Genomic DNA, 114,085 nt, shown 5'->3' with positions numbered 1-114,085 from the left:
ACCCGCGGCGATGCGCTGGACTCCCGCCAGGCCGGGAACCTGCACCGGGGACCGCTGGCTGAGAGTCGTCCCGTCGCCGAACTGGCCCTGGCCGTTGTACCCCCACGCCCAGAGGGTGCCGTCGTCGCGCAGGGCCAGGGAGTGGTATTTCCCTGCGGCCACGGCGACGACTCCCGTCAGGCCCGGCACCTGCGCCGGCATGGCGTGTGAGGTGTTCGTTCCATCCCCCAGGGCCCCGAAGTCGTTGTCCCCCCATGCCCAGACGGTGCCGTCCTCACGCAGCGCCAGCGCGTGGATTGCGCCCGTGGCGATGGCGGTGACCTGCGTCAGTCCCGCCACCTGCCCCGGCACGCGGCGTCCATCGGTCGTCCCGTCGCCGAGCTGGCCCTTGTTGTTGTACCCCCAGGACCAGACGGTGCCGTCCTCACGCAGGGCCATTGCATACCAGCGACCCGCGGACACGGCCGTGACGCCGCTCAGCCCGGTGATGGGTTCGGGGGCAAAACCGTATGACGAGGACTCGACCCCCAGTTGCCCGAAGATACTGGCCCCCCACGACATGACGGTGCCATCGGAGAGCACCGCCAGTGAGAGGCCCCAGCCCGCGGCAATGCCCCTGGCGTCGGGGAGGTTTGGCACCTGGGCGGGCGTCGTGCTGCCGCCGTGCGCGGCGCCAATCCCCAGGCTGCCTTCGCGGTTGTCGCCCCAGGCCCAGACCGTGCCATCCGCGCGCAGGGCCAGGGAATGGGCTTCACCCGCGGCCACGCTGCTCGCCTCCGTCAGCCCCGGCACCTGCACGGGTCCGCCGCGGTTCACGGTCTCCGGATGGATGCCGAGCTGCATGTACCGGTTGTCGCCCCAGGCCCGCAGGCTCCCGTCGGAGAGCACGGCCAGGACATGCTCGTCACCCGCCGCCACGGCCGCGACGCCCGCGAGGCCCGACACCTGCGTGGGAGCATGGCGGGTGTACGTCCCATCCCCGAGCTGGCCGGAGCCGTTGGTTCCCCAGCCCCGGACGGTGCCATCCCCCATCAGGGCCACCGCGTAGAAGGTGCCCGCGGAGAGGGTGGTCACGTCGGTCATTCCCGGCACCTTGCCCGGAATGAGTCCGTTCCTCCGGGAATCACCGCCCAGGGCCCCATCCACGTTGGCGCCCCACGACGACACGGTGCCGTCCGAGTGCACGGCGAACGAGAGCCCATCACTCGCGGCAACGGAGACCACGTCCGTCAGCTTGAGCACCGCCACCGGGAGGAGGCTGCCGACCTCCCAGTTGAACTCTCCATTGCCAAGCTGACCCGAGGAGTTGTTACCCCATGCCCGTACCGTCCCATCCGCGAGCACGGCCAGCGAGTGATCCCTGGAAGCGGCGATGCCGGTGACCCGTGCCAGCCCCGGCACCTGCACGGGGGTGAGACGTCCCTCCGTCGTTCCATCGCCGAGCTGGCCATCGCTGTTATCCCCCCACGCCCAGACCGTACCGTCCTTGCACAGGGCCAGCGAGGAGTAGCCAGTCGCGGCGACGGCAAGGACCTCCGTCAGCCCCACCACCCGCACCGGCGTGGAGCGGTAGGTCTCCGTTCCATCCCCAAGTTGTCCAGCGCTGTTGCCCCCCCACGCCCAGACGGTGCCGTCCGCGCGCAAGGCCAGCGCATGGTCGCCTCCCGCCGCCACGGCCCGGACGTTGGTCAGTCCGGGCACCGGGCGGGCGGCTCCGTCGAAGCGGAGATAGGAGAGGCCCCACTCCACGACCGTGCCGTCAGGGCGGAGCACCAGCGAATGGTAGCGGCCCGCGGCGACGGCCGGCGCCGCGGGACACGCGACGACGGAGAGCGCGAAGCTCCGCGTGATGGCGGGCGCCACATGATTGGTGATGGTCACCGTCACCCTGGCGCGCATTCCCGCGGGCAGACATTCCGGGCCCTTCCAGCGCACGTCGCTGGTCGTCGCGGTGCTTTGCGGCTGCTCCAGGACACCCGTGCTGGCCTCCCAGCTGAAGCCCAGGGCCCGCTGGGCGTCATCCTTCGCGGCGACGTGGAACGTCACCGCCTCGTTGGCCATCAGGTTGACGGCGGACTGTGTGCTCTCGACGAGCGTGGGGGATTTCGGCTGGGACTGCGGCTCCGGGTCGGAACCACAGCCGGTGCCCAGGAGCGTCAGTACAGCCAGCAATGCCAGTTGGAAACGAAAGCCAATCAGTCGGTTCATGGGGCCCCCCTGGAGATGACAGGAAACGCGAGTCATCTAGCATGGGCTGTTCACTGCTGGCATCTGGTGGGCCGCCGCCGTCTTGCGTGTACGCTGGGAGTGCGTGCCCGACCGCTCCCTCATCGCTGGCGTCTGCCTTGGCATGGGCCTGTCGCTGGCCGCGTGCAGGGCCCCCTCCACCCCACCGGAAGGCCCTTCCATGCCCTGGGTGAGAATCCCCGCCACCGACGCGCGCGTGCGGTACGTGGGCCGGACGTACCACTCAGCGACAGGGGTCGTCTTCTCGCATCCAGGTGTGACGGTGCGCGCGCGCTTCTGGGGCGACGCAGTGCGGATGCGGCTCGATGACGCGGGCGCGGGCGGCGACGTGGGGACCAACCACTTCGACGTCGTGGTGGACGGGGCACCTCCCAGGCTGCTCGCGGTGAAGCCCGGTCAGGCCACGTACCTGCTCGCCAGCGACCTCCCCGTGGGCCTGCACACGGTGGAACTCTTCAAGCGCACCGAGTCCCTGGTGGGCGCCAGCACGCTCCTGGCGCTGGAGGTCCATGGTGAGCTCCGGGATCCGCCCCCGCGGCACACAGGGCTCAAGCTGGAGTTCGTCGGGGACTCCATCACCTGTGGCTACGGCACCGACGCCACCTTCCGTCCCGAGACAGCCTCCTCCAGGGTGCCTGGCTTCACGTCGAAGCACCAGAATCCCAGACGCGGCCATGGCTGGCTCACGGCCCAACGACTGGGCGCGGAGGCCGTGTTCGTCTGTTATTCGGGCCACGGCGTGTACCGCAACCTGGACCTGTCCACGTCCGGCTTGATTCCGGCCATCTACGAGCGCGCCGTCCCGGACCACCCCGCCGCCTGGGACTTCTCCAACGACTCGCCGGACGTGATTGTCCTCAACGCCGGCACCAACGACACGTTCGCGGGCGCGGGCACCGCCGCGTTCCTTCCGGACGAAGCGGCGTTCAAGTCCGCCTACCGGACCTTCCTCGAACGGCTCCGCACGCTGCATCCCCGCGCGCACCTCGTCTGCACGCTGGGCAGCATGACGGATGGCTTCAAGCGAAAGGAACAGCAGGGCGTGGTGACGTCCGTGCACGTCGGCGATTGGATTTCCGACCTGGTGGCCGAACGTCAGCGCCTGGGCGACGCACGGGTCCACCGCCACGTGATGGCCATGCAGAACCCCTTCGCTGACGGCGTCGGCGAGGACTGGCATCCCTCCGCCGCCACGCACCAGAAGATGGCGGAGTCACTGAGCCGGTTCATCCAGGACGTCGTGCGCCCCTGAGCCAGGGCCTGTAGAACAAATCCCTCATCACGTTCTGACGAGCAAAGGCACGAGGGGGCCATCCCCTGGCGTGCCAGCCTGTGATTGCAGGACGCGCGGTGCGTGTCGAAGGTTGCGTGGGCCGCGAGAAGGCCTTCGAGCACCACCGAGGTCGCCCCTCCCTCTTCACCGGGACAGGCCGGCTCCTCCTTCCCGAGGGCACGTATGAGTCCACTCCTCATCCTCTTCGCGGCCATGGCCCAGGCGCCCACGCCTCCTCCCGACCCGGCGGATGCCTCCTCACCGGCTTCCGTTGGAGCCGAAGCAGACGAGGACGAGGACGAAGGGCCCTGGACGGGCTCGGCCGGGCTCGGTGCCTCCATGTTCACCGGCAACGCCCGCTCCTTCACCATCACGGGCGACGCCATGGCGGAGTACGAGTCTCCGGTGTGGGCGCTCACCCTGGAGGCGGATGGCGCCTACGGCAACGCGGCCGCGGAGGACGAGGAGGAGCGGGAGGTCACGGCCCTGACGCTCGGCGGATGGGCGCGCGGCGACTACCGCTTCACGCGCCTGGTCAGCGCCTACACCTTCCTGGGCCTGGAGACAGACCATCCCGCCAGCCTGGAGCTGCGCACCGAGGTGGAGCTGGGCATCGGCCTCACGCTCCTGGAGCGGAAGAAGAAGTCGAAGGAGCTCTTCCTGCGCACGTACCTGGGCGGGAGCTACGCCAAGGACCGCCGGTTCCAGTACACCCCCACGCGCGAGGACCTGCCGAATGTGACCCTGTGGTCACCCGCGGTGGGCGTGGCGTTCCGCTACGACATCAACGAGCACGTGTACCTGCGCGAGGACGCCGTGCTGCTCCCGGACATCTTCGGCGACACACGCGTCCTGCTGGACTCCACCACCAAGCTGTCCGTGCACCTGACGGACCGCTTCGCGCTCACCACGTACTTCGAACTGCAACACGACAGCGTACCCGCGGCGGGCAAGGTCAAGACGGATACCTCGCTCTCCGTGGGTGGCGAGCTGGAGATCTGAGGGATTGGAAAGGAGCAGCACTCCCATGGCCAAAGCGGCTCATTTCGACGACGTCCAGGTCCCAGGCGAGACCAAGAACAAACAGCGCACGCCACCGAAGAAGAAGGGCATGGAGCGGGTGCTCGACGCCATCGAGCGGGTGGGCAACAAGGTCCCCCACCCCGCCATCATCTTCGTCGCGCTGATTGCCATCGTGATGGTGCTCTCCCACATCTTCTACAGGATGGGGGCCAGCGTCACCTACGAGACCATCAACCCGGACACCCACCAGGTGGAGCAGACGACCTCCGCCGCGAAGAGCCTGCTGACGGGCGAGGGCCTGCGCTTCATGTTCGCCGGCGTCGTCCAGCACTTCATGGACTTCAACGCGGTGGGCGTCATCATCGTCGCCATGCTGGGCGTGGGCGTCGCGGACGCGGCGGGCCTGGTGGGCGCGCTCATCCGCAAGCTGGTGGCGGTCGCTCCGGCCCGGCTCCTCACGTACATCCTGGTGTTCGTGGGCGTCCTGTCGAGCATCGCCGCGGATGCCGGCTACCTGGTGCTGATTCCCCTGGCGGCGGCGGCCTACCTCACCGTGGGCAGGCATCCCCTCGCGGGCCTGGCGGCCTCCTTCGCCGGTGTCGCGGCGGTCTTCACCGTCAACATCCTGATCAAACCGCTGGACGGCATCCTGACGGAGATCACCAACGACGCCATCCACATCATGGCGCCGGACCGCTCCATCGACCTGACGGCGAACTTCTGGTTCTCCGTCGCGTCGGTGGTGATGCTGACCCTCGTGGTGTCGCTCATCAGCGACAAGCTCATCGAACCCCGGCTGGGTGAGTACAAGGGAGAGAAGCCGGCCACGACGGGCGCGAAGCTGTCGCCGGAGGAGTCGCGAGGGCTGAAGTTCGCGTTCTGGGGGCTCGTGGGCGTCCTGGTGTTCTTCGGTCTGCTGGCGCTGCCCCCGGGGGCTCCGCTGCGCAATCCGGAGACGGGCGCGCTCATCGGGGATTCGCCGTTCATGAACGGCCTCATCGTCGCCATCACCGTGCTGTTCCTGGTGACGGGAGCCGCCTATGGCGTCGGCGCCAGGACGATGAAGAACAGCGTGGACGTCATCAAGGCCATGGAGAAGGCGGTCGCCGGGCTGGGCGGCCTCATCTTCCTGCTGTTCATCATCAGCCAGTTCATCGCCCTCTTCACCTACACGAACATGGCGACCATCGCGGCCGTGAAGGTGGGTGATGCCCTGGAGCACGCGGGCCTGGGCGCGCTGCCGCTGCTCATCGGGTTCGTGCTGGTGGTCGCCGTCCTGGACCTCATCATGACGGGCGCCATTCCGAAGTGGGCCATCTTCGCTCCGGTGTTCGTGCCGCTCTTGATGCGGCTGAACGTGGACCCGGAGGCCGTGCTCGCCGCGTACCGCGTGGGCGACGGTCCGTTCAATGCCATCTCACCGCTGAACGCCTACTTCGCGCTCATCGTCACCTTCGCCCAGAAGTACCAGAAGGACGCGGGCGTGGGGACCGTGGTGGCCTTGATGCTGCCGTACGTCATCGTGGTCTTCGCCGTGTGGATTGCCCTGTTGGTCGCGTGGCAGGTGCTGGGACTGCCCTGGGGGCTTGGGTAGGTATGAGGGATGGAGCGCCTCGCCGTGCGGGAGGCGCTCTATCGCCACCAGGACACCCCTCCCTCAGCGCCGCGAGTCGCGCTGGGTCTGGGTCCGGCGGCCCCGGCTAGAGGCATGGGCCTTCCGCTTGAGGGCGGGAAAGCGCTCCTGCTTCAGGGCCCCTCCCCGCTTCTTGCCGGACGCCTGCTTCGAGGCGGTGACCTTCGCGGTGCGGCCAGCGGCTCGCGTCCGGCGCGCGGGCTTGCGTCCTCCCGTGGCCACGCGCGTCGTCCGCCGGGGGGCCGGACGGCTCGCGGCGCGGGTCCGGATCTGGGCCTTGCGCTCGAGCACGGCGAGCCGCTTCTCGAAGCGCTCCAGGGTGAGGGCGAAGTACTCGGCCTTCTGCAGGGTGTTGCGGTTGCCCTCGGCGCGGCGGGAGCGGGAGGGCACCTCCTTGCGGAGCGCCTCCCTGCGCTGCCGCCGCGCCGCGTCCTGGTACTTCTCCATCAGTCGGCGCGCACTCAGGATGCGGCCGCGCAGTTCCCGTGGCGAAAGCTCCGCCAGGTTGCGTGGGGCGCTGGACAGGACGAGCTGGGCTTCGCGCTCGGTGAGCAATGACATCCGCTTCGACGGCAGTGTGCGCATGGGCTTCCCCCCTCATGGGATTGAGTGGCGGAACATCCACACCTCCCATCCGCCGGCAAACCGCTCCCGGAGGCAGGGGCGAGTAGCCTTCTGGATGTTGCACCCCCCTGGCGCCGTGCCCAGTTCCTCCATCAGGAGGCTTCCATGTTGACCTCGTTTCATTCACGCGCGCAGGCCGAGTTCCACCCCGCTCCTTCCATCGAACCCCCGGAGGAGACGAAGCTCGCCGTAGCAGCCACCGTCCCCACCGACGCCGGTTGCGTCGGCACGTTCGTGGGAGCGGACGAAGAGGTGAAGGCCCCCGGCCTCGACCGCGCGTTCCTGAAGGCGGCGGGCTTCGAGGGCAAGGCCGGCCAGACGCTGCTCATTCCCCGCTCGGGAGGCCCGCCCCTGGTCGCCGTCGGCATGGGGGCGAGGGCACAGCTGGATGCAGGCAAGCTCCGGGATGCCGCCGCCGCGTTCGCGCGGGCCGTGGGCCAACAGAAGCGCGTGGCGCTCCAGGTCCCGGACACCGGGAGCGTCCCGGCGGACCTCGCCGCGCAGGCCCTGACCGAAGGCGTCCTGCTCGCCCGCTACCGCTACCGGCCCTACAAGCGGAACTCGGAGCAGGAGCCGCCGCTCGAATCGCTGACGCTCGTCTCGGGTTCGAAGAACACCGAGGACGTTGAACAGGGAATGATGCGCGGAGGCATCCACTCCCGCGCCACGGCGTTCGCGCGTGACCTCGCCAATTCCCCCGCCACCCTGCTGACCGCCGCACGGCTGGCGGAGGTGGCCGAGTCGCTGGCCAAACGCTGCGGCCTGGAGGTCGAGATCTTCGACGGGGAGGCCTTGGCCAAACTCGGCTGCGGAGGCCTGCTGGGCGTCAACGCCGGCAGCGCGGAGCCGCCGCGGATGATCAAGCTGACGTACACGCCCAAGGGCAGCAAGGGCGAAGCCGTCCAGCCCCTGGGCCGCGTCTCTCTGGTGGGCAAGGGCATCATGTTCGACTCGGGCGGCCTGGGCCTGAAGCCGAACGACCTGGTGCACGCGACCATGAAGGGCGACATGTCTGGCGCGGGCGCCATCCTCGCGGCGATGACGGCGCTGAAGTCCCTGGGCTGCAGGACGGCGGTGACGGCGTACCTGATGTGCACGGACAACATGCCCTCCGGCACCGCCATGAAGCTGGGGGACGTGCTGACGGTCCGCGGCGGCAAGACGGTGGAGGTCATCAACACCGACGCCGAAGGCCGCCTGGTGATGTCGGATGGGCTCGTCCTGGCCACCGAGCAGTCGCCGAGGCCCGACGCCATCGTGGACGTCGCCACGCTCACCGGGGCGTGTCAGCGCGCGCTGGGCCTCCTGAGCGCGGGGGTCATGGGCAACGAGCAGTCCCTGGTGGAGCAGGTGAAGGACTCCGGAGAGCGCACTGGCGACACCGTGTGGCAGCTCCCGCTGGACCGGCGCCTGCGGCAGGAATTGGAGTCGGAGGTGGCGGACATGAAGAACGTCGGCGGAGACAACGCCGGGGCCATCACCGCGGCCCTCTTCCTGGAGGAGTTCGTGGACGGGCTGCCCTGGGCGCACATCGACATGGCGGGGACCGCGCGGGCCGAGCGCGACAACGCGTGGCGCAGCAAGGGCGCCACGGGCTACGGCACCCGCCTGCTCATCGACTTCCTCGTGGGCTTCAAGCCTACCCGCGAAACCCGCCACTGAAGCCGGCGCTTCAGTCCGGAAGCCAGTCCGCGCGCCCCCGCTCGACGCGCGTCCGGTGCTCGCCCTGGAAGGAGGCCCGGACGCGCTCCGCCTGGGCGAGCAGGCGGTGGAAGCGGTCCTTCTCCGTGGAGCCCTGGACGTCCGCGAGCACGCGTGCGAGCAGCGCGTGCGCCGCGGCGCGGTCCTGCGCGTCGCGCGCGACCAGGCCCACGGTGAGGGCGATTTGAAGCACCTCCTCCAGCACCTCCGGGTCGCCCCCCGCGTAATGGAGGGGGCCATCCACGGCGAGGAAGAGGTAGTCGCGCAGCCGCAGGGCCACCAGTGACACGCGCGCCCTGCCATCCGGGTCGACGACGTTCCAGTCCCCCTGCGGCAGGCCCGCCAGCCGGCGCATCACCGAGCGGATCTGCTGCAGCGCCTGCCGGGCCGTGTACGGGTCGTTCGCGGACGAGGACAGGGCCCGGTTCGCGACGTCGACGAGGATGCGGAGCCCCAGGGAGGGGTCGCAGTCGGGCTCGCGCGCCGACGTGATGCTCAACGTGGCGGCGAGGCCGTGGAGTACGTGGGCCTCCACGGCGCCCCCTCCGTCCGCCACCACCCAGCCGGCGACCTCGTCCTGGTCGATGTACTCGCCCACGGTGATGCAGATGCGGACCCGCACGCCCCACTTCCGGGCGAGCCGCGTGAGGTCCTGGAGGTCGACGTCCGCGAGGTAGCCCGACGAGGCAGCCAGCAGCGAGGTGGCATCCGCCGGCAACCGCAGGGTCACCGCCGGATCCAGCGGCAGGCGCTTCAGACGGGCCTGGATGCGGCGCTCCGTCGCGGACACGATCAGATGCTGGACGAGCCCGAGGACGCGCTCCACCCGCAGGAAGCGGAAGGTGCGGGCCAGGACGATGATGAGCACGAAGAGCGCCACCAGCACCAGGATGATGGCTCCCGACAGGACGGGCCGGGGCCTGACGCCAGCGTCCTCGATGACGCCCAGCTCCCGGACCGCCGTGAGGATGTAGCTGGTGGAGAGGGCGAAGAAGGGAATGGCGCGGCGGAGCGGCGCGCTCTTCAGGTAGATGGGGACCAGCCGTGGCGAGTACTGGTTCGCGGCGGACTGGATGACCGGCGCGTTCAGGGACAGGGCGATGGTGAGGACGGTGATCTGCAACCCGAGCAACGCCCCCAGGGCGCCCCGGGTGTCGTCGACGTCCCCGGGCCAGGCATGCCCGAACAGGGCCGGCGCGGTGTCCGTCTGCACGCGGGCGATAGCAATTCCGAGCACGCCCCCGACGACGACCAGGACGCCCAGGAGCAGCCAGTAGGGCTCGCGGAGGAACCTGCGCAGGCGACGGATGAACATGCGGACCTCGCGGAGGCGAAAAGGGGGCGCCTAGTGCGTGCCCTCTTCGTCCCGGGCCTCCACCGCATGGCCCCGGGTCAACCGCTCCGGAGAGAGCAGCTCGGCCAGCTGCTCGCGCGTCAGCAGGCCGGCGGACACCACCAGGTCCGCGATGCTGGCGTTCGTGGCCAGGGCCTCCCTCGCCAGCCGTGCCGCGGGCGCGTAACCGATGTGCGGCATGAGGGCGGTGATGACGCCCACGAAGGATTCCACCTGGCGCGCGAGCCGCTCCTTGTTGGCGGTGATGCCCCGCACGCAGTTCACACGCAGGGTCGCCATGGCGGCGGTCATGTACTTGAGGTTCTCGAACAGCACGTGGGCCATGACGGGCCCGAAGGCGTTGAGCTGGAGCTGCCCTGCCTCGGCGGCCATCGTCAGCGTCACGTCTCCCCCGGCGACCACGAACGCCACTTCGTTCACGACCTCCGGAATGACCGGGTTCACCTTGCCCGGCATGATGCTGGAGCCCGCCTGCATGGGCGGGAGGTTGATTTCGTTGAAGCCCGCCTGCGGGCCGGAGCCGAGCAGCCGCAGGTCGTTGCAGATCTTCGACAGCTTCATCGCGGTGCGCTTGAGGGTGCCGGACACCTCCATGAAGACGCCCACGTCGGTGGTCGCTTCAATCAGGTCCGGCGCGGTGACGATGGGGCGCCCGGTGATGTCCGCCAGGTGCGCTCGCGCGGCCTCCGCGAAGCGCGGGTCCGCGGCGATGCCCGTCCCAATCGCCGTCGCCCCCAGGTTGATCTCCCCCAGGCGGCGGGTGACCTCCGTCAGGCTCGCGTGTTCCTCGGCCAGCGTGACGGCGAAGCCTTCGAACTCCTGCTGGAGCGTCATGGGCACGGCGTCCTGGAGCTGCGTCCGGCCAATCTTCACGATGCCCGCGAACTCCTGCCCCTTGTCGCGGAACGCCTGCTCCAGCAGGTGCAGCTGGGCCAGCAGGCGCTCGACGGACAGCATCAACCCGACCTTGAGCGCCGTCGGGTAGGTGTCGTTCGTGCTCTGGCTCCGGTTCACGTGGTCATTCGGGTCCAGGTGCGCGTAGTGGCCCTTGGGGTGGCCGGCCAGCTCCAGGCCGCGGTTGGCGATGACCTCGTTGAAGTTCATGTTCGTGGAGGTGCCGGCCCCGCCCTGCATGACGTCCACGACGAACTGCTCGTGCAGCCTGCCGGCCTTGATGTCCTCGCAAGCCTGGTCGATGAGCGAGGCCCGCGTCGCATCCAGCACGCCCAGCTCCGCGTTCGCGCGCGCGGCGGCCTGCTTCACGCAGGCGTAGCCGAAGAGCAGGTCGGGATAGACGGAGATGGGGCGCCCGCTGATGGCGAAGTTGTCCAGCGCGCGGCTGACGTTGATGCCCCAGTAGGCCTCCGCCGGGAGCCGGCGGGAGCCCAGGTCGTCAGTCTCCGTCCGGGGCGACGCGCCGTCCTGGTTCAGCGTGTGGATGCTCTTCTGGAACGTCTCTTCCGCGCGTGGGTCGGCCATCCCCGGCAACGTAGGAACGCGGGAGGCCCGGTGGGACATGCCCTCAAGGGAAGAGGGCTGTCCACCGGGCGTCCCTCGGTTCCTTACGTCACTGCACGACGGGCGCGCACTTCGCCGGGCCGAGCGTGGCCTGGAAGTACTTCGCGTAGAGGTCCGGCGCGAGCGTGAAGTTGCAGGTGTTCACCGCGTCCGGAGACAGGTTCTGGTGCTCCTGCATGTAGCGCGCGACGTAGTCACGCACCCCGTCCGCGGAGGACCACAGCATGCGGCCCTCCTTGAACATGCTGTACCCGCCGCCGCCACCGCCGCGGTAGTTGTTGACGGCGATGCGGAAGACCTGGTCGTCCTTCACGTCCTCGCCCTTGAAGCGCAGGTGCGTGAGCCGGGAGCCCGCGGGCTTCGTCAAGTCATAGCCGTACTCGATGTGCGAGTAGAGGTCCCAGTTGTAGTCCGCGACGACGGGCGTGGTGGCCTTCGCGTCCGCGGGCTTCGCGGGCAGGTTGGCCGCGTCCAGCTGCTTGAAGTACAGCGTGTTCATCTCCAGCGCGCGCCGGAGGATGGAGCCGTTGATCTCCATCACGTACAGCGTGTTGTCGTAGATGTAGACGCTGTAGGCGTCACGCAGGGTGACGTCCCCCGCAGGCAGCGCGACGTCATTGGAGAACAGGGCGGTCGCGGACAGGTCCACGGGGAAGCCGGCCTCCGCCGCGGCCTCCTCCTGCACGATGTTGAGCAGGTCCGACAGGGCGCTGTCGACATAGCGGCCGGGGAAGCCGCCCGTGAAGGCCGCGGTGGTGCTGCCAATCTTCTGGTTCACGTAGGCCACCGTGGTGTCGTGGGCGGCCTGGGTGAGCTGCTTGACGTTGGCATCCTCCGCCACCGTTTCGTCCACCGCGTGGAGCTGCGAGTCGTGCGCGTCCACGCCCCAGCGCTCGCCGTTCCAGGTGACGTTGAGCTGCACGTCCGCCAGGTGGCTGCCCCAGCGGTTGGGCTGCGTGAGGAGGACCTCGCGGCCATCCTGCTGCTTCAGCAGCATCTTCGGGATGGGCTGGTGGGTGTGGCCGGTGAGGAGCACGTCCACGTCCGCCACCTGCTGGGCGATCTGCACGGCCTGGTTCTCAGCGGTGAGGTTGCCGCGGTCGGTCCACTTCGTGGCGTCCGCGTAGTCCGCGAGCCACGACTCGGGGCTGGTCGCGCTGCCCGTCGGCTGCTTGTCCGGGCCGCCGTGGATGGCCACCACCACCACGTCCGCGCCGGCCTGCTTCATCTTCGGCACATACGTCTTCGCGGTCTCCAGCGGTTCATCGAAGCGCAGCCCGGCGATGTTGTCCTTGCGCTCCCACGTGGCCACGCCCGGCGTCACCAGGCCGAGGATGCCGACCTTCACGCCGCACACCGTGGTCATCACGTACGGGGTGAAGGCCTCGGAGCCGTCCGAGCTCTTGCGCACGTTGGCGCCGAGCAGGGGGAAGTTCGCCTCGCCCTTGAACTTGTTGAGGACGTCCTGGCCGTAGTTGAACTCGTGGTTGCCCATGGCCATGGCGGCGTAGCCCAGCTCGTTCATGGCGGCGGCCATGGGGTGCTTGGGCGCGTTGTCCACCTGGGCGTAGTAGGTGCCGAGCGGCGAGCCCTGGATGGTGTCACCCGTGTCGACGAGCAGCGTGCAGTCCGGGTTCTTCGCGCGCTCCTGCTTGATGAGCGTGGCCACCTTGGCCAGGCCGCGCTTCGCGTCAGCCTTCCCGGAGAAGTAGTCCCACGGGAAGATGTTGGTGTGCAGGTCACTGGTCTGCAGCAGCGTCAGCGTGCGCGGCGACCGGTCCACCGGAGCCGGGTCGACGGGTGAATCATCATCGTTGGAATCACAGGCGGTCATCAGCGAGCTGGCGCCCACGAGACAGAGCGTGCCGGTGCGCAGCGCGCGCATCAGGAAGGAGGAGCGGTTCAAGAGGCCTCGACCTTGTGCAATGCCGGAAGGGAATCTTCCGGAGGGGCGCGCACCCTACAAGACCCCTCTGACGTTCTGGGAAATGATGGCTCAATCCCCGGACGCCGGCTCCAGGTTGTCCACCACGCGGCGCAGGAGCGACATGAACGTGGCGCGCTCGCGTTCGCTGAAGCCCGCGGTCGCCTGATCCGCGACCTCCTCCAGTTGCTCCTTCGCCTGGGGCAGGCGCTCCCGGGCCTTGGCCGAGAGCGATATCCGGGTCGCGCGCTTGTCGTCCGGGTGCGGCTGACGCTGGATGAGCCCATCGCGCTCCATCCGCGTGAGGAGCGCGGCCATGGTGGGCTGCTCGACGTGGGCGTACTCCGCGAGCTGCTTCTGCAGGAGCGGCCCGTGCTCCTCCAGCGCGATGACCACCGGCAGGTAGGCCATCCCGAACTCGAGCGGCCGCAACCGCTGCTCGAAGTGGCGCATCAGCAACCGGGACGCATGGTTGATCCAGAAGGTCGGTACGGCTCCGGGGTCCCAGCGGGGGGCGGTCTTCGCGCTCATTGGAGGTTGCCCGAGGAGTCCTCCGACTCCTCCTCGGCCGTCGGATAGGCGGAGACGGCCAGGGCGATTCCCTGGTCCGCGAACCACCGGACGTCGTCGGGTGGGAAGTGGACGGAGCTGGTGAAGTGCCGCGAGGTGCCGACGAACAGCCCGAAATCCACGACGCAGGGGACGGCCTGCTGGCGCAGCTCCGCGAGCAGGGGGGCCAGCACCTCCAGTTGCCTGCGGGCGGCGGCGACGGGGCCGTGCAGCGTGCCCTCCCCGTCCTCCACCAGGGTGAGGTTGAAGCCCGAGGTCGAGTGCCTTCCCTGGCGCTGCAGCTGCTCCCCCTGGAGCCAGACGGCATCCGGGTGGCAGTCCGGGAAGCGGTCCAGGACGGACGCCACATCGAACTCCGGGGCCTGGGCCCGTAGGACCGCCACCGTCATGACACCGCTCCATTCCCCTGCTTCGACACGTCCATGGGCCCATCCTCGACTGGAGCGGATCTTTTCGCGAGCCCGTCAGGCACGGTGTGTTGGATCGTCCAGGGGGTCGCGGACGCTCCGGCGTCCCGACCGCGGCTGCTGACCCGAGGTCTCGAATCCATCGCTCACGTCCCCCGGGCTGAAATCCGCCCGGGTCAGATCCCGAGAAGGTCATGCAGCCGAAACTGAACCGGCTCCTGCGGGCACTTGCCCGCGAGGGGCTCGACGTTGCTTACGACGGTCGTGTCTACACGGTCCGCCTCCAGGCGGATCCCCATGCTCCCCCCGCTGAAGTCCTCCTTCCGCCGGACCTGCCGGTGGAGGGCAAGGCGCTCCAGCAGCTCGCGGCGCTCGCCGCGCTCCATCACCCCGACGGCGGCCGCGTGAAGCAGGTGCGCGCGACGCCGGACTTCCATCCGGGTGACTCCGGGGTGGCCATCGGGTCGGTGGTCCACACGGAGGGCCTGGTGGTCCCCGGCGCGGTGGGCACGGACATCAACTGCGGCATGCGCCTGCATGTCGCGGACATCCCCGTGGACGCCTTCCTCGCCCGCCGCGACGCCTTCGTCGAGCGGATGAAGGGGCACTACTTCTTCGGCACGCGGGACGTCGCCCAGGGCTCGCGCGCCCTGGAGGCGCTGCTGCGGGACGGCCTGCCCGGCTGGCTCCTGGAGACGGAAGGCCAGCCCCTGGGCATGGCGGCCCGGATGGAGCTGGGCCAGCTTCACCGCGAGGCCGACCGCGTCTATCTGGGCGGGGCGCTGGAGGGGGACCCGGCCTGGGCGCCCACCGGGCTGCGGCGGGAGGGCGTGGTGCGCGACCCTGGACTCGCCACCATTGGCGGAGGCAACCACTTCGTGGAGGTGCAGCGGGTGGAGGCCGTGGTGGACCGCGCGCGGGCGTGGGCCTGGGGCGTGCGGGAGGGGCAGCTCGCGTTCATGGTGCACTCCGGTTCGCGGGACATGGGCAAGCACGTGGGGCGCACCTGGCAGGAGCGGGCGCGCGCCGCGTGGCCCTCGGGGGCGCAGCACCCAGCGAGCGGTATCTTCCCGCTCGCGGATCCGGCGAAGGTGCGCGAGTACCTGAAGGCGGAGGCCACGGCGGCCAACTACGCCTTCCTCAACCGGCTGCTGCTCGCGGAGCTGGTGCGGCAGACGCTGAGGGAGTTGTTCGGGGACGTGGAGGCGCCGCTCGTCTACGACGTGCCCCACAACATCACCCTGCCCTGGGAAGGCGGCTGGCTGGCGCGCAAGGGGGCCTGCCCTGCCGAGGAGGACCAACCGGTCATCATCCCCGGCTCCATGGGCGCCACGTCCTACCTGATGCGGGGCCTGGGCAACGCGAAGGCCCTGGCGTCGGCCTCGCATGGGGCCGGGCGGGCGCACTCGCGCTTCTCCATGTCACGGGGAGGCGCGAAGCACCGGGAGGAGGACCTGGGGCTGACGGGGGTGGACTGCATCGCGCTGCGGGCCGAACGCCGCATCGAGGAGGCCCCCGCCGCCTACAAGCCCATTGGCCCGGTGGTGGCCTCCCAGGTGGACGCCGACATCGTCCGGGAGGTGGCCCGGCTGCGGCCCTTGATGACGTTCAAGGCCTGAGCCGGCGTCCCTCAACGGCCCTGCGTCTTCCGCGGCGCAGGCAACCGCTCCGCGCGCAGGCGGCGAGCGCGGAGCGTGCTGAGGGTCAGTCCATCCACCTGGCCCGACTTCGCGCGCGTGAAGGTGACCGTCCCCAGCGCGTCGCTGACGAAGCGGTCCCCACCGACGGCTTCGAGCACGGTGCTCTTCTGGCGCTGCCAGCGAACTCGCGGCTTGCCGTCCTCCATGCGCACCGTGAAGGTCATGTCCACCTCGTCGCTGCGGTACTGGCCCGCGAGCGCGTCCAGCGCGGAGGCGGACGGCAGCCGCGCGTCCACGCGCGTGTAGACGCGGGCGGGCAGCGCACTCGTCGTGTCCCGGACGTGGACCTCGCGCGGCGACCGGGCGGCCTGCGCCGGGAAGCGCCACTCCTCCGTGGAGTCACCCACGCGGAACAGGCCGGGCTCGACCGGCACGAGCGGCATGGGCGAGCCGACGCCACGCAACGCTCCGTCCTTCACCTCCAGCCGCAGGACCTGATCCGTCACCGCGCTCCAGTAGACGCCCGCGAGCTCCTTCAGCGCTGGCTCCGGCACCGTCATCGTGGATGCATTCACTGCTGAGGGGCGCGTCCCCAGATACAGGTCGGCCACCTGCCGCACGAGCTCGGCCGGCACGGCCGTGGAGGCATTGCAGAACGCGGCGACGACCAACCGCGAGTCCGGGTAGACGGCGACGCTCGAGCGGTAGCCCGCGTCCGCGCCGTTGTGCCCGAACGTCCGCTGGCCCCGGTAGGTGCCCAGCGTCAGGCCCGCGCCGTAGCCGGTCGCTTCACCGCTCTTCAACGTGGCGGAGGTCCGCAGCCAGTCCACCAGCGCCTGTCCGCCCACGCGCGGCTGGAGGAGGTTCGCCTCCCACTTCAAGAGGTCCCCTACCGTGGTGAACAGGCTGGTGGAGCCGTAGTAGTCGAACACCGGGACGCTGATGCGCCAGCCACCCCCGTCGCGCGGTGAATAGGCCGACGCGCGCCGCTTCACGACCTCTGAGTGGTCGTCGTGGAAGTGCGTGTCGCGCATCCCCAGTGGCTGGAAGATGCGCTCCTCCGCGAACGCCCGCAGGGACTTCCCCGCCACCCGTTTGATGATGACCGACAGCAGCGTGTAGCCGGTGTTGTTGTAGCCCCACTCCGTGCCCGGTTCGAAGTTCAACCCGCGCTGCCGGGCCATGACCCACAGCACGTCGTCCTCGGTCATCAGGTCATCGCCCCGCCAGCCGGCCATGTTCAGCAGGTGGAACTGCTCCCGCAGGCCGCTGGTGTGGTGCACCAGATCCGCGAGGGTGACCTTCTTGCCCAGGTCCGGCAGCTCCGGCAGGTACTTCCGGATGTCGTCGTCCCGCGACAGCTTGCCCTCCTGCTCCAGCAGCCCCATCGCGAAGGCGGTGAACTGCTTGGAGATGGAGGCCACGTGGAAGATGGAGTCCGGCGTGATGGGGACGCCGTACTCCAGGCTCGCCATGCCGTAACCGCTCGCGTAGTCCAGGACGCCATCGCGGGAGACCGCCACCGCGCAGCCGGGCGTCGCACCGCCGGTCCACGGGGCGAACAGCGCATCCACCTGGGCGTGGCGCGCCGCCGGAGCTGCTCCCGGCGGCTGGGCGAGGGCGACGGAGGGCCGCACCGCCCAGAGGACCAGCGCGGCGAACAGGCAACAGCGGGAGGATGTGGACCGCACGGAAACCCCTTCCATGGAGCAGTGACCTGGGCGTGACGCAGGGCGTCTGGATTCGTGGGGCCAGATGCCCTTGCGATTGGCTCGCGCGCCAATGGCTGTCCCGTTAGCTTGCGCGCCCATGTACTTCGAGACCTTTTCGCAGATGAAGAAGCAGCTGGGGCAGTTGAGCAAGTGGTTGGAGACGGCCGCGGCCCACGCCAAGGCGAAGTCCTTCGACCCGAACCTCTACCTGAACTTCCGGCTGGCGCCGGACCAGCTCCCGTTCGTGCGTCAGGTGCAGATCGGCTGTGACGCCGTGAAGCTGGCGGCCTCGCGACTGTCAGGCAAGGCCGCGCCGTCCAACCCGGACACGGAGCAGACGCTGGAGGAGCTCAGCGCCCGCGTCCGCTCCACCATCGAGTACCTGGACACGTTCACGGGGAAGGACTTCGAGGGCGCCGCCGGTCGCGTCATCACCCACCCCCGCTGGGAGGGCCAGGTGATGAGCGGCGCGGACTACTTCCTGGAGAACGCGGTCCCCAACTTCTTCTTCCACGTCACCCACGCGTACGCGCTGCTGCGTCACAACGGCGTCAACCTGGGCAAGATGGACTACCTGGGTTCGCAGAGCCTTCGCGCGCCTTGAAGTCCCCGGCCTGTCGCTCCGCGAGCGACAGCGCCCACAGCGGAAAGATGCGCAGGTAGGCGTCGTAGTGGATGGCGCAGGTGCGGCTGAAGACGCCGGCCAGGGGCTCTCGTGGCCACTGGCCGTCCGCCGCCTGCCGCTCGCGCAGCCACGCCACGCCCCGGCGCGTGGCCTCCGCGTTCGCTTCGCCCGCGGCCACCAGTGACAGCACGGCCCAGGACGTCGTCACCGCGTGGCCCGAGTGCCCCTCCACCCAGCGGCGCTCGCGGCAGGCCTGGATGGTTTCGCTCCAGGAGCCGTCCTCGCGCTGGTGGGCCTTCAGGAACGTGACGGCCTTGCGCAGGGCGGGGTCTCCGGTCCCCGCACCCGAGGCCACCAGCCCGGTGACGCCGAACCACGTGCCATAGCTGAAGCACACGCCCCAGGCCCCCTCCCAGCCGCCGTCCGGACGCTGCTGGCGTCGCAGGAAGTCCGCGCCCCTCGCGATGGCCGGGCCCACCGGTGCGTGCGGCCATGCGCCGCGCCACGCCGCCAGCGCCTGGACGCAGGCCGACGTGCACTCCACGTAGCTGGGGTCCACCATGATGCCGGCGAAGACGTCCGAGGGATTGAACCGCTCCAGCCAACGAGGCCCCCGCTGCCGCTCGTAGGTGGCCCAGCCGCCGTCCCGGTTCTGCAAGGACAGGATGAACGCCACGGCCTGCTCCAGGCGCTCACGCGGCACGCGATTGAGCCCGAGCGGCTCCAACAACAGACACGCCTTCAGTGCCTCCGCCGTGCAATCGCTGATGGGCCAGCCGTGCGCGCGGGTGCTGAAGGGCCACCCTCCCCTGCTCGGATGCCGGTGGTGGCGCTCGGCGTCTGGCGAATCCTCCAGCACCTGCTGCGCCTCCAGGAAGCGACCCGCGCGCTCCAGCGTGTCCCGCGCCCAGACGGACTCTCCGGAGGCCACCAGCGCCTGCACCGCGAAGGCGGTGTCCCAGAGCTGGGAGGAATTGTAGCCGTTGACCGTGATGCCTTTCCGCGTCTGCTGGAGGTAGTCCGGCAGGCGCTCCAGGTGGGCCCGCACCTCCGGCCCGTCAGGCCGCGCCACGTGACACACCACCATGTCGAGCACCTTGTTGATGGGCCCGATGCAGACGAAGTGCGTCGCCGCGTCCTCGCCGTGAATCAACGCCAGGGATTCTTCCAGCGCGCGTTCCCGCAGCCGCTTCGGATGGAACCGCTCATACAAACCCAGCACGCGGTGCACGGCGCGCAATCCCAGACCGTGGGGGCTGTAGGCGTCCGTACGGGCCACGCGTCCGCGCGCTGCATTCCAATCCACATCCGCGTAGGGTTGGGCGTACAGCTCGCGCCGCAGCTCGGCCAACAGCGGTGTCTCCGCGGCGCGGACCCGGCGCCCATAGAGCCAGCCCATGGGCAGGTACACCATGCGGCAGTGGCACCAGAGCCGGGAGGGATGGAACGGCAGCCCTCGCGGCAACAGCCAGAGCTCCGGAGGCACGGGCGCGAGGCCCTCGTATTCGTAGAGCCCCAGCAGGGCGAGGACGAACTTCCCCCAGGACGCACTGCCCAGCGGGCCTCCGTGGGGAAGGAACCACGCCCTCGCGCGGACGAGTTCCGGGTCGTCCGCGCCAACGCCCAACAGCCGCTGCGCGACGTAGTTGAGCACCGACGTGAAGACGAGGCTGGGCGACTCCACGTCCAGCCCCCAGCCTCCATCCGGGTTCTGGTGCGCACGCATGTGGGCGACCATCCCGTCGCGGACGGACGCCTCCGGCGTGCGCCCCATCACGTACAGCCCGGCCACGTACACCGGGCCCAGGAACAGCGGACCGCTGTAGTCCCCCATCCAGGAGCCGTCCGCCGCCTGCGTCCCGGCCAGCATGTCGCGCGCCCGCCGCATCAACTCCAGGCCTCCACGCCGCTCCGGGACGCCCGCGAGCAGCTGGCGTAGAGCGCCCGCAGCGCTTCATCCGAGTCCACCCGCTCCTGCGTGAGCCGCATCAGCGTCGCCACCGTCTCCCGGGGAATCTTCACGGGCTCGGGTTCGAACACCGCCGGGTTGCCCTCCACCGCGTCGAGCGTCGCGGCCGCGAAGAAGAGCGGGTAGAGACAGAACAGCCGCAGACCGGGCTCCTCCACGGGCAGCGCCAGCGAGTACTCCAGCGCGACGTCCAGCTCCCCGCGCGCCACCGCCACCAGTTCATCCATCAGCGCCACGGCGTTCGCACGGAGCGAAGGCAGGGCCAGCGTGGAGGACGTGAGGCCATGCGCGGCCATGCGGTCCCTGGGCAGCCAGCAACTTCCGCGGTCCAGGTCCTCGCGCACGTCCTTGAGGATGTTGGTGAGCTGCAGGGCCCGGCCAAAGGCAGGCGCCCGCGTCATGAGCCGCTGCTCACGCCAGGCAACCCGGGGTGAGCTGGCGACGAAGAGGCCGGTCAACATCTCGCCGACGACACCCGCCACGTAATAGCAATACATGAACGTCGCCTGGAGGTCGGGCAGCCCCATGACCTGCCCGCTCCCCCCATGCATCCGCTGCATCTGATTCATGCCGCCGGTCATCGTGCGCACGCATCGCGCGATGGGCGGGTGGACCCAGGAAGGAAGCGAGGCCAGGGTTTCGAGCACGGTCGAAGTCTCTGAAACCAGCTCGGCCTCCGCTGGTGGCACCTCATCCCGCAGGGCCCGCCGCGCCCTTCGCGCGAAGGAGCGGGCACGGGCCTCCCAGCCCGGCTCCAGCGACACCAGGGCCCCCAGTTCGTCGAGCAATGCACCGTGAAGTGCCCCGGGGGACTCGTCCTCCAGCGTGTCCGCGATGCGGCACAGCAGGTAGGCCACCGTCACCGCCAGGTCCAGGGGCTCCGGCAATAGCGGGATGTTGAGCGCGAAGGTCCGGGAGACCCGGGGCAATTGTGTGCGACAGAATGATGCAACCTGCACTTTCATGCCTGCCTCCTCCGCGTGCGGCGCCGCGCTTCAATGGATAAGTCGTCAATGCCAGACATGGTGTCTGCGAACCGAGCGGGGGCGACGTGGGGGACACCGAGGTGGTGATAGCCGGGGGCGGGCCCGCGGGCTGCGCGGTGGCGGCGGCGCTTTCCGACCTGGGGTGGTCCGTCCTGCTGCTGGACGCGGGCGTGGACCGGCACAAGCAGCTCGCGGGCGAATTGCTCCACCCGCCCGGGGTGAGAGACTTGCGCGCGCTGGGCTTCGGGGACGTCGTGGATGGCTGGAAGGCCCAGCCCGTGCAGGGCTTCGCGGTGCGCTTCCATGCCCCCGCCCGCACGCTCGTCCTGCCCTACGGTCGCGGTGTGACGGGACTGTCGCTCGAACACGCCGCCCTCACCCTGCCCTTGCTGGAGTCCGTGTCGCGGCGGCGCGGCGTCACCGTGCGCATCCGGGCCCGCGTGACGGCCGTGGAGCACAACTGCGAGCGCGGCGTACGCCTGCGCTATTCGCACGCGGGCGCCGAGCACACCGTGCACGCCCGGCTGCTCGTGGCCGCGGACGGACGCGCGTCGCCCGTGCGGCGGATGCTGGGCATCGCCGAGCACCACCAGCGCCTGTCCACCATGCTGGGCGTGACCGTGGACAGCGACTGCCTCACCCACCCTGAATACGGGCACCAGTTCGTGGGCGGCGCCGTGCACGCGCTGGCCTACACCATCCAGCCCGGCGTGGCGCGCGTGATGGTGGACCTGCCCCTGGGCAGCACGGCCCAGACGCTGAAGGAACACCCGGAGTTGCTGCTCGCCCTGCCCTCGCGACTGAGGGAGGCCGTCTTGCAGGCGCTGGAGCAGCGGCCCACGGTGCGCATGGCCTCCAACGACGACTGGTTGGCGGAGACCGTCTGGATGGGGAGCGCCGTGCTCGTGGGCGACGCCGCCGCGTGCTGCCACCCGCTCACGGCCAGCGGCATGGCTTCGTGCTTCCACGATGCCCGCGCCCTCCAGGAGTCTCTGGACCGCTACCCGGACCACGTCGCCCGCGCGCTGGAGCACTACGCGCACGCGCGGCGGCCCGCGCAGCGCACCCGCGTCGCGCTCGCCTCCGCGCTCTACAGCGCCTTCGCCAGGCAGGACGAGGGCATGCACGCGCTGCGCATGGGCCTGTTGCACTACTGGGAGCACAGCCCTGGCGGCGCGCGCGCCTCCATGGCCCTGCTGTCTTCCGAGGAGCCCCGCATGCGGGTGATGGTCCGCGAGTACCTGCGCGTCGTCGCCCATGCCTTCGCCGCGATGCTCTCGCCGAACGGAGAGGGAGGCAGCCTGCGGTCCGCCGCGCCGCTGTTGCGCTCGGCCGGGCCGCCCTTGCGTGGCACCATGGCGAGCGCGGTGGAACAGGTGGAGAGCTGGCTGCATCGTCGCGTCCGCCGTCCCGTCTACACGCTGGCCCGGGCGGGCTGGGCTTCACCCAGGCGCGCCTTCGCATCCAACCGGTAGCCCCGGCCGCGCCAGTCCACGTCGCGAGACAGCCGCGCGGACAGCGCCACGCCGGCCCCCAGGAGCGGGAGGAGCGCCGGCACCCAGTAGTGCCGGGGGGCGACCTCCGGTCCGTGACAGGCCCGCTGGAGCCGCAGCTGGCTCCACACGGAGAAGCCGATGGGCACCGCCGACAGGAGCGCCGGGCTCCAGGCCCTTCGCGCCACCGCCGTCGCCAGCGCGCCCCACGACAGCCAGCTCACCGCGCCGCGCACCCAGAGGGGCCTCGCGAAGGTCCCGGGGATGCCCGACTCCGAAAAGAGGAGCCACCGCCGGAAGATGCGCAGGAAGGCGCCCAGCCCCAGGTGTCCCGTGACGACGCGCAGGGGGGCGTGGACGACGCGGTTCTTCCACCCGGCCTCGTGCAGCCGGCGCCCCAGGTACATGTCATCCACGAACTGCCCGGCGGCGCAGCCCACGCCCCCGATGGACTCCAGCGCCTGGCGCCGGAACACCATCAGCTGCCCCATGAGGAAGGGCAGCGCGCCATCCGGCGCCGCGGTGCACGCGACCGACGCGCCGTACCACGCGTTCACCAGCAGCCCGTAGCCCACGTCGCCCGCCAGGGGCGCGTCCGCCGCCGCGTAGATGGGCGCGAACGTGGCGCCCGTTCCGCCATCCTCCAGCAGCGCGCCCACCAGCGCCGTGAGCACCCCGGGCGAGGGCCGCGTGTCCGAATCGCTGAAGGCCAGCAGCTCGCACCGGGAGCGGGCCACGCCCACCTGCATCGCGTTGAGCTTGCCCGTCATCCCCGCCGGTGGCTCGCCCGCGACAATCAGCTCCACCCGCTTCGCGCGCGTCGGGCGGGCGGCCACCTCCTCACGGGTGGGGAGGAACGCCGGGTCGTCCTCGCTGTCGAAGACGAAGAGCACCTCCCACTCGCCGGGATAGTCCAGGCCCAGCAGCGCGCGCACGTTCTCGCGCGCGTCCACGTCCAGGCCCCGGATGGGCCGGATGACCGTCACCGCGGGCGGTTCGAAGCGCTTCACGGGCGGAGCCGCGCGCCGCCGCAGACCGGCCATCAACTCCCGGTGTCCGTGCACGAGCACGCCCAGCGCCGCCGCCGTCCATGCGAGGTTCCGCGCGTTCATGGCCGCACCTCCGTCCCTTGCGCCCGAGTGTGCGAGCGTCTCCAGTGGCCGGGCCCCCACCAGTTGAAGTCCCCCATCAGGCGCATCATCGCGGGGACGATGAGCACCCGGACCAGCGTCGCATCCAGCGCGACCGCGATGGCCATGCCCAACCCCATGGCCTTCACCACCACCACCGACGCCAGCGTGAAGGCCGCGAACACGGCCACCATGATGGCCGCCGCGCTGGTGATGAGGCCGCCGGTCCGCTCCAGGCCTTCGGCCACCGCGTGGGTGTTGTCGCCCGTGCGCAGATACTCCTCGCGGATGCGGCTGAGCAGCAGCACCTCGTAGTCCATGGACAGGCCGAACAGCGCGCAGAACAAGAGAATGGGCAGCGACGGTTCGATGGGCCCGGGTTCGAAGCGCAGCAGCCGGTGCAGGTGTCCTTCCTGGAAGATCCACACCAGGGCGCCGAACGAACCGGCCAGTGACAAGAGGTTCATCAGGAGCGCCTTCAAGGGCAGCACCACGGAGCGCAGCAGCACGAAGAGGACGATGCACGTCATCCCCATCACGAACCCCACCGCCGCGGGCGTGTGGTGCTTCACGAAGGCCGCCGCGTCCACGTCCGTCGCGGTCTGTCCTCCCACCAGCCACTGGCCGTCGCCCACCGTGCGGTCCTCGCGCAGCGCACGCACCAGGTTGCGCGCCTCCAGGCTGCTGGGCGCCGAGGACGTCAGCACCTGCATCACCGCCACGTTGCCGGTGGCGTACGCGGCCCGCGCGGCCTGGAGCTCCGGTGGGAGCATTTGGGGTGGCGCGGCGGCCATGCGCAGGACGGTTGCCCGGTCCATGCCGGGGCCCAGGTCCACCGCGCTCTCCACGCCGACCACGCCGGGCATGGAAGCCACCCGGCGGCTGGCGTCATAGAGAGCGCCCGCGCGCTCCGGTGTGAGGGGATTGCCACCTGGGAACTCCACCGCCACCAGGACGCGGGTGGCGGCCTCGCGGGGGAACAGGCGGGCCAGGGTCTCCGCGCCCTGGCGTGCTTCCGTGTCCTCGGGCAGCGCGGTGATGTCCGTGGCCGCCAGTTGCAGCCGCCGGAACGGCAGCCCCATGGCCAGCAGCAGCGTCAGCGTGGGCAACAGCACCCACCAGGGATGCCGCATCACCCAGGTGGCCAGCGCGTGCCAGGCGCCGCCGCGGCCCTCCTTCCGCGCGAAGGGCAACCGCCCCCGGTCCACCCGGGGCCCCAGCCAGGCGAGGAGCGCGGGCAGCACGGTGAGCGCGAAGAGGACCGCGAAGGCCACCACCAGGGCACCGCCCAGTCCCATGGCGCTCAGGTACGAGCCTCGGAAGAAGAGCAGGCCTCCCAACCCCACCGTGACGGCCAACCCCGAGAACGCCACGGCCCGCCCGGCGGTGTCCAGCGTGCGCGTCAGTGCCTGCTCCGTGCTGAGTCCCAGCGCGAGCTCGGAGCGGAAGCGGCTCACGATGAAGAGCGAGTAGTCGATGGCCACGCCCAGCCCGATGAGCGACACCACGTTGAGCGTGTACTGGGCCATGTTCGTGGCGTGCGACAGCAGCATCACGCCCGCCACGCCGCAGAGCACCGCCAGGCCGCCCACCACCAACGGCAGCATCGCCGCCACCACCGTCCGGAACACCCACAGCAGGACCACCAGCGCCAGCGGGAATGACAGCAACTCCGCGCGCAGCAGGTCGTGTTCCAGCAATTCATTGAGCGCGGCCAGGAAGGCCACCTTGCCGGTGAGCGTCGTCCGGAGGTTCGGGTCCTCCAATGCCGCGCGCACGGAGGGGAACGCGGCGGTGGCCTCGCGCTCTCCGCCCTTGAGTCGCACCAGCGCCAGCAGGTCGTGGCCCGTCCTCGCCACGAAGCGGGCGCGGAAGGCCTCGGGGGCACCAATGGGCGACACCACCGACGCGACCTCGGGCAGCCGCTCCACGCGCGACAGTACGGACGTCACCGCCTGGGCGAAGCGCGGCTCGTCCGTGGTCCATTCATCATGGTGGAAGATGACCGCCAGGGTCTGATCATTCGACCCTGCGGCGGCACCGCGCGCGAGTGCTTCGGCCTTCGCGGATTCAATGCCCTCGATGGTGCCGGTGGTGAGGTGCCCACCCCGGAGCAGCGCCCACACCGCCGCGGCGAGGAGCACCAGCGTGCCCACCAGCACCCGGCCCCGGTGCCGGAACACGCCCACCGCCAGCCGGGCGAACAGGGATGGCTCTCCTCCCGCTGGTGAGTCGTCCCCGCGTCCCGCCATACCTGCCCCCCGTTCGCTCGCCCCGCTCGTCACCAGGGAACTGGTGACGGAGGGAGCGCTTGGACAGGGGCTTCACCCTTTGGGGCAATCCAGACGTGGACCGGCCTACTGGAAGGTCACCTTGCCGTCCCGCTGGTAGCAGACATGCGGCACACCATCCGTGGGACGGATCGCCACGCTCGGACGGGAGCCGTCCTGCACCGTCCCCAGCTGTGTGTACGTCCAGAAGCCCTGCGCGTCCGTCGTTCCGAGCGCCAGCGACGTCCCATTGCGCAGGGCGATGACCGGCTTGCCTCCGCCGTAGGTCAGGTCCGCCGAGGAGTATTTGTAATCCACCGTCGAGACCCTCCGGGTGCTGGCCGAGGCAGGCGTCCCGACCGTGATGTCCTCGATGGCGTTCCATTCGCCTTCGGCGATGCTGTTGGAGAGCGCCAGGAGGTGCGAGTCCGGTCCCCAGGCCGTCGCGAGCCAGGGCCCCAAGGAGCTGGTCTTCAACGGGAAGGACTCCACGGCCGAGCCCCGCAGGACCTGCAGCGACTGACTGACGTAGCCACTCAAGGGCTGGTGCGTGATGAAGTGCAGCGCTCCGGTCGCGTCGAAGAGGGCGTCACTCGTGAGCGCATGGGCGCCGACGGAGAGCGGCACGCTGGACCACGTGTTCGCCGCGGTCCGGGTTGCGAGCTTGACGCTCCCCCCGTTGCCGCTGCTGAAGACGATGACCGGCCGCTGCGCCTGCGCCGGGTTGAGCGCGATGCTGATGCGGGTCACGACCGAGGCGTCGACATCCTCGCGAACCCAGACGCCATTGACGCGCGTGGCATAGCCCACCCGCATCGGCGAGGTATTGATGTTGCCGCTTCCCTTGGAATAGGCGACGTGCGGCGTGCCAGTGACCGGGTCGACGGCCAGCTGGCTCTTCACGACGAAGACGCCCCCGTTGTTGAAGCCGGGACCGTCAATCAGCTCCGTCGCCCAGGACGTGCCGTCCCAGCTCGCGTACCACAGGCTGTTGTGGGTGTCGTTCGTGTAGATGACGTGGCCCTTGCCCGTGCTGTCGAACACGATGTCGCAGCTGCTGCCCGTGACATCCGGCCCCGTGTCGATGGCAGAGCTGGAGGCGAGCGGCGCGGCCACCACGTTGAACTGGAACGCGCCCTCGGCGGTCTTGCCGGACTCCGTCTCGACGGTGACGGACAGGGACGCGGTCCCCGGCGTGGGCAGCGTCCAGGTGACCCGCTCATCGGAGGACTCGACGACCCCCGCGTTGGCGCTCCAGCGCACGGACTTGATGGCTTCGCCCGAGGCGACGACCCGGAAGCGCTCCGCCGTGCTTTCGACGTAGGGCCCTGCTCCGTCCTCGCGCTCGATCAACAGCGCCACGTCTCCAGCGCCTCGGGATTGGATGACCTCCACGGGGCGAGGTTCACGGCCGCAACCGGCGAGCAACGTCAGACCACCCAACATCAAGATCCTGGGGACCCACATCTTCCGCATCGACATTCGAGTTCCTCTCAGATGAACGTGGCAAGCCCTGCTCGCCACTCCCGGGGAGTCCGCTCAAACGGATGCGATTTTCCAAAGTTCTATCAGGACCATTTTTCCATGAAGTCCGTGTCATTCCGGCACGGGCTTGCGCACCCCCATGAGCTTCCGGTCCACCAACACGGAATGCAGCGCATGGATGCGTCCGCTGGAGTCCAGGTCCACGCGAAGCACCATGTGCAGGGCCAACAGTGGATCCGCCCCCGGGCGGAACACGGCCACCACGGCGGGCAGGCCGTTGAGCATCCGCGCCTCCCACGCCACGGGCGGACCCCGCATCTCCATCAGCCGGCGCAGGAAGAGGATGACCCGCTGGGGACCCACGATGGGCACCAGGGCCGCGCGCACCTTTCCGCCACCATCCGACAGTGCCCGCACATCCGAGGCCAGCAGCGCCTCCGCGGCGGCCACGTCTCCCGTGACCAAGGCGCCCAGGAAGGCCTCCAGCGAGGCCCGCGTGCGAGCCTGCACGTCGCGCGTGGGCACACAACGTGACTGGTCATACTCGGCCATGGCCGCCCGCGCGCGGTGGTGCACCACCTTCACGTTCGCTTCGCTCATGCGCAGCGACTCGGCCACTTCCAGCACCGAGTAATCAAAGACGTCGCGCAACAGCAGCACCGCCCGCTGCTTGGGCGACAGGACTTCCAACGCCAGGAGGAAGGCGAAGGAGACGCTCTCCAGCAACTCATAGCGTCCCTCCGTCGAGCCGCCGCCCGGGAGCCTCGCCTCCACCGAGGGAGGGACCTCCTCATCGCCTGTCTCCAAAGGCGAAGGCAGCCAGGGACCGACGTAGCCCTCGCGACGGCGGCGGCGCAGGTGGTCTCGCGCCAGGTTCACCGCCACGCGGGTCAACCAGGGACGCAGGGTGTCCAGGCGCTCCGGAGGCGTCGCGAGCGCGCGCGCATAGACGTCCTGCACCAGGTCGTCCGCGTCCGCCGCCACGCCGGTCATCCGGTAGCAGAGCCCCCAGAGGAAGCGCTCGTGCTCGCGTGCGGCCTGTCCCAGTGCTCCTCGCGCCTGTGAATCCATCCCGTTCAAGCCCTCACGTTCCAACAATCCAAGAGCATCACCGGAACGCCGCGATGCCTGGTACCCCAAGCTCCCGAATCTCCACGCCGAGCCCCTCCGGGCCCGGACCGGGCCAAACCTGTCCGACTGTCGGACAAGTTTCCGCCGTCCGGAGCCAGCGCCCGAGCGCCCCGCCAAGGTCCCTCAACCTGTCCGACTGTCGGACAAGTTTCCGCGTCCATGAGCCAGCGCCGAGGGTCCGGTCACGGTTCCCCCAACCTGTCCGACTGTCCGACAGGCTCCTGCCGTCGGGATGGAACTGGATCTTCCGGCTGAGGTCCGCCCAACCTGTCCGACTGTCCGACACGTTTTCCAGCTGCCCGGGGCAGCGCGGGAGCCCCGCCAAGGTCCCCAACCTGTCCGACTGTCGGACACGTTTTTGCGCGGCGCCGCCGGGGAGGGGCTCCTGGCCTGTGCGCCCATCCGCCTCAAGTTCCCGCCGCGCTGCGCTGGGACGTCGCGGTGCGTCGCACCAGGGCATGCTCCACGGCCTCGGCGCTCGCCAGGGATGCATCCGCGAGCATTCCCTCCGCGCCCACCCAGTCGCCCACTCGGAACAGGCCGCCCACGTGCGGCACCTCCACGGAGGGACGCCCGGTCAGCCCGCCGCTCACGGCCCGGGGCAGCCCGGCGCTGACGGTGAGCGAGGGCCGGTAGCGCCGCGCCACCACCTTCGCGCGCCATCCCGGCTGGAGCGCGTCCATCACGGCTTCCAGCGCCGCCTCGCTCGCCTCCGTGTCCGAGCCGCCCAGGTACTTCGCCACGTGCACCATCGCGCCCCCTTCCGGGGCCAGCTTCGCGGAGGCCGAATGCACCGACGCGTACCAGGGCCCATCCAGTCCCAGCGCGAACAACGCGTCCGGCCTCGGCAGGGCGGACAGTCCCAGTTCCAGCGTTGCCGCCTGGATGGGCACCGCTTCCCGCGCCTCCCGCGCGAGCACCTCGTCTCCCGGTACGAGCGCCGCCACGTCCGCGGGGCTCCCCGCCATCACCACCGCGTCCGCGCGGTGCACCGTGCCGTCCGCGAGCCGCACACCTTCGACCCGCTTGCCGCCTTCTTGAAGGACGACGGCTTCCACTCGCGCGGACAGCTCCAGCCGGGCCCCCGCCTCGCGCCCCAACCGCTCCACCGCGTCCACCAGGGTGCTCCAGCCTCCGTCCACGTACAGCACGTTGGCGGCGGTCGCGCACTGGAGCTGCTTCAGCCCCGCCTCCGCGCTGAGCGCTTCGAAGTCCGCGCAGTACGAGGACACGCGGATCAGCGCCCCGACGAGCGCCCGGCTGTCCTTTCGCGTCAGGCGCGTCTCCAACCACTCGCGCATCGACATGGACCCCAACGGCTGCGTGTCAATGCGGGCCAGCCCCGCCAGCAGCTTCGCCACCTCCAGCTTCGAGGCGAGCGACAGCACGTCCGTCGTCATCAGCGTCACGGCGCCCCGAGGCAGCGTGTGCAGCCGGCCGCCGACCAGCGCATGGGAGCCCGTCTGATTCGGAATGCCTCCCGTGGGCTTCACACCCAGGCGCTCCAGCACCCGAAACGCCGCGCCCGCCCGGTACAGAGCATGCGGCCCCAGGTTGAAGCGGAAGCCCTCCACCTCCGTCGTCCTCGCCCGCCCTCCCAGGTGCTTGGAGCGCTCGTACACCGTCACCTCACAGCCGCCTCGCGCGAGCATCGCCGCCGCCGTGAGCCCGCCCAGTCCCCCGCCCACCACGGCCACCTTCGTCGCCTGCATGTCCGTCCTCCGTCCCGGCGCCCGGCGCATTCCGGGCATCCCACGGCCACCACGAACGAGGACGAAAAAAGGTTACAGCGCCGGCCTCATCAGGCGCCGCGGTCGACCGGCAGCCCCGAGCGCGCGAAGGAGAACACCAGTGACGTCTCGATGCGGCTCACCTCCGGACGGCTGGTGAAGGACTGGATGGTGAGCACGCGCAGGTGTTCGGTGTCCCGACACACGACATGCACCAGGAAGTCCGTCGTGCCGCCCAGGCAATAGACGGCCACCGTCTCCGGCAGCGAGCGCAGGTGGTCGCCGATGCTGCCGAAGGCTTCTCCCACGTGGAGCCGGAGCTGCACGGCGATGAGCGCCTGGAGCCCCAGCCCCAGCGAGCGTGGATCCAGGTCCGCGCGATAGGAGCGGATGACCCCGTCCGTCTCCAGCCGCTTCACCCGCGCGAGGCACGACGACGGGGCCAGCCCCACCTTCGCGGCCAATTCCTTGTTGGACAGCCGTGCATTGTTCTGGAGGGCCTCCAGAATCTCGCGATCAATTCGGTCGAGTGCGGCCATCCGAGGCTCCTGGGCGAATTCCATTCGATGGATGCCGCTCAATCCTGGCTCGTATTCTGTCCACATGCCACGACACAGAATCGCAGCATGCCTCGTCCTCCTGGCGGGCACGGCCTTCGCGGCCCCCGCTTCGTCGCCGGATGTTCTGCTCGCGCCCTGGTCCGGACCCCATGGAGGCGTCCCGCCGTTCGACCGCGCGCGGGTGGAGGACTTCGCTCCAGCGCTCGAAGCCGCCATGGCGCAGGCGCGGAGCGAGGTCGCCGCCATCGCGGACTCGAAGGAGCCCCCCACCTTCGAGAACACCGTCGCCGCGTTCCAGGACTCGGGCCGGACATTCAATCGCGTCTACGAGGTCTACAACGCGTGGTCCTCGTTCGTGAGCTCACCGGAGTACCAGGCCGTGGAGCGCGAGATGGCACCCCGGCTGTCGGCGTTCTGGGATGAGGATCCCCAGAACCGGAAACTCTTCCGCCGCATCAAGGCGGTCCGGGACTCGGCCGCGAAGGCGAAGCTGACGCCGGAGCAGCAGCGACTGGTGGCGTACTACTACGACGACTTCGTGCGCTCGGGCGCCCTCCTGGACGCGGCGGGGGCGAAGCGGCTGGCCGTGCTCAATCAAAGGCTCGCCACGCTCTACACGACGTTCAACCAGAACGTGCTCGCCGACGAGAAGCGCTACACCCTCCTGGAGAACGAGGCGGACCTGGCGGGCCTGCCGGAGCCACTGCGAAAGGCCACGGCGGCCGAGGCCGTGGCACGCGGACAGCCGGGCAAGTGGGCTGTGTCCAATACCCGCTCGGTGGTGGCGGACTTCCTCACGTATTCGGAGCGACGGGAGCTGCGCGAGAAGGTCTGGCGCAACTACGACAGCCGCGGCGACCACGGCGACGCGCATGACAACAACGCGGTCATCACGCAAATCCTCGCGGTGCGCGCGGAGCAGGCGAAGCTCATGGGCTTCCCCACCCACGCGCACCGGCAGCTCCAGCGCGCGATGGTGAAGACGCCCGAGCGCGCGATGAAGCTGCTGGAGACGATGTGGACGCCCGCGGTCGCGCGCGTGCGGGAAGAGGTCACCGCGATGACTGCCATTGCTCGGGGCCAGGGCCAGCAGGAGCCCATCGCGCCGTGGGATTACCGTTACTACGCGGAGAAGGTGCGCAAGCAGGCCTATGACTTCGACGACAGCGAGGTAAAGCCATACCTCCAGCTGGAGACCCTGCGCGAGGGCATGTTCTGGGTGGCGGGCCAGCTCTTCGGCTACACCTTCACGCCCGCGCCGGACGTGCCCGTCTTCCACCCGGACGTGCGCGTCTTCGCAGTGAAGGACCGCGAGAGCGGCCGTGAGCGGGGGCTCCTCTACTTCGACCCCTACGCGCGGGAGGGCAAATACAACGGAGGGCAGACGGAGACGTACCGCGTCCAGGAGCGCTTCCGTGGCGAGGTGCCGGCCCTGGTGGCCATCAGCATGCCCTTCGTGAAGCCGGGGGCGGGAAGCCCCGCGCTGCTCGGCTGGCGTGACGCCCAGACGCTGTTCCACGAGTTCGGCCACGCGCTGCACACGCTGAGCGGGGACGTGACGTACCCGTCGCTCGGGGGTGGCCGCGTGGTGAGCGACTACGCGGAGTTCCCCTCCAAGCTGTTCGAGCACTGGCTCGCCACGCCGGAGGTGCTGAGCCGCTTCGCGGTGCATCACACGACGGGACAGCCCATGCCCCAGGCGCTCGTGGCCCGCATCCAGACGGCGGCGACGTTCAACCAGGGCTTCTACACCGTGGACTTCCTCACCTCCGCGCTGGTGGAGATGAAGATGCACCTGGCGGGCTCGAAGCGAATCGACCCCGACACCTTCGAGCGCGACGTGCTCCGCCAGATGGGTGCGCCCATGGAGGTCGGCATGCGCTTCCGCATGCCCCATTTCGGACACGTCTTCGCCAGCAACACCTACGCGGCGGGCTACTACCGCTACCTCTGGGCGGACATGCTGGCTTCGGACGCCTTCGAGGCCTTCCAGGAAGCCGGAGGTGCCTATGACGCGAAGGTGGCCGCGCGGCTGCGCGAGCACGTGCTTTCAGTGGGCAACACCCTCGACCCCTTCGAGGGCTACCGGAAGTTTCGTGGGAAGGACGCGAGCCTCGACGCCCTGATGCGCGAGCGAGGCTTCGCGCCCATACACTGAGGACCATGATCGATCACACAGGCATTGGCGTCGCGGACGTCGCCCGCTCGGCGGCCTTCTACGACGCGGCGTTGGGAGCGCTCGGCCTTCGCCGGGCCATCCAGCTTCCCGAGGACACCGGGGCGGATGGCATTGGCTATGGCCGGGACTACCCCATCTTCTGGATCGACCGCTTCCATCCCCACGGCGTGAAGCAACACACAGCCTTCGCCGCCACGAGCCGCGCCCAGGTCGACGCCTTCCACGCGGCCGCGGTGGCGGCGGGAGGAACCGACAACGGGCCACCCGGACTGCGCGGCGTCGAAACGGGCTATCCCGCCGGCTATTACGCCGCCTTCGTGCTGGACCCGGACGGCAACAACATCGAAGCCGTCTTCCGGGAGCTCTCCCGATAGAGACGTAACCAGAGCCTGTGACGGCGGCCTCACTGCACGGCGCGCGCGAACTGCCCCGGGGTGAGGCCGACGATGCGCTTGAAGTGCCGGTTGAGCAGACTCTGGTCATAGAGCCCGACCTGGAGCGCGACCTCCGCGGGTGCCAGTCCCTGTGACAGCAGCCGCTGAGCTCGCGAGACGCGCAGGTGGGTGAGGTATGCGTGCGGAGGCATGCCCAGTTCCTCGCGGAAGGCGCGGCACAGGTGGAACCGGTTCCAGCCCACCTGATGGGCCAGTGACTCCAGGGTGATGCCCTCCGGAATGGCTTCGTGCAGGGCCTCCACCACGCGCTGGATGGGCCAGCGGTAGCGCCGCGCCCATGCGCCTGAATGCTCCAGACACCCGACCAGCGAGGAGAGGGCTTCAGTCAGGGCCGTCTGGAGCGCGAGAGTGCTGGAGCGTCCCTCCAGGCTCGCATCCAGCACGGTGTGAAGGCGCACGAAGTCGGCCGCCACGGGCTGCGACGTTTCGAGTTGGAGCTGGCGAAGCCGGGCGGAGGCCGGCGCGCCCAGCGCCTCGCGGGCCTCGGCGACGAGGGACTCGTCGAAGGCGATGACCTGGAACCAGGCAGGTCCGTCGCGGCGCAGGTCCCGGTGCACTTCGCCCATCTGCTTGAGGTCGACCGTCCGGGGCGACGAGGAATGGACCTTGCCCCGCCCCCACCACTCCGAGTGCCCCCGCTGCGTCACCATCACGGAGAAACGTTCCTTCACGGAGCGCAGCAGCCGCCCGTCGGTCCGGTAGCGCACCAGTCGCAAGCCCGGCAGCTCCGGGAACAGGAAGGTCTGGATGGACAGGGGGCCATCCACGACGGCGTGATGGAGCGCGGGCACGGGTGGATCCTAATGGTGAGCCTCCCTCGTGGCTTGGACGTTGTTGACCTGCACGCCATGTCAACAACGTCCAATCCCGGCGTCCCCCGGCATGGCTACGTCTTGCATCGCAGGCCCGGCCCTCCCCTCATCTGGCCGGGCAGGGAGGCGTCATGTCAGGCATCCAGGACAAGGTCATTGCCATCACCGGAGCCAGCAGCGGCATTGGCGAAGCAGCGGCGGTGCTGCTCGCTGGACGCGGGGCGAAGGTCGTCCTCGGCGCACGCCGGCTGGAGCGGCTGGAACCCGTGGTGGAGCGCATCACGAATGCGGGAGGAGAAGCCCTCTCCGCACGCACCGACGTGAGACGGCGCGAGGACGTCGCCGGGCTCGTCCGCATGGCCTGTGAACGGTTTGGCAGGCTGGACGTGCTCATCAACAACGCGGGCAGCCTGGCGACCTCTCCGCTGGACGACCTGCGCGTCGACGACTGGGAGGAGCTGATCGACACCAACATCAAGGGCGTGCTGTACGGCATCGCAGCGGCGCTGCCGGTCTTCCGCGAGCAGGGCTTCGGACACTTCATCAACACGGCGTCGACGTCCGCGCACCGGATCGTGCCCGGCCAGGCGGTCTACGCCGGGACGAAGTTCGCCGTGCGAGCCATCTCCGAAGGCCTGCGCCAGGAGGCAGGCTCGAAGCTGAGGGTGACGGTCATCTCACCAGGGATGACCCGGACGAACTTCCTCGAGCACGTGAAGAATCCGGAGCTCCGGGCCCGGTTCGAGGAGGTCCGGGACAGGCTCGCGATTTCGCCGGATGCGATTGCCCGGGCCATGGCCTTCGCCATCGAGCAGCCCGCCGACGTGGACGTGGGCGAGGTGATTGTCCGTCCCACGGCACAGGACTGAGCGGACGAGGAGCCATGAAGTCCTCCCGGCTCGACCCGGGCGCCGGTGCCATGTACGGTCCTCGCGTCATGCGGCGGTCTGGAAACCCAGCGGGTAGACGGTCCGTGGAGACACGGTCCCCTGCCTCTCCGGGGTACCCCCGGGGATTCTTCATGCGGAGCACTTCCCCACGCGAGGCCGGCATCGCGGCAAGCCGCGACACTGGCCACGCCAGACGGGACAGGTGGGACCGGGCCGCCGCATGGCGGATGCGTGGCGGATGAGCGAACGGAACGTGGTGGCGAAGGCGCTCGCGTCCGCCTTCCTCGCGGCACCCTGGACGCGCGCCGGCCTGGTCGCGAACGGAGCCGAGGCCGTGGGCGGCCGGTTCCCGTGGCTCGTGCCGCTCGCGAGGAGCACGCTGCGGTTCTTTCCCCGGCCACCACACGACAGGCTGGAGTTGCTCGCGGAGATACTCGCGACACGGCCCGCGTTGAAGCAGGCCTGCGCGAACCCCGCGGCGCCGGTGCGGGTCGTGCGCTGGCTCACCGCCGAACCCCAGATGGGACGCCAACCGTGGCCCGTTCCGGCCCTGCCCACTGAAGCGGAGCTCGCGGCGTGGCTGGGGGTGACGGATGCGCAGCTGGGTTGGCTCGCGGATGGGCCGGGGCTGGAGCACACGACCCCGCCCGGGCGCTGGCGGCGCTATCGCTACCATTGGATTCCCAAACGCAGCGGGGGTGAGCGGCTCCTGGAGCAGCCCGGCGATGAGCTCGCGAGGCTTCAGCGCAAGGTGCTCCACGGCATCCTGGACAGGATTCCGCCGCACGAAGCGGCGCATGGCTTCGTGAAGGGCCGGGGGATCCGAGGCTTCGTCGAACCGCATACAGGCCAGGCGGTCGTCGTGCGGCTGGACCTGGAGGACTTCTTCCTCTCCGTGCGGCCACCGAGGCTCTGGGGCGTGTTCCGCGCCGCCGGGTATCCGGATGGGGTGGCGGGGGCACTGGTGGGGCTCTGCACGAACCGGACGCCGGGCGCGGTGGTCGCGAAGGCCCGAAAGCCAACCCACGCACAGGAGGTGCAATCCCGTTGGCTCCTGGCGCGGAGGCTGGGGGCAAGACACCTGCCGCAGGGGGCGCCGACCTCGCCCGCGCTCGCCAACCTCGCCGCGTACGGGCTCGACGTCCGGCTGTCGGCGCTCGCCGCGGTGCTGGGCCTGCGTTACACGCGCTACGCGGACGACCTGGCGTTTTCAGGAGACGCCGCGAGTCCCGGGAGCATCCGCCGCCTGCTGCGGAGCGTGCGCCGCATCGCGCGCGGAGAGGGCTTCACCGTTCGTGAGGACAAGACGCGGGTGATGTCGCAGGGCCACCAGCAGTGGCTCGCGGGCGTGGTGGTGAACGAGCACCCCTCCATCCGCCGCGAGGACTACGACCGGCTGAAGGCCGTCCTGCACCTGTGCCGGACACGGGGGCCGGCCAGTCAGAACACCGCTGGCCATCCCGACTTCCGCGCGCACCTGCTCGGAAGGATTGCCTGGGTGACGCACCTCCACCCCGCCCGTGGAGCCAGGCTGCGCGCGCTCTTCGACCCGATTGCGTGGGACTGAAGGCCCCCGGCTACCCGCCAATCACCTGGATGTTGTAGGCGATGTCCTTCGACTCGGCTTCGCGGATCCACGTGAGCAGGCCATCCACCAGGAGCCCGGGATGGAGGATGAGCTTGCCCAGGCCCGCCACGATCTGATCGTACGCCGCGATGTGAGGCGCCCACTGCTCCTGGGGCAGCGGCGCGAGCTGCTCCGCCAACAGCCAGGCCGCCTCACGCGCGGCGTCCATCGCGAAGTTGAAGATCTTGTCCTCCCCTTCCGGACTGATGGCCTCCAGCCGCTTCAAGCGCGGCGACGCCTCTCCGAGCTCCACTTCAACCACCGCCACCAGCCGCGACAGCAGCGCGTTGATGCGGTTGAAGTCCTCCCTCAATGACGCGAGTTCGTGTCCCGGCGCCACGGTGGCCGCGGCGATGCCCAGGTCCAGGTTGATGTGCGCGTTCATTCCCAACAGCAGGTGCTGGAGGATCAACGGCGAGTCGTCCTTCAGCGCATCGAAGGCCAGCTGCCAGGACTGCGTCGGCGTCCCGCCGGACGTATAGGCATTCCACGCCGCGAGGAAGCGGCTGGCGAAGACGACGTCCAGCTTCTCCATCCGCGCGTTGTCCTGGAAGACATTGCCCGCGATGATCGCCCGGCGCACGTCGACCGTCACCCGCTCGTAAAGCGCCGTGAAGTAGCCAATGCGGCCGGTCGTCCGCAATGACTGGTCGATGATGTCATTCTCCTGCGCGATGACCTCTTCGATGGTCGTGGGAGGAGCCGGAGGCGCGGACGGGACAAGGGGTACCGCGAGGTTCAGGGGCATGGTGCGGAAAGCAGAGAGGATTTGAGAGGCGTCTGCAATCGGGTGCGCATTCACCCGTAGGGCAAGCGCCCCCCTGCCCCGACACCGGGAGCCCTCCGCCTGCTCCCGTCCCTCCTGAGGCTGTCACTCCTCCTGGCCACGCGCTCCCATCGCGTGCGACAACAGCGCCCCCGGTAACTCGCGGCCGCGATCCAGAACCACTAGCGGTGCTGGGCGAGGAGCCAATCCCAGAACGCATAGTTGTCGTACTGCTGCGTCCAGCAGTCGTGCACGCCGCCAGGCAGCACGGTGAGGCGCGCGATGTCGTTCCCGGTGGCCACCACGCCAGGCTGCAACGTCCACACGGGGCTGCTGGTGCCCGGGAACAGGTACGTCACCTTCTGGGCCGGTGCGGTCACCTGGACCGGCTGGAACAGGCCGTAGTTCTTCGTCACGCCCGTCAGCCAGGAGGTCTCCGCCGACAGGGAGCTGCCGTCCGCGAACGAGTGCACCGCCCACACCGGCACGTTCTTCAGCTGGGTGATGGTGGGCCCCGGCGCACCGATGTTGGTGGCCATGGGCGCCAGCGCGGCCAGACGGCTCCCGTACGTGTACGCGTACTGCCAGGCGCCGTAGCCACCGAAGCTGATACCCGTCAGGTAGATGCGCGTCGTGTCCACGCGGTAGTTCGCCACGATGAAGCTGATGAACGCGTCGATCGCCGCCGGCTGCCAGTTCGTCTGCGCGCGCGGCGTGAAGACCATCACCTGGTTCTGTCCGAAGTACGCCTTGCCCTGAGCCGTCTTGTGGATGTTCTTCAGCGCCCCATGGCGCGTCACGAACTCCAGCAGGTGCGCCTCCGTCGGAGACGTGCCGAACTCGCCAGCACCGTTCAGGTGGATGATGACCGGATAGGACGTGGTGGACGTCAGGTAGCCCGGGGGCAGGTATTCACCGTAGCCATAGCCCGCGCCCGTGCTCGCGGGCAACCGGGCCACGACCTGGTCCTCCGTGGTGATGGTCAGCCCCGCTTCATGCGTTCCCCATGTTTCCGCCTCCCCCGGTTCGAAACTCCCGCCGCAGGCGACGGCTCCCAACGCGACAACCAGCGCAATCCATTGCATCCGCATGGTGTTTTCTCCGGGTCTGGGTTTGACGCACGGGCACTCTGCGATTGCAGATAAAAATAGAAAAGCCTCGATTACACGAATAATCACATTTCACGGCGAATGCACACCGCCGCCACAGGATTCCGATTGAATGGCAATACACATGGGCTCCGTGGAGGTACACCTCGCCACGTCCGCCCACGGTTCGCTCCACGCATGAGGCGCGGTCAGCTCCGGGCTTCTTCGAGCACCCAGGCCTTGAACGCCGCCACGTCCCGCCGGCCCGTCAGGGGACGCGGGTGCACGAGCCAGTAGCTGAAGTCGTTGGGGAGGACCGCCTTGAAGGGTTGGACCAGCCGGCCCGCCTTCAGATCATCCGCCGCGAGCATCAACCGCCCCAGCGCCACGCCATCCCCGAGCCGGGCCGCCTGGAGCGCCAATCCGGCGTCGTTGAACACCGGGCCCCGGTCCGCGTCCACGCCTGACACTCCAGCGGCATCCAACCAGCGCCTCCAGCCATCCTTGGGCGAGTCGTGGAGCAGCCGGACCTTGCCCAGGTCCCCAGGCGCGCGGAGCCGCTTCGCCAGCGCCGGGGTGCACACGGGCGCGAGCCTTTCGGACGCGAGCTGCTCCGCCTTGAGCCCCGTCCACCGGCCCAGCCCGGAGCGGATGCCCACGTCGAAGCGGTCGTCGAGGAAGTCCCAGAGCGCCTCGGAGCTGTTCACGTGCAGCTCGATGTCCGGATGCTGCTTCCGGAAGCGCTCCAGGCGCGGCAACAACCAGCACGATGCGAACGATGGCAGCACCGTGAGCCGCAGCGGTCCCTGCTCGCGCGCGTACAGCCGCGTGGTCGCCTCGGACATGCGCTCGAACACGGGCGTCAGCTCGCGCAGGTACTCGGCGCCCCTCGCCGTCAGCGTCAGCGCGTGGCCCCGGCGCTCGAACAGGGAGACACCGAGCCAGTCCTCCAGCTGCCGCACCTGATGGCTGATGGCGGCCTGGGTGACCCGCAGCTCCGTGGCGGCGCGGGTGAAGCTCAGGTGTCGCGCTCCTGCCTCGAAGGCACGGAGGGCACCCAGCGGTGGAATGCGGCGCATGCTCGATGAGCCCCTTTTATCGAGCGCGCGAGGATAGCTCGCTGGGTCGGCGCTCCGAAGTGGAGTCTGTCTGTCCCCCGCGGTGACAAGGCGCGATGGACGCGCCGCGCCCGCGAGGTGCCCCGTCATGATTTCCGCCGAGGTGTGGGTGTTGTTCCTGGGCTACACGGTGCCCATGGTGGTGAGCCCCGGGCCGGGCAACACGGTGCTCGCCACCGCCGGAGGCCGCTTCGGCGTCCGGGGCACGCTGCCCTTCTGGATGGGCTTCGAGGCGGCCAACGTCGCGCTGTGCCTCCTCTACGGCATCGGCCTGGGGCGGGCGCTGCAAGGGCTGCCCGCGCTGCACCAGGTCCTGCGCTGGGGCAGCGTCGTGTACCTGCTCTACCTCGCGTGGGGCTTCTTCCGCGCCTCGGCCACCTCCGGGGAGGCGAGCGACGTAAGAACGCGCCTGGGGTTCGGGGAGGGGCTGCTCGCGGTCGCGCTCAACCCGAAGATCCACTCGATGATCCTGGTGATGTTCTCCCAGTTCCTCGACCCCGCCCGGGGGATGTTCTCCCAGACGGCGCAGCTCACCGCGGCCTTCCTCGTCGTCTGCCTGGCGTGCCACTTCCCGTGGATCTACGGCGGAAAGCTCATCCTGGGACGCTTCCACTCCGAACGTGCCCTGCGCCTCCAGGGCTGGACCTTCGGCGCCTGCATGATCGCCGTCGCGGCCTGGGTGGCCTTCGCCTGACACCAGCGCTCCGGCCGGGGCCCGGCGCGTCCGCTCCCTGTGCCGCGGGGAACGGTGTCTCACAGCTCGCGTGTTTCACGACCTGGAGGAACCGTGGCACGCATGGAGTGCACGCACGCAGGCCAGAACACGGATGTGCTCTTCCGCTTCCTGGTCCAGAGCGCGAAGGACCGCGCCATCTTCGGCATCGACCTGCAAGGGCACATCATCAGCTGGAACCCGGGCGCCGAGCACATCAAGGGCTGGCGCGCCGAGGAGGTCCTGGGCCAGCACTTCCGCATGCTCTTCCCCGAGGACTACCGCCAGCAGGGGCGTCCAGAAACGGAGCTGAAGGAGGCCTTCGAAACGGGGCACTACCAGGGCGAGGAGCCCCGGCAGCGCAAGGACGGGAGCCTCTTCATCGCGGAGATAGACCTGTGGCTCTTGCGCGATGACGTGGGCCAGCCCTGCGGGTTCGTGAAGGTCACGCAGGACATCACCGAGCGCAAGCTGGCGGAGGAGGCGCTGCGGCAGAGCGAGGCGCGGCTGAGCGCCATCCTCGCCTCGCTGGCCGAGGGCGTCACCCTGCACGACGAACAGGGGACCATCCGCTTCGCCAACGCCGCCGCGGAACAGAAGCTGGGCCTGTCCGCCAACCACCTGCAGGGCCGCACCCCCTTCGACCCGCGTTGGGAGGCCATCCGGGAGGACGGCAGCCCGTACCCCGGCGAGGAGCATCCGCACATGCGTGCGCTTCGCACGGGAGAGAGTGTGACCGGCGACGTGGTTGGCATCCACCAGACGGGAGGCAGCCGCATCTGGCTGTCGGTCAATGCCCGGCCCCTCCGCACGCCCGATGGCCGCGTCGTGGGCGCGGTCAGCTCCTTCTTCGACATCACCGCGCGCAAGCAGGCGGAGGAGGAACGCGCGGCGCTGCTTGCCCGGGAACGGTCGACACATGCCGAAGCGGAAGCGGAGCGCCACAAGCTCTACGCCATCTTCGAACAGGCTCCGGTGGGCATCGCCATCTACCGCGGCCCCCACCACGTCATCCAATTCGCCAACCCCGTCCAGTGCCGCTTCTGGGAGCGACGGTGCGAGGAGTTGCTCGACAGGCCCTTGATCGAAGTGCTGCCCGAGGAGGTGGGGCCATCCATCATCGAGAAGGCCTGCGACCCTGTCTTCCAGAAGGGAGAGCCCCAGGTCTTCACGGAGGAGCGCTTCGAGTTCACCCGCCCGGCCACGGGCGAGCGGGTGGAGCACTACTTCAACTTCACGCACGTGCCCATGCGCGACCTGGAGGGCACCGTCGAGGGGTTCATGGGAGTGGCCTGGGACGCCACGGACGCGGTGAGGTCGCACCAGCGCGCGGCAGTCCTGGCCCAGCAACTCCAGGACCGCGTCGACTTCGAGCAGCAGCTCATCGGCATCGTCAGCCATGACCTGCGCACCCCGCTCAACGCCATCCACCTGACGGTGGGCGCCATGGCCCGCCGCGACGAGCTCGACGCGCGCACCGCCCAATCCGTGCTGCGCATCCAGTCCGCCGTGCACCGCGCGGTGCGGCTCGTGGGAGACCTGCTCGACTTCACCCAGGCCCGGCTGGGCACGGGCATCCCCATCGCGCCCCGAGCGGCCGACCTGAACCAGGTGACCCGGCAGGTCCTGGATCAGGTGGATGCGGCGCACCCCGGCCGCACCCTGCGCGTGCAGGAGCGGGGCGACGCGACGGGAGTGTGGGACTCCGAGCGGATTGCCCAGGTGGTGCAGAACCTGGTCACCAACGCCATCAAGTACAGCCCCGAAGCCAGCCCGGTGCAGGTGACGACCCGGGGCGAGGACGGATGGGTGTGCCTGTCCGTCCACAACCAGGGCACGCCCATCCCCCCGGAGAAGCTGCCCTGCATCTTCGAACCCCTCCAGCGCGCGACGTCGGAGGTGGACTCCACCGGCCGCAGCGTGGGCCTGGGGCTCTACATCGTGAAGCAGCTGGTGGACGCCCACGGCGGCACCGTCGACGTCACCTCCACCCCCAAGGAAGGCACCACGTTCACCGTGCGCCTGCCCCGGCATGGGGACTCAGGCAGGCAGTGACTTCAGGAACGCCAGCAGGGCGGCGTTCACCTCCGCGGGGCGCTCCTGTTGGATCCAGTGGCCCGCGCCTGGGATGACGAGCACGTCCTGGAGCCGCGGCACCAGGGCCTTCATGGGTTCCAGCGGAGCGAAGGCGCGGCCCGGGTCCTTCTCTCCGGTGATGAACAGGGCGGGCTGCGGGATGAGGGCCGTCGCCAGCTCGGGCAACTCCGCCCAGTCGCGGTCCATGTTGCGGTAGCGATTGAGCCCGCCACGAAAGCCGCTGTGTTCCAGCTCCTTCGCGAGGTGCGCGAGGTCCGCCTCCGTGAGCCACGCGGGCAGGGGCTCAGGCACCTGGAGGCCGGTGAGGAAGCCGTCACCCTGGCGGCGCGACTTCACGGCCTCGGCCTGCGTGTCGAAGCCGGGAGTGCCGCCCAAGGTGATGCGGAGCGTCCTCGGGATGTCCGCTTCGAGCTCCGCCTCGGCGATGCCCGGCTCCTGGAAGTAGAGGATGTAGAACCACTTGTCCCCGAACACGTGCCGGAAGAGCTGGGTCGGCGGCATGGGCGTGCGGCCCATGTGCGGCACGCTCATGCCCACGACGGCGCGGAAGCGGTCCGGGTGCAGCGCGGCGCAATTCCACGCCATCGCCGAGCCCCAGTCGTGGCCCACCACCACCGCGGTCTTCTCGCCCAGCGCATCGAGCAGGCCCACGAAGTCCGCCACCAACTGCTTCATGCTGTAGGCCTCGATGGGTTCGGGCCGGTCGCTCTGGCCGTAGCCGCGAACGTCAGGCGCGACCGCGTGGTAGCCGGCGTCCGCGAGCGCCCGGAGCTGGTGGCGCCACGAGTACGCGGACTCCGGCCAGCCATGGAGGAGCAGGACCAGCGGGCCCTGGCCGGCCTCGGCGAGGTGCAGGTGGATGCCATTCGTCCGGACGGTGCGGTGGGTGATGTCGGCCATGGGAGCGTTCTGCACGACGCGCGGCCCCCTGTCATTCGAAGGGTGACGGCGGGTTCGGATGATGACGGAGGCCATCGGGCCGGTGACCGGAGTCACCAGGCACGGGCCCCAGCGCCCCTTCGCGTTGCCCGTGAAATCCATGGGTTGAGCGCGTCCGCCCCCTCCCTGGGGACTGGCACACCGGCTGCTATGGGGTCCTGCATCGCTTCAACCGAAACCCCAACCCCTTTCGAGGTCCCCCACCATGGCCATCTCGCCCCTCCGCAGCACCTCTGCGTCCGTGTCCCGCCTGCCGGTGCAGGACGCCGCCTCCCCCCGCCTCGCGGGTCGTCCGGGTGGCGTGGATGGGTTCTCCTCCAGCCAGAAGCCGGGCTCGCCGGGGCTCGCGGCGTTCCAGAAGGACGGCTTCGACATCGGCTCTGGCAAGGGCGCGGAGCTGGGCAAGCTGCTGCAGGACACGCTGACAGTGCTGTCCTCCGTCGTGCAGTTGGTGGCACAGGCGGCGGGCGGCGCGCAGGGGCTCCAGGGCCTGACGGGTGCGCAGGGTGCGCAGGGCGCCTCGGGCGGGAAGTGCGGCACGGGTTCGCAGTCCTTCTCCGACAGCAGCTTCACGCCGCAGGACACGTCGCGTCCTCCCGTGGCGCTCAACGGCAACACCGGCGTCGTGGGCCCGTCGGCTTCCCAGTCGCAGGCGTCCAACGGCAACACCGGCGTGGTGGGGCCCACGACTTCGTCCTCGGGCGGCTCGAAGCTGGGCGGCAACCTGCCCGCGGGGCTGGAGAAGTTCCGCGGCGCCATCGAGTCCGCCGCCGCCAAGACGGGCATGCCGGCGGAGATGCTGGCCGCGCAAATCTGGCAGGAGTCGCGCGGCAACCTGGACGCCGTCACCACCAACGGCGGCAATGGCCTGACGGACACCGGCCTGATGCAGGTCAACCCCAACACCTACGGGGAGCTGCAGGCGAAGCACCCGGAGCTCCAGGGCAAGAACCTCTCCGACCCGGAGACCAACATCCTGGCGGGCGCCTTCTACATGAAGGACATGAAGGAGCAGTTCGGCAGCGATGAGCTGGCCCTGCGCGCCTACAACTCCGGCCCCAACGGCGTGGACAAGAGCAACCCGGACGCCATCCCCGCCGGCACCGGCGACGCCACCTACGTGCAGAAGGTGAAGTCCTTCATGAACACGCTGGCCACCGGCCAGGGCTCGCTGCCCGCGTAGCGCGCCACCCGCGACGGAAGGATTGCATCCTCCGGGGGACAGGGGCGAAAGCGACGCCTCAAGCTGGAGGTGGACAAGGACGGCGGGACGCGGACCGTCGGCATGACGCCCGCGTCGACCGCTCCTTGAGCCACGTCAGCGCGTGGCGGGAGCCCCGCCACCCTGGCTGTAGCTGTCGCAGAGCGCCATGTACTCGTCGCTGTCCATGGCGAGCGCGGAGACCCGCATCTTCTTCACGCGGGGCTTCGCGAGCGTGGTCTTGATCTGCACCATCTTCATGACCGGCAGGCCCATGTAGGACTGGTCGAGGTAGACGTTCTCCTCCATGTCCCCCCAGGCGATGAGCACGCCATCCGGGAAGCGGATGCCGTCCCTCCCAATGAGCAGCACCGGGCTGTCCAGCTTCCCCAGCCCGCGGATGCAGTTGAAGAGCATCCAGGCCGAGGCCAGGGTGATCAACGCGACGGCGATCCAGATGTTGCTCACCGGGAGCGCACGCACGGTGAGCACGCCGAAGAGGCCCGTGGCGACAATCCAGATGACCACGCCCGCGATGAGCTTGCCCCGCGAGTAGTAGATGGCGCGCGGCTTTTCCGCCTGCTTCTTGGACTGGGGGGAGCGGTAGATTTCCATGTCGGGATGCCTGTGAGTGCGTCAGCCGGCCAGCCGGCCTGACAGATAGGCCAGCAGGACTGGCGCGTTGATGACCTTCGCTTCGTCGAACTTGCGAGCCTTGCCCTGGGCGACGATGACCAGCTCGCGGGACGCGTAGCCCTGGTCCACCTCGTCCTGGAGGCGGATGCTCTCGATGTCGTCCCAGCGCCAGAGCTTTCCCCGGTGGATGAGCCCCATGTCGCCCAGCACGAGCGGTCCGAAGCGGACCGGCTTCCCGGCGGAGACCTGATGGTTCACACGCTCCAGGAGGCGCGATACGACCTGCTCCAGCACCGCCTCGTGCAGGGCGTCCGGGTCGCTCCACAGGTCCAGCCGCAGCCGCAGCGTTCCGCCCGAGTGGCGCAGGATGACCCGGTCGTCCGCGTGCTGTTCGATGATCTCCCGCACGTCCCGCCAGCGGATCCGCGTGCCGTCGGCGCGCAGGCCCTCGTCGTCCACCGTCAGGGTGTGCGGCGCCAGCAGCCACGCGAAGAGGTCGCGGGCCCGCCAGCCCAGGACCCAGATGCAGCAGGGGATGCCCAGGAGGAGCAGGTAGAAGCCGAACCCGCTCCGGAGCACGTCCTGGACCATCTGATGCGGAAGCAGGGGCACGCCCAGGGGGTCCAGGAGCGCCGCCGCCTCCACGTAGAGCAAAGCCAGGCCCGCCAGGAACCAATACACTGAGTGAGTTGGAAGGATCTTATGGTGCGAGTGCTTCAGTGCTGCCTCCAGACGGGCCTGGGTGACACGTCTATAAACAATCAATCCTGTCTCCGCGACGTGTTTTGCCCCTCGGGCGTACGTTCTCGCGGCCTGGGAAAAACACCCTCGCGTGCTGAGACAGACTTGTCTGGCCTTGCCTGGAATCTCCCCTATTCAAAGACAGCACAGTCCCGGGGGTTCGCGACGGGCACAGTGGCCCGGGCGCAATCGCAGACACCGGCGGTTTCCACCCGCGCCCATCGTCCACCGCCGAGGCGCCGGACCGAGCCCGGATTCACAAGCGGCGCGGCGAGGCTAGAGTCGCGGTCCATGCACGTCCTGCAACGCGGTCAGGCCCCCCAGAAGCCCCTCCTGCTGCGCCCCCTGTTCGGCGGGGTGCAGCGCATCGGCATGCGGTCGGAGACCACCACCACGCTTCGCGACGCGGGCCGCAGCAAGCCCGGGCCCGTGATGCCGGGGGTGCAGATGGTGATGGCCGTGGAGGTCTTGCGCGTGCTCCCGGATGGCAGCGCGCGCTACCGCTTCACGCTGGAGGAGGTGGACCTGCTCGTCGCCGCGCGCACGCCCGTGCGCACCGAAGGTGCTCAAGGCTTCCCGGAGCTGACCTCCGCGACACCATGACCCTGCCGCGTTACGACTACGTTTCGCAGCTCGCCATCGTCGGCAACGCGCGGCTGCGAGGACGCGACCTGCGGGCGCAGGTGATTGATGATCCTGGAGGCGCGGCCCTCGTGCGGGGGCCCGACACCTTCGAGGGCTTCGCGCTGCCGGACGGGGGCTTCGAGCCGTCCTTCTACGCCTGGTTGGACGGGATGAAGGCGCGGGGGCTCGTCGCGCTGCGGGTGCTCACGGACAGCGACCCCGAGGATTGGATCCTCACCACGCCCCCGCCTCCCCTGCCCCGGTTGCCGGACTTCGTCCTCGTCTTCGGGGACCGGGAGACCGGGTACGCGTACCGCTACGAGAGCGGCCCCATGGGCACGAGGGAGTGCTTCGTGCCGGTGGACATCCCCCGGCGGGTGGCCGTTCCGACCGTGGACGCGGCGGAGCGCGAGCTGCTGGAGGCGACGCGCGGCTACGTGCGGTTCCTGGAGGGCAAGGTCCGGCACGACGATTCAACCGCCGTCTTCTACGAGAAGATGGGGCGCGAAGTCCTGGAGCAGCTCACGGCCACCGAGCCGCGCTTCCAGGAACTGCTCGCCGAGCGGCGCAAGGCGCAACTGCATCAGCTGCGCAAGGACTACAAGCCCCGGTCCGGCTACACGAAGGCGATGCGCCCGGGCATTCTGGAGCAGGCGGACCGGGTCCAGCGGATGTCGGACTTCGCGCGCGTCATGGAAGAGGCGGGGCTGTCCTGGCGGACGCAGCGGCTGGCGCTGGTTTCAAAAGGGCTCTACCCGCTCAACATGCGCCACGAGCGCACGTCGGAGGACACGCTTCCGGACTACGTGCACCACCCCGGCTACATCGAGGTGGGCTCGCGGTTGGCGAAGGCCGCCTGTGAGGGAAGCAACGCGGCGCTGAACGCCTCCGCTTGAGCCTCCGCCTCGTTCTCCACGGGGGCCTCCGAAGCCAGCCACGTCCAGGCGAAGGCGGCCAGGTTGAAGGCCATCATCGTCAGGGAGAAGAGCCACAGCCGCAGGCCCACGGCGATGCCCGCGTGCAAGAGCAGCGTGGTCACCAGCCAGTGCCGCCGCAGCCGGGGCACCCAGATCATCCCCGCGTAGCCCACCTCGATGAGCAGCGTGCCCCAGCAAGCCACCTTCGCCAGCAGCGGGTACGCCGCGAGCCAGGAGAAGTCGAACGCCTGGAACTGCGGCTGCATCAGCGCGCGCCAGATGGCCTCGCCGTTCCACCACTGCACGCCCTGCGCCTTGGCCAGGCCGGTGTCCAGGTAGATGAAGCACAGGTGGACCTGGAGCGTGCGCAGCGCCACGCGGGCCGCGGACGACGGGCCGGTGGAGACGCGGCCGGCTCGCGCATCCAGGGACCAGCGCCCCGCGGACGGCATGAACACCAGATAGAAGAAGAGCACGTGGAGGATGGTGTCCACGCCGTAGAGCGACAGGTACGCGTTCGCGGACGTCAGGCCATGCGTGAACCAGGCGAGCACCGCGAAGGCGCGCGTGCGGTAGCCCACGAGCAGGCCCGCCAGCCCCACCGCGTAGAGGACGAACACGGCGTACATCGTGGCCATCGTGCTGATGCCCAGGGGTGCCAGGAGCCGCCCCAGCCACCCCAGGCTGGGCGCCCAGTCGCCCGCGCCCACATCGGTGATGACCCACTGGACGAGGCCGAAGTTGCCATACAGCTCCGGCAGGTGCGGCCAGAGGATGGCGAGCTGCGTGAGGGAGATGGCCGCGACGGCGATGCGCAGGAAGGCCAGTCCGTCGGAGGAAGCAGGCTCCAACCAGAAGCGCCGCACGTGGGTCAGGAGACGGTTCATGGCGAGGCCTCGGACTTCGGAGCGTCAAGGCGGCCGAAGGTCCCGGTGTAGTGGATGGCCCATTCCGGCCGCTTCCCGGCGGCCCAGGCCTCCATGGAAGGAAGCTGGTAGGACTGGGTGACGACGGTGACCTGGGATGCCTCCGGATGGACGCCCAGCATCACCGCCGCCCAGGACTGCGCCAGCACGTCCTGCGTCTTGCGGTTGGCGCGCAGACCGGAGGCGACGATGCAGCGGTAGCGGCGCGCCACCTCCACCTCATCGGAGGTCAGGGGTTCGAACAGCGAGCTTCCGTCGCTCTGTTCGACGAAGAAGCCGGTCCTCGAGTCGCTGGCCACCGCGGGCGCGAAGAAGCGGTAGTCGCTGATGACGCCGGACAGGCTCTGGTAGGTCCGGACGCCTCGGTCGAACGCGCCGTCCGAGTCCGCATGGGCCAGGCGCGTCCAGAGGAACGCGCCCACCGCGGCCAGATGCACTACGGCGACGCACGCCCAGAGGGCCGCCTGGCGTTCATCCCCCTCGGGCCGCGATGGGACGGTGCTCATGGCTACCTGAGGAACTGGTAGGAGGCGGGGGTGACGTCCGCGAGGACGGCGTCGATGGCCAGGGCCACGCGCCTCGACTTCTCACCCGAGGCCATCCCGGCCTCGGTGTTCGGATCCATCACCAGGCCCATGATGTTCGACTGCTCATCGAGGGCGACGTGCTGGACGCTCGCCATGCGCCGCACATAGGCGAGGGGCAGCGTGCCGTAGAGGCGCGACCCGTTGACCCCGCCCCGGGGCGAGAACGTGGGCAGCCGGATGTAGAACGTGTCCGTCGGCACCTGACGGATCTGCGCGACGATGGCGTCCACGTCCGCCTGCGTGAAGTCATGGGTCGGCGTGCGCGCGGACACGGACGCGAAGCTGATGGCGCTGGAGAGCGCCAGGCCCACCGTGGCGATGACAGCCACCTTGTTTCGAGACAGGAGTTGTTTCATCGGGGAGGTACCTTCGGGGTGTGGGCAGCAGCGGAAATGCGGCTGCTCCTCAGGTACGTCCCGGTGAAACATTATTCTTGCGCCCCGGGGTGCGCGGCGACCGCGCCCCTCCACGGGTGAGGCAACCGGGGCGCGGATGGCCTACGGTGGAGGTCCATGAGCTTCGCCGACAAGATGCGCGTCTGGATGCCCCTGCACGAGAACGGCGTCAGCCGCGCCGTGCACTTCGTGGGGGCCTATCTCTTCACGTTCGCCCTGCTGGTGCCGTTGTGCTGGGTGCGCATCCCCGGCACGCCCGTCACCGCCGCGCATCTGCTGGTGGCCGCGGTCACCGTGTACGCCATGACGCTGGAGTGGACCGCCGGCCTGCTGATGGCCCTGCCGCTGGTGCCCACGCTGCTCGCCGCGGAAGCGGTGGCGGGGCTTCCCACGGGAACGGCCGCGGGCATCGCGGTGGGCGTGATGGTGTTCCGCTTCGCGATGGTGGTGGGCGCACACGTCGTCTTCGAGAAGAAGACCCACGGCCTGTCCCTGGGCGGCCCGCAGCTCTTCTTCATCGAGCCCGTGTACCTGCTCACCCTGGTGCTCTTCTCGCTGGGCCTCAAGCAGGACCTGCGCGCGCGCGTGGCGGCCTCCAGCACCTGACGTCATGGAAGGCCCCGGCATCCTCGTCCGGTATCCCGCCGCGCGGTGGGGACTGCTCACGCTGCTGTCACTCCTCGTGCTCTCCGCCGTCCCCCTGTCCGGGGTGACGTCACGGGGGACGATGAAAGAGGGCTACACGGACCACGTGCGCCATCCGTACGTGGTCTGGGTGGGACTGCATCGCGGGCTCCAGGCGCTCTACACCGCGCCGCTGGGCGAGCTTCGTGAAGGCGTCCCGTACCGACAGGCCATCGACCAGTGGCTGGAGGTGCCTTACGTCTATCCGCCCGGCGCGCTGGTGCTCTTCCTGCCCCTGGCGCTCGTGGGCGAGTGGATGCCCATGTCGCCCCAGGCCTTCGGGCAGGTGTGCCTGCTGTACCTGCTGGCCTTCGCGCATGTGGCGCTCTACGCGGCGCTGCGGCTCCTGGATGGGCTTCCGGCGGGTGGCCGTTGGGCGGTGGGGGGCCTCTGCTGGTTGGTGCTGATGCGGCTGGCGCTTTATGGCCAGTACGACGGCGCGTGGCTCGTGTGCGGGGTGCTGGCGCTGGCGGCGCTCGCGAAGGACCGGCCGGTGGTCGCGTTGCGCTGGCTGGCGCTCGCGGCGCTGTTGCACTACCGGGCGCTCGTCCTCGTCGCCGTGGGTGTGGTGGCGCTGTGGCGCGTGGTGCATGGGCGGCCGGTGCGTCAGTGGCCGTGGGGCACGCTGCTCGGGGTGTCGGCGGCGGGGGTCCTCTGCGTGCGCACGTTCCTGTGGATGGCGCCGCTGGCCGCGCAAACGGATGCGGCGACACCTTCCATCCTGGGTGAGCCCGGCACCGTGGCCCTGGTGATGGGCTTGAGCGCGGCGGTGCTGGCGCTCTCCTGGCGCGGGTCGGACGGGCTGGTGACCGCGTCGGTGGGGTTGGGCGTGTTGCTCGCGGTCATCGACACGCGCCACTGGTGGCATGCGTCCGCGCTGCTGCTGGTGCCTTTGTGCGTGGGCGTGTTGCGCGCTCCTCGCTGGCCCACGGCGGTGCGGCTGGGGCTCGTCGTCTGGGCGGGGGTGCTGGAGATGGCCGTCTGGTACGGAAATCCCCTCTGGTTGTTCCGCGACCTCAATCGCTTCCTGCGGCTGGTGTGACAAGGAGCCGCGCCTTGTCCCAGACGAGCCCATAGCGGCGCAGGAGTTCGTCGATGCCTGCTCCCGCCGGGGATGGATGGGCGACGGAGTCGAACCGGTTCAGTTGGAGCGTCCGGTCGGAGGCCGCGGAGACGAGGAACGCGCCGTCCGGTGAGAAGGCCAGGGCCGCCACGAAGCCCTGCTGGCCCGTGAGCGTCCCCAGCTGTTCGCCGGCGTGCAGCCCCCAGACCTTCACCCCTGCCTCCACGCCTGACGAAGCCAGGAAGCGGCCATCCGGTGACACGGCCAGGGCGAGCACGCCCACGGTCTTCGCGTCCATCGTCTTCAACAGTCGGCCCTCCATCACGTCCCAGACGCGGAGGGGCTGCCGCATTCCCGCCGTCACCAGGTGGGGTTCGGACGGCGTGAAGACCACGGCGCGCACGGGCTCGCCCATGTCGAGCCGCAAGAGGGGCTGACGCCGCTCCACGTCCCAGGTCCGCACCGTCTTGTCCGCACTGCCCGACGCGAGCCTGCGCCCCGTGCTGTCGAAGGCCAGGGTCCACACCTTGCCGGTGTGTCCCTGGAGCAGCCCCACGGGCCTGCTGTCGGCCACGGACCAGAGTTGGATGTCTGGATCGCCTGCCACCGCGAGGAGCGCCCCATCCGGGCTGAAGGCCACCGCGCGCACGGAGCCGTTCGCCGCTGGCAACTCCAGCAGCATCCGCCCCGAACGCGCATCCAGCACGAGCACCCTCCCCTTCAGCGTTCCCACCGCGATGCGCTCGCGGTCCGGGCTCACCGCCAGGGACACCGCGGACTCTGTTCCTCCCACTTCCGGATGGAGTTCCCTTCCCTCCGCGATGCGCCACCGCCGCCAGCCATCCTCACCGCCTGTCATCAACTCGCGGTCCTGGGAGAACGCGAGCGCCTCCACCCAGACACCGGGTCCACGAAGCAGCACCTGCGCGGGGACCTCCGGCCGGCGCCACACGTCGAGGACGCCGTCCATCCCGCCCGAAGCAAACGTGCGCCCGTCCGGTGACAAGGCCACGCTCATCACGGCGGCATGATGCGCATCCATCCGCTCCAGCAGCGCGCCCCCATGGCCATCGATGAACTGCACGCGCCCGTCCCATCCGCCCTGAAGCAGGAGCTGGAACCCGCCGTCGATGGCGGCCACGGAGACGTCGCCGGAGTTGCGAAACACGTCGGTGAGCTGCCCCGAGCGGGCGTCCCAGAAGCGCACGGCCCGGTCGCCCGCCGCGGTCATGATGCGCTGTCCGTCCGAGGAGAACGCGCCCGCCTCCACCTTCTCCCCGTGGCCCACGAGGCGGAGGAACTCCTTGCGCGACTCCAGGTCCCAGACCCGCGCGCTCCGGTCCGCGCTCGTGGACAGCAGCCGCTTGCCATCCGGAGAGAAGGCGACGGCGATGACGTTGTCGTCGTGCTCGAAGCGCAGCTGTTCGGCGCCTGTCTCGAAGTCCCAGACGCGGACCGCCTTGTCCAGACCACCGGAGGCCAGCCGCCTGCCGTCGGGCGAGAACGCCAGCCCGAGCACGACGTCGGTGTTGCCGGGAATCACCGCGTGCGGCCGGCCCTGGCGCCAATCCCAGACCCGGAGCTCGCCGGGCCTTCCCGCGGAAGCCAGCCAGCGGCCGTCCGGCGAGAAGGCGACGGCGTGGACCTCGGACGTGTGGCCCTTGAGTTCCGCCAGCAGCTCGCCGCGATCCACGTCCCAGAGCCGGACGACGGAGTCGTAATGCCCGGACGCCAGCACGCGGCCGTCCGGCGTGAACGCCAGGGCGAGCACCGAACCCTGGATGCGCTTCGACCAGCGCAGCGTGGAGGCGCGGTCCACCGCCTGGCCCTGTCCCCACTGCGCGGCGAGCGAATCCCGCGAGGCCCGAGCGAGCGCGAACGACGCCGCAGCCACGCTCCACTGCCGGGACTCGGTGGCGGCTTCGCCCCGGGCCTCGTGGATGCGGGCGCGCAGGTCTCGCGCGTTCGCATCGTCCGGCGCGACACCACCGGAGGAGCGGTGCGCCGAACAGGAAGCAAGCAACAGCGCGAGGCACCACCACCGCATGGGGCTCCCTCCGGACACGGGACACGGCTTGCCTGGGCGCGGAGCGTCCGCACCTTTGGGCCAGGGACCGTAACCCGAATGGGAGGAAGCCATGCCCGACAAGGCGACCGTTGAACGAGCGAAGAAGGACCTGCGCGAAGGCAAGAGCGCCAGCACCGCGGCGGGTGAGTTCGTGCATGAGGAACTGGAGCACATCCGCGAAGGCGCGCACGGCGCACGCTCTTCGAAGCAAGCCATCGCGATTGGCCTGTCGAAGGCGCGACGCGCGGGCGTACCGCTGAAACCTCCCACGAAGGAGCAGGCCTCCGCGCGCACACGGCGCTCGGCGAAGCAGGACCTGGAAGTGGGTCAGCAGGAGCGCAAGCCTCGGGCACCGTCGCAGAAGCGGAGCAAGGCCACGCAGGGTGCGCTCAAGCGGGAGGGCCGTCAGGCGGCTTCCAAGCAGGCCCTGTCCGCCCAGGCGAAGAGCGCCTCACGCAAGCGCACGACCACCGCCCGTAAGGCATCCGCTCGCAAGGCGGCGGCTACCCGTAAGGCGACCAGCCGGCCCCGGAGTTAACCGCGATGCCCGGCACGACAAAGAAGCCACATGGCCCCGCCCCTTCCCGCAAGCGCATGGCAACCGCCTCTCGCGGCACGGCGAAGCGACCCGCGGCGAAGCGGCGCTACTGGTCCCGCGAGGTGACGGAGCACAGCGATGCGATGACTCTGGAGGAACAGGTCTTCAAGCGCTCACCGAAGGAGATCGCCCGCTCGGTGAAACGCTCCGCCGAGCAGAGCCACCGGCGCAAGGCGTCGCCGTTCCAGTCAGCCATGTCGATGCTTTCGTTCTACGGCAACCGCGCGGGCCGGAACCTCCCTGCATCCCGCAGACGGGCGCTCCAGGAGGCCAAGGAGGAGCTGCGCAAGTTGTATCACCGCCCCTCCAAGGCCCCCTGAGCCCGTGGCGGCTACAGGCCCGTCGGATAGGTCTCCGGTGCTTCACCGCGCTCCCATCCGGCGGTGCGCTCCAGCGGTTCGAGCGCACGCGTCTCATCGATGTGCAGCATCGCGTCGAACTGCTCCGGCAACCGCGTGTGGAAGTAGTGGCTCCTGCGCTCCGTTTCGGGCCGGTAGATGACGCCGATGGCCCGTTGCAGGCGCCGCTCGCGGAGTGCTCCGGCGGCCTCTCCCAGTTCGCGGAGGTCCAGCAGGAAGCCAGGCAGGCCGACCTGATGGAAGAGGGACTCGCAGCTGCCCGCAAGCCCGTGGCGGACCTGCTTGCGCTCGGCGGTCCCACTCCAGTTGGTGGCCGCGGTGACGGTGCCCCGGTACGTGCTGAAGCCGATGAGCCTCGTCACTCGCGGGTGCCGCTGGCGCGTCAGCTGTCCCAGGTTCACCTCGCCCGCCTCCCCCATCTCCGTCGCGCGCGCATCACCGACGTGCGAGTTGTGGGCCCAGACCACGACGCGCGCGGCCCCCAGCCGCCGCCTCAGGAAGCCCATCAGCGAATCCAGCGTGTCCGCCATGTGCGTGTCGCGCAGGTTCCAGGACGAGATGCGCCCATGGAACATGGACCGGTAGTACTCCTCCGCGTTCTGGACGACCCGGGCGTTCTGCTCCGCTTCGAACTGCGCGTCCTCCGCGATGAATCCGTCCCGGCGCAGCAGGGCCTCGCGCTCCCGTTGCAGCTCACGGAGCTGGTCGATGACCTGCCGCTCGCAATCCGGAGACAGGCCCAGCGACGTCGCGTGGCCGTAGTCCTTCGGGTCCTCGCCGAAGTGTTCGAAGCACGCGTAGCGGTTCCGGGCGCGCTTCGCGGCCTCCGGATCCGCCCGGTCCAGGTACTTCAGCACCGCGCCCATGGAGGCGTGGAGGCTGTAGAGGTCCAGCCCGTAGAACCCGACCTTCTCCCGCGCGGAGTGGCGGTCGTTGTGCGTCCGCAGCCAGCCCGCGAAGTCCAGCACGTCCGCGTTGCGCCACATCCATGCGGGGAACCGTTGGAAGTCGGAGAGCGACTCCACCGCGTCCGCGTCGTGGCCCATGGCCCGCACGTAGCGGTTGATCCGGTACGCATCCGGCCAGTCCGCCTCCACCGCGACGGCGTTGAAGCCCTTCTCCTCGATGAGCCTCCGCGTCAGGAGCGCGCGCAGCCGGTAGAACTCATGCGTGCCGTGGGTCGCTTCGCCAATCAGCACGCACGTCGCGTTCCCCACCAGGTCCATCAGGGGCCCGAAGTCCTCCCGCGTCCCCTGGAGCGGCCTCACGGACTCCGCGAGCGCTCGCACCAGCAGTCCGTCGTCTCGGTGCGCCATGGTGTCTCCTCCCCTTGTCTTCAAGGGTTGGGACGCACACGCCCCGAAGGAAGACGGCGGGCGGTCAGGCAGCCCCCTGCTCTACCGGGACTCTCATCCTCAGAGAATCAGGCAACTCCTGCCTGGGCATGCCGATAACCTTTTCAAAGGAATCTTTATGACCCAGATCAAATCCCCCACGGGCTTCGTCTCGTCGCTGCAGACCGCCCTGAAGACCGCCAGCACGGACGGCAAGGCAGTGGGCGCCCCGGCCCTCAAGAAGGCGCTCCAGGGCACTGACGCGAGCCAGCTGAGCCCCCAGCAGAAGCACCAGGTTCGAGACGTCTTCGAGAAGGTCAAGTTGACCCCGAAGGCCCGTGAGCTCGCGGATCAGTTCGTGGGTGACGGCGTCGGCCTCAAGCCGCCGAAGGACAGCGGCGTGTTGAAGGTCATGATGGACGACCCCACCCGTGGCTCGAAGCTCTCGGATTTCACTCCGCCGGACGGCGGCCGGGTGAAGGTCATGATGGATGATCCGACCCGTGGCTCGAAGCTCCCGGACTTCACTCCGCCGGATGGCGGCCGGGTGAAGGTCCGGATGGATGATCCGACCGGTGGCTTGAACCTGCCGGATTTCACTCCGCCGGATGGCGGCCGGGTGAAGGTCCGGATGGATGATCCGACTGGTGGCTTGAACCTGCCGGACTTCACTCCGCCGGACGGCGGCCGGGTGAAGGTCATGATGGACGACCCGACCCGTGGCTCGAAGCTCCCGGACTTCACGCCGCCGGATGGTGGCCGGGTGAAGGTCATGATGGACGACCCGACCCGTGGCTCGAAGCTCCCGGACCTCAAGCCGCTGGATGGCGGCGTCCTGAAGGTCAAGATGGACAGCCCGGTCTGAACGACAGGCAGGCGAAGTCACGGACCCCATGACGTCTCGCAAGAAGGTCGTGGTCATCGGCTCGCGCTCGGATGACGCCACCCGCTTCGTCGCCGAAGCGGTGGAGCGGCGTCGTGCGCGAGCCATCGTCCTGGAAACAGACCGGGTCCCGGACTCCGCCGCGTTGAGCTGGCAGGACGGAGACGTGCACTGGGACGGTGAATGTCTCAGTGACCTGCGCTCGTTCTACCTCAAGCTCGTGCGCCTCTCGCTCCCGGTCCCCGAGGCCGAGGCCCTGTCCGAGCGCAACTTCCCGCGCTGGCAGGAGCAGTACCTGGCGGAGCGGGAGCGCCAGTCGTTCCTCCACTCCGTGCTGCGTTCGCTCCACCGGCGCGGCGGCGCATTCGTCAACCCGATGGAGGCGGTGGAGCTGCATTACCTGAAGCTGCAACAGCTGGCCCTGCTGCGCCGCCACCGCATTCCCGTTCCCAGCACCCTGGCCACCGCCTCACCGGATGCGGTGCGCGAGTTCGTCACGCGCCACCGGGCCGTCATCTACAAGCCCCTGAGCGGCGGTGCGCTGGTCCGCAAGGTAGAGAAGGAGGACCTCACCGAGGCACGGCTCCAACTGCTCGCCAACTGTCCGGTGCTGTTCCAGGAACAGATCCAGGGCGACGAGTTCCGCGCCTACGTGCTCGACGGCGAGCCCGTGTCCGCCTTCCACATCCCCACCGACGGCGTGGTGGACGCGAGGCAGAACCTTCACCGGGTGAAGCCCGCCCGCCTGCCGAAGGAGGCCTGGGCGGTGTGCCTCAAGGGCGCCAAAGCGCTGGGCATGGTCTTCACGGCGGTGGACCTGCGGCGCACGCCTGACGGCGCCTTCGTGGCGCTTGAATTCAACCCCACTCCCGCCATCTCCTTCTTCGATGATCCGCGCGACGGCAAAGTCATCACCCGGCTCGCCAGCTACCTCGTCTCCAAGGCCTGAGCGCCCGAGCGGGTTCTTCATCTCGGACTACGCCGAAAGCATCTTCGGCCCCGTCCCGTCCCCGAAGCCGGAGGTGTTCCCGGCGTCCGCGACCGCGTGGACGCGCCTGGCCTTCGTATCCGAAGCCCTGCACGCCACGCTCCGCCAGGAGTTCATCGAAGGCGGACGGGTGCCGCACCTCTGCCTCCGGGACGCCCTCCTCCCCGAGCGCGCCGAGGCCCTGCACCAGGCCCTGCGCGACGCGCGCTTCGTGCGTCACCACCACGGGCCCTATCCGCTGCACATCGCGCCGTTGAAGCAACAGGAGCCCTCCGCCCTGACGGACTTCTGCGCGTGGCTCCAGAGCGCGGACGGCGCGGCCTTCCACGCCGCGCTGGTCGGCTGGCCCGAGCCGCTGGAGACGCGGCAGGTGCAGGTGTCCCGCATGGAGGTGGGCGAGTTCTTCCCGGAGCACCGGGACACGGACGAGGAAGGGCTCGCCGTCGTCTACAACTTCACGCGCCCGTGGGAGGACCGCTTCGGCGGCGTCCTCACCTTCCGGCATCCCGAAGTGGACGCGGACATGATGCGCATTCCGCCGCTCTTCAACTCGGTGTTCATCTTCCGCGCGAGGGGTGCCCCTCACCGCGTGACCGAATGGACGTCCGAGGCACGGGGCCATCAGCGCTATTCCGTCACCGCCTTCATCCTCGCGAAGCGCTGAGCGCTCGACGGTCCCCACGCTTCAGGACTTGCGGCTGGCGTCGAGGGTCTAGACTCAAGGCATGCACCCACGCTCCGCCGCGCTTTCCCCGCCACGGCTCGCCGATGTGACGTCCGCCCTGCGCGGCCACGTCGAACGCGGTGATCTCCCCGGCGTCGTCGCACTCGTCGCTCGCGGGGAGACCGTACACGTCGATGTGCTGGGCACGCAGGGCCTCACGTCTTCCGGCCCGCCCATGCGGCGGGACAGCCTCTTCCGGCTCGCGTCCATGGCCAAGCCCATCACGGCGGCGGCCACGCTGATGCTCGTGGAGGACGGGAGGCTCCCGCTCGACGGCGCCGTCGACCCGTGGCTGCCGGAGCTGGCGGACCGCCGCGTCCTGCGCATGCCCGGCGGCCCGCTCGACGACACCGTTCCCGCGAAGCGCGCCATCACCGTGCGGGACCTGCTCACGCTGCGTTGGGGCCTGGGCGCGGTGATGGCGCGGCCCGGCACGCATCCCATCCAGCGGGCCATGAGCGAAGCCCGGGTGTCGCCCGGCTTCCAAGCGCTCACGGATCCGCCCGACGAATTCATGCGTCGGCTGGGCACGCTGCCGCTCATGCATCAACCCGGAGAGCGGTGGGCCTATCACACCGGCTACGAAGTCCTGGGCGTGCTGGTCGCGCGGGCCTCGGGCATGCGCTTCGACGACTTCCTGCGCGAGCGGCTCTTCGTCCCGCTGGGCATGAAGGACACGGCGTTCACCGTGCCCGCGGAGAAGCTCGACCGGCTCACGACGGCCTACGCGCGCGACGACGCCACGGGAAGGCTGGAGGCGTGGGACACACCGGCGGACAGCTTCTGGTCACGACCGCCCGCGTTTCCCTCGGGAGGAGGCCAGGGAGGGCTGGTGTCCACGGCCGATGACCTGCTCGCCTTCTGCCGGATGCTGCTGAGCGGAGGACAGGCCGGGAACACCCGCCTGCTGTCCTCCGCGAGCGTCCAGGAGATGCTGACGGATCAGATTCCGGAGGAGCAGAAGGCCGCCTCGCCCTTCTTCCCCGGCTTCTGGGATGCGTCGGGCTGGGGCTTCGGCGGCTCCGTGTGCACGAAGCCGGATGGTGTCTCGCCCACCGCTGGACGCTACGGCTGGGGCGGCGGTTACGGCCCGATGTTCTTCATCGATCCCCGGCAGGACCTAACGGCCATCCTCCTGATGCAGCGACGGGCGCAGGGCCCCGACGACGAAGCCCTGGCCATGGAGTTCTCCAAGGGCGCCTACCGGGCGCTGGAGGACTGAGGCGCGTCCTCAGAGCGCCGGGGCGGGCGTCGCCGCGTCGGCCTGGGCGTTCGCGCTGGGAGCCGGGGTGACGCCTCGCGCGACGGCGTCCAGGTTCGCGAGGCCCCGCTCGAACTCCTTGCCGAGCATCGTGTCCATGTTCACGACGAGCGACATCGCCTTGCCCATCAGGGTGTTCTCGCCCTCCATCGCCCAGCTCACGCGGGTGCCGCCGTTCTCCGGCGTGAGCGTGAAGGTGGCCTGGTTGGTGGCTTCGAACGGCTTGAAGAACTCCAGCTTGAGGACGACGCGCGCTCCGGGCTGGCTCTCCACGATGGTCATGCGCCCATCCCCGGCCTCACCGCCGCCGTAGGTGAAGCTGGCGCCCGGTCCTTCGTTGGGCCCGGCGAAGACATTGATCACGCCAGGCCCGGGCTCGGAGTGGAACGGGTTCCACGTGTCGAACCGGTGCAGGTCGTTGATCTGCGCGAAGACGGTGGCCGGGGGCGCGCCCACGAGCGCGTTGCGCTCGATGCGGAAGTGGTCCGGGCGGGTGGCGACGAAGGCGCCCAGCGCGACGACGAGGACGAAGACGGCGATTGCGATCTTGCTGGCCATGGGAGGCTCCCGGTTCGATGGAAGAAGGGCTCCCGGGTGACCGGGAGGGTTCATCTCCACGTCGAACGAGGGGCCGCGGAATCGACACGGCATTTCCGCCCCATTTTCCGGGGCCCTGGACGCACCTGGGAATACAGCTCACTTCACCGGGGGACGGAGGGCCTGGAGCCGCGCCTTGTCCAGCTTCGCGGCGACGCCCACGCTGCGTCCGGCGAGGTTCGCGACGACGTACTGCACGGAGCTGCCCAGCACCTGCGCGCTCTCCGACAGGGTGAGTCCGTAGTCCTGCTCCAGCCACTGCGTCAGCCCCTGCGTCGCGGAGCGCAGGGCGTCGTCCAGTGAACCACCCTGCCCCAGCGCCATCAGGTGGGTGGGGGACTCGACGCGGGGCGTGGAGGGCGGCGGCTTGCCGTGCAGGACCTCCACGGTGAACTCGACGTCCATGGAGGTCTCCAGCGCGTACTGGGACGTCTCGCCGTCGCCCTGGGCGGCGTGCGCGTCGCCCAGGTACAGGAGCGCTCCGGGCTGCGCCACGGGCAGGTAGACGGTGTTGCCCTCCACGATCTCGTTGAAGTCCATGTTGCCGCCGTAGCGGCCCGTGTCGCCGGTGGACAGGGGTGCGGAGCCGAAGCCGGGCGCCACGGCCAGGCCGCCCAGCATGGGCCGCAGCGGCACGGTGAAGGCCTTCAGGCGCTCCGTCGGGTTCTCCGGCGTCGCGACGCCGCGCTCGGGGTCGAGCTTCCAGCGAACGGGCTTGCCCAGCTCCGTCGCCTTCGCGGCGAGGCCCGGCGTGAGGGCGCGGCCCACGATGCCATCCAGGCTGTCCGCGAACGTGCGGTTCAACGTGAGGCGGCGGATGCGGATGGCCAGCGTGTCGCCCGGGTTCGCGGTGGCGATGAAGAAGGGGCCCGTCTGCGGATTGCCGAAGAGCGCGCGGGTGACGCCTTTGGCGTCCATGCCGCCAGAGTCGAGCGTCGAGGTGCGCACCGTGTCGCCCGGCCAGAGGGTCAGCACCGGCGCACGGTGCGCGGTGAACTCGTTGGACCAGGAGGTGGGCGTGAAGTCATGCACGCGCGGAGCACCCACGGGGCGAGCGGGAAGCAACCGGGCCGTGAAGGCATGGGACGCGCGAGCCTTCGGGTTGTTGCTGTCCGGGTAGTCCGCGGTGCCGCGCAGCGATTCACCGCTCACCTTGCCGTCGAAGACATAGGTCTGCTGGCGCGAGTCCGTGACGACGAAGTGGACGGCGTTGCCCGAGCGCTCACCCTTCAGCGAGTCCCCGTCCAGCTCACCGGTGAGGCGCTTCCCGTCGCGCTCCAGCGTGAGGAACTGGTAGGCGGGGTTGCCCCACAGGTCGGTCGTCACGAGCCAGGACTCGGAGGCCGCGATCGCACCGACAGGCAAACAGCAGAGGAGGACGACGAGGGAGCGGAGCATGGGTCGGCGCAGTGTAGAGGAACGCTCCCGGGTCCGCGTCACCTCAGCCGGTGGCAGCGGGCCCGCGCCCACCACGGGCCTCCATTCGTCCCCAGCCTTTGGCCATGAGCTCCATCCCAAGGGCTGAGAACACGAGAACCTTCCGGGGACACCTCCGCCGGCGGCGCACAGCCAAAACCTGTCCGACAGTCGGACAAGTTCGGAACGGCGCGGTCGGAAGGCGTCTGGCTCCCCCAGGCGGCGGAAACTTGTCCGACTGTCGGACAGGTTTGGAACTGCTCGGCCGGGAGCGTCCGCCTCGCCTGGGCGGCGGAAACTTGTCCGACTGTCGGACAGGTTTGGACCGCTCCGCCCCGGCCGACAGGGTCATCATTTGACGCCGCGCAGCGCCGCTCCGTCAGCGCAGCCGCTGGCCGAAGGTCCGCAGGCGGTCGCGGGCCTTCAACAACTTCTCCCGGGGAATGGAGAACACCGCGCGCACGCGCTCCGGGTCGCCGCACCATGCGCCGCCGTTGAGCACCACGTGTGTGTGCTCGTAGATGACGCGCGGCAGGTTTTCCGGCGTGAGCTTCACCCCATCCACCGAACGTCCCAGCCACGCCGTCATCGGCGGCGCGAGGAACAAGCCCCCCGCCTCCGTGGCCTCCGCGCGGCCGTCGTCGGGCAGCGCCTCCGCCACCAGCGCGCGCTTCTCCGCGAGCTCACGCCGCATCCGCGCCAGGTAGTTTCTCAGCGCCTTGTGCCGCGCGGCGTAGAGCAACTGTCCATCCGGTCCTCGAGCATGGGCCGCGTACAGGTATGCCGCCGCGCGCGCGGTGGGCGTGTGCAGGACTCCCGGCGCGCTGTCGCGCAGCGCCGCCACCAGCGCCCGGTCCTTCGTGGCCACCCAGCCCACCCGCAGGCCTCCGGCCGCGAACTCCTTGGACAGCCCTCCCAGCAGCACCGTCCGCGCGCCGATGCCGGGCACCGCGCCCTCCAGCGTCACCGGGCTGTGCACCGTCTCCGCCGTGGGATTGGTGAGGTTCACCAAGCCGAAGATTTCATCCGAGATCCAGAGGCAGCGCTGCTCCACCACGAACGTCGCCAGCGCCATCAACTCCTCGTGCGACAGGTAGTGCCCCGTGGGGTTCGCCGGCTGCGACAGCACCACCGCGTCCGGCGTCGTCCCCCGCGCGCGGCGTGACAGCAGCGTGCCCAGCGGACCGGACTCCACCTCGCACCCCGCCGCGAGGAACGTGGGCGCGAGTACGCCGTAACAAGGCGTCACCAGGAACACGCGCGGCATCCGCCCCAGCCGCTGGCGCAGCGCCACGCCCAGGTGGTGCATGAGCGGCCAGACGCCGGGCGCCACCACGACGTCCTCGGGGACATAGCGGGCCCCTCGCGTCTCCAACAGGAAGGCCGCCACGGCCTCTGCCAGCCCCGTCTGCGCTCCGTCCGCGCGCGGCGCGACGCCCGCCGCGATGAGCCCCTCCACCAGCGGCAGCGGCATGGGGCCCTCGTTCTCTCCGTAGTCCAGGCGCACGAGCTCCGGGTCGTCCTCGCGGAAGAACTTCGGCGCGAACGCGGGCAGCTCCGACAGCTTCGCGATGCGATTCGAGCGCGGCAGCGGCACCTCCGCCACCCGGTGCGGAGAGGGCGGCTCCGGCTCCGCGAAGGCCATGCGGAAGGCGAGCAACTCCGAGAAGGTGCGCTCGTAGAACCACTCCGCCAGCACGCTGATGCGCGAGTACGTCACCTCCGCCGCCACCTCCAGGTCCGCGCGCAGTTGCTCCGGTACGGGGAGCAGCAGCGTCAGCTCCAGATCCGGCCACACCGCGTTCTTGATGAGCCCGTACAGGATGACCAGGTTGGGCGCGTGCTGCGTCCTCGCGAGGAACTCGAAGAGGGTGCGCGGCTCCACGTCCCCGGTGATGTTGAAGAAGGCGCTCTCGTCCAGCACCACCCAGATGCCCCGCCGCGCGGCCTCCGCCACGATGTCGCGCAGCACCGCCAGGTTGGTGCGCTCGCCCGGCTCCACCGTCAGAAGCACGGCCTTCACGTCGAAGGCGCTCAGCAGGCGGCGAATCTCCCCCAGCGTGTTGTGCGTCACGGTGGCGCGCACGCCCGCCTTGTCCAGGGCGCGCGCGTAGAGCGGGTGCAGGCTGCGCGACACCAGCACCGTGTCCCCGGGGTCACACGTGGCGAGCAGGAAGGAATAGACGGCCTGCTCGCGCTCCGGCGCGACGAACACCGAGTCCTCCGACAGCCTCAAGCCGAAGTGGCGGTCCAGGTAGCGGGCCACCAGCCGGCGGAAGGACGCGTCACCAGCCTCGTGCGCGTAGGGCAGGAAGGGCGCCTGTGACAGCCGCTCCGCGAGCGCCGTGACGAAGCCCAGCTGCTCCGCGGACGCCGCCCCCAGGTCCAGCTCCTCCTGGAGCGCCGCGATACCCAGCGAGCGCAGCGCGGCGCGCAGGGCCAGCGTTTCCCGGGGCTGCGACAGGTGGGCCTCCCACACCGCCACCTCGTGCCAGATGGGGTGGCCGGACTGCAGCCAGCCCAGCGCCGTCGCCGCGCGCAGGGGCTCCGGGCTGTGGGCCTCCATGAAGAACTCGAACTCCCGCCCGGTGCGCTGCTCCAGCGACACCAGCGGGCGGATGTCCGTGTCCGCCGCCTGCATCACCCGCCGGGCCACGCGCATGCGAGTGGTGAAGCCTCGCCGGGTGAACATCCGCGCGATGATGGCGCGGCCCGGACGCCCCGCGAGGTTCAGGAGCAGCCGCCCTCCCGGCAGCAGCCGCTCCGGCGCCTCGTTGAGCAGGCGCGCGATGAGCCCCAGGCCGAAGTGGTCCTCGTAGACGTTCTGCAACGAGGTGTAGTTGGACAAATCCAACAGCGCCTGCGCATCCGCCTGCGCCAGCTCCGCGGGCAGCTCGTCACTGCGCAGCACCTGCGGGATGCACCCGACGATGAAGTCCCACTCCGGCTTCTGGGGCAGGCCGAGCAGCAGGTCGCTCTCCCCAAAGGACAGCCGCGACACCAGCGCTTCGTCGCCGTTGAGCCACGCGTTGCACAGCCCCACCGCCGGGGCCTGCGGGTTCAGGTCCAGCCCCCGGATGCGCGCGAGCCCCGTGAACTTCGCCAGCGCGATGCAGATCCACCCGGAGCCGGAGCCCACCTCCACCAGCTGCTTGCCGGCGTACTCGTCCAGCGGGACCTTCAAGAGCCCCTCCAGGAACGTGAACGCCCACGCCTCGGGCGCGAAGATGGACGGCGGAATCAACAACTCCAGCCGCTCCTGGGACGCGCCCACCGCCACCACCACCGACGCCAGCCGCAGCGGCGCGCCCTCCGGCTGGTCGCGCGACAGCTCCGCCAACTCGCGCAGCTCCGCCAGCGCCCGCGCACGCTCCTCCGGCCGGGCCAGCGCCTCCGAAAGCGTACGCAACTGGACAAAGGCTTCACGGGCTGACGCGGGATAGGTGGCCATGGCGCACCCGACTGTCCGAGGCCGCTTCTCCTCTGTCAACGACAGCCTTTCCACGAAAGGCTGACGCGATGCAGTATCGATTTACAGATTGTCATTCCCAGTTTACATGGGAAATCTTGAGTCAAACGCCAGTAAGCAGCGCCCACCGGACGGCCCCTCTCGTCCGGTGAGGACGCCCAATGAAAAGACAGCCGCAACTGGCCTTGCTCGCGGTGTTCGCCGTCATCCTGTTACACGCGCAGCAGGCGCAGGCTCAAATCGCCGCCGCGCACGTGTATCACAATCACATGCCCAACTTCTGGGCGTACTACGACCTGACCCAATACAACGCGACGCCGGTGGGCGGCCCCATCCGCTACGCGTATGACGGACAGGTCATCCAGATAAAGCAGTCACCTCCGGCCAACTACACCTATTTCCTGCCGTCGGGCGCGCCCATGCCGCACGACGACCTGGTGACGTATTACTCGCACCACGCGAAGGTGGGCGCGTATCAATACTGGCCGCCGGACGTGGCCGCGGACATGAAGGCCAATGCCTCCACGGGACAGATTCACGTCACCATGTCTGGCGCGGTGGTGAACAACGTCAACGACCTGGTCACCCGCCGCAACGTGTCCGGCTACGACAACGCCAACTGGGGCGCCACCTGGAGGGACCGCTACGCCAACCTGCGCACGCCCGCGGGCAACCGCTCGTTGGACCTCATCCACTTCACGGGCCACCACTCCATGGGGCCGCTGGTGGGGCCGGACTACTTCCTCAAGGACCTCATCTACCAGAGCGCCACGCTGTCCCAGTCGTACTTCCTGGGCAGCGGCTTCACGGCCTCCAAGGGCTTCTTCCCCACGGAGCTGGGCTTCAGCGAGCGGCTCATCCCCACGCTGGCGAAGCTGGGCGTGAAGTGGTCCGTCATCGGTGACAACCACTTCTCCCGCACGCTGAAGGACTACCCGTTCCTCAACGACCCGGGCTCGGACACGCTGGTGTCGCCGCCCAACCGCGCGGACCTCCAGAACACCAGCACCGTGGGCGCCTGGGTGAGCGAGGGCATGGCGCACGAGCAGCAGGTCATCCGCAACAAGTACCCCTTCGCCTCCACGCCGCACTGGGTGCGCTACGTGGACCCGGCCACGGGCGCCGAGTCGCGCGTCGTGGGCATCCCCGTCAACCAGAACGGTTCCTGGCTGGAGGGCTGGGAGGGACAGGCCACCGTGGACGTGGTGGGCCTGCGCAACTTCGAGGGCCTGGTGTCCCAGAAGCAGTTCTTCGTGCTCGCGCATGACGGCGACAACTCCGGCGGGCGCGCGGGTTCGCTCGACACGTGGCTCAACGGCCGCTCCGTCACCTGCTCCGGTGGCGTGCAGTGCCTGGGCATCGACGAGTACCTGGTCAACAACACGCCCGTCTCCACGGACGTGGTGCACGTGCAGGACGGCTCATGGGTGGACACGCGCGACTCTTCATCCGACCCGCAGTGGCACCACTGGCGGCTGCCGTTTGGCATCTGGAAGGGGCAGTTCCCGGCCTTCAACTCCGCTACCGGTCTCAACCTGGCGCCCAAGACGAACCTGAGCGGCGTGCAGGAGGGGATGACGGTGTCGCTGGAGCACGGCTGGCACTACCTGGAGCGCAACTTCGCGCTGCTCCAGGCCGCGATGAACTACGCGAAGACGGCCGAGCAGGTCTGGCTGGACGCGCACCCCAACCACTGGAAGCCCACCACGGCGCTGGATTCGCAAGTCACGCATACGGGCAACCAGCTCAACCCGTGGATGCTGTCCTTCCCGGTGAAGGGCGACGCGGCGAACGACTGGGCGGGCGGCGCGAACCCCGCGGAGCTGGCCTGGTACTTCCTCCTGCCGGCCATGGACTCCGGCTTCGGCTACTACGACGAGAACGTGGACGACAACGTGAAGCCCACGCTGTCCTTCAACCAGTCGCTCTACTTCTCCAAGCCGTACGTGCAGGACCGGCTGACGCAGGACCGCACGGGCCCGGACGTCTGGTGGGTGCAGCGCTGGCCGTACAACCCCGGCAGCCCCAACACGGACAAGTCCGAAGGGTGGACGCTGCACCACTTCGACAACAACTTCGCGCTGTACACCTACGCCTTCGACGTGAGCGGCATCGCCAGCATCAAGGCGCGCGTGCGCGTGCACACGGCGAAGAGCATCGACCCGCTGGACAACACGCCTCGCGTCTACAACCCGGCGGCGTTGAAGGCCGCGGGCGTGCCTGGCATCGACCCGTCGCGCGTGGGCGCCTGGGTGGACCATCCGCTCCAGCGCCGCGAGCTGCGGCCGGTGATGAACGGCGTGGCGTGGCAGCCGGCGCACCTGCCTGTGATGCAGAAGGTGGCCGCGCAGGAGATTGGCGACCTCTACTACGTCTATCTGGGCGCCTACCGCGACCAGGTGCTCGACTACTACATCGAGGCCACCGACTCGCGCGGCAACGTCACGCGCAGCGAGATCCAGTCCGTCTACGTGGGCGCCGGGAAGTACCGGCTGGAGGGCGGCAAGTACATCGAGGACATCAATGGCCCGGTAACGGGCACCTACCCGTTCCTTCGCGTGGACACGACGGCACCGTCCGTCCCCACGGGGCTCGCGTCGACGCGCACGGACCGCTCCGTGACGCTGACGTGGACGGCCTCCACGGACAACGTCGGCGTGACGGGCTACCAGGTGTTCCGCAATGGCACGCAGGTGGGCTCGCCTTCCACGACGGGCTACACGGACAGCGGGCTCACGGCGGGCACGGCGTACAGCTACACCGTGCGAGCGCGAGATGCGGCGGGCAACACGTCCGCCGCGAGCAGCGCGCTCTCCGTCACCACCCTGCCCCCGGACACCACGGCGCCGTCGGCGCCCTCGGGGCTCTCCGCTTCGGGTGTCACCAGCTCGTCGGTGGTGCTGAGCTGGACGGCCGCCACGGACAACTATGGCGTGAGTGACTACCTCGTGTTCCGCAATGGCACACAGGTGGCAGCGCCCACGGCGACGACGTACACGGACACGGGGCTGTCCTCGAGCACGGCGTACAGCTTCACCGTGAAGGCTCGCGACGCGGCGGGGAATACCTCCGTGGCCAGCGCGGCGCTCTCCGTCACCACCGGCCTGGGGTACACGACGACGGTCTATTACAAGAAGGGCTTCGCCACGCCGTACCTCCACTACCGCCCGGCGGGGGGCACGTGGACGACGGCACCGGGCGTGCTGATGCCTGATGCCGAAGTGACGGGCTACGCGAAGTACACGGTGAACCTGGGCTCCGTGCAGCAACTGGAGGCTGTCTTCAACAACGGCAGCGGGACGTGGGACAACAACAACGGGAGCAACTACCTGTTCCCCACGGGCACCTCCACGTTCAACGCGGGCGTCATCACGGCGGGCGCGCCGGTGAGTGACACCTCGGCGCCGTCGGTGCCCACGGGCCTGACGGCTCCGTCGAAGTCCGCGACGACGGTGTCACTGAGCTGGACCGCGTCCACGGACAACGTCGGCGTGACGGGCTATCTCGTGTTCCGCAATGGCACGCAGGTGGGCTCGCCCACGTCCACGAGCTACACGGACAGTGGGCTGTCCTCCAACACGGCCTATGGCTACACGGTGAAGGCTCGCGACGCGGCGGGCAACACGTCCGCGGCGAGCACCGCGCTCTCCGTCACCACCAGCGCTGGCAACACGGCGACCGTCTATTACAAGAAGGGCTATGCCACGCCGTACATCCACTACCGTCCGGCGGGCGGCACGTGGACGACGTCGCCGGGCGCGGCCATGGCGACCGCGGAGGTCTCGGGCTACGCGAAGTACACGGTGGACCTGGGCTCGGCCACGCAACTGGAGGCCGTCTTCAACAATGGCAGTGGCACGTGGGACAACAACGGGGGGCTCAACTACTTCTTCCCCGCGGGCACCTCCACGTTCAACGCAGGCGTCATCTCCGCGGGTGCGCCGTCACAGGACACCACAGCGCCCTCGGTGCCTTCGGGACTGGTGGCTGCGTCGAAGACAGCGACCACCGTGTCGCTGACGTGGACGGCATCCACCGACTCAAGCGGCATCGCGGGCTATGACGTGTATCGCAATGGGTCGCTGGTGGGCTCGCCCACGACGGCCAGCTACACGGACACGGGGCTGACTGCGGGCACGGCTTATAGCTACACCGTGCGGGCTCGGGACACGGCGGGCAACGCGTCCGCGCAGTCCTCCGCGCTCTCCGTCACCACGTCCACCAGCGGGGCCACGGTGACGTTCAACGTCACGGCGAGCACCGTGGTGGGACAGAACGTGTACGTGGTGGGCAGCGTCGCCGCGCTGGGGAGCTGGAGCCCGGCCAATGCCATCCTGCTGTCCGCGGCCAACTACCCCACGTGGAGCGCGGCCGTCGGGCTGCCGGGCTCCACGGCGATTGAGTACAAGTTCATCAAGAAGGACGCCGCCAACAACGTCACCTGGGAGAGCGGCGCCAACCGCACCCTGACGACGCCGGCCACGGGCACCTCGACCGTGAACGACACCTGGCGCTGAGCGGATGAAGCCGCCTCGCGGCGGGCCTGGAGGCCGGGCCCGCCGTCGAGTGTAGTGTCGGGCCAAGGAGGCGCCCGATGCAGCCACGAATCGCCGTGACGGCGGATGACACGGATTGGCGGATGCCGGTGGGCGGCCCCGGGCTGCTGCTGACCGTCCCCACCTGGGGACACTGGCGACGGCGCCCCCTGCTCCATGTCGAGGCCACCCGGCCCTACCTGCTGCGCGTGATGCTGGGCGAGCAGCCGCTGTTCTGGATGCGGGTGGATGACTGGTGGGATGGGTGTGCCTGGCTGCGCGGCCCGGCGAAGCTCGCGGGCGCGTTCGCCCCCATCACCGCGGAAGAGGCCCGGCGGCCTCCGGATCCAGGCTCCCCAGGATGGTGGGCCGCGTGGAACCGGTGGTGGATCCACCAGTTCGAGGCGTCGGAGCCTTCACTGCTCCACGCGGGGCGCTGGTGCCTGAGGCCGCTCCAGGCAGCACCCGTCACGAAGGCCCAGGGCTACTCCACGGTTCCCATCATCGGGACGGGAGTCCTTCCGGAGCCTCCATGCGGGCTCGACGCGGCCTTGCGCTTCCCGCCCTTCCGCGCGGAGGACTGGTCCTGGGCGGGGCCCGGAGTCCTCCCGGAGCGCAGCGGTGGGGTGATGCCGCTGCGCGCGCCGTCGCTTGGTGACGACAGCCGGGTGAAGGCGTGGCGCAAGCACGTCCGGGACGGGACGCTTCCGCCAATCCTGCTGACCTACTTCGCCCTGGCCGAGCGCTGGCTGGTGGTGGATGGCCACGACCGGCTGCACGCGGCGCTGATGGAAGGCCGCGAACCGCCACTGATGGGCCTCTGGTCCTTCACCGAGACGCCCGTGGGGGAGGACCTGTCCACGCTGTTCCGCCAGGACGGCGCAATGAAGGCGGCGGAGCTGCGCCTGCGCGCGAGGCCCGGTGAAGTCGGCGCGGTCAATCGCAGCCTGCTGCGCGACCACGAGTCTGTTCGACGGCTCGCGGTCACGCGCGCATTCCCCCTGCGGGGCGGCGCCGCGGCCTGGAAGGCGGAGGTCACCGCCTGGTGCAAGGGGTCGGGCGTGGAGGTGTCGCCAGACGACTGGGCGGCCTTCGTCGGCGAGTGACCGCCGTCAGAGATTGTCGAGCATCAGGCCCAGCAGCTTGAGCTCGACCTTGTAGAGCGCCTTCAGGAAGCTCCCCAGGAGCGACGGCTCCACGTTCACCACGTCGACGGCGAGCAGGATCTTCTCCGGCAGGAGGGTGAGGGCCATCCCCAGCTGGACCATGGAGGGCGGGAGGACCTGCCAGTTGACGATGGGCTGCGAGACGACGATGGGCGTCATCGTGCTCGACTGTCCGGAGGCGGGACCGGCGCCCGCGAGCAGATACATCGACTGGCCATAGACATACACGCCCGTGGCGAACGCTCCCTGCCCCGCGCTGCCGTCCGGGTTCTGGGTGGTGACCCGGAACGCCATCATCCCGGGCGAGTTCCCCCCGACCAGCCAGCTCCACAGCTGGCTGACCTGGTTGGGATTGGTGGGGTCCGGCATGCCCTGCGTCGAACCGGGGCTCAGCTGCCGGTTGAGTCCCATGGGCTGCAGGCAGGCGTCCCCCGGCTTGACGATGGGGTTCTCCACACCGAAGGGAAGGACCAGGCTCCGGTTGAGCCCCGCCGGCAGGCCAATCATCAGGAGCACATCGCCTGGATGCTCGGCGGGAATCGGCAGCGAGGAGACGGTGCCGCTCCCGCTGGGGAAGGTGCTCGCGAAGTAGGACTGGGCGAACGTCGGCGTCATCAGCAGCACGCAATAGACGGTGGCGCTCTGCTGCACGGACAGCGAGAAGCTCCCATCGCTGCCCACCGATGTCAGCCAGGACGTGTTGCCCACGATCTGCGTCTTCGACTCCAGCGCGAACAGCGCCACCTGGTACTGCTGCGGGTTCGCGATGCCGATGACCTTCCCCGTCACCGTGCGGGCGCTCGACATGGAGCCCCAGACGCTGAACGGCAGGTTGTTGAAGAGGATGGTGGGCTCTTGCGTGCTGTAGGGCGAGCCGTTGGCGATACCGTTGATGTTCAGGATGGTCTGGACCGACTGGGACATGCACGCTCCGGGGGATTGAGCTGGACGGGCCCGAGAGCAAGCCCCGTGCCCCGGGCCTCACAGGCGTGCACGGTCCTGGCGTCCACGAGGCCTGCGTCCTGTCCGGACGTCGCCGCGTCCTTCCGGATGCGCCTATCCCTGCGGCGCGGCCGGGGTCAGCAGCAGGTCCGACAGGCCCGGCTTGGAGCGGCGCAGCAGGTCCTCCAGCGAGTACTTGTCCAACGTGGCGAGGAACGCGTCACGCGCCTCCGCCAGCACGCCCTTGAGGCCGCACGCTGGCGCGATGGGGCAGGTGTTGCGCTCCCGGTCGAAGCACTCCACCAGGTGGAAGTCCGGCTCGGCCGCGCGCACCACCTTGCCCAGCCGGATGTTCCCCGGGGCCTTCGCCAGCAGCACGCCGCCCGCCCGCCCGGGCTTCACCTCCACGTGCCCCTCCTGCGCCAGCGTCTGCACCACGCGCACCAGGTGGTGCTTGGAGATGCCGTAGGCGTCCGCCATCTCCTGCGTGGACGACGGCCGCCCGGGACGTGCCGCCAGGTACATGAGGACGCGCAGCGAGTAGTCGGCGTGAAGGGTCAGGTGCAAGTCAGGCGGCTCCGGCGACGGGCCCCGCTCGCGGCACGCTCGGCAGGAAGGCATCCGCGTGGATGTCCTTCAGCGAGAACCCCGCGAGAAAGAGCTTCTTGCGCAGGGATAGCACCGCTTCAGGGTTGCCGCAGAGGAACGCTCGCCAGCCCACCGGCCGCTTCGGGAGGCAGGTGAGGACCTTCGCCTCCAGGGCCCCTTCTTCCACCGCCCCACCTCCTCCCGCCAGCACGACGGGCCGGTATTGAACGTTTGGATGGCGCGCCGCCAGGGCCCTCAGCGCGTCCACCAGGTACAGCCCGGCCGGCTCCCTCGCCCCGTGGAACAGGTGGATGGGGCCGGAGTGGCCCGACTCCAGCGCGTCCCTCAGGATTCCATACAGCGGCGCGAGCCCCGTGCCCGTCCCCGCCAGCAGCAGCGGCGCCTCCGACTGTCCGGGAACGTAAAAGCAATCCCCAGCCGGTCCCTGCACGTCCACCCGGTCGCCGTGCCGGACCTCGCGGGCGAACCAACCGCTCATGGCGCCCCCGGGCACGAGCCGCACGTGAAGCTCCAGCCGGCCCTCGCGAGGCAGGCTCGCCAGCGAGTAGCTGCGCGCGAGCCCGTCCGCGCGCACCACCGTGACGTACTGCCCCGCGCGATAGTCGAGTGGCGTCTCCACCTCCAGCCGCACCGCGAACACGTCCTCGCTGAACGACTCCAGTTCCACCACGCGCGCGGGGACGCGCAGCTCCGACGCCCCCGCCACCTCCAGCGCCGTGCCCTCCTGGGGCCGGCACGTGCACGCGAGGAAGTAGCCTCGTGCCCGCAGCGTGTCCTTGAGCCCCACCTGCGCGGCCTCGGGCACCGTGCCCGAGGTCGCTCGCATCAGGCAGGACTGGCAGGCCCCTGCCCGGCACGCATGCGGTACGCGCACGCCCTGGCGCAGCAGTCCGTCCAGCACCGTCTCTCCGGGCTCCAACGGGTACCACTCGGATTCATGCCGTACCTTCGCCATGACGTGCCTCCTGCAGGTTGCTTCAGCGGTTCAGGACGTCCGCACGCGCCCCTTCGGCGACGGCCATCACCTGGCCCACCAGGTCCGCGGGCACGCCCAGCTCCTCCAGCGTCTCCTTCAGGTGCCCCGCCACCGCGTCGAAGTGCGTCCCGTTCAGCCCGCGGTCCACCAGGTGCTTGTGTCCCGCGCGCATGTCCTTGCCCGAGTAGTTCGCGGGCCCGCCGGTCACCATCGTCAGGAACGCCTTCTGCTTCGCGGCCTGGCGCTCCATGTCCACGTCCTCGAAGAAGTGGCTGATGCGCTCGTCGGCCAGCACCTTCCGGTAGAAGACGTCGACCGCCGCCGCCATCGCCGGCTCTCCGCCAATCTTCTCGTACACGCTCGTCATGACTTCGCTCCCTTTCCGGGCCCACGCCCCGTAAAGATGCATTCAGGATGCATCTTTAATCAGAACGCCGTCAATGCCCCCGGCATCGGGATAACTTCTGGCGCATGTGCCAGCGCCTCATGCTCACCGGCGTGTCTGTGTTCGTTCTGGCAGGCTGCGGAACGCCTGCCTGGCGAGTCAGGGCCGTGCCTCGCGAGGAAATCCAGTTGCCTCGCATCGAGCCGTCCGTGGTGTTGGAGTTGCCGCCGCGGGGCTCCGTGGCGCCGGCCACGCTGGGGGACGGCACGCCGCTGTGGGTGGTGCACCAGGAGGACGGCACCGTCTCCGTCTTCTCCGCCCTCATCCCCCGGACGAGCGATGAGGTCTCCGTGGGGCTCACCTATTGGATCCCCACGATGCGGCGCTTCATTGGCGTCTATGTCTGGGATGACCGTGGAACCGTGCTGGGCAACCAGGGTTGGGACGCGTGCACGGGTGAGTGTCCCTCCACCGACGACATGCCCGACTCGGCGCGCGACCTGGACGCGTTCCAGGTGGAGCGGCTCGAAGGCGAGCCCGCGCGAATCCGCGTGGGTGCGCCCATCGCCGGCGCATGGCGGCGGATGTCCCGAAGCCCCCTTCCCTCCTGGTCCCAGGAACCGCGCGAGAGCATCACGCCTCTGCTCTCCCTGGGGCAGGCGCTGGCGCTCCCCGAAGGCACCATCGTCAACGTCAGGGGCACCGCGGTGCTCGCCAGCGCGTCGCCGCCCCGCGTGCCCATCTGCAAGTAGGCGGGAGGCTTCAAGTCTGGATTCCACCCGGGCGCCGCCTGCCTGCCTGCCCTGCCGTCGCCCTTGAGAGAGGGGCGAGCGCGGCCGGGAATCATGCCCATGTTTCGCCCATCACCTCGATGGGAGGAAGAGACATGGCGCTGGAAGCAATCCTGTTGTGGGCAGTCATTGGCCTCATCGCTGGATGGCTCGCGTCCGCGGTGGTGGGCGGCGGCTACGGCCTGATTGGCGATATCGTGGTGGGCGTGGTGGGTGCGTTCCTGGGAGGTTTCATCCTCCGGGCGCTCGGCACGGGAGCCCCATTTGGCGGCATCGCGGGCACCATCTTCGTGGCGTTCATCGGAGCGGTGGTGCTGCTGCTGATACTGCGGCTCATCCATTCGAGCACGGCCCGAAGGGTCTGATCCGCACGGCCTGAATCCGCGGCGACTTCTCGCGCGGGGCGCATTGCGTCCCGCGCGAGTCGTGCTTTCGGGCCTGATGACGCCAGACACCAGGGCCTGACGGCAGTCATCAGGGCGGCGGCCTTCCGCTCCCGTGGCAGCGTCCGTCCCCTGAGGAGTTCCAAGGGTTTACCTCGTTGAGAAGCGTGTGGGGCGCATGGCACGCGCCGTGCTCTAGCCCCCCACATCGCTGAACCGGCCGGTGTCCGAAGCCGGCCCATCCAATCTCCGAGGAACACCGCCATGGCGCTCTCCCCCCTGTCGAAGTCGTCCGTTGCCAGCTCCTCCTACTCGCCCCGCACGTCCGCCACGGAGCTCTCCAGCCCGGTGGCGCGCCCCACGGCGGTGACGGCGGACGCGGTGCAGGCCAAGAGCGGCCCGGGTTCGCTCCAGGGGATGTTCCAGGCGGATGGCTTCGACGCGCCGTCGGGCGTGGGCAAGAAGGGCGCGCTCCAGGGCGGCAATCCCATGGAGCAGCTGGCCGAGATGGTCCAGATGCTGAAGCAGCTGGTGGAGATGCTCGGTGGAATGAACGGCGCCGGTGCGCAGCAGGGCGCCGCCGCTCCGGGCATCGAGGGCGCAGCCGGTGCGCAGCAGGGCGGCGTGCCGGACCTGGGTGGCGAGGGCGCGGGCTCCAGCGCGGCCCCTGCTCCTGCCGCGGCGCAGGCAGCCTCCGCGGCGCAGGGCGCCCCGGCCCCGGCGGCTCCCCAGAAGGACGCGGCCGTCGCCGGTCCCCAGTCCGTGGGCGACTCGAGCGCGGCGAAGGGCAAGAACACCATCACCCTCAACAACGACGGCAACAAGCCGATGACGGTGAACTTCACCCCCAACGCGGGCGAGAAGGCCGTCGACTCCGTCACGCTGAAGCCCGGTGAGAGCCGGACGGTGCAGTTCCCGGACAACTGGTCCGGCAACTTCCGCAGCGACAACGGCGACGGCAAGAACGCGACGCTCGGTGAAGTGAAGTTCGACGGCGGGTTCGGGAACACCTACTACGACGTCAGCTACATCGAGGGTCACAACACCTCGATGACCATCCAGCCGGACGGCGGCGGCCGCCTGTCGGGCACGATGGACAACCTGCTCTCCTCCGCGCCTGACTCCGTGAAGGCCAAGGGAGCGGACGGCTCCGCGTACGGCATCAAGAAGAGCACCACGTCCAACGTGCAGGATCCGGAGGTGGTAGACTTCTTCCGCAAGCACGTTGGCGCGGATCAGGGCTACGTCATCCCCACGGACGACGCGAGCACGCTGGGCAGCAAGAACAGCAACCTGGTCGTCCACCTGAAGGACCTGGCCTGATTCCCCTCACCCGAGGCCCCCATCCATGAGCGTCCGCCTTCCGTCTGGTCTTCCCCGCCCGGGCCTGCCCCTGCAGAGCCCCGCGCAGGAGAAGGAGGAGAAGGCGCAGTCCGGTGAAGGCAAGTCATCGGGCAAGGCCACAGGGAAGGGCGGCACCGGAAAGGGAGGCGTCGCCGTCAAGGGCGGCGCCGCGAAGGGCGCCTCCGCGAAGGGAGGCCTCGAGCAGAGCGGCCCGCAGGACGGAATGGACTTCGGCCGCTCGGGCGAGACGGAGCGCAATGAAGGCGGCGGCGCCAGGGCGCCGCAGCAACAGGCAGGGATGGCGTCCGGCTCGTCGCAGGGCGCCGCCAGCCTGGGCACCCTGGAGCAGCCCCCTGCCCTCGCGGCCCAGACAGCGCAGACGGCCCCGGCGCTCCCCCAGCCTCCGCCGATGGCGCCGCAGGTGGGCGTGGCGCCCCAGCTCGAGCGCCGGCCCGCCGCTTCCGAATCCTCCCGCGAGCGCACCGCCTCGGACGGACAGTCGTCGGACGCCGCGAAGCAGGCGCTGGAGGGCCGCGCGAAGCTGCGCATCGCCGTCCTCCACCGGCTCCACCGCGGCCTCACGGAGGTGGAGGGGAAGATGAGCGCCTTCCTCGCCAACCCCGGCCGCCAGGGCGTCGTCACCCTGCCGGTGGTGCTGAGCGTGAGCACCGTCACCTTCGAGTGGTGGAAGTCCGCGAACGCGGTCCCCGAGGACAGGGCCTATCTGGCCCAGGTCCTGGGCGAGCCCGGCACGGCGGATGACGCCACGCTCATGGGCACGCTGCGCGCGGAGATTGGCCAGGCCTTCGCGGAGTTCCCGCGCACGCCGCAGGGCGTGGAGGCCCGGAAGCTGTACGACGCCGTCCTCCAGAAGTACGAGGCCGCCCGCATCCAGCCCATCATCGCGGGCCATGACAGCGGCCCCGTGGTGGAGGAGTGCGCGCGGCTGGGCCTGACCTGCGAGATGGACTTCACCCGCTCCCTGCTCTTGTCGCCGTGGATGCTGGCCACCAGCCAGAGCCCGGAAGAGGGCAACGCGACGCAGGTGATGGTGGCGGGACTCACGCTGCCCCAGCTGGGCGCGCTGGTGGGCCACCTGCGCCAGCTCAACCCGCTGCTCAGCAATCCCCAGCTGCGCGCGCTGCTGCTGCGCGCCTCCACGGACAAGAGGCTCGCGCTGCGCAAGGTGATGGGCCTGCAGGAGGTGGAGCAGGTCCAGGAGCTGGCGCGCCAGCTGCTGCGGCTCCAGGCCGTGCAGCACCTCACCGTCTGAAGCCCACGCGGCGGATGGATGCGAGTCCATCCGCCGTCAGTCTTTACGGCCTATGAAGACTCGCGGCCGAAGTTGGCCATGGCGCGGGAGCCGCCACCGTCCGTGTTGCCCAGCGCGACGGCCTTCTCCCCGCCCTCCTGCGCGGCCTGGGCCTCCGACATGCCCTGGGCGCTTTCGACGATCATCTGCCCGCCGCCCTGGTGCCGGTTCCAGCTGATGTCCACGGAGTCCGCGAGCTTCTGGGCGTCCACCGGAATCTTGGAGCCGGTGCTGGGGTCCTTGAGCAGGTAGCGGCCCTGGTCGTCCTTGCCCTCCACGGAGACCCAGTGCGCGCGGCCCGTCTCGCCCGGCTTCGTGGTGGGGTCCACCAGGCTGGAGTCCACCATCACCGCGCCCTTGGCACCGCGCGCGAGCGCGTCATCCAGGGCCTTGGTGTCGAGCTTGGACGACGTCTGCGTCACCTTCGTGCCCTGGTTCGCCAGCATGTTGGACAGCTCATGCGGCGACGTGCCCTGGCCCTGCGTGAAGCGCGACTCCAGCGCGGCCATCTTGTCCTTGTCCGACGTGGGCTGCGTCTTGCTGGTGCCAATGTCCTTGCCCAGCATCACCGCCACCGCGGCGCCGCAGTCATTCTGATTGGCCTGCTTGACGACCTCGGGGTCCGTCCCCGCGGCCTCCCAGCCACCAATCTCCGGAGCCTGGGGCGCGTTCGCGAGCGTCCCCTGGACGCCCAGGTCCTGCGCCGAAGCGCCCGACACCGGCTGGAAGCGGTTCGCCCACGCCTGATTGAGGGCCTGCACCGCCGCGAAGGCGTCCGAGGCCTGCTCCGTCTGCACGGGGGTGGGCGCGCCCTCCACCTGCGAGACGACCTTCTCCTCCGGCAACCCGACCTGCTGCGCGGTCTGCTGCGGCACGGCGGCGGGCTTCACCTCCGCCAGTTGCTGGAAGGTACGGAGGAGATTGGAGGAAAGATTCACGCTCACGGTCGTGCTCCGGGGGGGAGGGGGGATGCCAGCCTACCTGTGATGCCGCCCCGTGTTAAGGCTCCCCGGATGGATCCAACCCGTGCTTGCGCAGGAGTTTCCGGAGGTAGACACGGTCGATATCAGCTTCGCGAGAAGCCCTGGAAATGTTGCCTTCGCAGCGCTCGATGAGGTTCTTCAGGTAGTCACGTTCGAACACTTCGATGAGGTGTTCTTTTGCTTCCTTGAAGGGCAGGTCCAGATCCGGACCCTTGCGGCCGTCCGCGCCCTGGGGCGCCTCCAGGTCCGGCAGTGCCTCCTCGCCCAGATTGACGACCTGTTCCACCACGTTGCGCAGCTCGCGCACGTTGCCGGGCCAGGGGTACTGCATGAGCAGCGCGCGCGTCTGATCCGACAGCGCGCCCGGCTGCCGGCCCATCAGCTTGAGCATGTGGTCGATGAGGAGCGGGATGTCCTCCGGACGCTCGCGCAGTGCGGGCAGCGTCACGCGCAGCACGGCGAGCCGGTGGAAGAGGTCGCGGCGGAACTTCCCCTGCTGGACGGCCTGCTCCAGGTTCACGTGCGAGGCGGCCACCACGCGCACGTTCACCGTGAAGTAGTCGTTGCCGCCCACGCGCTTCACCTGCCGGCGCTCCAGCACGCGCAACAGGCGCGGCTGCAGGTCCAGGGGCAGCTCGCCAATCTCGTCCAGGAAGACGGTGCCGTTCTGCGCGCGCTCGAAGGCGCCGGCGCGGTCGCCCTGGGCGCCGGTGAAGGAGCCCTTCACGTGGCCGAAGAGCTCGGACTCGATGAGGGTGGAGGGCACGCCCGCCAGGTCCACGATGACGAAGGGGCCCTTGGCGCGCGGGCTCAGCTGGTGGATGGCCTCCGCGCACAGGTCCTTGCCGGTGCCCGTCTCGCCGTGGATGAGCACGTCCGCGCCGCCGGGCGCCAGGCGCTCCAGGACGGTGAAGGCCTCGCGCATCTTGCGGCTTGTGCCCACGAGCGCGCCGAAGCGGTCCCGCGAGGACAGGGGCAGTGAGCGCTCGCGCGTGTCCTCCGGCACCAGCTTCAGCTCGGTGGTGCCCAGGGTGATGACGCTGCCGGGGCGCAGCTCCATGGCGGTGAAGCGCAGGCCCTCCACGAACGAGCCGTTGTGCGAGCCCAGGTCCGTGGCGACGACGTGCTCGGCGTGCACCTCCAGCTTCAGGTGCTGGCGGGAGACGGCCTTGTCGGTGAGGACGATGTCACACGTGGGGGCCTTTCCCACTGTGTACGTCCCCTGTTTGAGCGGGTGGGCCTTGCCGGCTTCCGCGCCGGAAAGCACCCGGAGCACCATCCGCACCTGTCCCGCCCGGCCCCGCTGCAGGGTGGCCGTGGCATCCAGGAGCTCCTCGTCCTCGTCTGGGGGCAGCGACACGGCGGCGGACGGTAGCACGCCCCGCCACGGTCGCCAGCAGCCGTGCGTGACGTCCTACCTGCGCCGGCCGCGAGAAGGCTTGCGGGCAGGCGGACGCGGGGACTCCTTGGGCAGGGTCTCCAGCCACGAGTCCACCTCGCCCACGCGCTCGTCCATCCCGGACTCGCTGAAGCGCTCGCGGGCGCGGGTGGCCTCGCCCCGGGCCTCCGCCAGCGCCGCCGGAGACTGGCCCGTCTGGTACAGCGCCCGCGCCAGCGCGAAGCCGGACTCCGCCAGCGCATCCGGGGGCGCGGCCGCGAAGGACACCGCCAGCTGGAGCGGCGCCACGGAGTCGCGCGCCCGGCCCAGGCCCAGCAGCGCCTGGCCCACGCCGTCGTAGGACGGCTGGAGGCCCTCGTCGCCCTCGGGGAGCAGCTCGCGCTTGAGGGCCACGGCCTGCTCGTAGGTCTTCAGCGCGTCGTCGTAGCGCTTCATCCCCAGCTGGCACATGCCCAGCTCGTCCAGCGCCTCCGCCACCTGCGCGCTCTTCTCGCCGTGCAGGGTCTTGTAGAGGTCCACCACCGCCTGGGCATGCGGCAGGGCGCGCTCGGGTTGGCCGGCGTCTCGCAGGGCCAGGGACACCAGGCCGTGCCGGTTGGCCATGTCCGGATGCACCGGGCCCACCGCCGCCTGGGTCTTCGCGAGCGACGCCTCCAGAAGAGGCACCGCCCCCTTCGCGTCGCCGGTGCCCAGCACCAGCCGGCCCAGGAGGAAGAGCGCCCGCGCGCGCTTGGGGTGCTCGGGTGGCAGCGCCTTGTCGTAGAGGGCGCTCGCCTCCGTCAGCCGCTTGCGGGCCTCCTCCATGTGGCCCTGGGACATGGCGAGGTTGGCCTGGTTCACCTTCACGTCTGCTTCCAGCGCGGGCTCACCGCCCAGCCGCTGGAGGGTGGCCTCCGCCAGTTCGCCCCAGTTCGCCGCCGGGTCGTAGTGCTTCTGGCCGTCCTCCACGTAGAGGAGCTTGTTGAGGATGGCGACCTTCAGCCGGTCCGCCCTGCCCGCCTCCGCGTCGAACACGGCGCGCGACAGCAGGCGGGACGCTTCCGGCGACTGGCCCGTCTGCTCCTGGAGCCAGCCCAGGTGGAAGCGCATCTCCGCCTTCAGCGGCAGGTAGCCCGTCTTCTCCACCGGCGCCTCCAGCGCCTTCACCGCCGTGAGCGCCGCCGGGTAGCGGCCCGCGTCCACCTGCGCGCGCACCTCCGCCAGCTGATCCTCCAGCGCTTCAATGGTGCCGCGCAGGGCGGGGTCGGAGGGGCGGCGCTGCTGCTCGGCCAGTCCCTCCACGTCCTCGCACTCATGCAGCGCGGGCAGCGCATGCACCATGTCCACGGACTTCACCACCATGGCGGCGTCCGCGCTCGCGAGCAGGTCCACCGTGGCGCGCAGGTCCTTGCGGCGGCGCTCCAGGCACACCACCTGCCGGTCCAGCTGCTCCTCCGGCTTCACGCCGCTCACGCGCGCGTCCTCGCACGCCTGGACGCGCTGGTGCTTCCACGCGTCCGCGTACTGCCCCAGCACCTGCACGGCGCGGACGGCCATCCCTTCCGCGAAGGGCTTCCCGGTGGCGCGGAAGGCGGACTCCAGCTTCGCCTTCGCGTCCGGCGTCCACACGGTGTCCATCAGCGCGCCCGCGTCCACGCACACCTGGGACTGCTGCCACGCCACGCCGCCCGCCACCGCGAGCGCGGTGGTCATGGCACCCGCCGCTCCCAGCCAGCGCTTGCGCTGCCCGAGGCGCTGCTCCTGGGAGAGCGCATCCAGCAGGGCCTGCATGGAGGAGAAGCGCGCGTCCACGTCCAGCGCCAGCCCGCGCAGCACCGCCTGCCGCACCCAACCGGGCACCTTCGCGTCGCGCGGGGGCTCGCGGATGAGCACGGGCGGCGGCGCGATGACGGGGATCGCCTTCGCGGGCGCGGCGTTCAGCGACTGCGTGCCGCCCAGCGACTGCGTGCCGGTGGCCTCCTCCAACTCCGCGCTCCGGCTGGCGGACGCGTAGGCCTTGATGCTGCCCGGGTCGAAGGGGCGCGTGCCGTAGAGCGCGCCGTAGAGCGCCGCGCAGAAGCTGAATTGATCCGTTCGCGCGTCCAGCTGCGTGCCCCGGAACTGCTCCGGGGACATGTAGTTGGGCGTGCCCACCAGCAGGCCCGCTTCGGTGAGCGTGGTGTCCAGCATGCGCCGGTCCGAGGACTCCAGGACCTGCGCCTCCTCCGGAGAGACGGGGGCCTCCGGCCCGTCGCCCACCTGCCGCGCCAGGCCGAAGTCCGTCACGTAGACGCGGCCCGCGTGGCTCACCAGCACGTTGGCGGGCTTGAAGTCGCGGTGCACCAGCCCCGCCGAGTGCGCGGCCTGCAGTCCCCTGCCCGCCTGGAGGTAGCGCTCCAGCACTTCCCGCCAGGAAGGCTTCGCCTCCTTCAGCCACGAGCCCAGCGTGCCGCCCTCCACCAGCTCCATGGCGACGAAGACCTGGTCGCCCCACATGCCCACGTCGAAGACGGGGATGACGTTGGGATGGGAGACGCGCGCCATGGCCTGCGCTTCACGCAAGAGCCGGGACCGCGCCTCCTCGTTGTCCTGGTTGGCGTTCGGGTGCAGCAGCTTCAGGGCAATCTTGCGGTCCAGGTCCGGGTCATAGGCGGCGTACACCACGCCCATGCCGCCCTGCCCCAGCTTGCGCAGCAGCAGGTAGCGGCCCACCTGGGGAACGGGCGGGACGTCCTCCGCGCGGCGCGGACGGGGACCCGTTCCATATCCCGAGCCCCGGCCCGTCCCCGCGCCCGAGCGCGCGGAGTCCGAGTTGCCGGTGCCTGTGTTTCGCCTTCCGGTGTCTCTCTTCGTCATGGGGCCGTGACCTGATTCGCGAGTCTACCGCCGGCCCTCGCCCGCTCCGAACATCCTTCCGCGACGCGTCAGCCCCGCCCGCCTGCCTGGTGACGGCCGTCATCAGATCCAGGACGGCAGTCACCAGGGGCAGCCCTCAGCGTGGGACACAAACCCCTGGAATCAGGGAGGGCTCGGCAGGCCGGAGGCTGGCACGCCAGACGCAATGGGTACGGACAACGCGGGCAAGTTCGGGGTGCAGACAGACCTCATCCGCGACAGGCCACATGAATATCGCCGAGCCGCATCGCTACTGAATGCGTGGTTCGGATGGAGGCGGCGGTGAACGGAGACACCGCCGCCTTCTTGCTTTTCAGCGCTTCGCACGCAGCGTGCGCTCGTAGTCCTCGTAACGCAGCTTCGCGATGGTGCGACGGTCGCGGGTGCGAACGACGATGCCCTCCGGATGCTGCCCTGCCCCGGCATCCAACGCGCACCGGGTCGCGGGCGCGTGCGAGCGCAGCCATGCGAACGCGCCCTCCAGGTCCTTCGGCATCGCGGCGCCGTCCTCTTCGAGGATGCGCGGCGTGGTCTCCAGTCCGTGCTCGCGGGTGAAGGCCATGAGCGCGTCCTCGGTCACGAAGGGCTGACCTCCGGATTCACGCCAGCCGGAGAGCTGCTCCGCGGACCAGGTGAGCGGCGTCTCGTAGTCGGTGAGGCGCACCACGTCGAAGACGCGGTAACCCACGCGCTTCTCACCCGTGTACTGCTTGCTGTGGGCGGTGACGTTGCCGCCGTACACCTCGCCGAAGACGACGGTGATGCCGCCCGCGTCGAGCCGCTTCTCGCGCAGGGCGTCCGCCACCGGGCGCAGGTGCTCCACGATGCCCAGGGCCGGATTCCCGATGAGGTCACCGCTCGCGTAGAGCAGCTCCTCGCGGCTGCCGAGCAGGTACGTGCCATCCGGCAGGAACACGATGCGCGCGTTGGTGCCGTCCACCTTCTCCGTGCCGACGACGGGCCCGTCGAACGCGATGGCGGGTTCGGCCAGCCGGCCCTTGTCGCCCAGCGTGTGGTACGTCGGGATGGACGGGTACTTCGTCAGCGAGTTGAGCGTGCGCAGGTTGGCGGTGCGGACGGAGAAGGTCATGGCGCGGCCTCGGGGTGTAAGGGGCGACGGTAGCAAAAGGCCCCGTCAGGCTCGCGGGACGCCGCCGTCCGCCGGGGCCTGACACACGGGAGGTTCGGACACATGGGCATGTACGGAGAGGTCCTGGGCATCGGCCCGTTCCGCCGCGAGCTGGTGCCGTTCCTCCAGCAGCCGGCGGAGTGGCATCGGAACACCCGCGACGGGGCCATCATCGTCGTCTCCGTGTTCCTGGCGCCGGAGGGCAGCTCGCGCAGCCGGGAGCTGGCTGGATGCATGGGAGCGGAGGCGTGGGACTTCAACACCCACGCGCTGGACCCATGGCGTGTGGACGTGGAGGCGGTGCGGCGGTTCCTGTACCCCGGCGAGGAGCACCGGCTGGAGTGCTTCCTGCGTCTGCGCGACGCGGGCTTCGAGTTCTTCTTCCAACCCAACGGCTAGCCCCATGTCCCCTTCTTTTTCGCTCTCCGCGAAGGACGCGGAGACGGTGCTGGACACCTTCGACCGGGAGGGCCTGCTCGAAGCCCTGATGCTCGTGCGCGGGTGCCTGGACGTGGACCTCTTCGACATCGGCAACGCCGTGGAACCGCTGCTCCGGAACACGGGCCGTCTCGCCTCGCTTCCGGAGGTGGCGGTGGAGGCGCAGGTGGTTGCCACGGGAGTCTTCCGCCGCGAGCTGGTGGACCACATGGACTACGGCGCCGAGCGGTACACCGACACGCGTGAAGGCACGCGGATCATCGTGTCGTTCTTCGTCGGCGGGATGGGGGCCTTCCATGCGGAGGTCCTCGCCCGCTGCATGGGCGCGGAGGCGTGGGACTTCAACACGCACACCCTCGTCCCCGAGCGCATGCGCGTCCAGGACCTGGCCCACCTCTGGATGGATGACGGCCTGCTGACGCGGTTCCGCGCGCTGAGGGACGCGGGGTTCCGGTTCTATTTCCGGCTGCCGACCTGACGCTCACTTCACCGTGATGATGCGCGTGTCGCTGTTCTGGACGCCCTTCCAGTCCGTCACGGTGAGGCTCGCGCGGTACGTGCCCTTTACCGTGTAGCGGTGCGTCTGGACCGCGGTGGGCCGCCCCCTCCCCGTCACCTTCGCGCTGCCGTCTCCGAAGTCCAGGCTCCAGGCGTCGTTGCCCGTGCCCGTCGTGGACTGGAAGCCCGTGCTGCCGGAGAGGTCGAACATCACCGTGAGCGGCGCCGTGCCCGTCAGGGTGGACGGCTGGAGCCAGGCCGCCGCCGTCGCGTGCGTGTAGCCGCTCGCTCCCAATGCCTGGAAGCCATCCGCGCTGGACGCGGAGGAGTCCAGCCACCACGAGCAGGTGCCGGTGGTGTGGAAGTACGACGCGACCTTGATCTCCGGGTGGCGCTTGAACGTGTCCAGCGCGTCCCGGAACCACTGGCCCTTGCGCCCGGCCGTGCTCGCGTCCTCCACGGAGCCCCACTCCGGCAGCATCACCGGCTTGCCCTTCACATTGGCCCACGAGAGCACCGGCGCCACTGCCTCCTCCAGCGAGCGCCACGTGTCGCCCGCCGTGGGGTTGCAGCCGTTCCAGTTGTAGGCATCCGCGCCCACCCAATCCACATAGGTGCTGCCCGGCCAGAACGCGTCCGCCGCGCCCGACTGGAAGCTGTAGGGGACGAGCGTCATCGAGTAGCTCACGTTCGTCACGCCCTGCTGACGGAACACCGTGACCAGCCGGCGGAACGCGGCCGCGAACTCCGCGGGCGAGCCGTGGGCCGTGCCCGCCATGTCCGGCTCGTGATTGAAGATGAGGAACAGCGGCTTGCCCGTGCCCTTGAGCGCCAGCGCGTGCGCCTTGAGCTGCGCGTCCTGGGCCCCGCTCGCGATGCTTGCCCACGACACACCACTGCCGTCCTGCCGCTTCGCCGTGATGGACAGAAGCGGGATGCGGCCGCGCTCCAGGTCCGCGAGCAGGAACTTGTTCGGCTGCGCTTCGTCCCACACCGCGTAGACGCGGTGGACGTCCATCTTCCGCTCCGCCAGCCGCTCCAGCGCGTCCAGCGCCGCCGCGTGGTCCTCCGTGCCGCGCTTGCCCGCGAACGCACCGAAGAGGACGCCCGACGCGGGCTCGAACGTGACCGCCGCTTCTGCCTCCGCCAGCCGGAAGTCCTCCGGAGACTCCGCCGGGCCGCAGCCGGTGAGGCCGAGCGCGACGGCGAGCCCGCCTCCAAGCCAGGAGGACATCCACCGCGGAACGGAGAGACGGCGCATGAGGGGGCTCCGGGGGGAAGGAGGAACTCCCAGGGTGCCAGCCTGCCCCAACGGCTGTCGACGCCCCCGCCGAAGGAGGTCGCCAGGAAGTGCGTTGCCCCCTCCTCCACGGAAGTACAGCGCAGACAACCATCGAGGTCTGACATGGACACGTAAGCCCCGTCCGCGCCGGCTACCGGGAGGCGCCCGCTCCGGCCCCGAGCGGTCAAAACCTTTCCGACTGTCGGACAGGTTCATGGCTTCGGGCTGCAAGCGCCGCGAACCTGTCCGACCGTCGGACGAGTTCGCGGCCTCGGGCCGCATGCGCCGCGAACCTGTCCGACGGTCGGACAAGTTTCCAGCCAGCGCGCCCGACGGGCGGCCGCCGCCGTGGCTTCATCCTTGCCTCCGCGCAGGCGTGACTTCGCGCCCCACTGCCCCCTGGTGCCCGCTCCAGCACACCGTGGCGGTGTCGTTGCGCTCCGCGAGGCGGGCGTCCTGGCCGTGAACTTCGGACCGAAGGATGGCTTGCCGATTGTCTAGCGCTCCTCTCAGCGCTGGAGCATCCGGACGCGCAGGCACTCCGCGACGTCCTCCCGCAGCTCCTCCGGGAAGCCGGACAGGCCCGGCGTGTCGTTGCACTCCAGAAGTGTGTAGGCGCCGTCCTTCGCCTGGAGGAAGTCCAGGCCCAGCACGTCCGCGCCCAGATGCCGCATGGCCCGGCGCGTGTGCTCCGCGAGCTCCGGCGGCGGGTCGATGACCTGGTACTTGCGCGTGTCGACATTGGCCTTCCAGCCCGCGCTCGCCCGCGTCATCGCCCACATGCGCTCGCCCACCGCGAGGCAGCGGACGTCGCGCTCGTAGTCGATGAAGGGCTCGACGACCGCGTAGTCGTCCGCGGCGAAGAGGAGGTCCGCGATCTCCGGCCACGCGCCCGCGTCGCGCACCAGCGCCTTGCCCAGCCCCGCGTGGTGATTGCCGACCTTGACGACGAACGGCACGGGCCGCTCCAGCCGGCGCAGCATGTCGTCGCCGAGCGCGGCGTCGAACGGGATGACCGGCAGCCCCGCCTCACGCATCTCCGCCAGCATCGACAACCGGTCGTGACAGCGCGCCAGCACGGACGCCGGGTTGGAACAGGGCACGCCGCTCAGGCGGATGAGCTCCAGCGTCGCGCGGTGCCTGGGGTCCGGGCGGATGGCACCCACCCGCCAGAGCACGCCGTCCAGCCGGGTCGCGGACTCGCGGCTGACGCACCAGAGGTCGCCACCGCGCAGTACCCAGGAACACTCCTGAAGCCTGCGGGAGACGACCTCGTATTCCGGGAAGTACCGCTGCCAGTACTGTTCACCGTTGATGACCACGAGGGTGGGCCGCATCCCGTCATCGTTCCACAGTCTCGCCTCCTGCTGCGCTCGGACGCACCCTCCGTCCCTGTCCGGCCGGGACGGAAGCCGGACTCCCCGTGACGCGCCGGTTGACGCGAGCCCCCGGCGCCCCTCTTATCTGCCCCTCCCCTTGAGCAGGAGTTCCCGTTGGCAGGCGTCCCGGTCGAATTGACCCCGGAGGATTTCGAAGCAGTCACCCAGAAGCCCGGCATGTGCGTCGTGGATTTCTGGGCGCAGTGGTGTGAACCCTGCCATGCGTTCGCCCCGGTCTTCTCCGAGGCCGCCACGCGGTTCCCGGACATCACCTTCGCCCGGCTCGACGCGGAGGCCCACGAGGCCGTGGCCGAACCGCTGGGCATCGACGCGTACCCCACCATCGTCGCGTTCAAGGACGGCCTGGAGGTCCGCCGCGTCTCCGAGGCGCTGTCCACCGAGGCGCTGGACCGGCTGCTGGTCGCGCTGCGCGCCGTGGACGTCACCGAGGTGGAGCGCCGCAAGGCGAACCGCGAGCGGACCGAGGCGGGCGAGCTCCCCACCGGCGTCCCCGAGGGCGCCACCTGGGACGACGGCGACGAGGAGTGGTCCTTCGGACCGAAGGACGCCAAGGGCCGGCCGCACGGCACGTGGCGGTACTGGCGCGCCGACGGCACCCTCTGCAACGAATGCATCATGGTGCAAGGCAATCCGCACGGCCCCTTCAGGCGCTTCCACGAGGACGGCGCGGTGTCCCAGGAGGGCGCCTTCGAGCAGGGCCAGCTCCACGGCCCCCGCACCTGGATTGCCTCCGACGGCTTCACCTCCGAGCGCATGCACGAAGGCGGCGTGAGCGAGCGCGTGCGCAAGACGGTGATGCACTACGACCGCGGCACCGTGCGACAGGTGGAGCACTTCAACGGCGATGGCCAGCGCGTGGTGCCCTCCACCGGCGAGCCCTACCCCACCCGTCCGGCCCACCTGCCCGAGGACGCGGAGCTGCGCGAGGACCTCAACCAGTGGGCCAAGGTCACGCTCAACGCGGACCGCGAGCGCCACGGCCCCACCCGCTTCTGGGACGCGCAGGGCCAGCTGCTCTGGGAGGCCGAGTTCGACAACGGACGGCGGCACGGGCGCTACTGGTCGCGCGCGGAGGACACCTACGCGGACTTCCGCGTCCACTTCGAGGAGGGCCGGGCGGAAGGCGACTTCGCGTGTGGCGAGTGGTCCCTGATGGACGCGCAGCGGGCGGTGGTGCTCAAGCGCGACCTGGGCCACGCGATGGATGAACACACGCTGGCGCGCTCGCCGGTGTTCTCCAATCTCCCCCGGAGCGCGGAAGGTTGGCGCGAGCTGGCGAAGGAGGCCCGCGCGGACCGGCGCTACCGCGAAGCCCTGCTGGCCACGGCGCGTGCGTGCGCCACGTCGCTGGACGTCCAGCCGCTGAAGCAGGGCCTGGAGGAGCTGACGCTGCCGCGCACACAGGACTCGGCTCGACAGGTCGCGGACAGCGTGGTGGGGGATGCGGGACAGGCGTGGGCCCCCATGGCGGACGCGCTCATGCGCGGCGGTGAAGCGGCCACGCTGCTGCGGGGCTACGCGGTGCTGTTGGACCAGACGGACCGGCCTCGCGCGGCGCTGGACTTCCTGCACGCGGCGATGCTGCTCGCGCCGGATCGCAAGGCGTACCTGTTCACGCGCGGCCTCATCCTGTTGAACCTGGGCGTGGCGGATCAGGTGCAGAAGGACGCGGAGGGGCTCGCGGAAGTGGAGCCGGACACCGCCCGGTTCCTGGCCACGTACGCGCGGGCGTTGTTCCCCCGGTTCGACTTCTGGGCGGGACAGGAGCCTCCGAGCTGCACCTACGACGGCCTGCCGGAGAAGCCCGAACGGTCCCTGGAGGCCATTCAGCAGATGGTGCGCAAGTACGCCACGCGGCTCCAGGCGATGCGCGGCGCGCTGCTCCAGCGGTTCAAGCCGGGAGCCTCCGTGTCCTGGCTGCCGCCGGACCTGTCGAGCCTGCTGGGTGAAGAGCCCGTGGAGCTGAAGCAGGAAGAGATGGAGTTGGGCGAGGACGAGCAGGTGGAGATCGACGAGACGCTCAACCTGGAGATGGGGTTCGCGGACCTGACGATGATGCTGCGCGGGGACTGGAGCGCGCTGTCGTGGCTGCTGTGGTCGTGCGGAGAGACGACGTTCACGATGCCCACGCGCATCGCGCCGCCGGCGGGCTACGGACAGGCGGCGGGACAGGCTTCGCAGCGGCTGTGGCAGAGCCGGGACCGCAAGTTCCGCGGCAATGGCAGCACGACGAGGCCCGGCCAGGGATTCCTGTTCGAGGGCGTGATGCTGGGCGACCTGCACCCGAACCTGGTGTCCATCGCGGAGCGGCAGTACGCGGAGACGCAAGCGATGTTCTATTGGCTCAATGACCCGGACAATGTCTCTCCGTGGCAGAGCAATCTGAGGGGCAGCTAGGCATGAATCGGATTCGTGAAACCATCGAGGTCGCGGAGCCCCTGTGGCGGGCGCTGGAGCAGATGAGCCACGACCTGGGCGTGGACCGGAATGCCCTGGTCGCGCAGGCGCTGTTCATGCTCGCGAGACAGAACGGGTATGTGGCGCCCACGCCCGTGGCGCTCAGTGCGACGGACGCGGGTGAGCCCGTGCGGGCTCCGGCGGTCCGTGCCCCGGAGCCCGTGGTGCGTCCGGCGGTGCTCCCCGTGGCGGTCGCTGTCCCCGCGGCTGTCGCTGTCCCTGCGGCTGTCGCTGCCCCCGCTGCTGCTGCCCCCGCTGCTGCTGTCCCCGCTGCTGCTGCTGTCCCCGCGAAGGAGTCCGTGGCCGCCGCTCCGGCCGCGGCGGTGTCCGAACCCGTGAAGGCCCAGTCCTCCGTGGACGAGGCCGCTCACGCGCGGGCGCGCATGCAGGAAGTCCTCGCGGCGGTGGATGCGGTCTCGCAGCCCCGAGACGTGCCGGTGGCGTCCGAAGACGAGGATGAGGCGGACGAGGAGGAAGAGTCCGACTCCGATGAGGACTCGGACGACGAGGAGTCCGACGACGAAGCGGCTGACGAATCCTCGGACGACGAGGAGTCCGACGACGAAGCGGCTGACGAGTCCTCGGACGACGAGGAGTCCGACGAAGAAGCGGCCGACGAATCCTCGGACGACGAGGAGTCCGACGACGAGGAGTCCGACGACGAGGAGTCCGACGACGAATCTTCGGACGATGCGGAGTCCGAGGAAGAGGACTCGGACGACGAGGAGTCTGACGACGACGCGGCTGACGAGGCTTCGGACGACGAGAGCGCATCCGAAGCGGCAGCCTCCGCGGGCTCGGACGACGAAGACGAGTCGCAGTCCTCCGAGGAGGACGACGCCTCCGCAGCCGACATCGCAGCGGCGATCGGCTCCGAGGCCCCCCCCAGCGCCGACGAGGACGACGACTCCGAGCCCGAAGAGGCCAAGACGGGAGAGGAGGCCACGGGCTCCGTGGAAGACGACGCGGACGATGAGGCCGCCGCACAAGCAGCCGCATCCGACGACGACGCCGAGCAGGCCGACGCGCCCGCCGAGGACGAAGAGCAGGACTCGGGCTCGAACGAATCCGAGGAGCAGGACCTGCCCTTCGTGGCGCCTCCGGCCGCGAAGGCCCCCGCCGCCCGCAAGCAGGGCCGTGTGCTCCGTCCCGCCGAGCCCGAGGACGACGCGCCTCCAGAGTCCAATCGGGGCCGCAAGCCCGCCCCCGCCGCACGGGCCCCCGCGCGCATGGACCTGTTCGTGCGGCTGAGCCCGGACGGTCCCGCCACTCGGGTGGACGTGGAGCGCTTCACGCTGGGACGCGGCCCGCAGTGCAGCCTCGTCGTGAAGTCCGGCAGGGTCTCCCGCGAACACGCCATCGTCGTGCGCGATGGCGCTGACTACTTCATCGAGGACCTGGGCTCGTCCAACGGGACCTGGATCAACCACCAGCGCATCAAGCGCCAGAAGATCGCGGACGGGGACACCTTCAACCTGGGGACCGAAGCCGTGTACTTCTCCCTCCAGCCCTCCGAGGACTGACGCGCTCAGGCCTCCCGCGAAGGGTTGCGGATGCCCAGGGCGGAGGTAACTCCGCCCAGCACCAGCAGCACGGCGGAGACGAGCATCGCCCGGTGGAAGCCCGCGACGTCCAGTCGCGGGCCCACGATGAGCCCCGCGAACGCGATGGCGATGAGCCCCGCGACCCGGGCGATGGCGTTGTTGATGGCCGAGCCGATGCCCGCCTGCGCCTTGTGCACGGACCCGAGCACCGCCGCCGTCAACGGCGCCACCGTCGTCGTCAGCCCCAGCCCGAACACCAGCACGCCCGGCAGCATCTGCGTCCAGAAGTCCAGCGGCGTGCCGACGCGAAGCATGAGCAGGAACCCGACGCCCGCGACACACGGGCCCACCGCCATGAACAGGCGTGGCCCGAACCTGCCCGCGAGCCCACCGAACGTCGACGACAGCAACAACATGATGATCGTCGTCGGCAGCAGCACCAGCCCCGCCATCGTCGCGCGAAAGCCCCCCACCTGCTGGAGGAACAGCGTGATGAGGAACTCGCTCAGCGCCAGCGCTCCGTAGATGAACGTCGTGGCCAGGTTGCCCACCCAGAAGTTCCGCGCCCGGAAGAGGCCCAGGGGCATCATCGGGTGTGGCGACCGCCGCTCCTGCCAGAGGAACGCGATGAACGCCGGCACGCCCACGCCCAGCGACGCCAACACCGTGGGATGCGTCCAGCCCACCGTCCCCTGCTCAATCAGCGCGTAGACGGGACCGCCCAATCCCACGCACGCGAGCACGGCCCCCAGCACGTCGATGCGCGCGCCTTCCGGGCGGGTGGGTTCCTCCATGCGCGCGAGCAGCGCCAGCGTCAGCCCGATGGGCAGCACGTTGATGGCGAAGATCCAACGCCAGCCCACCGTGTCCACCAGCAGCCCGCCCACCAACGGGCCCGCGATGAACGCCCCACCCGTCCAGCCGGTCCACGCGCCAATGGCCTTCGCCTGCTCGGGGCCAGAGAAGAAGGACAGGATGAGCGCCAGAGAGCCCGGCACCAGGAGCGCGCCGGTGGCCCCCTGCAGCGCACGCGCGAGGATGAGCACCGCGCCCGTCGGAGCCACCGCGCACAGGAGCGACGTGGCCCCGAAGCCCAACAGCCCCAACCGCAAGATGCGCTTGCGCCCGAACACATCCGACAGTGAGCCCGCGGCCAGCATCAGCGAGCCCAGCGTGATGAGGTAGGCATCCACCACCCACTGCTGGAGGCTGAGCCCACCGCCCAGGTCCCGCACCATCGCGGGCAGCGCGACGTTGATGATCGCCCCGTCCAGGAACGTGACGAGCGAGGCGAGCACGGCGATTCCCAGGACCAGCCGCTGTGGAGGCGTCAAGGTATCCGCCGACTCCCCAAGGTGTGCCGCACGCGCCCGGGGAGGTCGGGACGCTCATGGCCTTGTAGCGAGCCTCCGGCCGCGCTGTCTGCCCCGGTCGCCGTGGACTTCCAGCTCATCAACACTGCCGGCCCTGGCGTCCAGGGCTCCAGAAGTTGCACGCCCCCCCGTGGGCTCCCACCCCAGGTCGCCTTGACTTACAAATTACGCCGATAATATTACATTCGAAATCAAAGGAGCCGCACATGACCGCCAGCTACATCATCGACGCCGTCCGGACCCCGCGTGGGCGCGGAAAGATGGGCAAGGGGGCCCTGACGGGACTGCATCCGCAGGAGCTGCTCGCCCAGACGCTCAACGCGCTCCAGCGGCGCGGCGGTTGGGATGCTCGGGAGGTGGGCGACGTCATCGCGGGGTGCGTGTCGCAGGTGAATGAGCAGGGCGCGAACATCGCTCGCAACGCGGTGCTCGCGGCGGGGTGGCCGCAGGAGGTGTCCGCCGTGTCGCTCAACCGCTTCTGCGGCTCCGGGCTCCAGGCGGTGAACTTCGGCGCCATGGGTGTCGCCTCCGGCGCCATGGACTTCGTGGTGACGGGCGGCGTGGAGAGCATGTCGCACCTGTCACTGGGCGCGGACGGCGGCGGCCAGGACGGCGGCAACGTGCGGCTGCGCGAGCGCGTCTACCAGGTGCCCCAGGGCATCAGCGCGGACCTCATCGCGACGCTGGAGGGCATCACCCGCGAGGACGTGGACGCATGGGCCCTGCGCTCGCAGCGCCAGGCGGCCCGCGCCATCGAGGAGAACCGCTTCGCCAAGGCCCTCTTCGCGGTGAAGGACCCGGCCACCGGCGCCGTGCTGCTGGAGCGCGACGAGTTCCCGCGCCCGGACACCACCGCGCAGGGCCTGGCCGCGCTCAAGCCCGCGTTCGTCGCCATGGGTGAGACGGCCGTGGGCCCGAACGGCGAGACGCTGGATGGCATCGCGCTGTCCGCCTACCCGCAGGCGAAGCGCATCCAGCACGTGCACACCGCGGGCAACTCCAGCGGCATCGTGGACGGGGCCGCGGTGGTGGCGCTGGCGTCCGAGCGCTACATGAAGGAGCAGGGGCTCAAGCCCCGCGCCCGCATCCGCGCCATGGCGACGCTGGGCACCGAGCCGCTCCTCATGCTCACCGCCCCCGCGCCCGTGAGCGAGAAGGCCCTGCGCATGGCCGGGATGAAGGCCGGTGACATCGACCTGTGGGAGATCAACGAGGCCTTCGCCGCCGTGGTCCTCCAGACGACGCGCGCGCTGGGAATCGACCCGGACCGGGTGAACGTCAACGGCGGCTCCATCGCGCTGGGCCACCCGCTGGGCGCCACTGGCGCGATGCTCCTGGGCACCGCCCTGGATGAGCTGGAGCGAACGGGCAAGCAGACGGCGCTCATCACGATGTGCATCGGTGGCGGCCAGGGCATCGCCACCATCATCGAGCGCATCTAGCGCCTGGCGTCCGACAGGCGACCGCCCCCTCGCGAGCACCTCGCGTGCTCGCCGGGCGGATGCGTTGACAGGAGCCATCGTCTCCGACATTAGGAAGGGTCGCTCCCGCAGGCACCGGGGCGCGCGGTCCAGTCGTTTTGCTGGCCGTGAGGCCTGAGAGACTGGAGCGCCCCATGGATGCACCCGCAGAGCTGCCCCCCCTCATTGCCCAGGCGTCGCAATGGCCCATGGCGCCAGTGATGACCCGGGTGGGGCTGGCCATCGCCATTGGCCTCTTCATTGGCCTGGAGCGAGAGCACAGCCGCAAGACGGGCGTGCGCACGTTCGCGCTCACCGCGCTGATGGGCTGTCTGGGCGGGCTCACCGGTCAGTCCTTCGCGTTGGTGTCCGCGGGCTTCGTCACGCTGCTGGTGCTGCTGATGAACGTCCGGGAGCTGATGCTCCACCAGCGCCTGGCGCTCACCACGTCCACCGCCCTGATGGTGGTGGCCTTCTGCGGCATCCTGTGCGGAATGGGCCACACGTTCACGCCCATCGTCGTGGGCGTGCTGACGACGGCGCTGCTCGCATGGAAGCAGTCCCTCGTGGGCTTCGTGGGCGGCTTGTCCGACAAGGAGCTGCGCTCCGCCGTCCTGCTCGCGGTGCTGACGTTCGTCGTGTTCCCCGTGCTGCCCGCGCACCCGGTGGACCCGTGGGGCCTCATCGAGCCCCAGTCCAACTGGGCCAGCGTCATCATCATCGCGGCGGTGGGTTTCGTGAACTACATGCTCCTGAAGACGCTGGGGCCCAAGGGCATGGAGGTCACCGCGTTCTTCGGCGGGCTGGTGAACAGCCGCAAGGTCATCGTGGAGCTGGCCACGCGACTGAAGGAGGTGGGCGCGCCGCTGCTTCCTTCCGCCTACCGGGGCATCCTCCTGGCCACCGGCGCGATGCTGCTGCGCAACGGCCTCATCGTCATCATCTTCGCCTCGCAGGCCGCCGTGCACTGCGCCATCCCGTTCACCTTCATGCTGCTGGTGAGCGCGGTGCTGTGGCGCCGCTCCCCCAATCAGGCGCCCACGGAGGGCACGCCCCGCCTGGAGTTGGAGTCGCCCTTCCGCCTGATGGCGGCCCTCAAGTTCGGCGGCGTGTTCCTGGCGCTCAACGTCGCGGGCGCGCTGGCGCAGCGCAACTTCGGGTCCGGGAGCTTCTACTTCGTCAGCATCCTGGGGGGCCTCCTGTCGAGCGCTTCCTCCATCGCCTCCGCCGCCACGCTCATCAGCCACAACGAGATTTCCCCGGTCACGGGCGTCAACGGCGTCATCCTCTCCAGCCTCACCAGCATCGTGGTGAACATCCCGCTCATCCGGAGCATGGCGAAGGAGGCGTCCTTCCGGCGCCGCGTGTCCACCGCGCTGCTGGCCGTGGCGGTGGTGGGGCTGGTGGGAGTAGGGCTCAACCTGATGGTCTTCGAGACCTTCCTCCACCACACCTGAGGCCGGGCGTCAGGCGTCCACGAAGGACACCAGCGCGTCGCGGATGGCGTCGAACGGCGCGATGTCTCGGCGGGCGCGGCAGAGAATCAGCGCGCCCTCCACCGAGGCCAGGATGAGCGACGCGGCGCTGGCCGCCTTCGCCTTCGGCAATCCCGCCGTGGCGAGCCGCGCCTCCAGCTCGCGCTCCCAGGAGATGAAGACCTTCGCCGCGCGCGCGCCCAGCTCCGGATGCGCGAGCCGCTCGTTCGCCACCGCCGCGATGGCGCAGCCTGCCTGACAGTCGGTCTTCACCAGCACCTTGCGCCAGGCCTCGAAGAAGCGCTGCACCACCTGCGCCGGGGTCGCGCCCTCACCTTCACGCAGCGCCGTGAGCACGCGCTCTCCCACCAGCGCGATGGCCTCCGCCGCGAGCGCGTCCTTCCCGTCCGGGAAGTGGTGGTAGATGGACCCCCGGGGCGCACCGCTGCGCTCGATGACCTCCGAGAACGACGTGCCCGCCAGGCCTCGCTCACTGAGGAGCGCGGCGGCCGCGTACACCATCCGCTCCCGCGGGGTCCTTTCGGACGCGGCCGCGGCCGCCTCCTCCTGCTTCTTCGTTCGCCGGGCCATCGGTCCCCATTGACTATGACGAGCGTCTTAATTAGTTCTGGGGCGCGACTATGACAACCGTCATAGTGAATGAGGACCCCCGCCCATGCCGATGATCGACATCACCGCTTCCGATGGACTCTTCTCCCCTGCGAACGAGGCCGTGCTGCTGCAGCGGACGACGGACTGCCTCCTCCAGTGGGAGAAGGTGTCCGGCATCCCCTACGCGGTCGCGAACACCGGCGCGTTCCTGAACGTGCTGCCGCAGAGGCGAACCGCGTCCGGCGGCAAGGGTGCGGGCGTGGTCCGCATCCAGGTGCTCACGCCCGCGAAGTCGCTGAGCCAGGAGCAGCGCTCGGGCATCGCCGCGGGCCTCACCGACATCGTGCGCGAGCTGGCCGACGACGCGGACATCCGCGAGCGCACCTGGGTGCTGTTCCACGAAGCCGTGGACGGCGGCTGGGGCATCGCGGGGAAGGCGTTCACCAACGCGGACCTCGTGGACGCGGTCCGCGCGAGCGCCATTGCATCCCGCCGCTGAAGGCCCCGCTGAGTCCACTTCAGCGGGAGCCTCCAAGCCCATGACGCTCAGGGCGCGGGCGACACCTGGTAGGGCATCACGCGATAGCCCGCGTTGCCGGTGCCCAGCTGTCCTTCGCTGTTGAGGCCCCACGCCCACACAGCCCCGGAGGCGCGGCGCGCGAACGAGTGGTAGGTGCCCGCCGCGATGGCCGTCGCGTCGATGATGCCCGGCACCTGGGCGGGCGCGAGCTGATCATCGGTGAAGCCGTCCCCCATCTGGCCATTGCCGTTGTAGCCCCACGCCCACACCGTGCCGTCGGACTGGAGCGCAACCGTGTGCGCGCTCCCCGCCGCGATGGCCGTGCCGCCCGTGAAGCCCAGGGCCTGCACCGGCGAGCGCCCCATGGAGCCACTGCCATCGCCCAGCTGTCCCCGGTAGTTGTCGCCCCACGCCCACACCGTGCCATCCGTCTTGAGCGCCACGCCGTGGCTGGTGCCCGCGGCCACGGAGGTGACGCCCCCGAGCCCGGGCACCAGGCCCGGCGTGGTCCGAGGCGGCCAATTCGAACTCGAGCCGTCGCCCAGTTGTCCCAGGCCGTTGCTGCCCCAGGTCCACACGGCACCGTCTGTCTTGAGCGCCACCGAGAAGCCGCCGCCCGCCGCGACGGCCCGAACGTCCGTAAGGCCAGGAACGGCCAGGGGCGTCGCGCGGCTCGTGGTGGTGCCATCTCCCAGCGTCCCGGAGCCATTGCTCCCCCAGGCCCACACCGTGCCGTCCGTCCGGCGGGCCAGCACGAAGCCTTCCCCCGCGGCCAGCTCGGTCACGTCCGTCAGCCCGGGCACCTGGGCGGGCGAGGCGCGGGACACCGTCGTGCCGTCGCCCAGCTGGCCGCTCGCGTTGTCGCCCCAGGCCCACACGGTGCCATCCGTCTTCAACGCCAGCGCGGTCGAGCCTCGCGCGAAGACAGCCGCCACCGACCCGAGCCCTGGCACCTGCGCGGGAGCCCAATGGTCCTGCGTCGTGCCGTCGCCCAGCTGGCCCTGCTCGTTCCGGCCCCAGGTCCACACCGTGCCGTCCGGCTTCACGCCCACGGAGAAATAGTCCCCGCCTGCCACGGCCTTCGCCCCCGTGAAGAGCGACGCGGTCCGGCTCAAGTACTTCTCAGGGAAACCATCACCCAGCTGGCCCGTGAGGTTGCCGCCCCACGCCCACAGCGAGCCGTTCGCAGTCACCGCGAGGGCGTGCTCCTGGCCACTGGACAGGGACACGGAGCCGGTCAGCGCCAGCACCGGCGCCGGCGTCATGCGTGACGTAAGGGTGCCGTCGCCCAGCTCGCCCCGGCTGTTGTAGCCCCAGCTCCAGACCGTGCCATCCGCCGTGGCCACCAGGTTCACGCCATCACCGGTGCCCAGCGCGACCGCGTTCGTGAAGCCGGGCAGCTGCACGGCGGTCAGCCGATTCACGGTGGTGCCGTCCCCCAGCTCACCGCCGAAGTTCGAGCCCCACGCCCACACCGTGCCGTCCGACTTGAGCGCGAAGGACCGGCTGCTGCGCGCCGCCAGCGCCACCACGCCGGAGAGGCCCGACGTCTGCACGGGCGTCAGCCGCTCGTAGTAGTTCGTGCCATCCCCCAGCGCGCCCACGCTGTTGCCGCCCCAACCCCAGACGGTGCCGTCCGTCTTGAAGGCCAGCGAGTGTCCATACCCCGCGGACACGCCCGCCACGCCCGTCAGCCCCACCACCTGCACCGGCTTGAGCTTGCGGACGCGGGTGCCATCCCCCAGCTTGCCGGAATCATTGTCGCCCCAGGCCCACACCGTGCCGTCTGTCTTCAGCGCCAGCGAATACCGGTAGCCCGCGGCCACCGCCGCCACGCCCGTCAGCCCTGACACCTTCACCGGTTTGAGACGCTGGGTGGTGGAGTTGTCCCCCAGCTGTCCCAGGTCGTTGAGCCCCCAGGCCCACACGGTGCCGTCCGCGTTCAACGCGAGCGAGTGCTCATTGCCCGCGGCGATGTCCACCACCACGCCGGTGAGCCCCGTCACCTTCACGGGCGCCAGTCGGTCCGTGGTGGTGTTGTTCCCCAACTGGCCATACCGGTTGCGCCCCCAGGCCCACACGGTGCCATCCGCCTGGAGCCCCAGCGAGTGCAGCCGCCCGGCCCGCACCACCGTCCACGTGGGCGCCGTCACGGCGGCCCGCGCTACTCCCGGTTCCGCGGCCTCCTCCTCCGGAGCCGAAGCCGGAGCCACCGGGCCCGCGCAGCCCGAAAGCCAACCCAGACACAACACCAGCCCCAGAACGAAACCGTTCCGTCCAGCGCCACGCACCGCTGACATGACAGCCCCCCCTGCAAGGGATTGGAATCAAACAGGCGCACCATGGCAGCAAAGCCTGTCTGACTCCAAACCCCGGGGGCCGTCAGGCCACGCAATGCCTTACGGCAGGTACCGCCACGACGCCGTCACGGCCGGCTGGAAGCAGTGCACGTGGGCCTTGGTGGCGGCGGGAATCTCCTGGACGACGCCAGCCCCGTAGCCCTTCGCGCGGCACCACTGGCTCACCTCCAGGCGTGAACCCGGGGCGGTGTAGTCACCCAGGTTGGACACCGGCCCCAGCACGGACTTCTCCACGTCCGTCTGGAGCCCGGAGTTGAAGCAGCCCACCCACGGCCGGGACGTGACCTCGAACACCTGCCCCGTCGTCCAGCCCTGGCTGTTGCAGAAGCGGTGCGCCGCCGCGGCGCAGTGGGAGCTCGTCACGCCGCGCTCGTCGGTGCAGCCCGCGTGGATGCGCGTCAGCTCCTCGAACGTCACGGCCACGCTTTCATGCTGGATGGGCGCGCACGCCACCGTCAGGTCCGTGGCCGTGGACGTCACCGGCACGCCCGCCAGCGAGATGGGCGGACGGTTGCTGACGAGTTGCATGATGGTGTCCCAGGTGTTGGTGCTGTTCGCCATCGCGTCGCCCGCACCCCGCTGCGCGCAGGCCCGGTGCATCGCGGACAGGCACGCCGCCGTGTTCAACGCGCTGGTGCCATTGCACGCCGGAGCCTGGGCGCTCATCACGAACTGGCCTGCGGAGGGCGTGTGCTGGATGGCCTCTTCGCGGCAATTGGCGCCGTGCGCGGTCATGCAGATGCTCCGGTTGGAGCGCGCGTGCGTGAAGATGCGCACCTCGTCGATGGCGCCCCGGAACGAGCCCTCGCCGTTCGCCGGGCAGCGCTGCGTGTCCAGGTTCGCGCCCGCGCCGATATAGAGCGTCCCCGTGCCCAGCCGGGCCGTCCCCGGCGCGACGGGCAGCGCGCGGTTGGTGGGCACACCGTTGAGGTACTCCTGGAAGACGCCGGTGGTGCCGTCCCACGTATAGGCCAGGTGGCTCCACTGCCCCACCGGCAGCACCGGGCCGCCGCCCAGCCGCACGCGCTGGCCGTTGACGACCAGGGAGAACTGCACCTGGTTGCTGGCCTCATGGATGATGTCCAGCCCGCCGGACTTGTGCATCAGGTAGCGATAGGGATTGCCGGTGGTGCACCCCTGCTGGATGTCCGCGTCCGGCCGCACCGCGAACTCCACCGACAGGCCACGCACGAACGCGCCCACGCCGGGCACCGTGCTGGACGGATCCGCCAGGTTGACCGCGAGCGCGCTCCCTCCGGGAACCACCAGCGCCTTGCCCTTGCCGTGCGGCTGCCACAGCGAGTCCGGCGAGGAGCGCGTCAGCGCGTTGCCCGGCGAGATGGAGGCGCCCCCCACCAGCGTGCCCGTGAAGAAGCGGCCGGACAGGTCCGGCGTGCGCGTGAGGTCATACGCTCCGGCGCGCGTGACGAGCTCGTTCATGGGCAGGAAGAGCAGGTGGAAGGGGTCCATCAGCTCGCCCAGGTCCACCTCGTTGTAGTCGGCGGTGTTGCTGCCGAAGAGGGCCAGTACGTCATGCGTCTTGGTCACCGGCAGGTAGTGCGCGGCATTGCTCTGCCCGGGCGGGAAGCTCTGCGAGGGCAGGCGCTCCTGCTCGAAGTTCCACATGGGCCCCGAGTAGAAGAGGTGCGCGATGTCCATGCGGTCCGTGTTGATGGCCCCGTCGATGTGGTACGCGGTCCAGTTCGTGTCCGCGCCCACCAGGCTCACTGCCTCACGTCGCGCGCCGTCCGTGTACGTGACGGCGATGTAGACGAGGTTGCGGCCCTCGTGGTCCACCCACGCGTAGGCGCCGCGCACGAGCGCACCGGAAGTGGTGTCACCGAAGTCCTCGCCCGTGGCCGCCTTCAGCCGCTTCCATGCCAGCGGGTAACGCTTCACGCCGGCGTTCGTGTCGTTGAACATCATCGACAGGGGACGCGGGTTGCTCCAGCCCGTGGCCGCGCACGGCGTGGGGTTGTACGCGTACATCATGTGGTCGATGCCGCCGGTGTTCGCGGGCGCGCCCTGGTAGATGATCAACCGGCCGTCGGACGTCATCGTGGGCTCGATGCCGCGAATCGTGGCGCCAGTGACGGTGCGCAGCGTCTCCAGCGTGCCGGTGGTGAACGACGCAATCTCCGCTGTCGTGGTGAACGGCTGGGACACGCGGATGTCCGTGGTGCGCCGCCGGAAGACGTTGTCCCCGTTGAACATCATCGAGTCGAAGATGAACGGCTGGTACACCGCGACGCCGCTCGACAGCGCGTAGGGCTGGGCGGGGTTGGTGAAGCAGAACGCCAGCGCGTTCTCCCCGTTGCGAACGGTCACCGTCTTCCCCGCGGAGAAGGTGCCTGCGAACGACGGCTTGCCGGCCGTGTCGTACGTCACCGCCTCCGGACGGAACACACGGGCAATCCACGTGGTCGTCGTGGTCGCGTGGTCCTCGCCGATGTTGCCCACGAAGATGCGCCCGTCCACCGTGGACGAGTGCCCGTTCGCCCCGAACGGCGTCCCGATGCGCGTGTTCACCAGCGACGGCCGGCCTTGCGCGAACACCGCCCCGGGCAGGACCGCGAGCGCCGCCCCAAGCATGACACCGAGGGCCCCACTAAGTAACTTTTTCATGGAAATAAGGTTAAGCCATTTTACCTGCTCTGGTCTAAGTGGGGCGGGTCCCGGCTCCCTGTCGGAGCTGGACACACCTTCGAGGAAGACGATGGCGACGAGAGCCGGGAAGACGCTGTGGGCGCTGGCGGCAGTGCTGGGGCTGACGGCCTGTGGTGGGGGTTCCGCTCCCGCGCAGGACTCGATGCTGACGACGCCGGTGGTGGCGGAGCGGGAGCAGTCCGCCACGGCGGCGCCGCTGGGCCAGACGGTGTGGCTGAAGGCGTGCACGACGCAGAAGTTCGTGTCGGCGGACAAGAACCTGGGGGCCACCGCGCCGCTCGTGGCCAACCGTGACAGCGCGCAGGGGTGGGAGCAGTTCCAGGTGGGTGACGCGGGCAACGACTTCATCTCGCTGCGCGTGGTGGAGACGGGCCTGTACGTGTCCGCGGATCCGAACGCGGGCGGTCAGGTGACGGGCTTCCGCACGGCGGTGGGTGACTGGGAGCGCTTCACCTGGGTGCCCTTCGCGGACGGCTCCGTGGGCCTGCGCGCCAAGAGCACGGGCCAGTACGTGTCCGCGGACACGAACCTGGGCGCCAACGCGCCGCTGTACGCCAACCGCGCCACGGCCGGCTGCTGGGAGTCGTTCTCCTTTGGCGTCGTGGGCGGCGGCGGCGAGGACCGCTGGGTGCAGGTCTGGAGCGACGAGTTCGACGGCACCAGCGTCAACACGGCCAACTGGGCGCCCAACACCACGGTGCACGTGAACAGCGAGCAGCAGCAGTACACGAACTCCGGCGACAACATCTCCGTGAGCAACGGCACGCTGAAGCTCACCGCGCGCCTGCAGTGGAACAACGGCTACCCGTTCACCTCCGGTCGGCTGGAGAGCGCGGGCAAGCGCGAGTTCAGCCACGGCCGCGTCGAGGCGCGCATCAAGATGCCGGTGGGCGCGGGCCTGTGGCCGGCGTTCTGGATGCTGGGCAATGACATCAACTCCGTGGGCTGGCCCGCGTGTGGCGAGCTCGACATCATGGAGAACGTCGGCTACGGCGACTGGGTGTCCGGGGCGCTGCACGGCCCGGGCTACTCCGGCAACACGCCCATCAACGGCCGCTTCTACCCGTCGTCCAGCGTGAGCAACTGGCACGTGTACCGCACGGAGTACTCGTCCTCGGACATCAAGTGGTACATCGACGGGGCGCTGGTGAAGACCACGACGCGCGCGGAGGTGCTGCGCTATGGCGCGTGGGCCTACGACAAGCCGCTGTTCATCATCCTCAACCTCGCGGTGGGTGGCGGCTATCCGTTCGGTGTGAATGGCGCCTCGACGCCGTACTACGGCGTGCCGCAGTCCACGGTGGACCTGGTGCGCAACGCGCCGCAGACCATGGAAGTGGACTGGGTGCGCGCCTACCAGTGGCGGTAGGCTGAAGCGCATGACGCTTCCGCCCCTCCTCCTGCTGGCTGACAGCGCTCCGCTGTTCTGGCGCGTGGAGGGGCGCCCCTTCCTGGACTACGTGCGCGTGCTCACCGGCTCGGAGCTGCGCGTGCCGCCGGTGAAGGCCGCGTACCTGGGCGCGTCCAACGGTGACGTGCCGGAGTTCTACGACATCTTCGTGGCGGCCATGGAGGGCATCGGGCTCACGCGCTGCCGGAGCATCCCGGCCGCGCCGTCCGGCGAGGACCTGGCGTGGCTGAAGGACGCCGACGTCATCCTGTTGGCGGGTGGCGACCCACGCGTGGGATGGAACGCGTTCCAGGCCCACGGGGTGGACTCGATTCTCCGCGAGCGGCATCAGGCCGGCGCGGTGCTGATGGGCGTGTCCGCCGGGGCCATGCACCTGGGCCTGGGCGCGTGGTGTGAAGATTTGCCGGGCGAAGGCGAGCCCTTCCCGGTGCTGGGCCTCGCCCCCTACCTCATCGGCGTGCACGAGCCGCCCGAGTGGCCCGGCCTCAAAGCCGCCCTCCGGCGCATGGGATTGCCCACGCGGGCGTTGGGCATTCCGCAGGGGGGCGGCGTGCTCCTGCACGCGGACGGCAGCGTGGAGCCCGTGCGGCAGACCGTGGTGGACGTGACGGTGGACGTGGAGGGGCGGCTGCACGAATCGCTGCTCATGCCTCCGGCCACGCCGTACCGGGGCGAGTCCCCCGAAGCGCCAGTGGACCGGCGGACGCTCCAGTAGATGGCTCCCTTTCGAGGAACGACGATGGCGACGAGCACGTACAGGACGGTGACGGCGTGGGCGCTGGTGGCGGGGCTGATGGCGTGCGCGGGAGCACCGAAGCGCGCGGAAACGGTGGCGGGCGCGGCGGGCGGCTGGGTCCAGGTGTGGAGTGACGAGTTCGACGGCACGGAGGTGGACGCGAGCAACTGGCGCATCCAGACCGACGTGCACGTGAACAACGAGCAGCAGCAGTACACGACGTCACCGGACAACGTGTCGGTGAGCGGCGGCACGTTGAAGCTCACGGCGCGGATGCAGACGGCCAACGGGTATCCGTTCACGTCGGGCCGGGTGGAGAGCGCGGGCAAGCGCGAGTTCAAGCACGGCCGCGTCGAGGCGCGCATCAAGCTGCCGGTGGGCGTGGGGCTCTGGCCCGCGTTCTGGATGCTGGGCGGCGACATCCACACGACGGGGTGGCCGGCGTGCGGGGAGCTCGACATCATGGAGAACGTTGGCTACGGCGACTGGGTGTCCGTCGCGTTGCATGGGCCGGGATACAGCGGCAACACGCCCATCAACGGTCGCTTCTTTCCGCGCACGCCGGTGACCGACTGGCACGAGTACGGCGTGGAGACGTCGCCGGAAGCCATTCACTGGTACATCGACGGGGAGCGCGTGAAGACGTCCACGCGTGAAGAGGTGGAACGCCACGGCGCGTGGGCCTACGACAAGCCCCTCTTCATCATCTTCAACTTCGCGGTGGGCGGCGGCTACCCGGAGGGAGTCAACAAGGCGAAGGAGCCGTACTTCGGCGTGCCTCAGGCCACCGCGGACCTGCTGCGCAACGCACCGCAGACCATGGAAGTGGACTGGGTGCGCGTCTCCGAAAAGCGCTGAGGCCTCCCTCCAACGGGGGATGGTTCGCACCGCGACAGGGTTCCTAGGGTGTTCCTCCTCGGGAGGAGCAAGCCATGGCGGTCACGGTGGTGGCGGTGTCGGGGCCCATTGGCGCGGGGAAGACGACCCTCGCGCAGGGGCTCGCGCGGCGGTTCGGCGCGCTGCATCTCCACTCGGAGGATTTCCTGCGGAAGCATGGCGGTGACGGTTCCCGGCGCACACGCCAGGAGTTGACCGTCGCGCTGGACCGCGAGACGGGAGGGCGCTGGCTGGCGGACGGAGTGCTCGCGGCCCTGAGAGGGCACGGACCGGGCGCCCCCAGCCACACTGGCCGACCTTCCAGGCTGATCATCGTGGATGCCTCGAGCAGCGAGGCGCAGTTGGACGGCCTGCGCGGAAGCCCGGGGCTCCGCGTCGTGCACGTCCACCTGGAGACGCCGGAACCGGAGCAGGCGCTGCGCGATGCGGAGCGGCGTTCGCGAGCCACGCATGTTCACGAAAGGCCTGCCACTGCCGAGGTAGCAAAGCCACACCTCCCAGAGCAGCCTCCACGCACACCACACGAGGACACGACGCCTACCACTGTCGAGGCGGCCAGGGCACATGCTGCTGAGCGGCCTCTGCGCACACCGAGCGAGGGCGCGAGGCCTGACCCTCTCGATGCTGCAAGGCCATCCGAGGAGCGCACATTCACGGCGCACCAGGATTCGGAGCGAGACGCCTTCGAGGCGACCTGGGCGCATCCCGCCGAGCGTGCGGTGCACGCGTTGGCCTCGCTGGCGGAACTCGTGGTCGACACGGCGAAGACTCCACCCGACGCTGTACTCGTGCGAGTGGCCAGCCGGCTCGGGCTGTATGGGCGGCCCGGCGAACGGCTCGTGGACCTCATCATCCCGGGGCGCCATGACGGCGTGGACACGCGGCCGCTCACGGCACAGCTCGCGCCTCACTACGCCGTGCTGTTTCGACCAGACGGGCCAGACCCGAGGCCCTCACGCGAGGAACTGGAGGACGCCTTCGCCCGAGGACACCGCGTGCTCGTCGAAAGCGCGGGACCCTCAGCCAGCGGATGCATTCAGGCAGCGGGCATCGCACCGGGGCGGGTGCGGCGGGTGGTCCTGGCGTGCCGCTCGGAAGGCCGCGCGTTCGATTGGGTGGGGCTGCGCGAGGCCGCTTCCCTCAATGCCCCCACGGACCTGGCGCTCACGCTCGCGGGGGACCTGGCCGCGACCAACTGGGCCTCACGGCGCTTCGACCAGCTCACCGACGCGGCCCGTCACCACCTGGAAGAACTCGAGCGCGTCGCGGGTGCGCCCGTGTCCTTCCTCGCCCCCTCGCCGGAGGCCCGCCACCTCATCGAGCGGCGGCCCTGGTGAGCCGGGCGCCCACGAATCGCCGAAACCTTTTCTGATTTTCCGGGTTGGGGTGTCCGTACAGCAACCGATCCCGGAGCCCGCGTGCCCCTCCCCTTCCCACCCCCGAGCCGATGGCTGCTGCCCGGGCTGCTGCTGCTCGGGTTCGCCCCCCAGGCCGTGGCCATGCCCACCGGTCCCGGCACCTTCTGCGCTGAGTACCCCACCGCGCCCGCATGCCAGGGCACCCAGCCCGCCTGCACGTACTGCCACGTGGCCCCGCCTCAGCGGAACGGCTACGGCGCCGCGCTGGAGCCGCACCTCGCCCCCGGTAAGCCGCGCCCCCTCTCCGACGCGGACTTCGCCGCCGCCCTCCCCGCCGCGCTGCGCGCCATCGCCACCGCGGACACCGACGGCGACGGCGCCCCCAACCAGTTCGAGGTCGAGCAGGGCTCGCTGCCCGGTGACGCCACCAGCGTCCCGCCCAGCGGCGTCTGCGGCGGCGGAGAGAACCCCCAGTTCAAGGTCTGCCAGTACGACCCGCGCTTCGCCTACCGCCGCATGCTCAGCGACTTCTGCGGCACGTCCCCCACCTACGCCCAGGTGGTCACCTTCCTGGAGCTGGGCAGCGCGGAGAAGCAGCGCGCCTTCATCGACCAGGAGCTGGACCGCTGCCTCCAGTCCGACTTCTGGCGAGGCAAGCACGGGCAGCTCTGGAAGGTGGCCCACCCGAAGATCCGCCCCGTCGGCTCCATCAAGTCCGGCGAGGACGCGGGCATCATTCCCCTGGCGGACTACTACGACGACTACGCCCTCTTCGCCTGGTCCCAGACGGACGACCACGACGCGCGCGACGTCCTCACCGCCAGCTTCTACGTGAAGCGCTCGGGTTCGAGCCCCACCACGTACACCACCGCCAACAGCCTCTCCTCCCAGTTCGTGGAGGCCTCGCGCCGCGCCGGCAACATGACGAGCGCGTGGACGCTGACCTCGTTCGTCATGTTCACCGCGCTGCCACGCAACGCCGCGTCGCAGATGTACCGCGCGTACCTGGGCCTGGACATCGCGAAGCAGGAGGGCCTGCACAGCGTCCCCAACGAGCCGCGCGACTACGACGCCAAGGGCGTCCAGGCGCCCCAGTGCGCCGCGTGCCACGCGACGTTGGATCCGCTGTCGTATCCGTACCGCAACTACAACGGCCTGGGCGGGCTGCCCAACCGCTACATCCCCAACCGGCTGGAGCTGCTCTTCCCCAACGAAGCGGCCACCCTGAAGAACACGCCCGAACAGGGCGTCATCCTGGGCCAGCCCGTGAGCAACCTCATGGAGTGGGCCCGGGTCGCCGCCAACAGCGACGCCTTCGCCATCTCCACCGTCACGGACTACTGGAAGTTGCTTGTCGGCCACGCGCCCCTGCCAGAAGAGAACGAAGAGTTCGTCCGCACCTGGCAGGCCTTCCGCACGACGCACGCGTACCGCGTGCAGAAGATGCTTCACGACCTCATCCGCACGGAGGCCTACGGTGCGCCCTGAACGCCTGCTGTTGACCTGTCTGCTGCTCACGGGCTGCTCCGACAAGCTCCCCCCCGCCGTCGACCTGGGACCGGACGCGAACCCCGGCGTGACGCCCGAATGGGATGGCGGCGTCGCCAAGTCCCAGAAGGGAAACCTGCGCTTCAAGGGCCCCGAGCGCCTGTCGCTCGACCTGGCCCAGGCGCTGGAGCTGCCCGCGGCGTCCGTGTGCAACGAACTGGGCCAGTACCCCTGCCAGACCGTGCACGGCGTGGCGCTGGGCGGCGTGGACCCCTATCAGCACAGCGTCTACGAGACCGCCCCCGTCACGGGCGCCACCACGCCCATCGCCGTGGAGCGCACCGTGCTCTCCGCCTGCAACGCACGCATCGCGATGGACGTGACCACGCCCGCCACCGCGGTGGTGTTCAAGGACGTGGTCATCACCGCGGACGGCAAGCTGGCGGACGCAGCGAGCCCGGCTGTCGCCACGGCGGTGACCTCCCTGGTGCGCCGCGCGTGGCTGCGGGACCCGACCCAGGACGAGCGGGACACGCTGGTGCGGCTGTCCGCCGACGTACAGGCCACCGGTGTGGCCACGCCAGGAGTCGCGTGGATGCAGGCCGCGTGTCTCGCCGTCTTCTCTTCCGCTGAAGCCGTCTTCTACTGAGGAACCCCTCCCATGACCCTCAAGACCACGGGCCGGCTGTCGCGCCGGGAGATGCTGCGGGCACTGTCACTCTGCGCGGCGGGCACCACGCTCGCGCCCTTCCTCTCCGGCTGCCGGGACTCGCTCCAGACTCCCGAGTCCCTGGAGAAGCTGGGCCGCAAGCGCGACGCGCTCGACAGCAAGCCGAAGTTCCTCATCGTCATCGGGGCGGCGGGGGGCGCGTCCATCGTGGACAGCTTCCTCGCGGTACGCCAATCCGAGTCCTCCAACGCCGCCGCGTTCAACACCTTCCCGGACGCGCAGGTGCAGGGCGTGGCGAACAGTCCCTTCCGCGCGGTGAAGTACAGCAACTCGCGCCTGGGCAGCATCAACATCCCGGTCGACACCGACCAGTTGGCGTTCGTGAAGAAGCACGCGAGCGAGATGCTGGTGGCCACCTCCGTGGGCACGTCCGTGAACCATGGCATCGCACAGAAGCGCTCGCTGACCGGCAACGGCGCGTGGCGGGGCCGCACGCTCCAGGAGGCCGTCGCGCTCCAGTGGGGAGGCGGAATACCGCTGCCCAACGTCAACATGGGCACGGGCGGCTACGCCGAGCGTGGCACCGACGACAGCCTGCCCCTGTCCTGCTTCGGGGAGCCCGTGGTCAACCCGTCGCTGTGGCCCCTGGGTCTGGATGGCTCGCGAGGCATCGCCGGTGCGCCGTCGAAGGACGTCATCGCGCTGGCTCGGAGCACGCGGGACGCCCTGGACCAGAAGTCCATCTTCGGCCGCACCTTCCAGGACAGCGGCGCGCTGAAGCGCTGGAGCGAACAGCGCGGCGTGCAGCAGCCGAAGCTGGAGGCCCTGGACCTCATCACGAAGCTCAACGTCCTGCCGAACCTGCCGTCCATTCCCCTGTCGAAGTATGGGCTGGAGAGTTCACCGGACGGGGCGCGGCTGCGAGAGGTCTTCCCCGGCTTCTTCACGGATCCCGTGCAGGGCCAGGCGGCGCTCGCGTTCCTGCTGCTCAAGTACCGAGTGTCCGTGTCGGTGACGCTGGGGCCGGACTTCAACGTCGCGGTGGGCGGGCCCAACGGCATCGCCAATCCACCGCTCGCGTTCGACATCAGCCACAACGACCACCGGGGCGGACAGGCCTTCATGTGGGCGCGCATCCTGTCCACGGTGGACTCGCTGATCACGCTGCTCAAGGCGGAGCCATTCGACGCGAACTCAGGCGAGTCCATGTGGGACCGCACGCTCATCTACGTGGCCACGGAGTTCGGCCGCACGCGTCCGCGTCCCTCCGGCGCCACGGAGTTCGGTTCGGGCCACGACCTCAACAACGGCTTCCTGCTGCTGTCGCCCATGGTGAAGGGCAACACCGTGCTGGGAGGCGTGGATCCGAACACCACCCTCACCTACGGCTTCGACGTGCGCACTGGCGAGCGCCAACCGGGCAAGGTGACCTCCAACGAGCCGGACATCTTCTCCGGCGTCCTCACCGCCATGGGCGCGGACCTGAGCGGCAGCGGCCTGCCGGACGCCAGCGCCTTCAAGCGAACCTGAAGCCTCCCCGGTCCGGAGCCTCCCGAACTGGGGCAACGGACAGAGGCGCCCGCCCGGGACCGGTTGCCTGAAAAGCTGTCCGACAGTCGGACAGGTTTTTCTCCGACCGGGCCCGGAGGGTGACCCCCTGGCTGGCAATGAGAAGGGTGGGCCCGCACGTCCATGTCAGACCCCTGTGGTTGGATGGCGATGCTGGGACGAGGAGGGGGATGGGGATGGAACGGCGAGGACTCGTGGCCTATGTGGAGGCGCAAATCGAGCGCGATATCGCGCTGGGGCGGCTGCACCCGAGCGGGCAATTCGGCTCCGAAGCGAAGCTGGCGCGCCGCTATGAGGTGTGCCGAGGCACCATCCGTGAGGCGCTGCGGCGGCTGGCCGCCCGGGGCCTGGTGGTGCAGCGCGCCGGACGCAAGACGCGCGCGGTGGCGTTGGATGAGTCACTGACGCTGGAGAACCTGGGGCTGGCGCTGCATGACGCGAGCAACCCGGATGCCCGGTGGCTTCTGGAGGGCTACTTCAGCCTCAAGCGGCAGGCGCTGGTGGAGCTGCTGGCCGACTGCTGCGCGAGGGCCTCGGACCTCGACCTGGACCGGCTGGGGAGCACGTGCTTCCAGCTCCAGGACGCGGCGCGCTGGGAGTCGGGGGAAGTCTGCGCGCAGGCGGAATTCGAATTGCTGCGGCATGCGGCGCGGGTGGCTGCGCGTCCGGGGCACGTGCTCCTCGTGCAGTCCCTGCAGCGGGCATTCCTGGGAGGAGCCGCCCAACTGCTGCCGCTCATGGGCGGAGAGGCGCTGCGCGAGTGGGCCATCCGCGTGAGCGAAATCCTGCACGAGCGTGACGTGCAAGCACTTCAGAATGAGCTGCCAGCACTGCTGAAGGCGCGCGATGAGCGCGTGCTGAACGCATTCGCCCCCGCGCCCCAGGAACCTGCGTCCCCCGCGGCCCCATGCGCGCAGGAGGGCCTCGTCGGTGCGCCCGTGGCAGCCACTGAAATGGAGGACGCGCCGGAGGTACGCCCTTCTGTCGAAGAGCGGAGTCCTGGTTGCCTTGAACCGGCCTCCGAGGACACCGGGGCGCTTGGGGTTGCGCCGTGCCCTCAGGTGCAGGCCCTCTCCGTGGCTCCGGCCAGCGAGCCACTGCTGTCTCCAACAGCTCCGGGGCCTACTCCCCCTGAGATTGATGGAGCGCGCGCAGAGAGAGAGGTGATGGGCTCGGCCTTGGGCAACCTGTCCGGCGGTCGGGCTGATGGGGACGGTTCCTCTCCGGAGAGCGGTCTTCCGCGGATCGACGATCCAGCCACCGGTCCCTGTGGACCACCCTGCGCGAGCCTTGCTTGCGCGCAGGATGGGTCAACGCGCCTCGAGCCTCCTGATCAGCCGCCGTAGCAGTTCAGGGTCGAGCCGCCACAGTAGCTGGAGCCGGAGTTGCTCCAGGAGCCCGCCGAGTTGGTGCAGATCTGGTTCTGCCGGCGCTCCAGCGTGGGGGTGCAACAGCCCACCTTGATGGTGCGCGTCTGGCCGGGGATGCAGCCTGCCTGCGCGGACACCTCCTGCGTGTCCTCCTGCACCGGTGCGCCCTCCTCCGGCGCCTCCACGCCACAGCCCACGGTCCCCAGCAGGCAGCCCACCAGCAACAGTCCCCGCTTCAGCGTCTTCATGTGTCGCTCCCGGTTGTCGTGCTTCACGGCGGCCCGGGACGGTATCAGGGACTTCCGTCTTCACCAGGATGCACGGGATTGCCCGACCCCGGGAGTCGGGCCCACAACACCGTGGCATTGGGCCGGGCGGGCTCTGGGGTGAGGCCCAGCTTCTTGAAGTCCTTCGAGTAGCGCGAGCCCTTCAACACCACCACCCGGCGTGCCACGCGCCGGGCCTGGTCCACCGTCTCGCGCGTCAGCGGCGAGTAGTCCGCGTGGCGGCGCAGCGCTTCGAACGCGGCGGAGGACTTGCGCTCGCGCTCGAACATCGGATCGAAGAGCACCACGTCGAACGCGCCGTCCGGCAGCCCACGCAGGAACTCCGCCGCGTCCGCGTAAACCGCGCTCACCGCGCAGGCGGCCGGGTGGCGCTCGAGCCCCTTGAGCCCGTGCCGCACCAGGAGATACAGCGCCGGACTCTTCTCCAGCGCGATGACGCTTCCGCCCGGCCCCACCAGCCGCGCCGCCACCTGCGCATCCGCACCCAGGCCCAGCGTGCAGTCCAACACGCGCTCCCCTTCGCGCAGGCCCGCGACGCGCACGAGCTGGTCCTCCATCACGCCCGCGTCCAGCTGCTTCACTCGCAGGTGCGCCAGCCCCGGTGAGAAGCGCAGCGTCCCTTCCGCGTCCACCAGCGACACTGCCGTGGACTCGAAGACAATGAGCGCGTCCGCCATGTCGGTGAGCAGCTTCTTCAGGGGCAGTTTGTGGTGGCGCTCCACATACGGCACGCCCACCGCCTCCGCCGCACTCCGCGCACGCTGTGCGAGCGGTGCGTCCACCCGGTCCGATGTGGTGACCACCAACGGATGGCGGGAAGAAGGCGGGGCTCCGGACGGAAGGGACATGGCCGGCGCAGCCTACCCCGCGCGCAAGCCGTCCCTCCGGGGACATGCCCCTGTCCACCACCCGTCACCCCACCTTCCCCCGGGACGCATGGCCCCGCCCGGCGCCCCTTCTTACTTCTTCAACATCACGCGGGGATGTCACGGAAACCGCGTTCATACGGCCTTGCCGGTTCAGGGCCGTGAATCGTGAATGAAGAGGGGGAAGACATGCGACACCCACGAATGGCCCATGCGGGCGTGATGCTGTTCAGCGCCGCGGTGCTGATCGCCATGGCGCTGCCTCGGATGGTGGTCACCTCATCGCAGCCGCTGCTGGACGCTCCTCGCGCTTCTCCGACGGGGATGGGGCCGCGCGCAGTGGCGCTCGGTGATTTCGACGAGGACGGGCGCCTGGACGTCATCACGGCCAACCACACCGCGGGCACCGTGTCCGTGCTGCGGAGCCAGGGGGACGGGACGTTCGCGCCCGGCATGGAGCGGCCCACCGGCCCGTTGCCCGGCGCGGTCGCGGTGGGGGACTTCGACGGAGATGGCCACCTGGACGCGGTCACCAGCCACTTCGGAGGCACGGTGTCCGTGCTGCTGGGGCGAGGTGATGGGACGTTCGGGGCGCGGACCGACCACTCCGTGGGCGCGGAGCCCTCGGCCGTGGACGTGGGCGACCTGGACGGCGACGGCCGCCTGGACGTGGTGACGGCCAACTCGCTCGACGACTCCGTGTCGGTGCTGCTGAACCGGGGCTCCGGACGGTTCGTGCACCAGAAGGATGTCAACGCCGGCACCAACCCGTTCGCGGTGAAGGTAGCTGACGTCAACCACGACGGGATGGCGGACCTCGTCACCGTGAACTTCGTGGACACGGTGTCGGTGCTGCTCGGCAACGGGGACGGGACGTTCCGGCCTCGCATGGACTTCGCCACGGGCAACGCGCCCTACTCCGTCGCGGTGGTGGATGTGGATGACGACGGGAAGCTGGACGTGGTCACCGCGAACTTCCGGGGCCAGAGCGTGTCCGTGCTGCGCGGCAACGGCACCGGCGCATTCCCTGTGCGCGTGGATTTTGCAGTGAAGGGCGGGCCGTACTTCGTCGCGGCCGGCGACTTCAACGGCGACGGGATGCCGGACCTCATCACCGCGAACTTCAACGAGGACACCGTGTCCCTCCTGCCCGGCCAGGGCCACGGCTCCTTCGGCGCGCCCACGCGCCTGGCCACCGGTGAGGGCCCCGCGGCGCTCGCGGTGGGACTGCTCGACGGCGACCTGAAGCCGGACGTCGTCACCGCCAACACGCGGAGCCATGACGTGTCCGTGCTGAGGGCCGCGGCTTCCGCGGACGTGGAGGTGACGCTCACCGCTGTCCCCAGGCCGGGTGTGTCCG

General features: G+C 69.8%; 93 protein-coding genes (2 of these 93 only partly in view). 46 read left to right on the top strand and 47 right to left on the bottom strand.

The features are described from left to right. Window positions 1–2,208 carry the 5' portion of an RCC1 domain-containing protein gene (locus D7Y04_RS08700; RefSeq protein ID WP_233601314.1) on the bottom strand. It extends 276 nt beyond the left edge of the window, so 2,208 of the gene's 2,484 nt are visible here — the first part of the coding sequence; its start codon is at window positions 2,206–2,208; the stop codon falls past the left edge of the window. Between the two features lie 199 nt (window positions 2,209–2,407). Between D7Y04_RS08700 and D7Y04_RS08695 the strand changes: the two genes are divergently transcribed. The 3 genes from D7Y04_RS08695 to D7Y04_RS08685 all read left to right on the top strand — a co-directional run bounded on the left by D7Y04_RS08695 (window position 2,408) and on the right by D7Y04_RS08685 (window position 6,137). Then, window positions 2,408–3,499, top strand: coding sequence for an SGNH/GDSL hydrolase family protein (locus D7Y04_RS08695; protein ID WP_121758907.1), 1,092 nt, complete (start codon window positions 2,408–2,410; stop codon window positions 3,497–3,499). Window positions 3,500–3,703: 204 nt separating this feature from the next. After that, complete coding sequence (locus D7Y04_RS08690) at window positions 3,704–4,522, top strand: YdiY family protein (RefSeq protein WP_120576734.1); 819 nt, start codon at window positions 3,704–3,706, stop codon at window positions 4,520–4,522. A 25-nt stretch (window positions 4,523–4,547) separates the two neighbouring features. Beyond that, complete coding sequence (locus tag D7Y04_RS08685) at window positions 4,548–6,137, top strand: AbgT family transporter (RefSeq protein ID WP_120593492.1); 1,590 nt, start codon at window positions 4,548–4,550, stop codon at window positions 6,135–6,137. Between the two features lie 63 nt (window positions 6,138–6,200). Here the strand turns inward: D7Y04_RS08685 and D7Y04_RS08680 are convergent, their stop codons facing one another. Beyond that, window positions 6,201–6,761 carry a hypothetical protein gene (locus D7Y04_RS08680; protein ID WP_121758906.1) on the bottom strand — a complete coding sequence of 187 codons (561 nt, stop codon included), beginning with the start codon at window positions 6,759–6,761 and terminating at the stop codon, window positions 6,201–6,203. A 144-nt stretch (window positions 6,762–6,905) separates the two neighbouring features. Here D7Y04_RS08680 and D7Y04_RS08675 point away from each other — a divergent pair, with 144 nt between their 5' ends. Beyond that, window positions 6,906–8,462: a leucyl aminopeptidase gene (locus tag D7Y04_RS08675; RefSeq protein ID WP_121758905.1), complete on the top strand. Its 1,557-nt coding sequence runs from the start codon at window positions 6,906–6,908 to the stop codon at window positions 8,460–8,462. 10 nt (window positions 8,463–8,472) lie between these two features. On the opposite strand, the gene D7Y04_RS08670 is transcribed toward D7Y04_RS08675, so the two are convergent. From D7Y04_RS08670 to D7Y04_RS08650, 5 genes are all read right to left on the bottom strand, one after another. Continuing rightward, entirely contained in the window at window positions 8,473–9,816 is a 1,344-nt protein-coding gene (locus D7Y04_RS08670) for a DUF2254 domain-containing protein (protein ID WP_121758904.1), read from the bottom strand. 30 nt (window positions 9,817–9,846) lie between these two features. Next, the gene (locus tag D7Y04_RS08665) at window positions 9,847–11,334 is read right to left on the bottom strand and encodes an aspartate ammonia-lyase (protein WP_121759320.1); all 1,488 of its coding nucleotides are present in this window, start codon (window positions 11,332–11,334) and stop codon (window positions 9,847–9,849) included. An 88-nt stretch (window positions 11,335–11,422) separates the two neighbouring features. Further along, window positions 11,423–13,258, bottom strand: coding sequence for a 5'-nucleotidase C-terminal domain-containing protein (locus D7Y04_RS08660; protein WP_172815935.1), 1,836 nt, complete (start codon window positions 13,256–13,258; stop codon window positions 11,423–11,425). Between the two features lie 111 nt (window positions 13,259–13,369). Further along, window positions 13,370–13,828, bottom strand: coding sequence for a MarR family winged helix-turn-helix transcriptional regulator (locus D7Y04_RS08655; protein WP_120593497.1), 459 nt, complete (start codon window positions 13,826–13,828; stop codon window positions 13,370–13,372). After that, window positions 13,825–14,256, bottom strand: coding sequence for a hypothetical protein (locus D7Y04_RS08650; RefSeq protein WP_120593498.1), 432 nt, complete (start codon window positions 14,254–14,256; stop codon window positions 13,825–13,827). Before D7Y04_RS08650 ends, D7Y04_RS08655 begins: the two co-directional genes overlap by 4 nt. 212 nt (window positions 14,257–14,468) lie before the next feature. Here D7Y04_RS08650 and D7Y04_RS08645 point away from each other — a divergent pair, with 212 nt between their 5' ends. Beyond that, window positions 14,469–15,893 carry an RtcB family protein gene (locus D7Y04_RS08645; protein WP_121758902.1) on the top strand — a complete coding sequence of 475 codons (1,425 nt, stop codon included), beginning with the start codon at window positions 14,469–14,471 and terminating at the stop codon, window positions 15,891–15,893. An 11-nt stretch (window positions 15,894–15,904) separates the two neighbouring features. Here the strand turns inward: D7Y04_RS08645 and D7Y04_RS08640 are convergent, their stop codons facing one another. Continuing rightward, a complete protein-coding gene (locus tag D7Y04_RS08640) occupies window positions 15,905–17,605 on the bottom strand; it encodes a serine hydrolase (protein WP_233601312.1) in 1,701 nt (566 codons plus the stop codon). Window positions 17,606–17,723: 118 nt separating this feature from the next. Here D7Y04_RS08640 and D7Y04_RS08635 point away from each other — a divergent pair, with 118 nt between their 5' ends. Next, a complete protein-coding gene (locus D7Y04_RS08635; protein ID WP_121758900.1) occupies window positions 17,724–18,230 on the top strand; it encodes a DUF1993 family protein in 507 nt (168 codons plus the stop codon). On the opposite strand, the gene D7Y04_RS08630 is transcribed toward D7Y04_RS08635, so the two are convergent. Both D7Y04_RS08630 and D7Y04_RS08625 read right to left on the bottom strand, forming a co-directional pair. Continuing rightward, window positions 18,178–20,139 carry a 2,3-oxidosqualene cyclase gene (locus D7Y04_RS08630; protein WP_121758899.1) on the bottom strand — a complete coding sequence of 654 codons (1,962 nt, stop codon included), beginning with the start codon at window positions 20,137–20,139 and terminating at the stop codon, window positions 18,178–18,180. The genes D7Y04_RS08635 and D7Y04_RS08630 overlap by 53 nt on opposite strands. Beyond that, complete coding sequence (locus D7Y04_RS08625; RefSeq protein ID WP_121758898.1) at window positions 20,139–21,185, bottom strand: phytoene/squalene synthase family protein; 1,047 nt, start codon at window positions 21,183–21,185, stop codon at window positions 20,139–20,141. The genes D7Y04_RS08630 and D7Y04_RS08625 overlap by 1 nt, the downstream gene beginning before the upstream one ends. Before the next feature lie 86 nt (window positions 21,186–21,271). On the opposite strand from D7Y04_RS08625, the gene D7Y04_RS08620 reads away from it, so the two are divergent. Next, window positions 21,272–22,681 (top strand): NAD(P)/FAD-dependent oxidoreductase, encoded by a 1,410-nt coding sequence (locus D7Y04_RS08620; RefSeq protein WP_120598532.1) that lies wholly within the window; start codon window positions 21,272–21,274, stop codon window positions 22,679–22,681. On the opposite strand, the gene D7Y04_RS08615 is transcribed toward D7Y04_RS08620, so the two are convergent. The 6 genes from D7Y04_RS08615 to D7Y04_RS08590 all read right to left on the bottom strand — a co-directional run bounded on the left by D7Y04_RS08615 (window position 22,621) and on the right by D7Y04_RS08590 (window position 30,984). Beyond that, a complete protein-coding gene (locus D7Y04_RS08615; protein WP_120598531.1) occupies window positions 22,621–23,811 on the bottom strand; it encodes a glycosyltransferase family 2 protein in 1,191 nt (396 codons plus the stop codon). The genes D7Y04_RS08620 and D7Y04_RS08615 overlap by 61 nt on opposite strands. Further along, window positions 23,808–26,081, bottom strand: a complete 2,274-nt coding sequence (locus D7Y04_RS08610; RefSeq protein WP_121758897.1) for an MMPL family transporter — start codon at window positions 26,079–26,081, stop codon at window positions 23,808–23,810. The genes D7Y04_RS08615 and D7Y04_RS08610 overlap by 4 nt, the downstream gene beginning before the upstream one ends. 105 nt (window positions 26,082–26,186) lie before the next feature. Beyond that, entirely contained in the window at window positions 26,187–27,545 is a 1,359-nt protein-coding gene (locus D7Y04_RS08605) for a hypothetical protein (RefSeq protein WP_147477062.1), read from the bottom strand. 150 nt (window positions 27,546–27,695) lie between these two features. Continuing rightward, the gene (locus D7Y04_RS08600; RefSeq protein ID WP_121758895.1) at window positions 27,696–28,655 is read right to left on the bottom strand and encodes a sigma-70 family RNA polymerase sigma factor; all 960 of its coding nucleotides are present in this window, start codon (window positions 28,653–28,655) and stop codon (window positions 27,696–27,698) included. A gap of 467 nt (window positions 28,656–29,122) precedes the next feature. Further along, the gene (locus tag D7Y04_RS08595) at window positions 29,123–30,427 is read right to left on the bottom strand and encodes an NAD(P)/FAD-dependent oxidoreductase (protein WP_121758894.1); all 1,305 of its coding nucleotides are present in this window, start codon (window positions 30,425–30,427) and stop codon (window positions 29,123–29,125) included. An 89-nt stretch (window positions 30,428–30,516) separates the two neighbouring features. Next, window positions 30,517–30,984, bottom strand: a complete 468-nt coding sequence (locus D7Y04_RS08590; RefSeq protein ID WP_120578838.1) for an Lrp/AsnC family transcriptional regulator — start codon at window positions 30,982–30,984, stop codon at window positions 30,517–30,519. A 64-nt stretch (window positions 30,985–31,048) separates the two neighbouring features. Between D7Y04_RS08590 and D7Y04_RS08585 the strand changes: the two genes are divergently transcribed. Both D7Y04_RS08585 and D7Y04_RS08580 read left to right on the top strand, forming a co-directional pair. After that, window positions 31,049–33,163 carry a M3 family metallopeptidase gene (locus tag D7Y04_RS08585; protein WP_233601311.1) on the top strand — a complete coding sequence of 705 codons (2,115 nt, stop codon included), beginning with the start codon at window positions 31,049–31,051 and terminating at the stop codon, window positions 33,161–33,163. A gap of 5 nt (window positions 33,164–33,168) precedes the next feature. Beyond that, window positions 33,169–33,558: a VOC family protein gene (locus tag D7Y04_RS08580; protein WP_120593835.1), complete on the top strand. Its 390-nt coding sequence runs from the start codon at window positions 33,169–33,171 to the stop codon at window positions 33,556–33,558. A gap of 29 nt (window positions 33,559–33,587) precedes the next feature. Here the strand turns inward: D7Y04_RS08580 and D7Y04_RS08575 are convergent, their stop codons facing one another. Beyond that, window positions 33,588–34,430: an AraC family transcriptional regulator gene (locus tag D7Y04_RS08575; RefSeq protein ID WP_121758893.1), complete on the bottom strand. Its 843-nt coding sequence runs from the start codon at window positions 34,428–34,430 to the stop codon at window positions 33,588–33,590. Between the two features lie 152 nt (window positions 34,431–34,582). On the opposite strand from D7Y04_RS08575, the gene D7Y04_RS08570 reads away from it, so the two are divergent. Then, the gene (locus tag D7Y04_RS08570) at window positions 34,583–35,320 is read left to right on the top strand and encodes an SDR family oxidoreductase (RefSeq protein ID WP_121758892.1); all 738 of its coding nucleotides are present in this window, start codon (window positions 34,583–34,585) and stop codon (window positions 35,318–35,320) included. Between the two features lie 259 nt (window positions 35,321–35,579). Next, window positions 35,580–36,908, top strand: a complete 1,329-nt coding sequence (locus tag D7Y04_RS08565; RefSeq protein ID WP_120593832.1) for a reverse transcriptase family protein — start codon at window positions 35,580–35,582, stop codon at window positions 36,906–36,908. Window positions 36,909–36,918: 10 nt separating this feature from the next. On the opposite strand, the gene D7Y04_RS08560 is transcribed toward D7Y04_RS08565, so the two are convergent. From D7Y04_RS08560 to gcvA, 3 genes are all read right to left on the bottom strand, one after another. Next, window positions 36,919–37,716, bottom strand: a complete 798-nt coding sequence (locus D7Y04_RS08560; protein ID WP_121758891.1) for a DUF5995 family protein — start codon at window positions 37,714–37,716, stop codon at window positions 36,919–36,921. Between the two features lie 200 nt (window positions 37,717–37,916). Next, window positions 37,917–38,825, bottom strand: a complete 909-nt coding sequence (locus tag D7Y04_RS08555) for a PHB depolymerase family esterase (protein WP_120593830.1) — start codon at window positions 38,823–38,825, stop codon at window positions 37,917–37,919. Window positions 38,826–39,031: 206 nt separating this feature from the next. After that, window positions 39,032–39,901: a transcriptional regulator GcvA gene (gene gcvA, locus D7Y04_RS08550; RefSeq protein ID WP_121758890.1), complete on the bottom strand. Its 870-nt coding sequence runs from the start codon at window positions 39,899–39,901 to the stop codon at window positions 39,032–39,034. Between the two features lie 127 nt (window positions 39,902–40,028). Between gcvA and D7Y04_RS08545 the strand changes: the two genes are divergently transcribed. Further along, complete coding sequence (locus D7Y04_RS08545) at window positions 40,029–40,634, top strand: LysE family translocator (RefSeq protein WP_121758889.1); 606 nt, start codon at window positions 40,029–40,031, stop codon at window positions 40,632–40,634. 102 nt (window positions 40,635–40,736) lie between these two features. Further along, window positions 40,737–42,707: a PAS domain S-box protein gene (locus tag D7Y04_RS08540; protein ID WP_121758888.1), complete on the top strand. Its 1,971-nt coding sequence runs from the start codon at window positions 40,737–40,739 to the stop codon at window positions 42,705–42,707. Here the strand turns inward: D7Y04_RS08540 and D7Y04_RS08535 are convergent. Further along, on the bottom strand, window positions 42,693–43,649 hold the full coding sequence (locus D7Y04_RS08535) for an alpha/beta fold hydrolase (RefSeq protein WP_121759318.1): 957 nt from the start codon (window positions 43,647–43,649) through the stop codon (window positions 42,693–42,695). The genes D7Y04_RS08540 and D7Y04_RS08535 overlap by 15 nt on opposite strands. A 244-nt stretch (window positions 43,650–43,893) precedes the next feature. On the opposite strand from D7Y04_RS08535, the gene D7Y04_RS08530 reads away from it, so the two are divergent. Continuing rightward, window positions 43,894–44,871 carry a lytic transglycosylase domain-containing protein gene (locus tag D7Y04_RS08530; protein ID WP_121758887.1) on the top strand — a complete coding sequence of 326 codons (978 nt, stop codon included), beginning with the start codon at window positions 43,894–43,896 and terminating at the stop codon, window positions 44,869–44,871. A 135-nt stretch (window positions 44,872–45,006) separates the two neighbouring features. On the opposite strand, the gene D7Y04_RS08525 is transcribed toward D7Y04_RS08530, so the two are convergent. Both D7Y04_RS08525 and D7Y04_RS08520 read right to left on the bottom strand, forming a co-directional pair. After that, window positions 45,007–45,504, bottom strand: coding sequence for a hypothetical protein (locus D7Y04_RS08525; RefSeq protein ID WP_120593825.1), 498 nt, complete (start codon window positions 45,502–45,504; stop codon window positions 45,007–45,009). A 21-nt stretch (window positions 45,505–45,525) separates the two neighbouring features. After that, on the bottom strand, window positions 45,526–46,206 hold the full coding sequence (locus D7Y04_RS08520; protein WP_233601310.1) for a hypothetical protein: 681 nt from the start codon (window positions 46,204–46,206) through the stop codon (window positions 45,526–45,528). Window positions 46,207–46,557: 351 nt separating this feature from the next. Between D7Y04_RS08520 and D7Y04_RS08515 the strand changes: the two genes are divergently transcribed. Together D7Y04_RS08515 and D7Y04_RS08510 are read left to right on the top strand one after the other, a co-directional pair. Beyond that, the gene (locus D7Y04_RS08515; RefSeq protein WP_120593824.1) at window positions 46,558–46,869 is read left to right on the top strand and encodes a hypothetical protein; all 312 of its coding nucleotides are present in this window, start codon (window positions 46,558–46,560) and stop codon (window positions 46,867–46,869) included. Beyond that, window positions 46,866–47,786 carry a hypothetical protein gene (locus D7Y04_RS08510; RefSeq protein WP_121758886.1) on the top strand — a complete coding sequence of 307 codons (921 nt, stop codon included), beginning with the start codon at window positions 46,866–46,868 and terminating at the stop codon, window positions 47,784–47,786. Before D7Y04_RS08515 ends, D7Y04_RS08510 begins: the two co-directional genes overlap by 4 nt. Here the strand turns inward: D7Y04_RS08510 and D7Y04_RS08505 are convergent. Genes D7Y04_RS08505 through D7Y04_RS43995 form a run of 3 tightly spaced genes read right to left on the bottom strand, consistent with a single transcriptional unit; the run spans window position 47,711 to window position 49,676 of the window. Continuing rightward, window positions 47,711–48,694, bottom strand: coding sequence for an HTTM domain-containing protein (locus D7Y04_RS08505; RefSeq protein ID WP_121758885.1), 984 nt, complete (start codon window positions 48,692–48,694; stop codon window positions 47,711–47,713). The two genes, D7Y04_RS08510 and D7Y04_RS08505, sit on opposite strands and share 76 nt — an antisense overlap. Further along, a complete protein-coding gene (locus D7Y04_RS08500) occupies window positions 48,691–49,239 on the bottom strand; it encodes a hypothetical protein (protein WP_147477060.1) in 549 nt (182 codons plus the stop codon). The genes D7Y04_RS08505 and D7Y04_RS08500 overlap by 4 nt, the downstream gene beginning before the upstream one ends. A gap of 2 nt (window positions 49,240–49,241) precedes the next feature. Then, the gene (locus D7Y04_RS43995; protein WP_147477059.1) at window positions 49,242–49,676 is read right to left on the bottom strand and encodes a hypothetical protein; all 435 of its coding nucleotides are present in this window, start codon (window positions 49,674–49,676) and stop codon (window positions 49,242–49,244) included. A 156-nt stretch (window positions 49,677–49,832) separates the two neighbouring features. Here D7Y04_RS43995 and D7Y04_RS08490 point away from each other — a divergent pair, with 156 nt between their 5' ends. Then, window positions 49,833–50,321 (top strand): DUF962 domain-containing protein, encoded by a 489-nt coding sequence (locus tag D7Y04_RS08490; RefSeq protein ID WP_121758884.1) that lies wholly within the window; start codon window positions 49,833–49,835, stop codon window positions 50,319–50,321. Window positions 50,322–50,325: 4 nt separating this feature from the next. After that, entirely contained in the window at window positions 50,326–51,441 is a 1,116-nt protein-coding gene (locus tag D7Y04_RS08485) for a hypothetical protein (protein ID WP_121758883.1), read from the top strand. On the opposite strand, the gene D7Y04_RS08480 is transcribed toward D7Y04_RS08485, so the two are convergent. Next, on the bottom strand, window positions 51,416–53,509 hold the full coding sequence (locus D7Y04_RS08480) for a WD40 repeat domain-containing protein (RefSeq protein ID WP_121758882.1): 2,094 nt from the start codon (window positions 53,507–53,509) through the stop codon (window positions 51,416–51,418). The genes D7Y04_RS08485 and D7Y04_RS08480 overlap by 26 nt on opposite strands. Before the next feature lie 91 nt (window positions 53,510–53,600). On the opposite strand from D7Y04_RS08480, the gene D7Y04_RS08475 reads away from it, so the two are divergent. Then, the gene (locus tag D7Y04_RS08475; RefSeq protein ID WP_121758881.1) at window positions 53,601–54,068 is read left to right on the top strand and encodes a transcription elongation factor; all 468 of its coding nucleotides are present in this window, start codon (window positions 53,601–53,603) and stop codon (window positions 54,066–54,068) included. Between the two features lie 56 nt (window positions 54,069–54,124). Further along, window positions 54,125–54,448 (top strand): DUF3175 domain-containing protein, encoded by a 324-nt coding sequence (locus D7Y04_RS08470; protein ID WP_120593815.1) that lies wholly within the window; start codon window positions 54,125–54,127, stop codon window positions 54,446–54,448. 11 nt (window positions 54,449–54,459) lie between these two features. Here the strand turns inward: D7Y04_RS08470 and D7Y04_RS08465 are convergent, their stop codons facing one another. After that, window positions 54,460–55,803 carry an erythromycin esterase family protein gene (locus tag D7Y04_RS08465; RefSeq protein ID WP_121758880.1) on the bottom strand — a complete coding sequence of 448 codons (1,344 nt, stop codon included), beginning with the start codon at window positions 55,801–55,803 and terminating at the stop codon, window positions 54,460–54,462. A 157-nt stretch (window positions 55,804–55,960) separates the two neighbouring features. Here D7Y04_RS08465 and D7Y04_RS08460 point away from each other — a divergent pair, with 157 nt between their 5' ends. From D7Y04_RS08460 to D7Y04_RS08445, 4 genes are all read left to right on the top strand, one after another. Continuing rightward, on the top strand, window positions 55,961–56,686 hold the full coding sequence (locus D7Y04_RS08460; protein WP_121758879.1) for a hypothetical protein: 726 nt from the start codon (window positions 55,961–55,963) through the stop codon (window positions 56,684–56,686). A 28-nt stretch (window positions 56,687–56,714) separates the two neighbouring features. Continuing rightward, on the top strand, window positions 56,715–57,653 hold the full coding sequence (locus tag D7Y04_RS08455; RefSeq protein WP_121758878.1) for a RimK family alpha-L-glutamate ligase: 939 nt from the start codon (window positions 56,715–56,717) through the stop codon (window positions 57,651–57,653). A 73-nt stretch (window positions 57,654–57,726) separates the two neighbouring features. Next, window positions 57,727–58,356: a 2OG-Fe(II) oxygenase gene (locus D7Y04_RS08450; protein ID WP_233601309.1), complete on the top strand. Its 630-nt coding sequence runs from the start codon at window positions 57,727–57,729 to the stop codon at window positions 58,354–58,356. A gap of 61 nt (window positions 58,357–58,417) precedes the next feature. Continuing rightward, complete coding sequence (locus D7Y04_RS08445; protein ID WP_121758876.1) at window positions 58,418–59,638, top strand: serine hydrolase; 1,221 nt, start codon at window positions 58,418–58,420, stop codon at window positions 59,636–59,638. Window positions 59,639–59,647: 9 nt separating this feature from the next. On the opposite strand, the gene D7Y04_RS08440 is transcribed toward D7Y04_RS08445, so the two are convergent. The 3 genes from D7Y04_RS08440 to D7Y04_RS08430 form a co-directional block, all read right to left on the bottom strand. Further along, the gene (locus tag D7Y04_RS08440) at window positions 59,648–60,235 is read right to left on the bottom strand and encodes an SRPBCC family protein (RefSeq protein ID WP_158627467.1); all 588 of its coding nucleotides are present in this window, start codon (window positions 60,233–60,235) and stop codon (window positions 59,648–59,650) included. A 138-nt stretch (window positions 60,236–60,373) separates the two neighbouring features. After that, on the bottom strand, window positions 60,374–61,600 hold the full coding sequence (locus D7Y04_RS08435) for an acetamidase/formamidase family protein (RefSeq protein ID WP_233601308.1): 1,227 nt from the start codon (window positions 61,598–61,600) through the stop codon (window positions 60,374–60,376). A 469-nt stretch (window positions 61,601–62,069) separates the two neighbouring features. Next, window positions 62,070–65,141, bottom strand: coding sequence for an aminotransferase class I/II-fold pyridoxal phosphate-dependent enzyme (locus D7Y04_RS08430; protein WP_121758873.1), 3,072 nt, complete (start codon window positions 65,139–65,141; stop codon window positions 62,070–62,072). A 179-nt stretch (window positions 65,142–65,320) separates the two neighbouring features. On the opposite strand from D7Y04_RS08430, the gene D7Y04_RS08425 reads away from it, so the two are divergent. Continuing rightward, window positions 65,321–69,676, top strand: coding sequence for a carbohydrate binding domain-containing protein (locus D7Y04_RS08425; RefSeq protein ID WP_121758872.1), 4,356 nt, complete (start codon window positions 65,321–65,323; stop codon window positions 69,674–69,676). Between the two features lie 77 nt (window positions 69,677–69,753). Then, window positions 69,754–70,800: a hypothetical protein gene (locus D7Y04_RS08420; RefSeq protein ID WP_121758871.1), complete on the top strand. Its 1,047-nt coding sequence runs from the start codon at window positions 69,754–69,756 to the stop codon at window positions 70,798–70,800. 6 nt (window positions 70,801–70,806) lie between these two features. Here D7Y04_RS08420 and D7Y04_RS08415 read toward each other — a convergent pair whose 3' ends face one another. The 4 genes from D7Y04_RS08415 to D7Y04_RS08400 form a co-directional block, all read right to left on the bottom strand. After that, window positions 70,807–71,784 carry a hypothetical protein gene (locus tag D7Y04_RS08415; protein WP_121758870.1) on the bottom strand — a complete coding sequence of 326 codons (978 nt, stop codon included), beginning with the start codon at window positions 71,782–71,784 and terminating at the stop codon, window positions 70,807–70,809. A 132-nt stretch (window positions 71,785–71,916) separates the two neighbouring features. Beyond that, a complete protein-coding gene (locus tag D7Y04_RS08410; RefSeq protein ID WP_120593803.1) occupies window positions 71,917–72,369 on the bottom strand; it encodes an Rrf2 family transcriptional regulator in 453 nt (150 codons plus the stop codon). Between the two features lies 1 nt (window position 72,370). Next, window positions 72,371–73,366, bottom strand: a complete 996-nt coding sequence (locus tag D7Y04_RS08405; protein WP_120593802.1) for a 2Fe-2S iron-sulfur cluster-binding protein — start codon at window positions 73,364–73,366, stop codon at window positions 72,371–72,373. A 22-nt stretch (window positions 73,367–73,388) separates the two neighbouring features. After that, window positions 73,389–73,754, bottom strand: coding sequence for a group 1 truncated hemoglobin (locus D7Y04_RS08400; protein WP_120576998.1), 366 nt, complete (start codon window positions 73,752–73,754; stop codon window positions 73,389–73,391). 185 nt (window positions 73,755–73,939) lie between these two features. Here D7Y04_RS08400 and D7Y04_RS08395 point away from each other — a divergent pair, with 185 nt between their 5' ends. The 4 genes from D7Y04_RS08395 (at window position 73,940) to D7Y04_RS08380 (ending at window position 77,563) form a co-directional block, all read left to right on the top strand. Further along, window positions 73,940–74,524, top strand: coding sequence for a hypothetical protein (locus D7Y04_RS08395; protein WP_147454425.1), 585 nt, complete (start codon window positions 73,940–73,942; stop codon window positions 74,522–74,524). Between the two features lie 134 nt (window positions 74,525–74,658). Further along, window positions 74,659–74,928, top strand: coding sequence for a GlsB/YeaQ/YmgE family stress response membrane protein (locus tag D7Y04_RS08390; protein WP_120576996.1), 270 nt, complete (start codon window positions 74,659–74,661; stop codon window positions 74,926–74,928). Window positions 74,929–75,210: 282 nt separating this feature from the next. Continuing rightward, a complete protein-coding gene (locus D7Y04_RS08385; protein WP_121758869.1) occupies window positions 75,211–76,269 on the top strand; it encodes a hypothetical protein in 1,059 nt (352 codons plus the stop codon). A gap of 25 nt (window positions 76,270–76,294) precedes the next feature. Then, complete coding sequence (locus D7Y04_RS08380) at window positions 76,295–77,563, top strand: hypothetical protein (protein ID WP_120593799.1); 1,269 nt, start codon at window positions 76,295–76,297, stop codon at window positions 77,561–77,563. 50 nt (window positions 77,564–77,613) lie between these two features. On the opposite strand, the gene D7Y04_RS08375 is transcribed toward D7Y04_RS08380, so the two are convergent. The 4 genes from D7Y04_RS08375 to D7Y04_RS08360 form a co-directional block, all read right to left on the bottom strand. Next, entirely contained in the window at window positions 77,614–78,546 is a 933-nt protein-coding gene (locus D7Y04_RS08375) for a hypothetical protein (protein WP_120593798.1), read from the bottom strand. 55 nt (window positions 78,547–78,601) lie between these two features. Continuing rightward, window positions 78,602–79,864 carry a sigma 54-interacting transcriptional regulator gene (locus tag D7Y04_RS08370; RefSeq protein WP_254360881.1) on the bottom strand — a complete coding sequence of 421 codons (1,263 nt, stop codon included), beginning with the start codon at window positions 79,862–79,864 and terminating at the stop codon, window positions 78,602–78,604. 135 nt (window positions 79,865–79,999) lie between these two features. Then, window positions 80,000–82,819 (bottom strand): protein kinase, encoded by a 2,820-nt coding sequence (locus D7Y04_RS08365; protein ID WP_121758868.1) that lies wholly within the window; start codon window positions 82,817–82,819, stop codon window positions 80,000–80,002. Window positions 82,820–83,171: 352 nt separating this feature from the next. After that, the gene (locus D7Y04_RS08360) at window positions 83,172–83,948 is read right to left on the bottom strand and encodes an RNA ligase family protein (protein WP_121758867.1); all 777 of its coding nucleotides are present in this window, start codon (window positions 83,946–83,948) and stop codon (window positions 83,172–83,174) included. 102 nt (window positions 83,949–84,050) lie between these two features. Between D7Y04_RS08360 and D7Y04_RS08355 the strand changes: the two genes are divergently transcribed. Beyond that, window positions 84,051–84,386, top strand: a complete 336-nt coding sequence (locus D7Y04_RS08355) for a hypothetical protein (protein ID WP_121758866.1) — start codon at window positions 84,051–84,053, stop codon at window positions 84,384–84,386. Between the two features lie 4 nt (window positions 84,387–84,390). Then, window positions 84,391–84,903, top strand: coding sequence for a hypothetical protein (locus D7Y04_RS08350; RefSeq protein ID WP_121758865.1), 513 nt, complete (start codon window positions 84,391–84,393; stop codon window positions 84,901–84,903). Between the two features lie 3 nt (window positions 84,904–84,906). On the opposite strand, the gene D7Y04_RS08345 is transcribed toward D7Y04_RS08350, so the two are convergent. Next, complete coding sequence (locus D7Y04_RS08345) at window positions 84,907–86,184, bottom strand: PKD domain-containing protein (protein WP_158627466.1); 1,278 nt, start codon at window positions 86,182–86,184, stop codon at window positions 84,907–84,909. Window positions 86,185–86,714: 530 nt separating this feature from the next. Continuing rightward, window positions 86,715–87,542, bottom strand: coding sequence for a RimK family alpha-L-glutamate ligase (locus D7Y04_RS08340; RefSeq protein ID WP_121758863.1), 828 nt, complete (start codon window positions 87,540–87,542; stop codon window positions 86,715–86,717). A 156-nt stretch (window positions 87,543–87,698) separates the two neighbouring features. Between D7Y04_RS08340 and D7Y04_RS08335 the strand changes: the two genes are divergently transcribed. Both D7Y04_RS08335 and D7Y04_RS08330 read left to right on the top strand, forming a co-directional pair. Continuing rightward, entirely contained in the window at window positions 87,699–90,002 is a 2,304-nt protein-coding gene (locus D7Y04_RS08335; protein ID WP_121758862.1) for a thioredoxin family protein, read from the top strand. A 2-nt stretch (window positions 90,003–90,004) separates the two neighbouring features. Beyond that, window positions 90,005–91,585, top strand: a complete 1,581-nt coding sequence (locus tag D7Y04_RS08330; RefSeq protein WP_121758861.1) for an FHA domain-containing protein — start codon at window positions 90,005–90,007, stop codon at window positions 91,583–91,585. Window positions 91,586–91,590: 5 nt separating this feature from the next. Here D7Y04_RS08330 and D7Y04_RS08325 read toward each other — a convergent pair whose 3' ends face one another. Beyond that, window positions 91,591–92,940 carry an MFS transporter gene (locus tag D7Y04_RS08325; protein WP_233601307.1) on the bottom strand — a complete coding sequence of 450 codons (1,350 nt, stop codon included), beginning with the start codon at window positions 92,938–92,940 and terminating at the stop codon, window positions 91,591–91,593. Window positions 92,941–93,185: 245 nt separating this feature from the next. Here D7Y04_RS08325 and D7Y04_RS08320 point away from each other — a divergent pair, with 245 nt between their 5' ends. Continuing rightward, on the top strand, window positions 93,186–94,421 hold the full coding sequence (locus tag D7Y04_RS08320) for an acetyl-CoA C-acetyltransferase (protein ID WP_121758860.1): 1,236 nt from the start codon (window positions 93,186–93,188) through the stop codon (window positions 94,419–94,421). A gap of 173 nt (window positions 94,422–94,594) precedes the next feature. Next, complete coding sequence (locus D7Y04_RS08315) at window positions 94,595–95,896, top strand: MgtC/SapB family protein (RefSeq protein WP_120593789.1); 1,302 nt, start codon at window positions 94,595–94,597, stop codon at window positions 95,894–95,896. Between the two features lie 9 nt (window positions 95,897–95,905). Here the strand turns inward: D7Y04_RS08315 and D7Y04_RS08310 are convergent, their stop codons facing one another. Beyond that, window positions 95,906–96,505 (bottom strand): TetR/AcrR family transcriptional regulator, encoded by a 600-nt coding sequence (locus D7Y04_RS08310; RefSeq protein ID WP_233601306.1) that lies wholly within the window; start codon window positions 96,503–96,505, stop codon window positions 95,906–95,908. An 85-nt stretch (window positions 96,506–96,590) separates the two neighbouring features. On the opposite strand from D7Y04_RS08310, the gene D7Y04_RS08305 reads away from it, so the two are divergent. After that, window positions 96,591–97,025 (top strand): tautomerase family protein, encoded by a 435-nt coding sequence (locus D7Y04_RS08305; RefSeq protein WP_120593788.1) that lies wholly within the window; start codon window positions 96,591–96,593, stop codon window positions 97,023–97,025. Between the two features lie 47 nt (window positions 97,026–97,072). Here D7Y04_RS08305 and D7Y04_RS08300 read toward each other — a convergent pair whose 3' ends face one another. Together D7Y04_RS08300 and D7Y04_RS08295 are read right to left on the bottom strand one after the other, a co-directional pair. Further along, a complete protein-coding gene (locus D7Y04_RS08300) occupies window positions 97,073–99,346 on the bottom strand; it encodes an RCC1 repeat-containing protein (protein WP_233601305.1) in 2,274 nt (757 codons plus the stop codon). A 99-nt stretch (window positions 99,347–99,445) separates the two neighbouring features. Beyond that, window positions 99,446–101,998, bottom strand: a complete 2,553-nt coding sequence (locus D7Y04_RS08295) for a LamG domain-containing protein (protein WP_233601304.1) — start codon at window positions 101,996–101,998, stop codon at window positions 99,446–99,448. A gap of 124 nt (window positions 101,999–102,122) precedes the next feature. Here D7Y04_RS08295 and D7Y04_RS08290 point away from each other — a divergent pair, with 124 nt between their 5' ends. The 8 genes from D7Y04_RS08290 to D7Y04_RS08255 all read left to right on the top strand — a co-directional run bounded on the left by D7Y04_RS08290 (window position 102,123) and on the right by D7Y04_RS08255 (window position 111,548). Continuing rightward, window positions 102,123–103,442, top strand: a complete 1,320-nt coding sequence (locus D7Y04_RS08290; RefSeq protein ID WP_120593785.1) for a family 16 glycosylhydrolase — start codon at window positions 102,123–102,125, stop codon at window positions 103,440–103,442. Window positions 103,443–103,452: 10 nt separating this feature from the next. Further along, the gene (locus D7Y04_RS08285; RefSeq protein WP_158627465.1) at window positions 103,453–104,199 is read left to right on the top strand and encodes a Type 1 glutamine amidotransferase-like domain-containing protein; all 747 of its coding nucleotides are present in this window, start codon (window positions 103,453–103,455) and stop codon (window positions 104,197–104,199) included. A 24-nt stretch (window positions 104,200–104,223) separates the two neighbouring features. Next, window positions 104,224–105,078: a family 16 glycosylhydrolase gene (locus D7Y04_RS08280; RefSeq protein WP_120593783.1), complete on the top strand. Its 855-nt coding sequence runs from the start codon at window positions 104,224–104,226 to the stop codon at window positions 105,076–105,078. 74 nt (window positions 105,079–105,152) lie between these two features. After that, on the top strand, window positions 105,153–106,454 hold the full coding sequence (locus tag D7Y04_RS08275) for an AAA family ATPase (protein WP_121758857.1): 1,302 nt from the start codon (window positions 105,153–105,155) through the stop codon (window positions 106,452–106,454). 81 nt (window positions 106,455–106,535) lie between these two features. Then, window positions 106,536–107,963 carry a hypothetical protein gene (locus tag D7Y04_RS08270; RefSeq protein ID WP_121758856.1) on the top strand — a complete coding sequence of 476 codons (1,428 nt, stop codon included), beginning with the start codon at window positions 106,536–106,538 and terminating at the stop codon, window positions 107,961–107,963. Continuing rightward, a complete protein-coding gene (locus tag D7Y04_RS08265) occupies window positions 107,953–108,612 on the top strand; it encodes a hypothetical protein (RefSeq protein ID WP_233601303.1) in 660 nt (219 codons plus the stop codon). Before D7Y04_RS08270 ends, D7Y04_RS08265 begins: the two co-directional genes overlap by 11 nt. A 12-nt stretch (window positions 108,613–108,624) precedes the next feature. After that, window positions 108,625–110,163, top strand: coding sequence for a hypothetical protein (locus tag D7Y04_RS08260; protein ID WP_121758855.1), 1,539 nt, complete (start codon window positions 108,625–108,627; stop codon window positions 110,161–110,163). A 209-nt stretch (window positions 110,164–110,372) separates the two neighbouring features. Beyond that, on the top strand, window positions 110,373–111,548 hold the full coding sequence (locus D7Y04_RS08255) for a FadR/GntR family transcriptional regulator (protein ID WP_233601302.1): 1,176 nt from the start codon (window positions 110,373–110,375) through the stop codon (window positions 111,546–111,548). Here D7Y04_RS08255 and D7Y04_RS08250 read toward each other — a convergent pair. Further along, entirely contained in the window at window positions 111,536–111,820 is a 285-nt protein-coding gene (locus tag D7Y04_RS08250; protein ID WP_147454921.1) for a hypothetical protein, read from the bottom strand. The genes D7Y04_RS08255 and D7Y04_RS08250 overlap by 13 nt on opposite strands. Window positions 111,821–111,864: 44 nt before the next feature. Then, window positions 111,865–112,707 (bottom strand): class I SAM-dependent methyltransferase, encoded by an 843-nt coding sequence (locus tag D7Y04_RS08245; protein WP_121758853.1) that lies wholly within the window; start codon window positions 112,705–112,707, stop codon window positions 111,865–111,867. Between the two features lie 207 nt (window positions 112,708–112,914). On the opposite strand from D7Y04_RS08245, the gene D7Y04_RS08240 reads away from it, so the two are divergent. Beyond that, window positions 112,915–114,085: the 5' portion of an FG-GAP-like repeat-containing protein gene (locus D7Y04_RS08240; protein WP_121758852.1), read on the top strand. 335 nt of this gene lie beyond the right edge of the window; only the first 1,171 of its 1,506 coding nucleotides appear in the window; the start codon lies at window positions 112,915–112,917; its stop codon lies beyond the right edge, outside the window.

The sequence above is a fragment of the Corallococcus sp. AB038B genome (assembly GCF_003668955.1).
Lineage (GTDB): Bacteria > Myxococcota > Myxococcia > Myxococcales > Myxococcaceae > Corallococcus > Corallococcus exiguus.
The sequence above is the reverse complement of the archived record's forward strand: the minus strand, read 5'-3'. Positions and strand labels throughout refer to the sequence as shown.

Bases quoted from the DNA above. Each gene is read 5' to 3' on its own strand.
- D7Y04_RS08695 (WP_121758907.1), top strand. From the start codon at position 2,408: ATGCCCTGGGTGAGAATCCCCGCCACCGACGCGCGCGTGCGGTACGTG.
- D7Y04_RS08690 (WP_120576734.1), top strand. From the start codon at position 3,704: ATGAGTCCACTCCTCATCCTCTTCGCGGCCATGGCCCAGGCGCCCACG.
- D7Y04_RS08685 (WP_120593492.1), top strand. From the start codon at position 4,548: ATGGCCAAAGCGGCTCATTTCGACGACGTCCAGGTCCCAGGCGAGACC.
- D7Y04_RS08680 (WP_121758906.1), bottom strand. From the start codon at position 6,761: ATGCGCACACTGCCGTCGAAGCGGATGTCATTGCTCACCGAGCGCGAA.
- D7Y04_RS08675 (WP_121758905.1), top strand. From the start codon at position 6,906: ATGTTGACCTCGTTTCATTCACGCGCGCAGGCCGAGTTCCACCCCGCT.
- D7Y04_RS08670 (WP_121758904.1), bottom strand. From the start codon at position 9,816: ATGTTCATCCGTCGCCTGCGCAGGTTCCTCCGCGAGCCCTACTGGCTG.
- D7Y04_RS08665 (WP_121759320.1), bottom strand. From the start codon at position 11,334: ATGGCCGACCCACGCGCGGAAGAGACGTTCCAGAAGAGCATCCACACG.
- D7Y04_RS08660 (WP_172815935.1), bottom strand. From the start codon at position 13,258: ATGCGCGCGCTGCGCACCGGCACGCTCTGTCTCGTGGGCGCCAGCTCG.
- D7Y04_RS08655 (WP_120593497.1), bottom strand. From the start codon at position 13,828: ATGAGCGCGAAGACCGCCCCCCGCTGGGACCCCGGAGCCGTACCGACC.
- D7Y04_RS08650 (WP_120593498.1), bottom strand. From the start codon at position 14,256: ATGACGGTGGCGGTCCTACGGGCCCAGGCCCCGGAGTTCGATGTGGCG.
- D7Y04_RS08645 (WP_121758902.1), top strand. From the start codon at position 14,469: ATGCAGCCGAAACTGAACCGGCTCCTGCGGGCACTTGCCCGCGAGGGG.
- D7Y04_RS08635 (WP_121758900.1), top strand. From the start codon at position 17,724: ATGTACTTCGAGACCTTTTCGCAGATGAAGAAGCAGCTGGGGCAGTTG.
- D7Y04_RS08630 (WP_121758899.1), bottom strand. From the start codon at position 20,139: ATGCGGCGGGCGCGCGACATGCTGGCCGGGACGCAGGCGGCGGACGGC.
- D7Y04_RS08625 (WP_121758898.1), bottom strand. From the start codon at position 21,185: ATGAAAGTGCAGGTTGCATCATTCTGTCGCACACAATTGCCCCGGGTC.
- D7Y04_RS08615 (WP_120598531.1), bottom strand. From the start codon at position 23,811: ATGAACGCGCGGAACCTCGCATGGACGGCGGCGGCGCTGGGCGTGCTC.
- D7Y04_RS08610 (WP_121758897.1), bottom strand. From the start codon at position 26,081: ATGGCGGGACGCGGGGACGACTCACCAGCGGGAGGAGAGCCATCCCTG.
- D7Y04_RS08605 (WP_147477062.1), bottom strand. From the start codon at position 27,545: ATGTTGGGTGGTCTGACGTTGCTCGCCGGTTGCGGCCGTGAACCTCGC.
- D7Y04_RS08600 (WP_121758895.1), bottom strand. From the start codon at position 28,655: ATGGATTCACAGGCGCGAGGAGCACTGGGACAGGCCGCACGCGAGCAC.
- D7Y04_RS08595 (WP_121758894.1), bottom strand. From the start codon at position 30,427: ATGCAGGCGACGAAGGTGGCCGTGGTGGGCGGGGGACTGGGCGGGCTC.
- D7Y04_RS08590 (WP_120578838.1), bottom strand. From the start codon at position 30,984: ATGGCCGCACTCGACCGAATTGATCGCGAGATTCTGGAGGCCCTCCAG.
- D7Y04_RS08585 (WP_233601311.1), top strand. From the start codon at position 31,049: ATGCCACGACACAGAATCGCAGCATGCCTCGTCCTCCTGGCGGGCACG.
- D7Y04_RS08580 (WP_120593835.1), top strand. From the start codon at position 33,169: ATGATCGATCACACAGGCATTGGCGTCGCGGACGTCGCCCGCTCGGCG.
- D7Y04_RS08570 (WP_121758892.1), top strand. From the start codon at position 34,583: ATGTCAGGCATCCAGGACAAGGTCATTGCCATCACCGGAGCCAGCAGC.
- D7Y04_RS08565 (WP_120593832.1), top strand. From the start codon at position 35,580: ATGAGCGAACGGAACGTGGTGGCGAAGGCGCTCGCGTCCGCCTTCCTC.
- D7Y04_RS08560 (WP_121758891.1), bottom strand. From the start codon at position 37,716: ATGCCCCTGAACCTCGCGGTACCCCTTGTCCCGTCCGCGCCTCCGGCT.
- D7Y04_RS08555 (WP_120593830.1), bottom strand. From the start codon at position 38,825: ATGCGGATGCAATGGATTGCGCTGGTTGTCGCGTTGGGAGCCGTCGCC.
- gcvA (WP_121758890.1), bottom strand. From the start codon at position 39,901: ATGCGCCGCATTCCACCGCTGGGTGCCCTCCGTGCCTTCGAGGCAGGA.
- D7Y04_RS08545 (WP_121758889.1), top strand. From the start codon at position 40,029: ATGATTTCCGCCGAGGTGTGGGTGTTGTTCCTGGGCTACACGGTGCCC.
- D7Y04_RS08540 (WP_121758888.1), top strand. From the start codon at position 40,737: ATGGAGTGCACGCACGCAGGCCAGAACACGGATGTGCTCTTCCGCTTC.
- D7Y04_RS08535 (WP_121759318.1), bottom strand. From the start codon at position 43,649: ATGGCCGACATCACCCACCGCACCGTCCGGACGAATGGCATCCACCTG.
- D7Y04_RS08530 (WP_121758887.1), top strand. From the start codon at position 43,894: ATGGCCATCTCGCCCCTCCGCAGCACCTCTGCGTCCGTGTCCCGCCTG.
- D7Y04_RS08525 (WP_120593825.1), bottom strand. From the start codon at position 45,504: ATGGAAATCTACCGCTCCCCCCAGTCCAAGAAGCAGGCGGAAAAGCCG.
- D7Y04_RS08515 (WP_120593824.1), top strand. From the start codon at position 46,558: ATGCACGTCCTGCAACGCGGTCAGGCCCCCCAGAAGCCCCTCCTGCTG.
- D7Y04_RS08510 (WP_121758886.1), top strand. From the start codon at position 46,866: ATGACCCTGCCGCGTTACGACTACGTTTCGCAGCTCGCCATCGTCGGC.
- D7Y04_RS08505 (WP_121758885.1), bottom strand. From the start codon at position 48,694: ATGAACCGTCTCCTGACCCACGTGCGGCGCTTCTGGTTGGAGCCTGCT.
- D7Y04_RS08500 (WP_147477060.1), bottom strand. From the start codon at position 49,239: ATGAGCACCGTCCCATCGCGGCCCGAGGGGGATGAACGCCAGGCGGCC.
- D7Y04_RS43995 (WP_147477059.1), bottom strand. From the start codon at position 49,676: ATGAAACAACTCCTGTCTCGAAACAAGGTGGCTGTCATCGCCACGGTG.
- D7Y04_RS08490 (WP_121758884.1), top strand. From the start codon at position 49,833: ATGAGCTTCGCCGACAAGATGCGCGTCTGGATGCCCCTGCACGAGAAC.
- D7Y04_RS08485 (WP_121758883.1), top strand. From the start codon at position 50,326: ATGGAAGGCCCCGGCATCCTCGTCCGGTATCCCGCCGCGCGGTGGGGA.
- D7Y04_RS08480 (WP_121758882.1), bottom strand. From the start codon at position 53,509: ATGCGGTGGTGGTGCCTCGCGCTGTTGCTTGCTTCCTGTTCGGCGCAC.
- D7Y04_RS08475 (WP_121758881.1), top strand. From the start codon at position 53,601: ATGCCCGACAAGGCGACCGTTGAACGAGCGAAGAAGGACCTGCGCGAA.
- D7Y04_RS08470 (WP_120593815.1), top strand. From the start codon at position 54,125: ATGGCAACCGCCTCTCGCGGCACGGCGAAGCGACCCGCGGCGAAGCGG.
- D7Y04_RS08465 (WP_121758880.1), bottom strand. From the start codon at position 55,803: ATGGCGCACCGAGACGACGGACTGCTGGTGCGAGCGCTCGCGGAGTCC.
- D7Y04_RS08460 (WP_121758879.1), top strand. From the start codon at position 55,961: ATGACCCAGATCAAATCCCCCACGGGCTTCGTCTCGTCGCTGCAGACC.
- D7Y04_RS08455 (WP_121758878.1), top strand. From the start codon at position 56,715: ATGACGTCTCGCAAGAAGGTCGTGGTCATCGGCTCGCGCTCGGATGAC.
- D7Y04_RS08445 (WP_121758876.1), top strand. From the start codon at position 58,418: ATGCACCCACGCTCCGCCGCGCTTTCCCCGCCACGGCTCGCCGATGTG.
- D7Y04_RS08440 (WP_158627467.1), bottom strand. From the start codon at position 60,235: ATGGCCAGCAAGATCGCAATCGCCGTCTTCGTCCTCGTCGTCGCGCTG.
- D7Y04_RS08430 (WP_121758873.1), bottom strand. From the start codon at position 65,141: ATGGCCACCTATCCCGCGTCAGCCCGTGAAGCCTTTGTCCAGTTGCGT.
- D7Y04_RS08425 (WP_121758872.1), top strand. From the start codon at position 65,321: ATGAAAAGACAGCCGCAACTGGCCTTGCTCGCGGTGTTCGCCGTCATC.
- D7Y04_RS08420 (WP_121758871.1), top strand. From the start codon at position 69,754: ATGCAGCCACGAATCGCCGTGACGGCGGATGACACGGATTGGCGGATG.
- D7Y04_RS08415 (WP_121758870.1), bottom strand. From the start codon at position 71,784: ATGTCCCAGTCGGTCCAGACCATCCTGAACATCAACGGTATCGCCAAC.
- D7Y04_RS08405 (WP_120593802.1), bottom strand. From the start codon at position 73,366: ATGGCGAAGGTACGGCATGAATCCGAGTGGTACCCGTTGGAGCCCGGA.
- D7Y04_RS08400 (WP_120576998.1), bottom strand. From the start codon at position 73,754: ATGACGAGCGTGTACGAGAAGATTGGCGGAGAGCCGGCGATGGCGGCG.
- D7Y04_RS08390 (WP_120576996.1), top strand. From the start codon at position 74,659: ATGGCGCTGGAAGCAATCCTGTTGTGGGCAGTCATTGGCCTCATCGCT.
- D7Y04_RS08385 (WP_121758869.1), top strand. From the start codon at position 75,211: ATGGCGCTCTCCCCCCTGTCGAAGTCGTCCGTTGCCAGCTCCTCCTAC.
- D7Y04_RS08380 (WP_120593799.1), top strand. From the start codon at position 76,295: ATGAGCGTCCGCCTTCCGTCTGGTCTTCCCCGCCCGGGCCTGCCCCTG.
- D7Y04_RS08370 (WP_254360881.1), bottom strand. From the start codon at position 79,864: ATGGTGCTCCGGGTGCTTTCCGGCGCGGAAGCCGGCAAGGCCCACCCG.
- D7Y04_RS08365 (WP_121758868.1), bottom strand. From the start codon at position 82,819: ATGACGAAGAGAGACACCGGAAGGCGAAACACAGGCACCGGCAACTCG.
- D7Y04_RS08360 (WP_121758867.1), bottom strand. From the start codon at position 83,948: ATGACCTTCTCCGTCCGCACCGCCAACCTGCGCACGCTCAACTCGCTG.
- D7Y04_RS08355 (WP_121758866.1), top strand. From the start codon at position 84,051: ATGGGCATGTACGGAGAGGTCCTGGGCATCGGCCCGTTCCGCCGCGAG.
- D7Y04_RS08350 (WP_121758865.1), top strand. From the start codon at position 84,391: ATGTCCCCTTCTTTTTCGCTCTCCGCGAAGGACGCGGAGACGGTGCTG.
- D7Y04_RS08345 (WP_158627466.1), bottom strand. From the start codon at position 86,184: ATGCGCCGTCTCTCCGTTCCGCGGTGGATGTCCTCCTGGCTTGGAGGC.
- D7Y04_RS08340 (WP_121758863.1), bottom strand. From the start codon at position 87,542: ATGCGGCCCACCCTCGTGGTCATCAACGGTGAACAGTACTGGCAGCGG.
- D7Y04_RS08330 (WP_121758861.1), top strand. From the start codon at position 90,005: ATGAATCGGATTCGTGAAACCATCGAGGTCGCGGAGCCCCTGTGGCGG.
- D7Y04_RS08320 (WP_121758860.1), top strand. From the start codon at position 93,186: ATGACCGCCAGCTACATCATCGACGCCGTCCGGACCCCGCGTGGGCGC.
- D7Y04_RS08315 (WP_120593789.1), top strand. From the start codon at position 94,595: ATGGATGCACCCGCAGAGCTGCCCCCCCTCATTGCCCAGGCGTCGCAA.
- D7Y04_RS08310 (WP_233601306.1), bottom strand. From the start codon at position 96,505: ATGGCCCGGCGAACGAAGAAGCAGGAGGAGGCGGCCGCGGCCGCGTCC.
- D7Y04_RS08305 (WP_120593788.1), top strand. From the start codon at position 96,591: ATGCCGATGATCGACATCACCGCTTCCGATGGACTCTTCTCCCCTGCG.
- D7Y04_RS08300 (WP_233601305.1), bottom strand. From the start codon at position 99,346: ATGTCAGCGGTGCGTGGCGCTGGACGGAACGGTTTCGTTCTGGGGCTG.
- D7Y04_RS08295 (WP_233601304.1), bottom strand. From the start codon at position 101,998: ATGCTTGGGGCGGCGCTCGCGGTCCTGCCCGGGGCGGTGTTCGCGCAA.
- D7Y04_RS08290 (WP_120593785.1), top strand. From the start codon at position 102,123: ATGGCGACGAGAGCCGGGAAGACGCTGTGGGCGCTGGCGGCAGTGCTG.
- D7Y04_RS08285 (WP_158627465.1), top strand. From the start codon at position 103,453: ATGACGCTTCCGCCCCTCCTCCTGCTGGCTGACAGCGCTCCGCTGTTC.
- D7Y04_RS08280 (WP_120593783.1), top strand. From the start codon at position 104,224: ATGGCGACGAGCACGTACAGGACGGTGACGGCGTGGGCGCTGGTGGCG.
- D7Y04_RS08275 (WP_121758857.1), top strand. From the start codon at position 105,153: ATGGCGGTCACGGTGGTGGCGGTGTCGGGGCCCATTGGCGCGGGGAAG.
- D7Y04_RS08260 (WP_121758855.1), top strand. From the start codon at position 108,625: ATGACCCTCAAGACCACGGGCCGGCTGTCGCGCCGGGAGATGCTGCGG.
- D7Y04_RS08255 (WP_233601302.1), top strand. From the start codon at position 110,373: ATGGGGATGGAACGGCGAGGACTCGTGGCCTATGTGGAGGCGCAAATC.
- D7Y04_RS08250 (WP_147454921.1), bottom strand. From the start codon at position 111,820: ATGAAGACGCTGAAGCGGGGACTGTTGCTGGTGGGCTGCCTGCTGGGG.
- D7Y04_RS08245 (WP_121758853.1), bottom strand. From the start codon at position 112,707: ATGTCCCTTCCGTCCGGAGCCCCGCCTTCTTCCCGCCATCCGTTGGTG.